At 73.1% G+C, this 115,343-nt stretch carries 95 protein-coding genes, 2 rRNA genes and 6 pseudogenes (1 of these 103 only partly in view); 62 read left to right on the forward strand and 41 right to left on the reverse strand.

Annotation, left to right across the window (positions count from 1 at the left end):
• The 9 genes from CP974_RS17070 to CP974_RS17110 all read left to right on the forward strand — a co-directional run.
• Positions 1–2,263: ribosomal RNA gene (locus CP974_RS17070) — 23S ribosomal RNA — on the forward strand; it begins 856 nt to the left of the window's first position.
• A 78-nt stretch (positions 2,264–2,341) separates the two neighbouring features.
• Positions 2,342–2,458, forward strand: a 5S ribosomal RNA gene (gene rrf / locus CP974_RS17075).
• Positions 2,459–2,528: 70 nt separating this feature from the next.
• Positions 2,529–3,173, forward strand: a complete 645-nt coding sequence (locus CP974_RS17080; protein ID WP_031136319.1) for an HAD family hydrolase — start codon at positions 2,529–2,531, stop codon at positions 3,171–3,173.
• 123 nt (positions 3,174–3,296) lie between these two features.
• On the forward strand, positions 3,297–4,481 hold the full coding sequence (locus CP974_RS17085) for an acetoin utilization protein AcuC (protein WP_069977477.1): 1,185 nt from the start codon (positions 3,297–3,299) through the stop codon (positions 4,479–4,481).
• A 176-nt stretch (positions 4,482–4,657) separates the two neighbouring features.
• A complete protein-coding gene (locus CP974_RS17090; protein ID WP_031136315.1) occupies positions 4,658–5,473 on the forward strand; it encodes a phosphatase in 816 nt (271 codons plus the stop codon).
• Positions 5,474–5,599: 126 nt separating this feature from the next.
• Positions 5,600–5,812, forward strand: coding sequence for a helix-turn-helix domain-containing protein (locus CP974_RS17095; protein WP_031136313.1), 213 nt, complete (start codon positions 5,600–5,602; stop codon positions 5,810–5,812).
• Positions 5,813–5,956: 144 nt separating this feature from the next.
• Positions 5,957–6,055: a 30S ribosomal protein bS22 gene (locus tag CP974_RS17100; protein WP_003948845.1), complete on the forward strand. Its 99-nt coding sequence runs from the start codon at positions 5,957–5,959 to the stop codon at positions 6,053–6,055.
• A 237-nt stretch (positions 6,056–6,292) separates the two neighbouring features.
• Positions 6,293–7,399, forward strand: a complete 1,107-nt coding sequence (locus tag CP974_RS17105) for an NAD-dependent epimerase/dehydratase family protein (protein WP_031136311.1) — start codon at positions 6,293–6,295, stop codon at positions 7,397–7,399.
• Between the two features lie 2 nt (positions 7,400–7,401).
• Positions 7,402–8,565 (forward strand): lysophospholipid acyltransferase family protein, encoded by a 1,164-nt coding sequence (locus CP974_RS17110; RefSeq protein WP_085921354.1) that lies wholly within the window; start codon positions 7,402–7,404, stop codon positions 8,563–8,565.
• 158 nt (positions 8,566–8,723) lie between these two features.
• Here the strand turns inward: CP974_RS17110 and CP974_RS17115 are convergent, their stop codons facing one another.
• From CP974_RS17115 to CP974_RS17125, 3 genes are all read right to left on the reverse strand, one after another.
• A complete protein-coding gene (locus CP974_RS17115) occupies positions 8,724–9,947 on the reverse strand; it encodes a DUF5667 domain-containing protein (protein ID WP_031136976.1) in 1,224 nt (407 codons plus the stop codon).
• Positions 9,948–10,445: 498 nt separating this feature from the next.
• Entirely contained in the window at positions 10,446–11,228 is a 783-nt protein-coding gene (locus tag CP974_RS17120; RefSeq protein ID WP_031133763.1) for an ECF subfamily RNA polymerase sigma factor, BldN family, read from the reverse strand.
• 427 nt (positions 11,229–11,655) lie between these two features.
• On the reverse strand, positions 11,656–12,594 hold the full coding sequence (locus CP974_RS17125; RefSeq protein ID WP_031133761.1) for an HAD family hydrolase: 939 nt from the start codon (positions 12,592–12,594) through the stop codon (positions 11,656–11,658).
• A 103-nt stretch (positions 12,595–12,697) separates the two neighbouring features.
• On the opposite strand from CP974_RS17125, the gene CP974_RS17130 reads away from it, so the two are divergent.
• From CP974_RS17130 to CP974_RS17150, 5 genes are all read left to right on the forward strand, one after another.
• The gene (locus tag CP974_RS17130) at positions 12,698–12,979 is read left to right on the forward strand and encodes a glutaredoxin family protein (RefSeq protein ID WP_031133760.1); all 282 of its coding nucleotides are present in this window, start codon (positions 12,698–12,700) and stop codon (positions 12,977–12,979) included.
• A 650-nt stretch (positions 12,980–13,629) separates the two neighbouring features.
• Positions 13,630–14,514 carry a redox-sensing transcriptional repressor Rex gene (locus CP974_RS17135; protein WP_031133758.1) on the forward strand — a complete coding sequence of 295 codons (885 nt, stop codon included), beginning with the start codon at positions 13,630–13,632 and terminating at the stop codon, positions 14,512–14,514.
• Positions 14,511–15,869, forward strand: a complete 1,359-nt coding sequence (locus CP974_RS17140; RefSeq protein WP_031133756.1) for a glutamyl-tRNA reductase — start codon at positions 14,511–14,513, stop codon at positions 15,867–15,869. The genes CP974_RS17135 and CP974_RS17140 overlap by 4 nt, the downstream gene beginning before the upstream one ends.
• Positions 15,866–16,858 carry a hydroxymethylbilane synthase gene (gene hemC, locus CP974_RS17145; RefSeq protein ID WP_031133755.1) on the forward strand — a complete coding sequence of 331 codons (993 nt, stop codon included), beginning with the start codon at positions 15,866–15,868 and terminating at the stop codon, positions 16,856–16,858. The genes CP974_RS17140 and hemC overlap by 4 nt, the downstream gene beginning before the upstream one ends.
• Positions 16,855–18,522, forward strand: coding sequence for a bifunctional uroporphyrinogen-III C-methyltransferase/uroporphyrinogen-III synthase (locus tag CP974_RS17150; RefSeq protein ID WP_031133753.1), 1,668 nt, complete (start codon positions 16,855–16,857; stop codon positions 18,520–18,522). Before hemC ends, CP974_RS17150 begins: the two co-directional genes overlap by 4 nt.
• 171 nt (positions 18,523–18,693) lie before the next feature.
• Here CP974_RS17150 and CP974_RS17155 read toward each other — a convergent pair whose 3' ends face one another.
• Entirely contained in the window at positions 18,694–19,119 is a 426-nt protein-coding gene (locus tag CP974_RS17155; RefSeq protein WP_223844663.1) for a MarR family winged helix-turn-helix transcriptional regulator, read from the reverse strand.
• Between the two features lie 72 nt (positions 19,120–19,191).
• Here CP974_RS17155 and CP974_RS17160 point away from each other — a divergent pair, with 72 nt between their 5' ends.
• A complete protein-coding gene (locus tag CP974_RS17160; protein WP_085921498.1) occupies positions 19,192–20,664 on the forward strand; it encodes an MFS transporter in 1,473 nt (490 codons plus the stop codon).
• A gap of 86 nt (positions 20,665–20,750) precedes the next feature.
• Here the strand turns inward: CP974_RS17160 and CP974_RS17165 are convergent, their stop codons facing one another.
• Positions 20,751–21,011, reverse strand: coding sequence for a DUF397 domain-containing protein (locus CP974_RS17165; RefSeq protein WP_031133748.1), 261 nt, complete (start codon positions 21,009–21,011; stop codon positions 20,751–20,753).
• A complete protein-coding gene (locus CP974_RS17170) occupies positions 21,008–21,841 on the reverse strand; it encodes a helix-turn-helix domain-containing protein (RefSeq protein ID WP_031133746.1) in 834 nt (277 codons plus the stop codon). Before CP974_RS17170 ends, CP974_RS17165 begins: the two co-directional genes overlap by 4 nt.
• A 164-nt stretch (positions 21,842–22,005) precedes the next feature.
• Between CP974_RS17170 and CP974_RS17175 the strand changes: the two genes are divergently transcribed.
• Complete coding sequence (locus CP974_RS17175) at positions 22,006–22,443, forward strand: ATP-binding protein (protein ID WP_223844664.1); 438 nt, start codon at positions 22,006–22,008, stop codon at positions 22,441–22,443.
• A gap of 56 nt (positions 22,444–22,499) precedes the next feature.
• Here the strand turns inward: CP974_RS17175 and CP974_RS17180 are convergent, their stop codons facing one another.
• Positions 22,500–23,165 carry a class I SAM-dependent methyltransferase gene (locus tag CP974_RS17180; protein WP_031133742.1) on the reverse strand — a complete coding sequence of 222 codons (666 nt, stop codon included), beginning with the start codon at positions 23,163–23,165 and terminating at the stop codon, positions 22,500–22,502.
• A gap of 233 nt (positions 23,166–23,398) precedes the next feature.
• Here CP974_RS17180 and CP974_RS17185 point away from each other — a divergent pair, with 233 nt between their 5' ends.
• Positions 23,399–23,860, forward strand: coding sequence for a lactococcin 972 family bacteriocin (locus tag CP974_RS17185; RefSeq protein WP_051839688.1), 462 nt, complete (start codon positions 23,399–23,401; stop codon positions 23,858–23,860).
• Positions 23,861–24,008: 148 nt separating this feature from the next.
• Positions 24,009–24,638 carry a hypothetical protein gene (locus CP974_RS17190; protein WP_140160865.1) on the forward strand — a complete coding sequence of 210 codons (630 nt, stop codon included), beginning with the start codon at positions 24,009–24,011 and terminating at the stop codon, positions 24,636–24,638.
• A 139-nt stretch (positions 24,639–24,777) separates the two neighbouring features.
• Here CP974_RS17190 and CP974_RS17195 read toward each other — a convergent pair.
• Positions 24,778–25,228: pseudogene (locus tag CP974_RS17195) on the reverse strand (transposase); the annotation flags it as partial.
• An 89-nt stretch (positions 25,229–25,317) separates the two neighbouring features.
• Between CP974_RS17195 and CP974_RS17200 the strand changes: the two are divergent.
• Positions 25,318–25,485, forward strand: coding sequence for an ATP-binding protein (locus CP974_RS17200; RefSeq protein WP_373276785.1), 168 nt, complete (start codon positions 25,318–25,320; stop codon positions 25,483–25,485).
• Between the two features lie 315 nt (positions 25,486–25,800).
• A complete protein-coding gene (locus tag CP974_RS17205) occupies positions 25,801–26,409 on the forward strand; it encodes a hypothetical protein (RefSeq protein ID WP_031133739.1) in 609 nt (202 codons plus the stop codon).
• Between the two features lie 170 nt (positions 26,410–26,579).
• Here the strand turns inward: CP974_RS17205 and CP974_RS17210 are convergent, their stop codons facing one another.
• Positions 26,580–27,125: a DinB family protein gene (locus CP974_RS17210; RefSeq protein WP_031133737.1), complete on the reverse strand. Its 546-nt coding sequence runs from the start codon at positions 27,123–27,125 to the stop codon at positions 26,580–26,582.
• 107 nt (positions 27,126–27,232) lie between these two features.
• Between CP974_RS17210 and CP974_RS17215 the strand changes: the two genes are divergently transcribed.
• A complete protein-coding gene (locus CP974_RS17215; protein ID WP_031133735.1) occupies positions 27,233–28,195 on the forward strand; it encodes a helix-turn-helix transcriptional regulator in 963 nt (320 codons plus the stop codon).
• A gap of 78 nt (positions 28,196–28,273) precedes the next feature.
• On the opposite strand, the pseudogene CP974_RS17220 reads toward CP974_RS17215, so the two are convergent.
• Positions 28,274–28,594: pseudogene (locus CP974_RS17220) on the reverse strand (GNAT family N-acetyltransferase); the annotation flags it as partial.
• A 499-nt stretch (positions 28,595–29,093) separates the two neighbouring features.
• Here CP974_RS17220 and CP974_RS31005 point away from each other — a divergent pair.
• The 3 genes from CP974_RS31005 to CP974_RS17250 all read left to right on the forward strand — a co-directional run bounded on the left by CP974_RS31005 (position 29,094) and on the right by CP974_RS17250 (position 31,347).
• Positions 29,094–29,693, forward strand: a complete 600-nt coding sequence (locus CP974_RS31005; protein ID WP_373366056.1) for a hypothetical protein — start codon at positions 29,094–29,096, stop codon at positions 29,691–29,693.
• Between the two features lie 92 nt (positions 29,694–29,785).
• Positions 29,786–30,739, forward strand: a complete 954-nt coding sequence (locus tag CP974_RS17240) for an IS481 family transposase (RefSeq protein ID WP_031186440.1) — start codon at positions 29,786–29,788, stop codon at positions 30,737–30,739.
• 149 nt (positions 30,740–30,888) lie between these two features.
• The gene (locus CP974_RS17250; protein ID WP_317984127.1) at positions 30,889–31,347 is read left to right on the forward strand and encodes a hypothetical protein; all 459 of its coding nucleotides are present in this window, start codon (positions 30,889–30,891) and stop codon (positions 31,345–31,347) included.
• A 31-nt stretch (positions 31,348–31,378) separates the two neighbouring features.
• On the opposite strand, the gene CP974_RS17255 is transcribed toward CP974_RS17250, so the two are convergent.
• Positions 31,379–31,939 (reverse strand): hypothetical protein, encoded by a 561-nt coding sequence (locus CP974_RS17255; protein WP_031137322.1) that lies wholly within the window; start codon positions 31,937–31,939, stop codon positions 31,379–31,381.
• A gap of 118 nt (positions 31,940–32,057) precedes the next feature.
• The gene (locus CP974_RS17260; RefSeq protein ID WP_031137407.1) at positions 32,058–32,822 is read right to left on the reverse strand and encodes an alpha/beta fold hydrolase; all 765 of its coding nucleotides are present in this window, start codon (positions 32,820–32,822) and stop codon (positions 32,058–32,060) included.
• Between the two features lie 402 nt (positions 32,823–33,224).
• Here CP974_RS17260 and hemB point away from each other — a divergent pair, with 402 nt between their 5' ends.
• Positions 33,225–34,220 (forward strand): porphobilinogen synthase, encoded by a 996-nt coding sequence (gene hemB / locus CP974_RS17270; protein ID WP_031137115.1) that lies wholly within the window; start codon positions 33,225–33,227, stop codon positions 34,218–34,220.
• Between the two features lie 79 nt (positions 34,221–34,299).
• Here hemB and CP974_RS29675 read toward each other — a convergent pair whose 3' ends face one another.
• The 4 genes and pseudogenes from CP974_RS29675 to CP974_RS17290 form a co-directional block, all read right to left on the reverse strand.
• The gene (locus CP974_RS29675) at positions 34,300–35,109 is read right to left on the reverse strand and encodes a hypothetical protein (RefSeq protein WP_051840158.1); all 810 of its coding nucleotides are present in this window, start codon (positions 35,107–35,109) and stop codon (positions 34,300–34,302) included.
• Positions 35,110–35,312: 203 nt separating this feature from the next.
• Positions 35,313–35,810, reverse strand: a pseudogene (locus tag CP974_RS17280) (SigE family RNA polymerase sigma factor); the annotation flags it as partial.
• A gap of 117 nt (positions 35,811–35,927) precedes the next feature.
• Complete coding sequence (locus tag CP974_RS17285) at positions 35,928–36,557, reverse strand: hypothetical protein (RefSeq protein WP_031133424.1); 630 nt, start codon at positions 36,555–36,557, stop codon at positions 35,928–35,930.
• A gap of 111 nt (positions 36,558–36,668) precedes the next feature.
• Positions 36,669–37,205, reverse strand: a complete 537-nt coding sequence (locus CP974_RS17290) for an SRPBCC family protein (protein ID WP_031133426.1) — start codon at positions 37,203–37,205, stop codon at positions 36,669–36,671.
• A 171-nt stretch (positions 37,206–37,376) separates the two neighbouring features.
• Between CP974_RS17290 and CP974_RS17295 the strand changes: the two genes are divergently transcribed.
• Positions 37,377–37,646 (forward strand): DUF1876 domain-containing protein, encoded by a 270-nt coding sequence (locus tag CP974_RS17295; protein ID WP_031133428.1) that lies wholly within the window; start codon positions 37,377–37,379, stop codon positions 37,644–37,646.
• A gap of 352 nt (positions 37,647–37,998) precedes the next feature.
• Here the strand turns inward: CP974_RS17295 and CP974_RS17300 are convergent, their stop codons facing one another.
• Positions 37,999–38,787, reverse strand: coding sequence for a DUF4232 domain-containing protein (locus CP974_RS17300; RefSeq protein WP_031133430.1), 789 nt, complete (start codon positions 38,785–38,787; stop codon positions 37,999–38,001).
• 297 nt (positions 38,788–39,084) lie between these two features.
• On the opposite strand from CP974_RS17300, the gene CP974_RS30705 reads away from it, so the two are divergent.
• Positions 39,085–40,959, forward strand: coding sequence for a transcriptional regulator (locus CP974_RS30705; protein ID WP_223844670.1), 1,875 nt, complete (start codon positions 39,085–39,087; stop codon positions 40,957–40,959).
• An 88-nt stretch (positions 40,960–41,047) separates the two neighbouring features.
• On the forward strand, positions 41,048–42,286 hold the full coding sequence (locus tag CP974_RS17310) for a protein kinase domain-containing protein (RefSeq protein WP_158100707.1): 1,239 nt from the start codon (positions 41,048–41,050) through the stop codon (positions 42,284–42,286).
• Between the two features lie 469 nt (positions 42,287–42,755).
• Here the strand turns inward: CP974_RS17310 and argS are convergent, their stop codons facing one another.
• Positions 42,756–44,546 carry an arginine--tRNA ligase gene (argS, locus tag CP974_RS17315; RefSeq protein WP_031133434.1) on the reverse strand — a complete coding sequence of 597 codons (1,791 nt, stop codon included), beginning with the start codon at positions 44,544–44,546 and terminating at the stop codon, positions 42,756–42,758.
• 349 nt (positions 44,547–44,895) lie between these two features.
• Between argS and lysS the strand changes: the two genes are divergently transcribed.
• Positions 44,896–46,656, forward strand: a complete 1,761-nt coding sequence (gene lysS, locus CP974_RS17320) for a lysine--tRNA ligase (RefSeq protein ID WP_031133436.1) — start codon at positions 44,896–44,898, stop codon at positions 46,654–46,656.
• Positions 46,657–47,218: 562 nt separating this feature from the next.
• On the opposite strand, the gene CP974_RS17325 is transcribed toward lysS, so the two are convergent.
• The 3 genes from CP974_RS17325 to CP974_RS17335 form a co-directional block, all read right to left on the reverse strand.
• A complete protein-coding gene (locus CP974_RS17325; RefSeq protein WP_150485823.1) occupies positions 47,219–48,823 on the reverse strand; it encodes a DUF2637 domain-containing protein in 1,605 nt (534 codons plus the stop codon).
• A 113-nt stretch (positions 48,824–48,936) separates the two neighbouring features.
• On the reverse strand, positions 48,937–49,671 hold the full coding sequence (locus CP974_RS17330; protein ID WP_031137096.1) for a hypothetical protein: 735 nt from the start codon (positions 49,669–49,671) through the stop codon (positions 48,937–48,939).
• Positions 49,672–49,853: 182 nt separating this feature from the next.
• A complete protein-coding gene (locus CP974_RS17335; protein WP_150485824.1) occupies positions 49,854–50,792 on the reverse strand; it encodes a DUF3558 domain-containing protein in 939 nt (312 codons plus the stop codon).
• 171 nt (positions 50,793–50,963) lie between these two features.
• On the opposite strand from CP974_RS17335, the gene CP974_RS17340 reads away from it, so the two are divergent.
• Positions 50,964–52,157: an RtcB family protein gene (locus CP974_RS17340; RefSeq protein WP_031136613.1), complete on the forward strand. Its 1,194-nt coding sequence runs from the start codon at positions 50,964–50,966 to the stop codon at positions 52,155–52,157.
• 43 nt (positions 52,158–52,200) lie between these two features.
• Here the strand turns inward: CP974_RS17340 and CP974_RS17345 are convergent, their stop codons facing one another.
• Entirely contained in the window at positions 52,201–52,968 is a 768-nt protein-coding gene (locus CP974_RS17345; protein WP_031136615.1) for an SDR family NAD(P)-dependent oxidoreductase, read from the reverse strand.
• A 247-nt stretch (positions 52,969–53,215) separates the two neighbouring features.
• Entirely contained in the window at positions 53,216–53,950 is a 735-nt protein-coding gene (locus tag CP974_RS17350) for a Mut7-C RNAse domain-containing protein (protein ID WP_031136617.1), read from the reverse strand.
• Positions 53,951–54,872: 922 nt separating this feature from the next.
• Here CP974_RS17350 and CP974_RS17355 point away from each other — a divergent pair.
• Together CP974_RS17355 and CP974_RS17360 are read left to right on the forward strand one after the other, a co-directional pair.
• A complete protein-coding gene (locus CP974_RS17355) occupies positions 54,873–56,159 on the forward strand; it encodes a hypothetical protein (protein ID WP_223844396.1) in 1,287 nt (428 codons plus the stop codon).
• Positions 56,147–57,304, forward strand: a complete 1,158-nt coding sequence (locus tag CP974_RS17360; RefSeq protein WP_031136622.1) for a hypothetical protein — start codon at positions 56,147–56,149, stop codon at positions 57,302–57,304. Before CP974_RS17355 ends, CP974_RS17360 begins: the two co-directional genes overlap by 13 nt.
• 220 nt (positions 57,305–57,524) lie before the next feature.
• Here CP974_RS17360 and CP974_RS17365 read toward each other — a convergent pair whose 3' ends face one another.
• From CP974_RS17365 to CP974_RS17375, 3 genes and pseudogenes are all read right to left on the reverse strand, one after another.
• The gene (locus tag CP974_RS17365; RefSeq protein WP_085921504.1) at positions 57,525–57,788 is read right to left on the reverse strand and encodes a LapA family protein; all 264 of its coding nucleotides are present in this window, start codon (positions 57,786–57,788) and stop codon (positions 57,525–57,527) included.
• 65 nt (positions 57,789–57,853) lie between these two features.
• Entirely contained in the window at positions 57,854–58,051 is a 198-nt protein-coding gene (locus CP974_RS17370) for a DUF8691 family protein (RefSeq protein WP_031136624.1), read from the reverse strand.
• Positions 58,052–58,527: 476 nt separating this feature from the next.
• A pseudogene (locus tag CP974_RS17375) lies at positions 58,528–60,109 on the reverse strand (MFS transporter).
• Here CP974_RS17375 and CP974_RS30325 point away from each other — a divergent pair.
• Complete coding sequence (locus tag CP974_RS30325) at positions 60,000–60,296, forward strand: hypothetical protein (protein WP_223844401.1); 297 nt, start codon at positions 60,000–60,002, stop codon at positions 60,294–60,296. The pseudogene CP974_RS17375 and the gene CP974_RS30325 sit on opposite strands and share 110 nt — an antisense overlap.
• Before the next feature lie 330 nt (positions 60,297–60,626).
• On the opposite strand, the gene CP974_RS17380 is transcribed toward CP974_RS30325, so the two are convergent.
• On the reverse strand, positions 60,627–61,070 hold the full coding sequence (locus CP974_RS17380; protein ID WP_078915682.1) for a hypothetical protein: 444 nt from the start codon (positions 61,068–61,070) through the stop codon (positions 60,627–60,629).
• Positions 61,071–62,154: 1,084 nt separating this feature from the next.
• Between CP974_RS17380 and hemL the strand changes: the two genes are divergently transcribed.
• The 7 genes from hemL (at position 62,155) to ccsB (ending at position 70,452) form a co-directional block, all read left to right on the forward strand.
• On the forward strand, positions 62,155–63,462 hold the full coding sequence (hemL, locus tag CP974_RS17385; protein WP_031132764.1) for a glutamate-1-semialdehyde 2,1-aminomutase: 1,308 nt from the start codon (positions 62,155–62,157) through the stop codon (positions 63,460–63,462).
• A gap of 167 nt (positions 63,463–63,629) precedes the next feature.
• Entirely contained in the window at positions 63,630–64,277 is a 648-nt protein-coding gene (locus CP974_RS17390; RefSeq protein ID WP_037938186.1) for a histidine phosphatase family protein, read from the forward strand.
• Between the two features lie 376 nt (positions 64,278–64,653).
• Positions 64,654–65,943 carry a polysaccharide deacetylase family protein gene (locus CP974_RS17395; RefSeq protein WP_031132768.1) on the forward strand — a complete coding sequence of 430 codons (1,290 nt, stop codon included), beginning with the start codon at positions 64,654–64,656 and terminating at the stop codon, positions 65,941–65,943.
• A 77-nt stretch (positions 65,944–66,020) separates the two neighbouring features.
• The gene (locus CP974_RS17400; RefSeq protein WP_031132770.1) at positions 66,021–66,635 is read left to right on the forward strand and encodes a TlpA family protein disulfide reductase; all 615 of its coding nucleotides are present in this window, start codon (positions 66,021–66,023) and stop codon (positions 66,633–66,635) included.
• A 3-nt stretch (positions 66,636–66,638) separates the two neighbouring features.
• On the forward strand, positions 66,639–67,376 hold the full coding sequence (locus tag CP974_RS17405) for a cytochrome c biogenesis CcdA family protein (protein WP_031132772.1): 738 nt from the start codon (positions 66,639–66,641) through the stop codon (positions 67,374–67,376).
• An 8-nt stretch (positions 67,377–67,384) separates the two neighbouring features.
• On the forward strand, positions 67,385–69,349 hold the full coding sequence (gene resB, locus CP974_RS17410) for a cytochrome c biogenesis protein ResB (RefSeq protein ID WP_031132774.1): 1,965 nt from the start codon (positions 67,385–67,387) through the stop codon (positions 69,347–69,349).
• Positions 69,346–70,452, forward strand: a complete 1,107-nt coding sequence (gene ccsB / locus CP974_RS17415) for a c-type cytochrome biogenesis protein CcsB (RefSeq protein ID WP_031132776.1) — start codon at positions 69,346–69,348, stop codon at positions 70,450–70,452. The genes resB and ccsB overlap by 4 nt, the downstream gene beginning before the upstream one ends.
• Positions 70,453–70,509: 57 nt before the next feature.
• On the opposite strand, the gene CP974_RS17420 is transcribed toward ccsB, so the two are convergent.
• The 3 genes from CP974_RS17420 to CP974_RS17435 form a co-directional block, all read right to left on the reverse strand.
• Positions 70,510–72,060 (reverse strand): type 1 periplasmic-binding domain-containing protein, encoded by a 1,551-nt coding sequence (locus CP974_RS17420; RefSeq protein WP_031132778.1) that lies wholly within the window; start codon positions 72,058–72,060, stop codon positions 70,510–70,512.
• A 4-nt stretch (positions 72,061–72,064) separates the two neighbouring features.
• A complete protein-coding gene (locus tag CP974_RS30330) occupies positions 72,065–74,419 on the reverse strand; it encodes a hypothetical protein (RefSeq protein WP_223844395.1) in 2,355 nt (784 codons plus the stop codon).
• Between the two features lie 216 nt (positions 74,420–74,635).
• On the reverse strand, positions 74,636–75,073 hold the full coding sequence (locus CP974_RS17435) for a PLD nuclease N-terminal domain-containing protein (RefSeq protein WP_031132782.1): 438 nt from the start codon (positions 75,071–75,073) through the stop codon (positions 74,636–74,638).
• A 376-nt stretch (positions 75,074–75,449) separates the two neighbouring features.
• Between CP974_RS17435 and CP974_RS17445 the strand changes: the two genes are divergently transcribed.
• The 5 genes from CP974_RS17445 (at position 75,450) to CP974_RS17465 (ending at position 79,973) form a co-directional block, all read left to right on the forward strand.
• Complete coding sequence (locus CP974_RS17445) at positions 75,450–76,901, forward strand: menaquinone biosynthesis decarboxylase (RefSeq protein WP_031135078.1); 1,452 nt, start codon at positions 75,450–75,452, stop codon at positions 76,899–76,901.
• Positions 76,898–77,512 carry a hypothetical protein gene (locus tag CP974_RS17450; RefSeq protein ID WP_051839868.1) on the forward strand — a complete coding sequence of 205 codons (615 nt, stop codon included), beginning with the start codon at positions 76,898–76,900 and terminating at the stop codon, positions 77,510–77,512. Before CP974_RS17445 ends, CP974_RS17450 begins: the two co-directional genes overlap by 4 nt.
• Complete coding sequence (gene mqnP, locus CP974_RS17455) at positions 77,509–78,507, forward strand: menaquinone biosynthesis prenyltransferase MqnP (protein WP_078915819.1); 999 nt, start codon at positions 77,509–77,511, stop codon at positions 78,505–78,507. Before CP974_RS17450 ends, mqnP begins: the two co-directional genes overlap by 4 nt.
• Before the next feature lie 43 nt (positions 78,508–78,550).
• Positions 78,551–79,120 carry a Uma2 family endonuclease gene (locus CP974_RS17460; RefSeq protein ID WP_031135084.1) on the forward strand — a complete coding sequence of 190 codons (570 nt, stop codon included), beginning with the start codon at positions 78,551–78,553 and terminating at the stop codon, positions 79,118–79,120.
• A 172-nt stretch (positions 79,121–79,292) separates the two neighbouring features.
• Positions 79,293–79,973, forward strand: coding sequence for a UbiX family flavin prenyltransferase (locus tag CP974_RS17465; RefSeq protein WP_031135086.1), 681 nt, complete (start codon positions 79,293–79,295; stop codon positions 79,971–79,973).
• A gap of 247 nt (positions 79,974–80,220) precedes the next feature.
• On the opposite strand, the gene CP974_RS29685 is transcribed toward CP974_RS17465, so the two are convergent.
• Complete coding sequence (locus tag CP974_RS29685) at positions 80,221–80,379, reverse strand: hypothetical protein (RefSeq protein ID WP_162887735.1); 159 nt, start codon at positions 80,377–80,379, stop codon at positions 80,221–80,223.
• A 115-nt stretch (positions 80,380–80,494) separates the two neighbouring features.
• Here CP974_RS29685 and CP974_RS17470 point away from each other — a divergent pair, with 115 nt between their 5' ends.
• The 5 genes from CP974_RS17470 (at position 80,495) to CP974_RS17490 (ending at position 85,418) form a co-directional block, all read left to right on the forward strand.
• Positions 80,495–80,950 (forward strand): Lrp/AsnC family transcriptional regulator, encoded by a 456-nt coding sequence (locus CP974_RS17470; protein WP_069977526.1) that lies wholly within the window; start codon positions 80,495–80,497, stop codon positions 80,948–80,950.
• 233 nt (positions 80,951–81,183) lie between these two features.
• Entirely contained in the window at positions 81,184–82,347 is a 1,164-nt protein-coding gene (gene mqnE, locus CP974_RS17475) for an aminofutalosine synthase MqnE (RefSeq protein ID WP_031135090.1), read from the forward strand.
• A gap of 134 nt (positions 82,348–82,481) precedes the next feature.
• The gene (locus CP974_RS17480) at positions 82,482–83,057 is read left to right on the forward strand and encodes a GNAT family N-acetyltransferase (protein ID WP_031135091.1); all 576 of its coding nucleotides are present in this window, start codon (positions 82,482–82,484) and stop codon (positions 83,055–83,057) included.
• Positions 83,058–83,129: 72 nt separating this feature from the next.
• Positions 83,130–83,423 carry a DUF4229 domain-containing protein gene (locus CP974_RS17485; RefSeq protein ID WP_031135094.1) on the forward strand — a complete coding sequence of 98 codons (294 nt, stop codon included), beginning with the start codon at positions 83,130–83,132 and terminating at the stop codon, positions 83,421–83,423.
• Between the two features lie 672 nt (positions 83,424–84,095).
• Complete coding sequence (locus tag CP974_RS17490) at positions 84,096–85,418, forward strand: dicarboxylate/amino acid:cation symporter (RefSeq protein WP_373276716.1); 1,323 nt, start codon at positions 84,096–84,098, stop codon at positions 85,416–85,418.
• A gap of 152 nt (positions 85,419–85,570) precedes the next feature.
• Here the strand turns inward: CP974_RS17490 and CP974_RS17495 are convergent, their stop codons facing one another.
• The gene (locus tag CP974_RS17495; RefSeq protein ID WP_051839188.1) at positions 85,571–88,831 is read right to left on the reverse strand and encodes a DNRLRE domain-containing protein; all 3,261 of its coding nucleotides are present in this window, start codon (positions 88,829–88,831) and stop codon (positions 85,571–85,573) included.
• A 587-nt stretch (positions 88,832–89,418) separates the two neighbouring features.
• On the opposite strand from CP974_RS17495, the gene CP974_RS17500 reads away from it, so the two are divergent.
• Both CP974_RS17500 and CP974_RS17505 read left to right on the forward strand, forming a co-directional pair.
• Positions 89,419–96,570 (forward strand): polymorphic toxin-type HINT domain-containing protein, encoded by a 7,152-nt coding sequence (locus CP974_RS17500; RefSeq protein WP_051839185.1) that lies wholly within the window; start codon positions 89,419–89,421, stop codon positions 96,568–96,570.
• A 100-nt stretch (positions 96,571–96,670) separates the two neighbouring features.
• On the forward strand, positions 96,671–97,426 hold the full coding sequence (locus CP974_RS17505) for a barstar family protein (protein ID WP_078915452.1): 756 nt from the start codon (positions 96,671–96,673) through the stop codon (positions 97,424–97,426).
• A 102-nt stretch (positions 97,427–97,528) separates the two neighbouring features.
• Here the strand turns inward: CP974_RS17505 and CP974_RS17510 are convergent.
• Positions 97,529–97,908 (reverse strand): annotated as a pseudogene (locus tag CP974_RS17510) (tyrosine-type recombinase/integrase); the annotation flags it as partial.
• A gap of 261 nt (positions 97,909–98,169) precedes the next feature.
• Between CP974_RS17510 and CP974_RS17515 the strand changes: the two are divergent.
• The 3 genes and pseudogenes from CP974_RS17515 to CP974_RS17525 form a co-directional block, all read left to right on the forward strand.
• Positions 98,170–98,553: a type II toxin-antitoxin system RelE/ParE family toxin gene (locus CP974_RS17515; protein WP_031129928.1), complete on the forward strand. Its 384-nt coding sequence runs from the start codon at positions 98,170–98,172 to the stop codon at positions 98,551–98,553.
• Positions 98,550–98,888, forward strand: coding sequence for a helix-turn-helix domain-containing protein (locus tag CP974_RS17520; RefSeq protein WP_031129926.1), 339 nt, complete (start codon positions 98,550–98,552; stop codon positions 98,886–98,888). The genes CP974_RS17515 and CP974_RS17520 overlap by 4 nt, the downstream gene beginning before the upstream one ends.
• A gap of 35 nt (positions 98,889–98,923) precedes the next feature.
• Positions 98,924–99,139: pseudogene (locus CP974_RS17525) on the forward strand (helix-turn-helix domain-containing protein); the annotation flags it as partial.
• A 274-nt stretch (positions 99,140–99,413) separates the two neighbouring features.
• On the opposite strand, the gene CP974_RS17530 reads toward CP974_RS17525, so the two are convergent.
• From CP974_RS17530 to CP974_RS17540, 3 genes are all read right to left on the reverse strand, one after another.
• A complete protein-coding gene (locus tag CP974_RS17530) occupies positions 99,414–100,685 on the reverse strand; it encodes a M48 family metallopeptidase (protein WP_031129924.1) in 1,272 nt (423 codons plus the stop codon).
• 79 nt (positions 100,686–100,764) lie between these two features.
• A complete protein-coding gene (locus CP974_RS17535; protein WP_031129923.1) occupies positions 100,765–101,190 on the reverse strand; it encodes a DnaJ family domain-containing protein in 426 nt (141 codons plus the stop codon).
• A 204-nt stretch (positions 101,191–101,394) separates the two neighbouring features.
• Complete coding sequence (locus CP974_RS17540; RefSeq protein ID WP_003967102.1) at positions 101,395–101,598, reverse strand: cold-shock protein; 204 nt, start codon at positions 101,596–101,598, stop codon at positions 101,395–101,397.
• Between the two features lie 362 nt (positions 101,599–101,960).
• On the opposite strand from CP974_RS17540, the gene CP974_RS17545 reads away from it, so the two are divergent.
• A complete protein-coding gene (locus CP974_RS17545) occupies positions 101,961–102,821 on the forward strand; it encodes a menaquinone biosynthetic enzyme MqnA/MqnD family protein (protein ID WP_031129921.1) in 861 nt (286 codons plus the stop codon).
• Positions 102,822–102,927: 106 nt separating this feature from the next.
• Here CP974_RS17545 and CP974_RS17550 read toward each other — a convergent pair whose 3' ends face one another.
• The gene (locus tag CP974_RS17550) at positions 102,928–103,965 is read right to left on the reverse strand and encodes an alpha/beta hydrolase (RefSeq protein WP_031129920.1); all 1,038 of its coding nucleotides are present in this window, start codon (positions 103,963–103,965) and stop codon (positions 102,928–102,930) included.
• Positions 103,966–104,177: 212 nt separating this feature from the next.
• Between CP974_RS17550 and CP974_RS17555 the strand changes: the two genes are divergently transcribed.
• The 4 genes from CP974_RS17555 (at position 104,178) to CP974_RS17570 (ending at position 108,736) form a co-directional block, all read left to right on the forward strand.
• Positions 104,178–106,034 (forward strand): serine/threonine-protein kinase, encoded by a 1,857-nt coding sequence (locus tag CP974_RS17555; RefSeq protein ID WP_031129919.1) that lies wholly within the window; start codon positions 104,178–104,180, stop codon positions 106,032–106,034.
• 63 nt (positions 106,035–106,097) lie between these two features.
• Positions 106,098–107,297, forward strand: a complete 1,200-nt coding sequence (gene mqnC / locus CP974_RS17560; protein WP_031129918.1) for a cyclic dehypoxanthinyl futalosine synthase — start codon at positions 106,098–106,100, stop codon at positions 107,295–107,297.
• Between the two features lie 7 nt (positions 107,298–107,304).
• Positions 107,305–107,916 (forward strand): imidazolonepropionase-like domain-containing protein, encoded by a 612-nt coding sequence (locus CP974_RS17565; protein WP_031129917.1) that lies wholly within the window; start codon positions 107,305–107,307, stop codon positions 107,914–107,916.
• Positions 107,917–108,034: 118 nt separating this feature from the next.
• Positions 108,035–108,736 carry a demethylmenaquinone methyltransferase gene (locus CP974_RS17570; protein ID WP_031129916.1) on the forward strand — a complete coding sequence of 234 codons (702 nt, stop codon included), beginning with the start codon at positions 108,035–108,037 and terminating at the stop codon, positions 108,734–108,736.
• Positions 108,737–108,922: 186 nt separating this feature from the next.
• Here CP974_RS17570 and CP974_RS17575 read toward each other — a convergent pair whose 3' ends face one another.
• Together CP974_RS17575 and CP974_RS17580 are read right to left on the reverse strand one after the other, a co-directional pair.
• A complete protein-coding gene (locus tag CP974_RS17575) occupies positions 108,923–109,579 on the reverse strand; it encodes a class I SAM-dependent methyltransferase (protein WP_031129915.1) in 657 nt (218 codons plus the stop codon).
• Positions 109,580–109,870: 291 nt separating this feature from the next.
• Positions 109,871–110,410 (reverse strand): GNAT family N-acetyltransferase, encoded by a 540-nt coding sequence (locus CP974_RS17580; RefSeq protein ID WP_031129914.1) that lies wholly within the window; start codon positions 110,408–110,410, stop codon positions 109,871–109,873.
• Between the two features lie 95 nt (positions 110,411–110,505).
• Between CP974_RS17580 and CP974_RS17585 the strand changes: the two genes are divergently transcribed.
• The gene (locus CP974_RS17585; protein ID WP_069977553.1) at positions 110,506–111,792 is read left to right on the forward strand and encodes a geranylgeranyl reductase family protein; all 1,287 of its coding nucleotides are present in this window, start codon (positions 110,506–110,508) and stop codon (positions 111,790–111,792) included.
• Here the strand turns inward: CP974_RS17585 and CP974_RS17590 are convergent.
• Positions 111,758–112,942 (reverse strand): helix-turn-helix domain-containing protein, encoded by a 1,185-nt coding sequence (locus tag CP974_RS17590; protein WP_085921630.1) that lies wholly within the window; start codon positions 112,940–112,942, stop codon positions 111,758–111,760. The genes CP974_RS17585 and CP974_RS17590 overlap by 35 nt on opposite strands.
• 68 nt (positions 112,943–113,010) lie before the next feature.
• Here CP974_RS17590 and CP974_RS17595 point away from each other — a divergent pair, with 68 nt between their 5' ends.
• Positions 113,011–113,934, forward strand: a complete 924-nt coding sequence (locus CP974_RS17595; RefSeq protein ID WP_223844398.1) for an NAD(P)-dependent oxidoreductase — start codon at positions 113,011–113,013, stop codon at positions 113,932–113,934.
• Positions 113,935–114,355: 421 nt separating this feature from the next.
• Here the strand turns inward: CP974_RS17595 and CP974_RS17600 are convergent, their stop codons facing one another.
• Positions 114,356–115,198 (reverse strand): C40 family peptidase, encoded by an 843-nt coding sequence (locus tag CP974_RS17600; RefSeq protein WP_031129911.1) that lies wholly within the window; start codon positions 115,196–115,198, stop codon positions 114,356–114,358.
• Positions 115,199–115,343: the final 145 nt, after the last annotated feature.

Consider the following 115,343-nt stretch of genomic DNA (forward strand, 5'->3'; position numbering starts at 1 on the left):
GGGGATGACCTGTGGTTAGGGGTGAAAGGCCAATCAAACTCCGTGATAGCTGGTTCTCCCCGAAATGCATTTAGGTGCAGCGTCGTGTGTTTCTTGCCGGAGGTAGAGCACTGGATAGGCGATGGGCCCTACCGGGTTACTGACCTTAGCCAAACTCCGAATGCCGGTAAGTGAGAGCGCGGCAGTGAGACTGTGGGGGATAAGCTCCATGGTCGAGAGGGAAACAGCCCAGAGCATCGACTAAGGCCCCTAAGCGTACGCTAAGTGGGAAAGGATGTGGAGTCGCAGAGACAACCAGGAGGTTGGCTTAGAAGCAGCCACCCTTGAAAGAGTGCGTAATAGCTCACTGGTCAAGTGATTCCGCGCCGACAATGTAGCGGGGCTCAAGCGTACCGCCGAAGTCGTGTCATTGCAGCATAAGCCCCAACGGGTGCTGTGATGGGTAGGGGAGCGTCGTGTGCCGGGTGAAGCAGCCGCGGAAGCGAGTTGTGGACGGTTCACGAGTGAGAATGCAGGCATGAGTAGCGATACACACGTGAGAAACGTGTGCGCCGATTGACTAAGGGTTCCTGGGTCAAGCTGATCTGCCCAGGGTAAGTCGGGACCTAAGGCGAGGCCGACAGGCGTAGTCGATGGACAACCGGTTGATATTCCGGTACCCGCTTTGAAGCGCCAGCGCTGAACCCAGCGATGCTAAGCCCGTGAAACCGCCGTGTGCGTCTTCGGACAAGCACGGAGTGGTGGAGCCGGTGGCCCAGACTGGTAGTAGGTGAGCGATGGGGTGACGCAGGAAGGTAGTCCAGCCCGGGCGGTGGTTGTCCCGGGGTAAGGGTGTAGGACGTTACGTAGGTAAATCCGCGTGACACATAGTCTGAGACCTGATGCCGAGCCGATTGTGGTGAAGTGGATGATCCTATGCTGTCGAGAAAAGCCTCTAGCGAGTTTCATGGCGGCCCGTACCCTAAACCGACTCAGGTGGTCAGGTAGAGAATACCGAGGCGTTCGGGTGAACTATGGTTAAGGAACTCGGCAAAATGCCCCCGTAACTTCGGGAGAAGGGGGGCCACTTCTGGTGATCACTCTTGCAGTGTGAGCTGGGGGTGGCCGCAGAGACCAGCGAGAAGCGACTGTTTACTAAAAACACAGGTCCGTGCGAAGCCGTAAGGCGATGTATACGGACTGACGCCTGCCCGGTGCTGGAACGTTAAGGGGACCGGTTAGCTTGGATTCGTCCGGGCGAAGCTGAGAACTTAAGCGCCAGTAAACGGCGGTGGTAACTATAACCATCCTAAGGTAGCGAAATTCCTTGTCGGGTAAGTTCCGACCTGCACGAATGGCGTAACGACTTCTCGACTGTCTCAACCATAGGCCCGGTGAAATTGCACTACGAGTAAAGATGCTCGTTTCGCGCAGCAGGACGGAAAGACCCCGGGACCTTTACTACAGTTTGATATTGGTGTTCGGTTCGGCTTGTGTAGGATAGGTGGGAGACTGTGAAACTGTGACGCCAGTCATGGTGGAGTCGTCGTTGAAATACCACTCTGGTCGTGCTGGATGTCTAACCTGGGTCCGTGATCCGGATCAGGGACAGTGTCTGATGGGTAGTTTAACTGGGGCGGTTGCCTCCTAAAGGGTAACGGAGGCGCCCAAAGGTTCCCTCAGCCTGGTTGGCAATCAGGTGTTGAGTGTAAGTGCACAAGGGAGCTTGACTGTGAGACCGACGGGTCGAGCAGGGACGAAAGTCGGGACTAGTGATCCGGCGGTGGCTTGTGGAAGCGCCGTCGCTCAACGGATAAAAGGTACCCCGGGGATAACAGGCTGATCTTCCCCAAGAGTCCATATCGACGGGATGGTTTGGCACCTCGATGTCGGCTCGTCGCATCCTGGGGCTGGAGTCGGTCCCAAGGGTTGGGCTGTTCGCCCATTAAAGCGGTACGCGAGCTGGGTTTAGAACGTCGTGAGACAGTTCGGTCCCTATCCGCTGCGCGCGCAGGAACATTGAGAAGGGCTGTCCCTAGTACGAGAGGACCGGGACGGACGAACCTCTGGTGTGCCAGTTGTTCTGCCAAGGGCATGGCTGGTTGGCTACGTTCGGGAGGGATAACCGCTGAAAGCATCTAAGCGGGAAGCCTGCTTCGAGATGAGTGTTCCCACCTCCTTGAGAGGGTAAGGCTCCCAGTAGACGACTGGGTTGATAGGCCGGATATGGAAGCCCAGTGATGGGTGGAGTTGACCGGTACTAATAGGCCGAGGGCTTGTCCTCAGTTGCTCGCGTCCACTGTGTTAGTTCTGAAGTAACGAACACGACCATGTTGCCGGTTGGTTGTTATCTTCATAGTGTTTCGGTGGTCATAGCGTTAGGGAAACGCCCGGTTACATTCCGAACCCGGAAGCTAAGCCTTTCAGCGCCGATGGTACTGCAGGGGGGACCCTGTGGGAGAGTAGGACGCCGCCGAACTATCATTCAGCCTCGGGCCTGGAAACCATGTTTCCAGGCCCGAGGCTTTTCTGCGTTCTAGGGTGGCCTTATGCGCTACGACCTGGTCATATTCGACAACGACGGCGTCCTCGTGGACAGTGAGCCGCTGTCCAACACCATCCTGGCCGGCTACCTCACCGAGCTCGGGCACCCCACCACGTACGAGGACTCCCTGCGCGACTACATGGGCGGCGCCGTCCACCGGATCCACGACACCATTCGGGAGCGGACCGGGAAGCCGCTGCCCGACGACTTCGACGAGACGTTCCACGCGCGGGTCTTCGCCGCCTTCGAGCGGGAGCTGACCGCCGTCGACGGAGTGACCGGCGTCCTCGGGGAGTTGGTCGCCCGCGGCGTCCCCTACTGCGTCGCCTCCTCCGGCAGCCACGAGCGCATCCGCGTCGGGCACCGCAAGACCGGACTCGACCGGTGGTTCGCGCCGGACGTCGTGTTCAGCGCCCAGGACGTCGGCAGGGGCAAGCCCGCGCCCGACCTGTTCCTCCACGCCGCCGAGCGGATGGGCGCCGCACCCGAGCGGTGCGTCGTCGTCGAGGACAGCCCCCTCGGCATCCAGGCCGCACGCGCCGCCGGCATGGCCGTCCACGCCTTCACGGCCATGAGCGGCCCGGACCGGCTGCCCGGCGCCGACGGCTACTTCGACGACATGGCCCGCCTGCCCGCGCTGGTGCTGTGACGCCCCCGTCCAGCGGCTGAGCGCCGCCGGGCCCCGTCGCGCCCTGACCGAGGCGCGGCTGCGGCGGGGCCCCGCCGTACGCCGGATCATGCGCCGGACCCGGCGACCGATACGGTGGCGGTCATGAGCGGCCGCGCACTGTTGATGTGGGATGACGCAGTCACCGGGTACGACTTCGGGCCCGGCCATCCGATGGACCCCGTACGCCTGGGGCTCACCAGGGAACTGGTGAGCGCCCTCGGGCTGGACCGGGCCGTCGAGGTGCGGGCGGCCAGGCCCGCCGGGGACTCCACGCTGCGGCTGGTGCACCGCGAGGACTACATCGCCGCCGTGCGCGCCGCCTCCGCCGACCCGCGCCACGCCGACCAGGCGTACGGGCTCGGCACCGTCGACGACCCGGCGTTCACCGGCATGCACGAGGCGTCCGCCCGTATCGCCGGGCTGTCGGTGGGCGCCGCCGAGGCGGTGTGGCGCGGCGACACCCACCGCGCGGTCAATTTCACCGGCGGCCTCCACCACGCCATGCCGGGCGCCGCCGCCGGGTTCTGCGTCTACAACGACGCCGCCCTCGCCATCGCGCGGCTCCTCGAACTCGGCGCCGAACGCGTCGCGTACCTCGACGTGGACGTCCACCACGGCGACGGCGTGCAGGCCGTGTTCCAGGACGACCCGCGGGTCCTGACCATCTCCGTCCACGAGCACCCCCGCACCCTCTTCCCCGGCACCGGCTGGCCCGAGGAGACCGGCGGGCCCGGCGCGGGCGCGGGCAGCGCCGTCAACCTCGCCCTCCCGGCCGGCACCGGCGACGCCGGATGGCTGCGGGCCTTCCACGCCGTCGTCCCCGAACTCCTCGCCGACTTCCGGCCGCAGGTCCTCGTCACCCAGCACGGCGCCGACACCCACTTCGAGGATCCGCTCGCGCACCTCGCGGTCTCCCTCGACGCCCAGCGGGCGGTGCAGCTGGCGTGCCGGGGGCTCGCCGACGAGTACGTCGAGGGCGGCCGGTGGCTCGCCCTGGGCGGCGGCGGTTACGCCGTCGTGGACGTGGTGCCGCGCTCCTGGGCGCACCTCGTGGCCATCGTCGCCGGCGCGGACGTACCGCCCGAGACGCTCGTCCCGGAGGAGTGGCGGAGCATCGTGTACGCGCGGACCAGGCAGCCGGGTCCGCGCCGTATGACGGACGGCCGGTGGCCCGTGACCTGGCGGGCCTGGGAGGACGGCTACGACCCCGAGGACCGGCTCGACCAGGCGGTGCTGGCGACCCGGCGGGCCGTGTTCCCGCTGCGCGGGCTCCTGGTCCACCCGTGAGCCCGCCCGTCGGAACGTGAGCCCCTGAGGGGCCCTGGGCCCCTGAGATCGTGGGTCCGTGGGTCCGTCATACCGTCACGAGGGCCCGTCCCCGCGCCTTCGCGCCGTTACGCCAACCGTGCGGAGCGGTGTCGTTCGCGGTCCGCGTCCGGGGTGCGTACGGCACCATCGGCGGCGTGCTGAGTACCGGGGCGCTGCGCGCGCATCTGCTGGCGGCGGGACTGGCCGGGCCCGTCGCCACGGCGCGCGAGAAGAGCCTGCGCAACTACCGGCTGTTCGCCGCCCGCGATCCGCGCGTCACGCTCGGCCTGGACCCCGAACGGCCCTGGGACGAGCGGGAACTGCTGCGGCTGATGGCCGACCGGTGCGGGGTGTCGGGCGACCCCGGGCTGCGGACCGGGCGCGATGTGATCGACCCCGAGCGGACCCTGCGGGCCCTGGACGCGTTCGCCGCGCGGCTCGCCGCCGCGGCCCGGCGCCGCGCCCCCGTGCTGTTCGGGACGGGGCACCCGCACAGGCTGCTGGGCTTCTACGCCACTCTGGCAGACGCCATGTCGTCGGCGGGATGTCCTGTACTCACCCCCGCGCAGGGGAGATGTGTCGACATAACGACCCGATTCGGCGTACGCACGCACCGACTCGCCTACGCGCGCGGTGTCGCCGTCGTACGGGAGCGGGGAGGCGCGGGCGACGGTGGTGAAGCGGGCGCACACACCCATTCGCCGTTGCCCGTGCGGGTGGTCCTGGGGGTGGCGGCCGAGGCCGGCGGACCCCTTCCGGAACTGGTCGTGGGGGACCACGGCTGGGTCTGCGGGGCAGGTCAGCTGGGCATCGAGGCGATGGGCCTGGCCGACACGGACGACCCCGCGCTCTTCGTCGGGGAGGCGGAGGGACAGGTGGCGGTCGCGGTGCCGGTCGACGACGCCGTACCGGCCGATTACTACCGCCCGCTCTCTCGCTATGTACTCAATCGGGCCTGTCTGTCACAGTAGCGGCGGATGGCTGCTCCTCTTCCCCACCCGTATCAACCGCCCCTAGTCTGGGCAGTGAGCGCACAGCGACGAAGAGTCACCGGAGGGGAAGCCGGTGGCGTCATGTGCGGAAGGTACAGGTGGGTCATGGTTGCTGCTGGCGAGACTCCTCTCAACGAGGTCAGGTTCCTTACCGTGGCGGAAGTCGCCTCGGTCATGCGCGTGTCGAAGATGACCGTGTACCGCTTGGTGCACAGCGGTCATCTGCCGGCGATCCGGGTGGGCAGGTCCTTCCGGGTGCCGGAGCAGGCGGTGCACGAGTACCTCCGCGACTCCTTCGTGGGGGTGGAGACGGCGTAGTCCTCGGTCCGTGCACCGCCCTCGGATTACGAGCTCGGCGCTTCGGCGGGTAGGCTAGGCCGACGTAGGTCGTGTGGGCCCAGACGCCCCGCACCGAGATTCCCGCTTGTGCGGGGATGTTCCGAGAAGTGAGCGAGGGTAGTCGTGGGCTCTGTTATCAAGAAGCGGCGCAAGCGGATGGCGAAGAAGAAGCACCGCAAGCTTCTGAAGCGCACCCGCGTTCAGCGCCGTAACAAGAAGTAAGCGGCGGCTGTACGTGCGCCTCGCGGCCCTTCCACCGGTTCCGGTGGGAGGGCCGCGGTCATTCCCGGCCCGGTCATTCCCGGCCCGGTCGTTCCCGGCCCGGTCGGCCCGTCTCGCGGGGCGGGCCTTCCGTGTGGGGTGTGGCCGGTTCCGGGGCCCGTGTCCGGCGCCGTCCGGCGGCGACCGGCTACGGTGGCAGCCACACGCGTCGCGGGGACCGAACGGAAGGCGCTGAACGTGGGCAGGGTCGTGCTCGTCACCGGGGTGGCCAGGCAGCTCGCCGGCCGTTTCGTACGGCGCGTGATGCGCGACCCGGACGTCGACCGGGTCGTCGGGGTGGACGCCGTTCCGCCGGAGCACCCGCTGGGCGGCGCGGAGTTCGTCCGCGCGGACATCCGGCAGCCCGTCATGGGCCGGGTGCTCGCCGAGCACGGGGTCGACACGGTGGTGCACATGGACGTCTCCGCCGCCGCCCCGCCCGGCGGTGGCGGCCGGGCGGCGGCCAAGGAGACCAACGTCATCGGGACGATGCAGCTCCTCGGCGCCTGCCAGCGGAGCCCCGCCGTCCGCCGGCTCGTGGTCCGCTCCAGCACCGTGGTGTACGGCTCGGCGCCGCGCGACCCGGCGGTGTTCACGGAGGCGACGCCGCCCAAGTCCCTGCCGGGCGGCGGCTTCGCGAAGGACGTCGCCGAGGTCGAGGGGTATGTGCGCGGTTTCGCCCGGCGCCGCCCCGACGTGGCCGTGTGCGTCCTGCGGTTCGCGAGCATCCTGGGGCCCGGCGCGGACTCCCCGCTGAGCCAGTACCTGTCGCTGCCGGTGCTGCCGACCGTCCTCGGGTACGACCCGCGGCTGCAGTTCGTCCACGAGGACGACGTGCTGGACGTGCTGGCCATCGCGGCGGCCGAGCCGCGCCGGGGGACGCTCAACAGCGGCACGTTCAACATCGCGGGCGACGGGGTGCTGACCCTGTCGCAGTGCGCGCGGCGGCTCGGCAGGCCGACGCTGCCCCTGCTGCCGCCGGCCGTCACGTGGGCGGGCACGGCGCTGCGGACGCTGGGCGTGAGCGACGTCTCCCCGGAGCAGATCCGGCTCCTCACGCACGGCAGGGTGGTCAGCACGGTACAGATGCGCGAGACCCTCGGGTTCGAGCCGGCCCACACGACGGCGGAGGCATTCGCGGCCTTCGTACGGCGCCGGGGCCCCGGCCTGCTGCCGCCGGCCGCGCTGGCGGCGGCGGTCGACCGGGTGGCGGCGGGCCTCGGCGACGGGGTGGCGGCGCATCTGGGGCGGATGGTGGCGACGGACGAGCGGCGTTCGGCCGCCGGGACGAGGAGCGCGGGCTGACGATGGCGGACGCCAAGATCATTCCCTTCGACCCCTTCGACGAGGACCGCCCCCGGGGCGGGGCCTCCCGTGCCGCACGGGGGCGCGACGCTCCGGCCGCCCGCCCGGTGACCGCCCTGCCGGGCCGGTCGGCCGCCGCGCCGGACGACGGCCGGGCGCAGGGCGCCGGGGGCGCGGCGCCGGACGACGGGGCCTCGCGCGGGGCCGGTGCGGCGCACCCGGCCGGGCGGGGGCCGGCCGGCGGGCCCGCGCCCGGGGCGGGTTCGGGCGCCGGGGCCGGGTCGGGGGCCGGGGCCGAGGGCGGTGCGGACGGACCGGGCCGGGAGGACGGCTGGGACCGGCGGCTCGCGGCGGGGCTCGCGTTCCTGCGGCGGCGGATCACCGGTGCTTACGAGGTCGACGAGTTCGGCTTCGACGAGGAGCTGACCGACCAGGTCCTGATGTCGCTGCTGCGGCCCCTGTTCGACACGTACTTCCGCGTCGAGGTGCGGGGCGTCGAGAACATCCCGGCCGAGGGCGGCGCCCTGGTCGTGGCGAACCACTCGGGCACGGTGCCGCTGGACGCGCTGATGATGCAGGTGGCGGTGCACGACCACCATCCGGCGGGGCGTCACCTGCGGCTGCTCGCCGCGGACCTGGTGTTCATGCTGCCGGTCGTCAGCGAGCTGGCCCGCAAGGCCGGGCACACCCTGGCGTGTACGGAGGACGCGGAGCGGCTGCTCGGGCGCGGTGAGGTCGTCGGAGTGATGCCGGAGGGCTTCAAGGGGATCGGCAAGCCGTTCGGCGAGCGGTACAAGCTGCAGCGGTTCGGGCGGGGCGGGTTCGTGTCGACGGCGCTGCGCACGCGGGCGCCGATCGTGCCGTGCTCCATCGTCGGGGCGGAGGAGACGTACCCGATGGTCGGCAACGCGAAGACGCTGGCGCGGCTGCTGGGGCTGCCGTACTTCCCGCTGACGCCGACGTTCCCGTGGCTGGGGCCGCTGGGTGCGCTGCCGCTGCCGACGAAGTGGACGATCGAGTTCGGTGAGCCGATCCCGACGGACGGGTACGCGCCGGAGGCGGCGGAGGACCCGATGCTGATGTTCAACCTGACGGACCAGGTGCGGGAGCGGATCCAGCACACGCTCTACGCACTGCTGGTGCGGCGGCGGTCGGTGTTCTTCTGAGGCCGTCTCCCGCGTGCCGGTGGCGCCGTCCGGCCGGGGACGGGGCCGGGGACGGCTCAGGGCGCCGCTCCTGACCGGAGCGGCGCCCTGAGTCCGTTCGTACGGGCGCACCCTCGTACCGTCCGTGCCGGAGCAGCGGGCCGGTGGGGGCCGCCCGGCTAGCCGGCGTCCTCGCCGTCGATGCCGAGGCCCGGGAGGATGCCCGGGAGCAGCGGCGGGAGCGTCACGTCGGGTGCGGGAGCGGGGGACTCCTGCGGGCCGTCCTGGGAGGGCGGCGTCGACGTGGCGGGCCCGTCCGGATCGAGGAGGCCGCCCGTGCCGCCGCCGAGGAGGCCCTGGTCGGTGTCCTGGCCGGTGCCGCCGGTCGGGCGGGGGCTGGTGCCCGTCCCGTCCGAGCCGCCCGTGCCGCCCGGTGCCGGGGCGTCCTGGCCGCCCGGTGCCTGGCCCGACGGGCCGGGGCCCGTGGAGCGGTCGGGGGCCGTGGACCCGGTGGATCCGGGGCCGGTCCTGCCCGGCGCGCTGCCGGGCAGCTTGGACTTGAGCGGGGCGACCTGCTGGTCTATGGCGTCGAAGACCGAGGTCACCTGGTCCCGTACGTCGGTGAGCTGGGGTGGGAGCTTGGCGCGCAGTCCGTCCCAGGTGCCGCGGTGGCTGCGGGCGAACGAGTCGAGCGTGGCCATGGGGCCGATGGCGCCGTCGCGCTCGTAGGCGAGGCGGAGCAGGCGGTGGCCCTCGGCCACGTCCTGCTGCATGCCGTTGAGCGTGCGGCGGATCTCGCCGAGCGACTCGTGGTCCAGGTCGCCGGACCGGCCGCGCTCCAGGAGGCGGCGGGCCTCGCTGAGCCGGGTGGAGGCGTGGTCGAGGTGGATCCCTCCGCGGTCCGCCTCGTCGTCGGCGAGGCCGAGCCGCAGGTCCTCCATGCCGCGCTTGAGCCCGTAGAGCGAGTCACCGGGGAGGGCGTCGGAACTGGCAGCGGCCACTCCGCTGAACGCGCCCGCCGCCACGCCCACGGTGAGGCCGCCGGCGGCGAGCCCCTTCGTCCAGCGGGTGCGGGGCCGCAATCTCCGGAGGGCGGTGGCGCGGTGCGCGCCGCGGCCGCTCGACGTCCGCTGCTCCGGAACCGTAGGGTCCGCGGACGCACCGCCCGCGGCCGTGCCCTCCTGGAACATCGCCTCCATGGCGGCGACCAGTTGGGCTCGCTGCACCACTTTCACTTCGGGGTCCATCGCCGGCTTCGGCAGCTCGCCGAGGCTGTCGGCCAGGGCCAGGAGCCGACTCTGGTCGCCGGCTTCGGCCGGCGCCTCGGACTGCTGGGCCGCCTGATCTTCCAGGGCCTGGGCGAAGGCGTTCGCCCGCCGGTGCGCCGATACGTTCGCGATCACTGGCGGCACCTCCTCTCGTCATGACGGTCGACTCCCCAGGGGGTCCGGAAGGTTGCACACGTTGAGCACATCCACACGTACGAGTGAGTGGCTGTGGACAGGGCGCGACCAGAGGGAGCCTGCATCCCGCACAACGAGTGTCGCGGCACCTGGGTTACGGAGGGAAGATGTTCGGACCAGGGCGTCATGAGGCGGTCACCGGGGGTGAGTTGGCGGGAGGGGGGCCGACGGGGCGGCGGCGGGCCGGGGGCGGGGCTGAGCGGTGGGGTGTGGGTGGGACCTGCGGTGGGGCTTCGGGGGGACGGAGGGACGGGGCCCGGGGGCCTGGTGCGGGGCTCGGGGCTCGGGACGGGTGCGGGAGAGGGGGACGGGCGGCCGGCGGGGCGGGGCGGTCCGGTGTCCGGGTCCGTCCGGGGACGGGGCGGGGTGGGGCGGAGCGGGGAGGCCGCGCGGGACGGGGCGGTCGGGACTGAGGGGAGGGCGGGGACGGGCGGAGGGTCAGCGGGCGTCTTCGGGGAGCAGCCGTGCGAGGGTCCGTACGGCGCGGTACTGGAGAGTCTTGATCGCGCCCTCGTTCTTGCCCATCACGCGCGCGGTCTCGGCGACGGACAGGCCGTGCAGGAAGCGCAGCGTGACGCACTCCTGCTGCTGCGGGTTGAGCTTGCGGACGGCTTCGAGGAGGGCGGCGTTGGAGAGGGACTCGAGGACGGAGTCCTCCGGGCTGCGCTCGACCTCGTTGGCGTCGAGCATTTCGCCCGTGGTCACTTCCAGGCGGAACCTGCTCGACTTGAAGTGGTCCGCGACCAGGTTGCGCGCGATCGTGACCAGCCAGGCGCCGAAGTCGCGGCCCTGCCAGGTGAAGGTCGAGATCCGGCGCAGCGCGCGCAGGAAGGTCTCGCTGGTCAGGTCCTCGGCGGTCGCCTTGCCGCCGACGCGGTAGTAGATGTAGCGGTAGACGGTGTCGCTGTACTGGTCGTAGAGACGGCCGAAGGCCTCGGCCTCGCCGGCCTGGGCGCGCTCGACCAGCTCCATCATGCGGCCGCTGTCGCTGTCGGCGGCGGGCCGGCGGGCGGTGGCCGAGGCGCCCGCGCCGCCCCGCCCGCCCCTTCGGGCGACGGCCGCGGCACCGCCGTCGGCCAGGGCGTAGCAGGGACCGGCGGGTGCCGGTGCGGCGAAGGCGGGGACGGCGTACGCGGTGGGGACGAAGCCGCGCATGTGGTCGAGGACCGTCGCGCGCAGCGTAGCCAGGCCCGAGGCGTCAACCCCGACGTGTGGGTACACGGGACTCCCAGAGGCAGAGCTTCCATCACGTGCAGTGCGGGACCGTTCACTCGTCGTGGCGACGTGTGGGGGGTTCCGAGTGCGTCTGAGGAGAATAACGCTTCGTGCAGGGAGCGCTACACCGAGTTGCTCAAATCGTCGATTCAGTCGCTTCTGTTTCGACTGCAGAACGGGTTCAGTAGCACTTCGTGACCGTTCTTTGATCGGATTAGTTCGGGTTCTGTTTGTCCCCTGGTTCTGTTGTGGCGCTGTTGTGGCCGAGTGCGTCGGGGGCGACTGGCGCCCGCGCGCGGCGGGTAGGAACCGTGAATGCCCGTGTCGCGCACCGGTGCGTCCCGGCTCGGCTGCCCGGCTGCCCGTGTCGCCCCGGCGCGTGGCGGGTCGGCCCGTGGCGTGCCGGAGTGGTGCGGAGGCGCGGGAGGGCGGGTCAGCGGCGGCGGCGGTGCAGGGCGACGGCGGCGGCCGTACCGCCCGCCAGGGCGCCCACGCCGGCCGCGGCGGGGATGCCGACCTTCGCGGCCTTGCGGCCCGTCCGGTAGTCGCGCAGTCGCCAGTCCCGCTCCTTGGCGTACCGGCGCAGTTTCGTGTCCGGGTTGATCGCGTACGGGTGGCCGACCAGGGACAGCATGGGGATGTCGTTGTGCGAGTCGCTGTACGCGGCGCAGCGGTCCAGGTCCAGCCCCTCGGCGGCGGCCAGCGCCCGTACGGCCTCCGCCTTGGCGGGACCGTGCAGCGGCTCGCCGACCAGGCGGCCGGTGTAGACGCCGTCGACGGACTCGGCGACCGTGCCGAGCGCGCCGGTCAGGCCGAGCCGCCGGGCGATGATCGTGGCCGTCTCCACGGGCGCGGCCGTGACCAGCCACACCTTCTGCCCGGCGTCCAGGTGGGCCTGGGCGAGGGCGCGGGTGCCGGGCCAGATCCGGTCGGCCATGTACTCGTCGTAGATCTCCTCGCCGATGGTCATCAGCTCGGAGACGCGGTGGCCCCGCACGATCGACAGGGCGCTCTCGCGGGCGTCCTGCATGTGCTCGGGGTCCTCGACCCCGGCGAGCCGGAACCAGGTCTGCTGCCAGGCGAAGCGGGCCAGCTCGCGGCGCTGGAAGAACTGGCGCTTGTACAGCCCGCGGCCGAAGTGGAACAGGGCGGCGCCCTGCATGACGGTGTTGTCCAGGTCGAAGAAGGCCGCGGCGCGGGCGTCGCCGCGTACGGGGAACTCGGCTTCCGGTTCCGCTTCCTTCTCCGCGCGGTCGAGGACTTCGAGCTGGCGGGAGGTCTTGCGCGCCGCCTCCGCCGCGGCCTCGCCGGCGAGCACGCTGCGTGCCGTGGCGGGGCGCCTGCGGGGGGAGAGCCATCCGAGAGCGGCCATGTCGTGAGCATAGCCAGTGAGCCCACCCGCGCCCGAACCGTGGGACGCCGACGTGTGAACGCGCGGGGGCGGGGGTGTGAAACGGCACCGCGGGGCGCGGACAATGGGGCGCATGTTCGGACGTACGAAGAAGAGGGCCGCGGGGCCGCGCACCGTCACGCTGATCGGCAAGCCCGGATGCCACCTGTGCGACGACGCTCGGGCGGTGATCGAGCGCGTCTGCGCGGAGACCGGCGACGTGTGGGAGGAGAAGGACATCACCCGGGACGAGGAGCTGCACCGGGCCTACTGGGAGCAGATCCCCGTGGTGCTGGTCGACGGGGAGCAGCACACGTTCTGGCGGGTGGACGAGGCCCGGCTGCGCAGGGAGCTGCTGGCGGGCTGAGGGGTGCCGCGCGGGCGGGCGGGCGGGGGCTGCGGGGTGCCGAGGGTGCGGGGTGCCGAGGGGTGCGCCGGGGGTCCGGCGTCGGGCGTGGGGGTACGGCGGGGGTCTGACGTCGGGCGCGGAGGGGTGCGCCGGGGGCCTGGCGTCGGGTGTGGCGGGGTGTGCCGGGGGTTCGGCGTCGGGTGTGGCGGGGTGCGCCGGGGGTTCGGCGGCGGGTGCTGAGGGGTCCGGTGGCGGGTGCCGGTGGCGCCGGAGAGGGCGGCGCGGGGCGCGGGGGAGGCCGCCGGGGGTGCGCGGGGCTTGGCACGGAGTGCCGCGGGGACGGCGCGGGGTGCCGGCGGGCCGGTTCCGGACCGTGCTGCGCGGTGGGGGACACCCGTGGCCGAAGACGGTTACCATCGGGTGCGTTTTGTTCGGTTTCGGGGGCGTGATCGTAGGGAGTGTGTACGGCTTTGCCCCATCCAAAGATCGAACGCACCCAGGCTCACTTTGGTTCCACGGTGGCGCGAACCCCTCGCGTGACCCCGATCACTTTGCACGGACAAAGCGGACATCATCTTTGTGCACGCGTTCACAAAGACATAGCCTGCTGTCGACGGGGCGGTCTTGGGACGGGCCGCCCGCAGCCCCGCTCATCCCGCAGGAGCACCGTGGCAACTGGCCGAACTCACCGACCGGCGACCCGTAGCCGAGGCATCCCCGAGGCCACCGTCGCCCGGCTTCCGCTGTACCTGCGGGCACTCACCGCCCTGTCCGAGCGCTCCGTGCCCACGGTCTCGTCCGAGGAGCTCGCCGCCGCCGCCGGGGTGAACTCCGCCAAGCTGCGCAAGGACTTCAGCTACCTCGGCTCCTACGGCACGCGCGGGGTCGGCTACGACGTCGAGTACCTCGTCTACCAGATCTCCCGTGAGCTGGGCCTCACCCAGGACTGGCCGATCGTCATGGTCGGCATCGGAAACCTGGGCGCCGCCCTGGCCAACTACGGCGGGTTCGCGTCCCGCGGCTTCCGCGTGGCCGCGCTGATCGACGCCGATCCGTCCATGGTGGGCAAGCCCGTCGCGGGCATCCCCGTGCAGTTCATCGACGACCTCGAGCGGATCATCGAGGACAACGGGGTCTCCATCGGCGTCATCGCCACGCCCGCCGGGGCCGCGCAGCAGGTCTGCGACCGGCTCGTCGCCGCCGGGGTCACGTCCATCCTGAACTTCGCGCCGACCGTGCTGTCCGTCCCGGACGGCGTCGACGTGCGCAAGGTCGACCTGTCGATCGAACTCCAGATCCTCGCCTTCCACGAGCAGCGCAAGGCCGGCGACGAGGCCGGGGCGGTCCTGCCGGACGCCGCCGCCGTGCGCGCCGCCGCGGCTGCGGCGAGCGCCGCCGCCCCGGCCACCGCCGCCCCGACCGCGGTCGACGCGGGCGCGGACGCGGGTACGGCCGCCGCCGCGGGCACGGGTGCCGGTACGGGCACGGGTGCCGGTACGGGCGCCGGCCGCAAGGGACCCGACGGGGACGTCCCCGCGGTGATGCCGGCATGAGCCTCCTCGTCGTCGGCCTCAGCCACCGCAGCGCCCCCGTCAGCGTGCTGGAGCGGGCCTCCCTCGACTCCGACACGCAGAACAAGCTGCTCCAGGACGTCCTCGCCGCCGAGCCGGCCGCCGAGGCCGCCGTCCTGGCGACCTGCAACCGCATCGAGCTGTACGCCGACGTGGACAAGTTCCACGCCGGGGTCGCCGAGCTGTCGACGCTGCTCGCCCAGCACAGCGGGGTCTGCCTGGAGGAGCTGACGCCCTTCCTCTACGTGCACTACGAGGACCGGGCCGTCCACCACCTGTTCTCCGTCGCCTGCGGCCTGGACTCCATGGTGGTCGGCGAGGGCCAGATCCTCGGCCAGATCAAGGACTCCCTCGCCCGCGCCCAGGAGCTGCACACGGCGGGCCGGCTGCTGAACGACCTGTTCCAGCAGGCCCTGCGGGTCGGCAAGCGCGCGCACAGCGAGACCGGCATCGACCGTGCCGGGCAGTCCCTGGTCACCTTCGGGCTGGAGCAGCTCGCCGCCGGCCACGCGGACGTGGCGGCCTGGGCGAAGGGCAAGCGCGCCCTCGTCATCGGCGCCGGGTCCATGTCGTCGCTGGCCGCGGCGACCCTCGCCCGCGCCGGCGTCGACGAGGTCGTCATCGCCAACCGCACGGTCGAGCGCGCCGAGCGCCTCGCCCAGATCCTCACCGAGCCCGGCGGTACGGGCGTCACCGCCCGCGCCGTCGCCATGACGGAGACGGGCGCCGAGCTGGCCCGCGCCGACGTGGTCGTCTCCTGCACGGGCGCGACCGGCCTGGTCCTGACCGCGGCGGCCGTCGAGGCGGCCACGGCGGGCCGTACGGCCCCGCTGGCGCTGCTCGACCTGGCCATGCCCCGCGACATCGACGCCGCCGTGCACCGCATGGTGAACGTCCGGCTGGTCGACATCGAGTCCCTCGCCGAGGCGTCCGCCGACGCGCCCATGGCCGCCGACGTCGGCAAGGTGCGCACCATCGTCACCGACGAGGTCGCGGTGTTCGGCGCCGCCCAGCGCGCCGCGCACATCACCCCGACCGTCGTCGCCCTGCGCGCGATGGCCGCCGGTGTCGTGGCCAGTGAGGTGGCCCGCCTGGAGGGCCGCCTGCCCGGCCTGGACGAGAAGCAGCGCGCCGAGATCACCCAGACCGTGCGCCGTGTCGTGGACAAGCTGCTGCACGCGCCGACCGTACGGGTCAAGCAGCTCGCCGGGGAGCCCGGCGGCGCCGGGTACGCCGACGCCCTGCGCACCCTTTTCGACCTCGACCCGGAGACGGTCGCCGCCGTCTCGCGGGCCGACCTGGACAACGCCGACGTGAAGAACCGAGGGCGAGTATGACCGACAGGGCCGAGAGCACCCAGAGGGCACTGAGGCTGGGGACCAGGCGCAGCAAGCTCGCCATGGCCCAGTCCGGGCACGTGGCGGACGCCGTCCGCCGGCTGACCGGCCGCCCCGTGGAGCTCGTCGAGATCACCACGTACGGGGACACGTCCCGCGAGCACCTGTCGCAGATCGGCGGCACGGGCGTCTTCGTCACCGCGCTGCGCGACGCGCTGTTCGCGCGCGAGGTGGACTTCGCCGTCCACTCCCTCAAGGACCTGCCGACCGCGCAGCACGACGACCTCGCGCTCGCCGCGATCCCGGTCCGGGAGGACGCGCGGGACGTGCTGGTCGCCCGCGACGGGCTGCCGCTCGCTCAGCTGGCCGCGTCCGCGCGGGACGGCGTCGTCCGCGTCGGCACCGGCGCGCCGCGCCGGATGGCGCAGCTCAACGCGTACGCCCGCGACCACGGGCTGCGCGTCGAGACCGTCGCCATCCGGGGCAACGTCGACACCCGCATCGGGTTCGTGCGCAGCGGTGAGCTGGACGCGGTCGTGCTGGCCGCCGCCGGGCTGAACCGGCTCGGCCGGATCGCGGAGGCGACCGAGTTCCTGCCGTTCGACACCATGCTGCCCGCGCCGGGCCAGGGGGCGCTCGCGATCGAGTGCCTGTCCGCCGACGCCGGCCTGGTGGCCGCGCTCGCCCAGCTCGACGACGCGCACACGCGCGCCGCCGTGACCGCCGAGCGGTCCCTGCTCGCCGCCCTGGAGGCGGGCTGCTCCGCCCCCGTGGGCGCGCTCGCCGACCTCGTGGCCGGCGACCAGGATGTTCATGAGTTGCGCCTGCGGGGCGTCGTCGGCACGACCGACGGCTCCACGCTGGTGCAGTTGTCCACCACCGGTCCCGTACCCACGTCGCACGACGACGCGGTGGCCCTCGGTCGCGAACTCGCGGACGAGATGCTCGCCAAGGGCGCGGCCGGTCTTATGGGGGAGCGAGCACTTTGAGCCCCACCACTGCATCCAAGGCTTCCTCGGCGTTCTCCGCGTGCGGGCACGTCACCTTCCTCGGCGCCGGACCCGGTGATCCGGGGCTGCTGACTCTGCGCGCCGTGGAGGCGCTGGCGGGCGCTGACGTACTGATCGCCGAGCCCGAAGTGCTCGACGTCGTACGCGGCCATGCCCGAGCGGGGGTGAGCACGCCCGAGCTGACGGTTGTTGACGATGCGTCAATGGCCGCCGGGGTCCCGGTGTTGAGGGACGCAGCCAATCTTGTCATGGAGGCCGCGCGGGGCGGCAAGCGGGTGGTGCGTGCGCTCAGCGGCGACCCGGGCCTCGACGGCGACGCGGGCGCCGAGATGCTCGCCTGCGCGTCCGCCGGCATCCCCTTCGAGGTGGTGCCCGGTGTCGCCGCGGCGGTCGGCGTGCCCGCGTACGCCGGTGTCCCGCTGCGGGACGCGCAGGGCGCGGACGTGCGGTTCGTGGACGCCCGTACGGCCAGCGACCGGTGCTGGACGGAGGTCGGCGCGTCCGACGGCACGGTCGTCGTGTCCACGACGCTGGACTCGGTCGCCGCTGCCGCCGGTGAGCTGGTCGCGGCCGGGCGGAAGCCGGACACCCCGCTGACCGTCACCATCGCCGGTACGACGACCCGGCAGCGGACGTGGACCGCCACGCTCGGCTCGATCGCCCAGACGCTGAAGCAGGCGAAGGTGCTGCCCTCCCCGGAGGGCCACCGGCCCGTCATAGCCGTGGTCGGTGAGCGCAGCGCCGCCGCCCAGCGCGACCAGCTCGCGTGGTTCGAGTCCAAGCCGCTGTTCGGCTGGAAGGTCCTCGTCCCGCGCACCAAGGAGCAGGCGGCGTCGCTCTCCGACCAGCTCAGGTCGTACGGGGCGGTGCCCAGCGAGGTCCCGACCATCGCGGTCGAGCCGCCGCGCACCCCGCAGCAGATGGAGCGGGCGGTCAAGGGCCTGGTCACCGGCCGCTACGAGTGGATCGCCTTCACCTCGGTCAACGCCGTGAAGGCCGTCCGCGAGAAGTTCGAGGAGTACGGGCTCGACGCCCGCGCCTTCGCCGGGATCAAGGTCGCGGCGGTCGGCGAGCAGACCGCGAAGGCCCTGGTCGACTTCGGCGTCAAGCCGGACCTGGTGCCCAGCGGCGAGCAGTCCGCGGCCGGGCTCCTGGAGGACTGGCCGCCGTACGACCCGGTCTTCGACCCGATCGACCGGGTGTTCCTGCCGCGCGCCGACATCGCCACCGAGACGCTGGTGGCCGGGCTCATCGAGCTGGGCTGGGAGGTGGACGACGTCACGGCCTACCGGACCGTGCGCGCGTCGCCGCCCCCGGCGGAGACCCGCGAGGCGATCAAGGGCGGCGGCTTCGACGCGGTGCTGTTCACGTCGTCGTCGACCGTGCGGAACCTGGTCGGCATCGCGGGCAAGCCGCACAACGTCACCGTGATCGCCTGCATCGGCCCGGCCACCGCCAAGACGGCGGAGGAGCACGGCCTGCGCGTGGACGTGCTGTCGCCGGAGCCGTCGGTGACGAAGCTGGCGGAGGCCCTGGCGGAGTTCGGCGCGAAGCGCCGCGCCGCCGCGCTGGAGGCGGGCGACCCGGTCACCCGTCCCTCCGAGCGGCGCCCCGGCGCCCGCCGCCGCCGCACGACGACCTGACCGGCCCGTCGGCCTGACCGGTCCACCGGATGTGGCCCGCCCCCGCGTTGCCGGGGTGCGGGCCGCACGTTCCCGGGCGCGTGCCGGGGCCCGGGAACGCGTGCGGAAGGCCGCCCATCGCCGCTGCGACGGGCGGCCTTCCGGTGTGTGCGGGGTCCTGACGCCCCGTGTTCAGGAGGTCGAGGTCGCTTTCGCCAGGAGGGCGCTGAGGTCGGCGATCTCCCGCGCGGTCAGCGCCGACGTGGGCGTCTCCTCGCTGAGCGCGGCGAGGACGTTGCGCCGGCAGGAGGCCCCCGCGTCGGTCAGGGTGATGAGCTTGGCGCGGCGGTCGGTGGGGTGCGGCCGGCGCGTGATCAGTCCCTGCTGCGCCATCCGGTCGACCACGTACCCGGCGTTGGACGCCTCGCAGCACATCCGCCCCGCGAGGTCGGTCAGCGTCAGCGGCTCGGACAGCTCCCGCAGCGCGATCACCTGCGAGCTGGTGATGCCGAGTCGGTCGGCGACCTTGCGCGCGTGGGCGTCGATGCGCTGGTTGAAGCGGGCGACGAGCCCGCACAGGGCGGCTGAATCGGCCTGCGGCTCGGGTGAGGCGTTCACGCGGTCCATCGTACCCAACAGATCATCCGAACTGTTAAAGTCCGAACTCGGACCTTCCGAGTTTGGAGTATAGTGACGTCTGCGTACCAGGACACCCCCCAGACCCGGCCCGCCACGGGCCCGGCACCGGGCCCCGCACCGGGCCCCGCCGCGGGCACGGCCGCCGGCTCGGCCGTGGGAACGGCCACGCGTCGTGGCGCGACGCTGCTCGCCGCCGTGGCGCTCGCCCAGATGCTGGTCGGCATCGACTACAACATCGTCTTCGTCGCCCTGCCGGAGATCGCCGAACTCGGCTTCCGGCAGGGCAGCCTCCCCTGGGTGATCAGCGCCTACGCGATCGCCTTCGGAGGGCTCCTGCTGCTCTGCGGGCGCCTGGTCGACCGGTACGGGAGGCGGCGCCTGTTCATGGCCGGGGTCGCGCTCTTCGCCCTCGGGTCGGTCCTCGGGGGCGCGGCCACCTCGCCCGCGCTGCTGGTGATCGGTCGAGCCGTCCAGGGCGCGGGCGGGGCGGCGCTCTCCCCGGCGATCCTGGCGCTGCTCAGCGCCAACTTCGAGGAGGGACCGGCCCGGAACCGGGCGCTGGGCATCTGGGGTGCCGCCGGCTCGGCCGGCATGGTCCTCGGGTCGATCCTGGGCGGCGTACTGACCCAGGCGCTGGGGTGGCGGGCCGTCTTCTTCGTCAACGTCCCCCTCGTGGTGCTGGTCGTCGCCCTGGCGTGGCGCAGCGTGCCCCTCGACCGCCCGGAGGCACCCGCCGGGTCCCTCGACGTCAAGGGCGGCGTGCTCGCGACCGCCGCCGCCGCGCTGACCGTCATGGGGCTCACGTTCGCCACCGAGGACGGGTGGTCCTCGCGGGCCGCGTGGGTGTGCCTGGGGCTCGCGGCGCTCGCCGTGGCCGCATGCGTGGGCGTCGAGTCACGCGCGGCCGCGCCGCTGTTCCGCAAGGAGCACCTCGGGAACCGCCACCTGGCGGTCGGGACGGCGTCGACGTTCCTCTTCATGGCGGGATTCGGCGCGCTCGCCTACTTCGTCACCATCTACCTGCAGGACACCCGTGGCCTGTCCGCGCTGTCGACGGGACTCGTCTTCGTCGTGCCCTGCGCGGGCGTCCTGATCGGCACCCACGTGGGCGGGCGACTGGCCACGCGGAGCCTGCGCGTCGCCCTCGTCAGCGGAAACCTGGTCGGGGCGGTGGTGCTGACGGTCCTCGCGGTCGCCATCGGGGCGGAGACCGGCTGGGCCGTGCTCCTCACCGCGCTGTTCCTGCTCAGCGTCGGCCAGGGCGTCGTGTTCACCGCCATGTTCGCCACGGCGGCGACGGGATCCGCCGACGACGAGCAGGGCACGGTCGGAGGTATCGCCACGACGGGCCAGCAGCTCGGCGGCGCGGTCGGCCTCGCGGTCCTCGTCACCCTCACCGCCGGTTCGGGCGACACCACCCGCGCCGCGGTCGGCTGGATCGCGGCCATCGTCGCCGCGGGCGCCGCGACGGCGCTCCTCGTCCCCCGGACGCGGCAGGACCCAGCCGCCCCGGCGCACGACTGAGACCCCGCCCCTCGGCGCCGAGGGACGGCACCGCGCGGCCCGTACCCGCCTTGGCGGGTGCGGGCCCACGCGCGTTCCCGAGCGCGTCAGCGTGTGGAGGCGTACGGCAGGAAGGCCACCCAGGAGGTGGGGGCGAGGGCCAGGCGGGGGCCGGTGGGGTTCTTGGAGTCGCGGACGAGGATGCGGTCGGTCACGGCCGCGACCTCGACGCAGTCGGGGCCGTCGTCGGTGCTGTAGCTGCTCTTGATCCAGGCAACTTCGACGCAGGACGGGCCGTCGTCCGTGCTGTAGCTGCTCTTTATCCACTCCAACTGATGGTTGGCTCCGTCAGAGGGCTTGAGGGTCATGACTCTCCCAGCACTTTCTCGATGAAGGCCAGCGACTCTCGCGGGGTGAGAGCCTGCGCCCGGATGATCCCATAGCGCATGTCGAGGACCGTCGTCTCTCTCGGGTCGGTGATCACGCGGTTGGTGAGCTGGACCTCATTGAGACCAACGGCTGCTCCATCCTTGAGCTTGAGCAGTCGGAAGGGGCCGCCAAGCCCCGAGTTCTCCTCCCGGCTCAAAGGCAGCACCTGGAGATCGACGTTTCTCAGCCGGGCCACTTCCGACAAGCGTTCGAGCTGTCTGCGCATCACCATCTTGCCCCCGATCAGGCGGAGAAGCGTCGCCTCACACAGGACAAAACTGAAGAGCGGGCGAGTGGCTGGGGCAGAGAAGATCTGCTGACGATCGAGGCGAGCCGCTACCCGTTGCTCCAGCTCCTCTTCCGTGAACTGGGGACGCCGCGAGCCGAACACCGCCCGCGCGTACTCCTCCGTCTGCAACAGCCCGTCGATGACCGAGTTGTTGTAGGAGCAGATCTCGACGGCTTCCGCCTCCAGGCGCTTCACGTCCCGTACCTTCTTCGGGTACCGGGCCTCCGCCACGTCCCCCTTCATCGCTGCGAGCCTGCCGCCCGCGTTCAGTACCTCGTCCGCGGCGTCCAGGTACTCCGGCCGCGCGATGCGCCGTCCCCGCTCCACCGAGGAGACCAGCTCCTCCCCGTAGCCGATGGCGCGGCCGAACTCGGCCTGGGTGAGGCCGGCCGCCTCGCGCCACAGCTTCAGCTGGCGGGCGACCGCGCGCATCACGGCGCCCGCCTCCTCGTCGTCCAGCCCCGTGTCCCCGTCGATCACGTCTGCCGCCCTCCCTCCGCGTCGGCCCTTCTCCGTACAACTGCGGCGGTCGGGCCCCGGTCACCCCGGACGGTCCGGACGGAGCGGGGACGGGTGCGGACAGCGGCGGTCCGCACGGGCGGCCGTCCTTCAACCGGGGGCCGGACGCGGACACGCTGGAGCACGTGACTCGTGAAAGCGCTGCCGGCGGCCCGCTGTGCGCCGACCCCCTGTACCGGTTCTCCGTCCCGCTGTCCGCCACCCGGCGCGGTGCCCGGCTCGCCCGGCTGCTGGCCGCCGAGCGGCTGCGGGAGTGGGGCGCGGAATCGGATGCCGCCTTGCTCGTCGTCGCCGAACTCGCGGCCAACGCCGTGCTGCACGGCCGGGTGCCGGGGCGGAGCTTCCGCCTCACCCTGGCGCTCGCGGACTCGGGCACGCTGTGCGTGGAGGTCACGGACACGCGGGGCGACCGGCCGCCCGTACAGGGGCGGTTGGCGGCCGAGGTGCTGGGGGAGTCGGGGTACGGGCTGCTGCTGGTCGGGGAACTGGCGGACCGCTGGGGGGTGCGGCAGGGTCCGGTCCCGTGCAAGACGGTGTGGGCCGAGCTGGACCTCGACCGGTGACGCAGGGGCCCGTCAGCCGCGTGAATCCGAAGGGACGCACTCCAGCGCGGTCCCGATCAGGCGGGGACCCGTGCTTCGACGATGATCGTGCCCAGCGCTTGACCGGTCGGCGCGGGGAGACACCGCGCCCGGACGTCACGGAAGCCGTGCTCGCGTGCGAGGCCGGCCCATACCTCGGGAGCATGACACCACCGGTCCACGGTCATCTCCCTGCCCTCCGGTCCCTTCCCGTACATGGGCCGGCGTCCGTCGAGGCCCTGGGGGGTCTCGCCGTGCGAGAAGACGAACAGCCCGCCCGGCGCGAGCCGCGTGGAGACCAGCGGGAAGAGCTCTTGCGGATCGGTGAACCACACCGCTCCCCAGACCGAGTAGACCGCGTCGTACGTCTGGTCGCCCGCACGGAGGAAGGCGCACGCCTCCCCCTCCTCGATCGCCAGGCCGGGGACGTCCTTCCACCACCGGCGTGCCCGCTCGACTTGTACGGGGGACAGGTCCAGGGCCGTGACGCGTACTCCCCGGCGCGCCAGCCACGATGCCTCCCGGCACTCGGCCGCCCCCAGTTCCAGCGCGGTACGCGGCTGACCGAGCAGTTCGGCTCCCGGACCGTGACCCTCGTACTGCGTCCACTCGAACGCCGTCACATCAGCAGGCGGTGACGGTCCGTCCCGGTCTGGCTTGTAGCGGTTCCAGAAGAGGACGGGGTCGTCTGACGTGCGGGGCATGGGTGTCCTAGCGGGGAGCGGTTACGGTGCTGGAGCACCGTAACCGTGGCTCGCCCCCCTTTGCCGAGACGAACAACGCCGCCAGCGACGGTCGGTGCCTTGGCCCGAGGTGGCGAAACTGCAAGCCGATAGCAGGCACTTTCGGTCAACAAACCGGCCGCCTCTTTACAGGCGAGTGCGCATCTGACGAGGATCGTTTTCGGCCTCTACAGGGGCGAACGAGAGGAAGTTCTATGCACAAGCTCGGTGGGATGGTTCTTGCCGCCACGATTTCCCTGACTTCCGGTGCCTTCGCCATGCCGGCGGCCGCAGCCAGCGAAGCTGGTATCACCCCGGCAGTGAGCAGCACCATTTCCGTTCACACTCGCGGAGACGGTACCCAGGCACCGGTGGAGTTGGGTGACCCCAAGGAATGGGGGGTTGTGAAGCTCTCGCTTACCGATGCGGCGCCAGGCGACGTCAGCCCGCTGACCATCGTCGAAGTCGGTGGTGGGACGTGGAGCTATGGCTGGCAAGCCCGTAACGACAGGAAGTACTGCTACTCGAACTACTACCACGGCAGCGTGAAGCACGGCTCCACCGTGAACATGGCTGGGCGCATAGTGAGGGATGTCAAGCCTGCGGGGGAGACGTCGAACGCCAACTACACGGCAGGGCTGGCTTACACGTGCTACACCTACTACGCCAAGTACTGAGAGCTGGCTTCTTGGCTTCTTGACAGCCTTTCGGTCGGGCGTCGGCCGTCAAGCAGGCGCCCTGGGTTTCTGTGCGATCGCCGACGCGGGGACCCAGGTGCTCGCCCACGTGCAATTCAGTGGGTCATCGCAGGATGAGGAAACACAAGTGAAGTTCTCGCGCGCTCGCATCACTCCCGTTCTGGCCACTCTTGGATTGGGCGCGATTATCGGCGTGCTTGGCGCTTTGGTGGGAAAGCTTGACACCCCCATGTTCCATGCAGTGAGCCTGGTGTTCTCCGCAGGGTGGTCGTGGGCGCTTCTCGGTTTTCTGGCCGGCTACTTCCGCCGGACGAAGGCTGGGGCTGCATTGCTGTCCTCTTCGGCGTTGGCGATCGGCGTGACTGTCTACTATCTTCTCAAGGCTTTAAGTCCAGCGGCACCGATCGGATTGGATGTCACTCTCGAGTCGAACGTCGAGAGCGCTTGGCCGAGAATTTTTGCCTGGGGAGTCCTTGCTTTCGTTCTCGGTGCCCCGATGGGCTTGTTCGGTAATCTGGCCCGAATCTCCGGCCTGTCGGGCCTTCCCTTTCGCCTCAGTGTTCCGGTGATCGCCTATGTCGAGACCTCATGGCGCTTGGATGTAGAAGCGGCTGCTGCGGGACCGGGTGCCGAAGCCACGTGGAGTGCGACTCGTGTCCTCGCCGTCCTCGCCGTCATAGCTCTGGTAGGGCACACGGTGTGGGGTTGGCGCACTCGGCACAGTGGCCCGAAAGTGCGGGTCGATTCACCGGACTGAGGGCCTTTCGTTTGATCTTTCGTGGGGGCCTGCCGGCGGAGTCGGGACCCCTTCCGTTTCCCGGAGCTGATGGCAGGCGGGACGGCGCCCCGGCTGTCGCGTCGGGTGATGTTGTCGTGGGGACGGTGGGCTTCGCCGGTCAGCTGGGGTTGGGCAGGAGCGTGAGCCGTTCGAAAGCGGCGGTGATCTCGCCAGTCCAGGGCCAATGCTTGGCGAGCCAGAGAATTCTTCGGCGGCCTGTGGTGATGAGCTGGGCGGCCGCGGAGAACGGGCGGAACCGCAGGCGGCGGGGTTCCCGGAGACGGGCCGTGCTCGGCGAGGGCGAGCACAGGCTTCCAAGCCAGCAGGTCGAGAGCGATCTGGACGATCTCGAGCCAGCCCCTTTGAAGGCTGCGCTGTCGTGTGGAGGGGCACGTTGCGCAGGCCGGTGGCCCGGGGGCCCGGATCCGATCCTCGGCCCGGGTGCGCAGTCGGTGACGGAGTTCCAGTTCGGCGATCGGCCGGTCAGGGGTGTTGGACCCGAAGCACGTGATCCGCATGCCGTCCCCGTCCGTGATCCTCAACCGGGCGCCGGAACGGGGCCGTCCCTTGGCGGATCAGCGTCTGCCGCCCTCGCCGGCAGTGGTCCGGCAGTAGGGCTGCGCGGTCCCGGCGCGAACGCTGGGGTGACCGGCCGCCCGTGCGGGGGCGGTTGGCGGCCGAGGTGCTGGGGGAGTCGGGGTACGGGCTGCTGCTGGTCGGGGAACTGGCGGACCGCTGGGGGGTGCGGCAGGGTCCGGTCCCGTGCAAGACGGTGTGGGCCGAGCTGGACCCGGTCGCCGTCGGGTGGCCGAGTGGACAGGCGTGATCCCGGGCGCCGGTCGGATCGCCGTACCTCGCCGGCCACCTTGCCGAAGGTGGTTTGGGGGATATCTGCTGTAAGTGCTGTTTCCGTTCCTTTGGTCCGCCCGGCGCATCGCAATGCGGCAGCCTTTTGGTCGCCGGCACCACGAGGAGAGACGCCGTCTGGAGGATGCGTGCTCCCGGGCGAGTGGCGTCGCTCCAATGTCCCTCCCGTGCGGGTCGCCGGAGGCCATCTGCCCAGGGTTTACAGGGCAGTTGACCTCGCGGTTTCGTGGTAGCGTCCTCGCTCGGAGGGACAGTGCGACCTGAAAGGGAAATCGTGAACACGGAGAAGATCGCCGCTCGCCGCCTCTCGCTGGAAGAGGTGACGGAGCTCGGCGTGAAGGACAGGATATTCGTTTCCGCCGACACGGCAGAACTCAAGCTTCCCGACTGCTATGTCCCTGCTTTTCTGGCCAAGTCCGGTGAGGAATTCGAGGGCGGCTCGGTCACGGCGCGAACCGTTTTCCAGGAAGAGGTCTCCTGCCTTCCGGACGATGAGAACGAAGCCGGGGTCTACGTGGCCGACGAGAACGGCTCGGAGACCATCGAGGTCCTCCAGTCCGCCGGTGTCGTGCTGGACCTGGCGCTCTTCGTCCCCGGTGGGGACAAGGGGGCCCTCACGGCCCTCTACGCCGCGGCCCGGCAGGCGTTCGGCGCCGACGTCGTGCAGATCTGGCGCCAGGGCCTCAAGGAGGTCCCCGACGTGAAGGTCGACATCTTCGAGGAGCAGATCCCCCGGGGCCGCAAGGCGAGCGACAGCCCCAAGCGTGACCGTCGCGCGATCGACACGTACCCCACCCGTGCGGACTTCATCGAGTTCTCCGCGGGGTGGAAGCCGGTCGTCGAGATCCACCGGCCGGTCGTGGACGACACCCCGACCATCTGAGGCGGCGTCACCTCCCGTCCCGCGTGATGGCCGAGGCGTTCGGGATTCCCAGCGGAGGGCCCCGGAAACGCGGGCGGACGTTCCGAGGGCGGGGGTGTGGCTCGTGAAGCACCCGGCGGGCGTGCCCGCCCGCGCGGGTGCCCCGAGGGCCCACCGGCCCCGCGTGGCGGTCAGCCCATCGTCTTCGCGCCGTCCAGGGACTCGCGGATGATGTCGGCGTGGCCGGCGTGCTGGGCGGTCTCGGCGATGACGTGCAGCAGCACCCGGCGGGCCGACCACCGGACCCCCGGCTTGAACCACGGGGCGTCCGGCAGCGGATGGTCCAGATCCAGGTCCGGCAGCGCGGCGACCAGGTCGTCGGTCCGGCGGGCCACCGTCTCGTACTCGGCCAGCACCCCGGCCAGCGTCTCGCCGGGCAGCAGCCGGAACTCGTCGGCCCGCTCGGCGGGGTCGCCCTCGGCGATGGTGGCGAAGTCCGGCATCGCCGACGGGCCCTCCAGGATGAAGTCCGCCCACGTCCGCTCCATCTCGGCGACGTGCTTGATCAGGCCGCCCAGGCTCAGGGCGCTGACGGTCGTCCGCTGCCGGGCCTGCTCGTCGTCGAGGCCCTGGGTGGTGAAGCGCAGGAAGCCGCGGTGCATGGCCAGCGTGTGGAGCAGGTCGGCGTGCTCGCGGGTGGGGGCGGCCGACTCGTTCGGGCTCGGGATCTCGGGCATGTCTTCGCCTTCCGGGGTTGCCGTGATTGCCGTGTTCCTCGGTCTACGACGACGGTAGGAGCCATAGCGGCCACTTTCCGTCCTGAATCGCCGGGACGATGGCACGCATGGCGAACACCAGCTCCCGGACGCTGCGACTGCTGTCCCTCCTGCAGACCCACCGCTACTGGCCGGGCACCGAACTGGCCGACCGGCTCGGGGTCTCGGTCCGCACCCTGCGCCGGGACGTCGACCGGCTGCGCGAGCTCGGCTACCCGGTGGAGGCCCAGCGCGGCGTCGACGGCGGCTACCAGCTCGCCGCGGGGGCCGCGCTGCCGCCCCTGGTGATCGACGACGACGAGGCGGTCGCCCTGGCCGTCGGGCTGCACACGGCCGCGGAGAGCGCGGTGGAGGGCATCGCCGAGGCCTCCATCCGGGTGCTCGCCAAGGTGGCGCAGGTGATGCCCGCCCGGCTGCGCCGCCGGGTCGAGGCGCTGCGCGCGATGACCGTGCCCGCCGGCTGGGGCAGCCCGGACCGCGCGGACGTCGACCCGGCCGTCCTCACCACCCTGGCGCTGGCCTGCCGGGACGGCGAGCGGCTCCGCTTCGGCTACACCGCCGCCGACGGCCGCCGCACCGACCGGGAGGTCGAGCCGCACCGGCTGGTCCGCCTCGCGCACCGCTGGTACCTGGTCGCGTACGACCTCACCCGGCAGGACTGGCGCAGCTTCCGCGTCGACCGGCTGAGCGCGCCGGAGGCCACCGGCACGCCGTTCCGCCCGCGCGCCCTGCCGGCCGCCGACGCCGCCGAGTTCGTCCGCGCCGGGAGCGGTGACCAGCCCCGCCCGTACCGCGTGACGGCCCTGGTGTACGCCCCGGCCGCGACCGTACGGGAACGGATCGGGCGGTGGGGCGCGGTGGAGGAGGTGGACGCCGGGCGCTGCCGGGTCCGCATGACCGGTGACTCGCTGGACTGGCCGACCCTGGCCCTGGGGGCCCTCGGCGCCGAGTTCCGCGTGATCGAGCCGGCCGAGATGGTCGACCAACTCCGCGAGTGGGCGGCCCGGTTCGACCGCGCGGTACGGGACTGAACCGCCCGGCCGCCCGGGTGCCGGGCGAGTCCGGGTACGGGCTGCTGCCGGCCGGGGCGACGGCGGGCCGCCGCGCGGTCACCCGAGGGGCGCGATCGGGGGCGTGGACGAGGTCAGGTCCCCCGCGATCGCTTGGCGGTCCCCGCGCGGCCGCTCCTCCGGCGGGATCGCGTGCGCCAGGTCGCGCCGGTACCAGGTGCCGGGCTCGCCGCCGAGGTGGGCCGGGTCGGCGGGGCCGGCGGGGACGAACCCGGCTTTGGCCAGCACCTTTCGGGACGCGGCGTTCCGGTGGGCGGTGGCCGCCCGCAGGGTGCGCAACCCGTACCGGGTCGCCGCCGGCCGGCACGGCTCCCGGACGGCCGCGGTCGCCACGCCCCGGCCTGCGACGTGCTGCGCGACCGTGCGACTCGGGCATGCCCGGCCCTATCCGCGCGGTCCGGCCGAGGTCATCCGCTTACCTCGGCGGAGGACGGCCCCGGACGAGGCGCCCAACGGCCCGCGGCCGGAGCGCCGACGGCTCCCCGGCTTCCGTACCGGAGCCTGGCCGGGCGGCTTCCGGCGGGGTGGGCCCCGGTGGGGTGGGCTCTGGCGGGGTGGGGGGCGGCGCGGTGGGTTCCGGCGGGGTGCGGCCCCGCCGAGCGGGCGGCGGGGCCGCGGGCGGTAAAAGACCCCTTAAGAACCGGGGGAAATAACCAACCCAACCAACCAAACCTCGCGTAGGTCACTCGGGCGGGTGAAACCGGCTGGAGCGGGTGGCGCGGCGGTGGTTCGGGCGTGCAGGCTGGCCGCGAGGCCGGGTCCAACTCGGCGCTCCCGAGAGGCACATATGCATCGGCCCCCGCCGGGACGGCAATCCCAGTGCGAGGGCCTGACCAACGAGGAAGAAGAGAGCTTCCCCATGGCTGAGAAGAAGCCTAGCGCCGACGCGCGCCCGGAGCAGGGTGTTCAGCGGACCGCCACCCCTTCCGGGGTCATCCACGTACGCACGTACCAGTCCGACAAGTACGTGATCGTCGGCAACCACCTCGCCCAGCACCACGACCTGTCGCTGACCGCGATCGGGCTGGCGACCCACATCCTGTCGGTGCCCGAGGGCACCCCCGTGGACATCCGCAGCCTCGCCGAGCGCTTCCCCGAGGGGCGGGACCGGATCGCCTTCGCGCTGCGGGAGCTGGAGACGCACGGCTACCTGGCGCGGGTCCGCGAGCACACCGAGGCGGGCCGCCTGGTGACGCGCACGTACGCCCACCACGCGCCGCTCGCCGCGCGGGCCGCCGCCTCCGCCGCGCCCGCGCCCCTCCGTGCCGCCGCCGGACGCGGGGCGACGACGGTACGGGCCGGGCGCGGGGGCGGGGCGACGGTACGGGATGGGGGCGGGGCGATGGCACGGGCCGGGGGCGGGGCCGGGGTCCACGGGCCCGTGGGCTGCGCGGACGTGCCCGAGAGCCCGCAGGAGGACGACCTAGGTGTTCTGTCCCGGGAGGTTGTGGACGGGTGATGCAGGTCTCGGCTGAGGGATCTTGAAATGGGTGAGGGCCTTCTGGCCTGGTGTGGATTGCGACATCTGCACCGGCGACCAGAAAGGCCCTCGTGCCCCACCGTAATGCACCCCTGACCGAGACCGGACGGCTGCGCCTGGCCCGCTGCGTGGTCAAGGACGGCTGGCCGCTTCGGCGGGCCGCCGAACGTTTTCAGGTCTCACCCACCACCGCCCATCGATGGGCTGCCCGCTACCGGGCCATGGGCGAGGCCGGGATGGGCGACCGTTCCTCCCGTCCGCACGCAAGCCCGCGCCGGACCCCGACCCGCACCGAACGCCGGATCATCAAGGTCCGCCTCATCCGCCGGTGGGGGCCGGCCCGCATCGCCCACCTCCTGGACCTGGTGCCCTCCACGGTCCACCGCGTGCTGACCCGCTTCGGGCTGGCCCGCCTGACCTCCCTGGACCGGGCCACCGGCCGTGTCATACGACGCTACGAACGCGACCGGCCCGGCGAACTCGTGCACGTCGACATCAAGAAACTCGGCAACATCCCCGACGGCGGCGGCCACAAGACCCTCGGCCGCCAAGCCGGCCGCAAGACGAAGTCCGGCGTCGGCTACAGCTACATCCACACCGCCGTCGACGACCACTCCCGTCTCGCCTACAGCGAGATCCTGGCCGACGAGAAGAGGGAGACCGCCACCACCTTCTGGCAGCGGGCCCACGCCTACTTCGCCTCATGCGGGATCACGGTGCAGCGGGTCCTGACCGACAACGGCTCGTGCTACAGATCCCACGCCTGGCGCGACGCGCTGGCGGCGGCCGGGATCACCCACAAGCGAACCCGGCCCTACCGGCCCCAGACCAACGGCAAGGTCGAACGCTTCAACCGCACCCTGCTCGACGAATGGGCCTACGCCCGCCCCTACCGCTCAGAGCAGGAACGACGCGATGCCTTCCCCGACTGGCTGCATACCTACAATCACCACCGCGGACACACCGCGCTCGCAGGCAAACCACCCGCCAGCCGCGTCCCCAACCTCACAGGGCAATACACCTAGCGCCCGCCAAGACGGATGAGGGGGCGGGCGTGGACGTGGGCGCGGGCGTGGACAGGGGCGCCGACGTGGGCGCGGGCGCGGATGCGGGTGGCGCGGCGGGCCTCCCGGGGGCGGGGGCGCGTGTCCCGGGGGGTGCCGCCGCCGCGGACGTGTCCGCGGAGCCGCCCCCGGCCGGTCGGGGCGGGCCGTACGAGGAGGCGGTCGCCCTCCTCGCGGGGCTGCGCCGTACGGACGAGCGCCTCACCCTGTCCCTGCGGGAGGTGCGCAGACTGGCCCCCGGGGTCGTGGGCTGGTTCGCGCGGGGCGCCACCCCGGCCGCCGTCCACCGCACGCTGACCGCCGACCTCCCCGCCGACATGCGGTACCCCGCCGGGGTGCTCGGCTACCGCCTCCGCGAACTGCTGCCGCCGCCGCTGCCGGCCGCCCCGGAGCCGCCTCCGGCCGCGGGCGCGGGCGACGCCGCCCGCCCGTACCCCTTCCAGGACTGCGACGGCTGCCAGCGGGTCTTCCGGGCGCCGGAGGCGGGCCGCTGCCGCGACTGCCGCTCAGGGGCGGGCGGCCTCGCGGGCGGGGCGGTGGGCGCGGGCGGGGCCGCCCGCGCCGCCTGAGGGGGTGGACGCGGGCCGGGCCGGGCTCCGGTCAGACCGGGTCCGGAGCGCGGAGGTCGGCGACGAGGGAGTCGAGGGTCCGCCTGCTCTTGCCCCAGTCGACCAGCTGGCCGGGGATCTGCGCCTTCGCGCGGACCGAGGTGGCGCCGTCGGCGGAGCGGGTGACGGTCACCTCCAGCACACCGCCGTAGGTCCTCGCGTCGGAGGGGATCTCGGCGGTCAGCGTGCAGCCGTCCTCATGCTGCTCGACCGCCCGGACGGGCTGGGCATGGCGGGCCATGGAGCACAGGACGGCGGTGACGACCCGGCCCACCGGCTCCGGCAGGAGGGCCTCGGCCGTCTTGCCGGTCCGCACGCGCAGCGCGAGCGCCAGGCGGCGCCCGTGGGCGGCGCCGCGCAGCATGGACCCGCCCACGAGCGGCATCACCGCGGCGGCGCGGGACAGGAACTCCTCGGCGCTCACGGGGTGCCGCGCCCCCTCGGCGCTCCTGCGGACGGCCTCCCGGACGGCGGGCGTCGCGATGAGCACCTCGTAGCGGTGCTCGTGGGGCCAGCCGTCCTCCGGACCGGCCGGGTCGGGGGTCTGCCTCATCGGATGTGCTTCCTTGCTCTCGTACGGGGACGGGGGGTGGAGGTGAGGGTGGGCAGAAGGGGCGGGGCGGGTGGGGGAGGGGCGCGCGTGGAGGCGGGGCGGTGGCGGGGCCGGCCGCTCAGGACAGGGCGTCGGCCACTGCCCGCGCGAACGCCTCCGGGTTGTCCAGCATGATGTTGTGGCCGCAGTCCGGGACGGCCCTGACCGAGACGCCCGCGGCGGCCAGCCCGTCCGCGCCCGGGAACGGGGCGTCGGCCTCCGGGAACAGGAACGTGCGGGGGACCGGCAGCGCGAGCAGCAACTCCCGCATGGTCGGGACCGTGGCGGCGGTCAGGTGGACGGCGCTGCGGTGCAGGGCCTCCAGCCCGGCCAGGCGCATCGTGGACCACCAGCCCGCACCCACCCGGTCGCGGACCTCGCGCCAGCCGCCCGCGACGAACTCCTCCTCCGTGTACGCCGCGATGCCGCTGCTCCCGTCGGCACCGGGGAGGCGGGGCAGCGGGTCCAGATTGGCGTCGACCAGGACGAGCCGGGAGACCAGGTCGGGATGGCGGGCGGCGAGCACGACGGCGACCGAGCCGCCCATGCTGTGGGCGACCAGCTCGGCCCCGGCGACGTCGGCGGCGCGCAGGGCGGCGGCGAGCGCGTCGGCGTGGTCCTCGAGGGTGTAGGCGAACGAGACGGGGCGGTCGCTGTGGCCGTGGCCGAGCAGGTCGACCAGGAGGGAGCGGTGGCCCGCCAGCAGGGGGTGCGCGGCGGTCGCGGTGAAGTACGCGGGGGACGTGGCGCCCAGTCCGTGCACGAAGACGCGCGCCGGGTCCCGGCCCGGCAGCTCGACCCACCGGATGCGGTCCCCTTCGGCCGTCACTGCGGCGCTGCGCACGGTCTGTCTCCCCCGGTCTTGACGTGATCGCGGAGGGACACGGTATCCGGTGGTGCGGGTGCGGGTGCGGGTGCGGGTGCGGGTGCGGGTGCGGGTGCGGGTGCGGGTGCGGGTGCGTGGGATGGGGTGGGGGTGGGGGTGGGGGTGCGGGTGCGTGGGATGGGGGTGGGGGTGCGGGAACTGGACGCGGATGAGCCGCTCGGCGACCCGCTGGGTCTACGGCAGCTACGTGAACGAGCGCTGACCGGAGTCCCCGCGGCCGCGCCCCGGACGCCGCCGGGCGCCCCCGGTGGTACGGCCGCGGGGGCCGTCGGAGTGCCCGCCCCCGCGTGGTGGGCGGGTGCCGGGCGCACCGACTGGGCGTCGGCAAAGGTGGTGGTGGGGCGGGCGTAGCGTGAAGGCATGACTGTGTACGGTTCCTTCCCCGGAGCGCGGCCGCGGCGGCTGCGCACCACGCCCGCGATGCGGCGGATGGTCGCCGAGACCCGCCTGCACCCCGCCGACCTGATCCTCCCCGCCTTCGTGCGCGAGGGCGTGTCCGAGCCCGTGCCGATCCAGGCCATGCCGGGCGTCGTGCAGCACACGCGGGACACGCTCCGCAAGGCCGCCGTCGAGGCCGTCGAGGCCGGCGTGTCGGGGATCATGCTGTTCGGTGTGCCCGAGGAGGCCAAGAAGGACGCCGCCGGCACCGCCGGAACCGACCCCGACGGCATCCTCCAGGTGGCCATCCGCGATGTGCGCGCCGAGGTCGGCGACGACCTGGTGGTCATGTCGGACCTGTGCCTGGACGAGTACACCGACCACGGCCACTGCGGTGTCCTCGACGCCGACGGCCGCGTCGACAACGACGCCACCCTGGAGCGGTACGCCGAGATGGCGCAGGTCCAGGCCGACGCCGGGGTCCATGTCGTGGGCCCGAGCGGCATGATGGACGGCCAGGTCGGTGTCATCCGGGACGCCTTGGACACGATCGGCAAGGAGGACGTGTCCATCCTGGCGTACACCGCCAAGTACGCCTCCGCCTTCTACGGCCCCTTCCGCGAGGCCGTCGGCTCCTCCCTGCGCGGCGACCGCAAGACGTACCAGCAGGACGCGGCCAACGCCCGCGAGTCGCTGCGCGAGCTGGCGCTCGACCTGGACGAGGGCGCCGACATGGTGATGGTCAAGCCCGCCGGGCCGTACCTGGACATCCTCGCCAAGGTCGCCGACGCCGTGGACGTGCCGGTCGCCGCGTACCAGATCAGTGGTGAGTACGCCATGATCGAGGCCGCCGCCGAGAAGGGCTGGATCGACCGGGACGCGGCGATCCTGGAGTCCCTGACCGGCATCCGCCGGGCCGGGGCGCAGATGATCCTCACCTACTGGGCCACCGAGGTCGCGCAGCGGCTCCGGGGGTGACGGGCGGGCCGAGCCTCCGCTCTGCCGCCCGGACGGTGGGTGCTTCGGGTGGCGGGGCGCCGGGCGGGGCGGGGGCCCGTCAGGGGAGTGTCGCGATGATCCGGCCCGTCGTGTCGTAGAGGGTGACGCGGTCCTCCGGCCATGTGCCGGTGGTGTCGGTGTTGTCGCTGCTGGTGGTGGTTCCGGCGCCGGTGCCGGAGTCGGTGGTGCCGGTCGTGGTGACGGGGCTCGTGGTCGGGGTGGGCGGGGTGGAGGCGTACCAGACGCCCCAGGCCGGTTCGCCCGGCAGCCGCAGGAGCGTCGCCGTGGTCTTCCGGCCGTTCGCCCCGGTGATCTCCATGCGGGCCGCGTCCGTGGTGCCGTAGTACAGGCCGGAGTGGAACGTGCCCCGCGCGTCGCCCTGCGCCTGGTGGGTGATGCCCGGCCGGTCCGTGTCGACGTTGCCGTCGGTGACGCTGCGGCTGTTCTCGTACCCGTCGGGGCCCGACCAGTGCTTGCCGTCGTCGGTGAGCCACACCGTCCAGCCGCCCCCGGCCGCCACCCGCTCGCCCGGCGCGACGGTCCTCGGCGGCCGCGGAGGGGCCGGCGGGGACGGGGGGCTCGGCGCGGGCGGCTGCTGTACCGGGACCGGTGGCCTCGCGGGTACCGACTGCCGGGCCGGTGACAGTCCCTGCACCAGGGTGAGCGTCACGGCCGCCACCGCCAGGGCGCATCCGGAGGCCAGGGCCGTGGCGCGGCGGCGGCGCCGGGTGCGGCCCTCCCGCGCGATGGCCGCCAGGGGGACCGGGGCCGGTGCCACCTCGTGGGCCGCCTCGGCCAGCGCCGCGCGCAGTCGCCGTTCGGCCTCGTCCGGCCCGGCTTCCGTACGCGTCGGGGGCTCGGGGGTCATGGCTGGACTCCGGGGGTGGCGGCGGGGGAGAGGGGGGAGGTCCGGGGGTGGGGGGATGGGCGGGATGGGGTGAGGGTTTGGGTGGGTGTGGGTGTGGGTGCGGGTGCGGGTGCGGGCGTGGGGGTGGGGGTGGGGGTGGGTGTCGTGTCGGTGGTGGGGGCGGTGGGGGCGGTGGTGGGGGTGGTGACGGCGGTGGTGGGGGTGAGGGCCGGGTGGGCTCGTAGCGCCTCCAGCCCCCGTCGCGCGTGGGTCTTGACCGTGCCCAGGGAGCAGTTGAGCACCCGCGCTATGTCCTGCTCGTTCAGGTCCTCCCAGTAGCGGAGCACCATCACCGCGCGCTGCCGCGGGGACAGGTCGGCGAGCGCGGCCATGAGCGCGGTGCGCTGGTCGATCGTGTCGGCGTGCCCCGCATGAGCGTGGCGCGCGGTGTCCGGCAGTAACGGGGTCAGCAGGTGGACGACCCGCCTGCGGCGGAGGCGGCTGAGGTTGTTGTTCACCAGGGCGCGGCGCACGTAGAGGTCGACCTCGTCGCGGGGCACCTTCGACCAGCGGCCGTACACCTTGGCCAGCGTCGTCTGCACCAGGTCCTCCGCCTCGTGGTGGTCCCCGGTGAGCAGCCGCGCGGTGCGTACCAGGCGCGGCCAGGCGGCCGTGGCGAAGGCGGCGAAGTCGGTGGCCTCGGCGTCGGACCCGTGCGGCACGGTGCTGAACCTCGCGTTCGTACGGCGGTGTGGGGCGGGGCGCTGCCGGGAGGGGCAGGGTGCGGGGGGCGGCGGGGCCCGCCCCGTGTCGGGCCCCGCCGCCGGTGCGGAGATTCGTCAGAAGGCGGGCAGCTCGGCGATGAGCCTGCCCGTGCGGTCGTACAGGGCCACGCCCTCGCCGCCCTGGTCCGTGGCGGGCGGCGTGCTCACGTACCAGACGCCCCATCCGGGCCTGCCCGGCAGCTCGAGCAGGGACGCGGGGGTGCGCGTGCCGTCGGCGGCGATCAGCTCGACGCGGGCGGCCCGCTTGGTGCCGTAGTACAGGCCCGAGTGGAAGACCCCCGTCTCGTCCCCCTGGGACTGGTGGCTGACGCCCGGCCGGCTCATGTCGATGTTGCCGTCGGTGACGCTGCGGAAGTTCGCGTAGCCGTCGGGGCCCGTCCAGTGCTTGCCGTCGCGGGTCAGCCAGAGCGTCCAGCCGTCCCCGCCGTCGACCCGCTCGCCCGGCCGGACGACCCGGAGGGTGGGGGCGGGGGTGGGGGTGGTGTCTGTGGTGTTGCTGGTGTTGGTGGGGAGCGCGGGTGGGGTGGGGGCGGCCGGGGCCGCGGGGAGAGCGGGGGCCGGGGCGGGAGCGGCCGGGGCTGCGGGCGGGGTGGGCGGTTCCGCGGTGGCGTACGCGCCGGTCGGTACGCCCACCAGTACGGCGGCGACCGCGACGGCCGCCGCGTACTTCTTCGTCCGGGTCATGGGTGCGGGTCTCCTCGATGCTGCTGCGGGTGGATGCGACGGAGGGGCGCCTCTCCACCCGTACAAACCCCGGCCGCGGCGTACCCGGATGACACCGCGGCCGGGGTTTCCTCAGCCGGCGCTCTCCTCGGCCAGCGCCTTGATGCCCTGGAGGGTGGTGGTCATGTTCCTGCTCAGCTCGTCCAGACGGGCGGCGATGATGGCCTCCTCCCGGTCGGGGGCGCTTTCGATGACGCGGCTGAGACCGGAAGGGGCGGGGCCCAGGCGGACGGTCTGGCGGAGGACCGTGGTGCCGTCCGCGGCGGGGGACAGCTCGAAGCGCCAGGACGCCAGGGGACGGGTGGGGTCGGGGGCGGCGTCACCGAAACCGCCGTCCGGGTCGGTGACGGCCCAGGCGAAGGCGCGGTGCTCGACCAGTTCGACCACGTGGGAATGGGTGCGCCAGGTGCCGGCGCGGGGGTGGCTGTTGTGCCCTTCGAACCGGGCGCCGAGGGCGGGCGCGGAGGCGCCGTCCAGCCAGGTGGCGCTCTTGAGCTCGGGGCTCAGGCGGGCGGGGAGCCCTATGTCCGTCACCAGCTCCCAGACCCGGGCGGGCGGTGCGGCGATGGTCGTCTCGGCGGTCGCGGTGGGGCCGTCTGCGTAGCGCATGGGGGGATCGTAGGGGCGCCTGGACGGGGTGCGGGACGGGTTTTCGGGGCGGGTGGTGGGCGCGCGGGATGGGTGGGGTCGGTGGGGCGGTGGGCGAGGTGAGGGCGGCCCGGAGGGGCGGAACGGCGGGAAGCGGAGCACCCTGGAAGGGAGGTACTGGAGGTGTTCCGTATGCACACGCTAGTCGGATGGCACGTCGACATGGAGTTCCAGGAGGACGGCAACCGGACCAGGGCCGCCGCTCTCGTACGGCTCGGGGACGGGACCGAGGTGCGGGGGCACGGGCAGGCCCAGCGCCACCCGACCGACTCCGAGCAACTGCGCGTCGGCGAGGAGATCGCGGGCGCCCGCGCCCTCATGGACATCGCCACGCAACTGCTGCAGAAGGCGCATGTCGAGATCGACGAGGTGAAGGGGAAGCCTTCCCGTCCGCTGATCTGAGGCCCCCGCCTCGGAGCCGGGCACCCTGGGGCTGCGGGGCTGCGGGGCTGTATGGCTGCGGGGCCGTGAGGCTGCGGGGCCGTGGGGCCGTGGGCTCGTGAGGCCGTGGGGCCGTGAGGCAGGGGTCCGTTCGGCCGGGCGGCTGTCGCGGGGGCTCGGGACCGCACCGCGGCGAGGGCGGGACGGCGCTGTGGTGCGCCGTCCCGCCCTGATCGGTCCTTGGGCTGTGTCGTCGTTCGTCCTGCCCTTGGCCGTCCTGCCCTTGGCCGTCCTGCCCCTGGCCGTTCTGCCTGTGGTGGCCCGGTTTCCGGGCGTCTGACCGGTCGTCCCGCGCGGTGCCGGCGGGGGCCGCTCAGAAGCTGAGGGCGTCGTCCAGGCTGCTCTGCCAGTACGTCACTGCCACGTCGTCCGTCTTGTACGTGCCGGCCGGGAGCTTCACCGTGGCCGGCGCGCCGACCGACCCTGAGGCGTCGCGGGCGGCGAACAGCACGCTGAGCCGCTTCGTGACCCGGCCGTTCGCCTCCTCCGGCGCGCGCTCACCGCTCAGGATGACCGACGCGTACGCGGCCTCGCCGGGTGCGAGGGTCACCACGGCCTGCGGGCGGCTGCCCTCGACGAAGCCGGGCGCCGCCTGCTCGTCGTCGAAGCGGAGGAGCGGGGCCGCGTACGCGAGGCAGGTGCGGGAGCCGGTGTTCTGGGCGGTGATCAGCAGATGGTTGATCGGGCGGGTCGGCCTGGTCACGGTGACCCTGGTGTTCGCGCTGGTGCAGGTGACGAAGGAGGCGGGGGCGGCGGCCTTGTCCTTGGCGGCCGGCTTCGCCTTGTCGCCGGTGCCGGTGCCGGTGCCGGTGCCGGTGCCGGTGCCCGTGCTTGTGCCGGTGCCGTCGTCGTTCAGGGAGGTGTGGCGGGGGCGCGGGGTGCCGCTGCCGGTGGTGTCGCCGGTCCCGGCGGTGCCCGCCTCGGGGGTGGCCTTCGCGTCGGCCTGGGTGGCCGCGCCGACGGGTGCGGTCGAGGCGGTGACGGCCGGGGTGCCGGACGCGGCGCCCGCGTCGGAGCCGCCGTTCTGGCAGGCGGTGAGCGACAGCGCGGCCAGGAACGCGGTCGCGGCGGCGGCGGTGGTGCGGGTGCGGAAGGTGCGCATGGTGGTTCGTACTCCCCGTTTCGTATGGCTCAGTGACGGTTGATCAGTGCGATGACGATCGCCGTGCAGGCGATCAGCACGCCGACGGCACAGGCGTCGACGAGCGCGAAGCGGCGGTCTGCCCGCATCGGTGCTCCCGTCTCCGGTGGTGCTGGACACACCGTGCCGAGCCGCGTGATCTGGGGGCAATGCCCACGGGACAATGAGGGACGCTGGAACGCCGAAACCGCTCTGACCTGCACGGTCGCCGGGCGCCTGGAATGCGTTCCTGGAACGGGCGCGGAAGGGGAGGGCGCGGTGGCGAGCGGGATGGACGGCTTCGCGGGAGCGTTGCGGAGGCTGAAGGAACGGTCCGGGCTGAGCTACGGCGCCCTCGCCGGGCGGGCGCACATGAGCGCGTCGACGCTGCACCGCTACTGCAACGGCGACGCGGTGCCGACGCGGTTCGCCCCCGTGGAGCGGCTCGCGCGGCTGTGCGGGGCGTCGCGGGACGAGATGGTGGCCCTGCACCGCGCCTGGATCGTCGCCGACGAGGACCGCCGCCGGAGCCGGGCGGCCGGCCCGGAGCGGCCGGCGGCGGGGGGTCCGTCCGGGGCGGGGCCCTCTGCGGGTGCGGGGTCCGCGTCGGGTACGGCGGCCTTTGTCGCCGGTGCGGAGGTCACTTCCGGTACGGGCGCACCCTCGACCGGGGCCGCGGGCGCCGGTACGGCAACCCCCGAGGGCCCCGCGCCCGGCGGGGGCGCCCCACCGCACCGTCCGGGCGACGTCACCCACGCCGGTACGGGCCCCGGAACCCGGCCGGACAGCGGTACCGCTCCCGGCCCGGAGACGGACGGGGCCGAGCCACCGGTCACCGCACCGCGGATCCCGCACCGAACCGGAAGCGACCGGCCAGGCGGGCACCCCGCAGGCGGGCCCGCCGGTGCCGACCGGCCCGCAGAGGGCCGCCCCGCGACCGACCGGCCCGAAGGCGAAGGTGTCGGCACCGACCGGCCCGGGGGCCACCAGCCCGCCACCGGCCGACCCGCGACCGACCAGCCCGCCGCCGCACAGCCCGAGACCGGCCGACCCGCGACCGACCAGCCCGCCGCCGTACAACCCGACCCCGACGGCCAAGGCCCCGACCCCCACGGCCCCGACCCCGACGGCCAAGGCCCCGACCCCGCCGCCGTACAACCCGACCCGGGTCGGCCGCGCACCGATCGGCCCGGCGGCACCAGCCGCGCCCGGCGGCGTGTCCGGGTCGCCGCGGCCGCCGCGGCCGTCGTGCTCACCGCCACGGCCGCGGCCGCCGCCCTCGCCCTGACCCTGCACTCCGGCACCGGCGAGGGCGCAGCCGCCATGGACGGCGCGCGACGGGCCGTCTCCCCCTCCCAGGCGCCGGGTACCGCCCGCCCCACCGGTACGCCCAACCCTTCACCCTCACCCTCTCCCACCGCCGCCCCGGCCCTGCCCCCGCCCGCCACTCCCCTCCCCTCCGCGGACCGGACGGGGCCCGCGCCGTCGCGTGCGGCCGGGCCCGCCGGGGGCGTGGCGGAACGGCGGCGCGGAGGCGCACCGCTGACCGTGGACGTCCGCCCGTACGTCTGGACCCACCCCTGCGACCAGGCGTACGTGGTGGACCGGCCGGCCGACCGGATGCCGCCGCCGCCCAGTGAGCAGGGCGCACGCAACTGGATCACCGGACTGGGCGGGGCGCCGGGTGAGAACGTGCTGACGGAACTGGCCGTCCAGGGCACCGGCGAGGAGGCCGTGGTGCTCCACGCCCTGCGCGTGCGCGTGGTGGACAGGGCCGCGCCCCTGCCCGGCAACGCGTACTGGATGGGCGTGGGCTGCGGCGGCGAGATGACGCCCATGGGCCTCGACGTCAACCTGGACGCGGCCCAGCCGCGCGTCGTGCCGGTCGCCGGCCGGCAGGGCGACCGGGTGATCCCGGCGAGCGACTTCCCGTACAAGGTCTCCGCGACCGACCCGCAGGTGCTGAAGGTCACCGCGCACACGGCGGGGCACTCGGTGCGCTGGTACCTGGAGCTGGAGTGGAGCAGCGGCGGTCGGCAGGGCACCCTGCGGATCGACGACCGCGGCCGCCCCTTCGAGGTCAGCGCCCTCACGGGCCGGCCCCAGTACGGCTACCTGCTGGGCGGCAGCGAATGGCTCCCGATGGACGGGTGACGGGGCATGGCCGGAGCTCGCTCCGACGAACGCGGCTGTCCCCGAAGACGGGCCCCGTCTTTCGCCCCCCTCGCCTACCATGCCGGCCATGGGGGAGTTATTCGCTGTCGGATCGACCGTGGCCCATGGCCGCTACCGGATCGTGGACGTGATCGGCGGCGGCGGGATGGCGCAGGTCTATCGCGCCCGGGACGAGCGGCTCGCCCGCTTCGTCGCACTCAAGGGAGTGCGAGGGGACCTGCTCCACGACTCCGGCTGGACCACGCGCTTCCAACGCGAGGCCCAGACCATGGCCGGGTTGAGCCACCCGAACATCGTGGCCGTCCACGACGCGGGCGAGGAACAGCGGCCCGGCGCCGGCGGCCGGTCGATCCCGTACCTGGTGATGGAGCTGGTACCCGGCCGATCCCTCGCCGATCTCCTGCGCGAGCGGGGGAAGCTGCCCCTTGCCGAAGCGCTGCGACTGGCCTCACAGGTACTGTCGGCCCTGGCCGCGGCCCATGCGCGAGGCGTGGTGCATCGTGACATCAAGCCGGCCAACATCCTGCTGACCGAGGACGGGGCGGCGAAGGTCACCGACTTCGGGATCGCCGCGGTGGCCGATCGCACCGCCCTCACCCGTACCGGCACTGTCGTCGGAACACCGCACTACATGTCCCCCGAGCAGGTGGAGGGGCGCCGGGACATCGACGGCCGGTCCGACCTCTACTCGGTGGGCGTCCTGCTCTTCCATCTGCTGTCGGGCCGCGTGCCGTTCGACGCGGACTCGGCCTGGTCCATCGGCTACGCCCATCTCCACACCCCGCCGCCGACCCTGGCCTCGGTGGGCGTCATCGTTCCGGCGCCCGTCGAGTCAGTGCTCGCCCGAGCTCTGGCGAAGAACCTGGAGGACCGCCACCAGGACGCGGCCGCGATGCGGGCGGCGATCGACGTGCTGGTCCATGGGGAAGACGAGCAGGGGACCCGGTCGCAGGGCACCTCCCCGTTCACCCTCGATGATCTCTTCTCTCAGGAATCCCGCTCGTCCGCGCGGCCACGGCCGGGGGTCCGGCGTACGCCACTCGTCAGACTGGTGCTACTCGTGCCAGTGCTCCTGGCCCTCGGGTGGACCATGCGCGCGATGATCGTGGACAGCGAGAACGTCGGCACGATCACCCTTGTCTCGGCGTGCGCCGTGGCCTGGACGTGGCTCGCCTTCATGCGGAAAGCCGAGCCGCCCCCGCCGGGGCGGCCGATCGGCTGGGTGCAGTTGATCGCAGGGGTCTCAGTCATGTTCCAAGGGATGATGACGCTGATGGGGCTGGTGCTGCTGATAGCAGGCGGGTAGCTGCGCATCATGGCGGACATGGCCTACGGCATCCAGGACTGGTGGACCGAACTCGCCTCGTTCGTGTCCGTCAGCCTGGTGTGCGCGGTTGTCCCGACGTGGCTCTGGTCCGCCGCGAAGAGCGGCGGCGAGGCGACCGCCAACGGCTGGGGCCGCATCGGTCACCGGCGTGCTCGTCGGTGTGTGGGCTGCCCGCAGGTACCGCCGCCGCCATCAGGCCGGGTAGCGGCCGACCCATGCGAAAGGGCGCCGCACGCTCCATCGCGTGTGGCGCCGGTCGTGCCTCGCCGCCGCGCGCGGAGCTGCGAGGCGCCGCCGCGTCGTGGCTCGGTGGCCGGACCGCACGAACGCGGCCGGCCCGTGGAGGGGGCGGCCGCGTGTCGGGGGCTGGGGCGCCTGCCCGGGCCTGAAGTGGCCCGGTGCGGCTCGGGTCCGCGTGGGCGGGCCCGAGCCGCTCGGGTCAGTCGGGTCAGAGGCGCTCGGGGGTGCGGATGCCCAGGAGGGCCATGCCCTTGCTGAGCGTCCGCGCGGTCAGGTCGCACAGGAACAGCCGGTTCTCCACCTGCTCCGGGGTGTCCGCCTTCAGCACCGGGCACTCCGCGTAGAAGGTCGTGAACAGCGACGACAGCTGGTACAGGTACGCGGCCAGCTTGTGCGGCTCGTACGACGCGGCCACCTCGGCGATCACCTCGCCGAACTGGTCCAGGTGCAGGCCGAGCGCGCGCTCCGCCGGGGCCAGCCCCAGCTCCGCGTGGGCGGCCGGCTTCGCGTCGCCCGACTTGCGGACGATGGACCGGATACGCGCGTACGCGTACTGGAGGTACACCGACGTGTCGCCGTTCAGCGACACCATCTGGTCCAGGTCGAACTTGTAGTCGCGGACCGCGGAAGTCGACAGGTCGGCGTACTTGATCGCGCCGATGCCCACCTGCGTGCCGCGCTCGGCGATCTCCTCCTCGGTGAGCCGATCGGCCTCCGGCAGGCTCTCGGCCTTCTCCCGGACGACCGACGACGCCCGCTCGACCGCCTCGTCCAGCAGGTCCACGAGCCGGACCGTCTCGCCCTCACGGGTCTTGAACGGCTTGCCGTCCTTGCCGAGGACCGTGCCGAAGGCGAGCTGCACGGCCTTCACGTCGTCGCCGAGCCAGCCCGCCCGGCGCGCCGTCTCGAAGACCATCTTGAAGTGCAGCGACTGCCGGGCGTCCACCACGTACAGCAGGGTGGTCGCGCCGAGCTTCTGCACCCGGTCGCGGATGGCGGACAGGTCGGTCGCCGCGTAGCCGTAGCCGCCGTTCGACTTGCGGACGATCAGCGGGACCGGCTGGCCGTCCGGGCCCTTCACGTCGTCGAAGAAGACGCACAGCGCGCCCTCCGAGCGGACCGCGACCCCCGACTCCTCCAGGAGGCGGCACGTCTCGTCGAGCATGTCGTTGTAACCGGACTCGCCGACCACGTCCGGGTCGCGGATCTCCATGTCCAGCTTGTCGAAGACCGAGTAGAAGTAGATCTTCGACTCGTCCACGAAGCGCTGCCACAGCCGCAGCGTCTCGGGGTCGCCGGACTGGAGCAGGACGACCCGGTCCCGGGAGCGCGCCTTGAACTCCTCGTCCGAGTCGAACAGCGCGCGGGACGCCTTGTACAGCCGGTTCAGGTTCGACATGGCCTCCTCGCCGGAGGTCTGCGCGTCGCCCGTGTCCGCCTTGTGGTCCAGCTCGTGCGGGTGCTCGATCAGATACTGGATGAGCATGCCGAACTGGGTGCCCCAGTCGCCGATGTGGTGGCGCCGGACGACCTTCTCGCCCGCGAACTCCAGGATCCGCACCATCGCGTCGCCGATGACGGCGGACCGCAGGTGCCCGACGTGCATCTCCTTCGCCACGTTCGGCTGGGCGTAGTCGATCACCGTCGTGCCGGGGTGCTCCGCGGACGGCACGCCGAGGCGGTCGTCGGCGGCGCGGGCCGCCAGCGTCTCCACGATGGCACCGTCGCCGACGGTGATGTTGAGGAAGCCGGGGCCGGAGACCTCGACCTCCTTCAGCACGCCGTCGTCCGCCGGGAGCGCGCCGACGACCTGGGCGGCCAGCTCGCGGGGGTTGCCCTTCAGCTTCTTCGCGAGCGCCAGGATGCCGTTGGCCTGGAAGTCGGCCCGGTCGCTACGTCGCAGCAGCGGGTCGGCGGAGCCGGCCTCCGGCAGGGCTGCCGAAAGGGCGTCCGCGAGGCGCTGCTGCACGGTCGAAGCGAGGGAAGGGACCGAGGCCATGAGCTTCCGTTCCTGAGTCGGGGTCTTGGGCGGGGCTGGTGGTGCGCCGGTGTGCCGTGACCGGGCGGGCTTCGTGTCCGCCGTGTCCGGCCGGGGCTTTTCCGGTTGTCAAGTGTCCCATGGTCGAGCAACCTCTTTCCCACACGTTTCCCAACCTGTGGACAACCCGGCGGAACGAGTCCCGCCTGTGGACAACCTCCGGCGCGGTCGTCCCGTCTGGGAGAATGTGCGAGGGGCGGCGCCGCCCTCGGGCCGACCCGTCCGGAACTCTTCGAGGGCTCCTCGGAGGCCCCCGGAGATCCTTCGGAACACTACGAACCCGCAGTACACCCACACGAACACCAAGGACGTGCCGATCGTGGCTCAGAGCAGCACCGAGACCGACTGGGTCTCCCGTTTCGCGGACGAGGTCATCGCCGAGTCGGAGCGACGTGCGCCTGGCAAACCGGTCGTCGTCGCCTCCGGCCTCTCCCCGTCCGGCCCCATCCACCTGGGGAACCTCCGCGAGGTCATGACCCCGCACCTGGTGGCCGACGAGATCCGCCGCCGCGGGCACGAGGTCCGGCACCTGATCTCCTGGGACGACTACGACCGCTACCGCAAGGTCCCGGCCGGCGTCCCCGGTGTCGACGGCTCCTGGGCCGAGCACATCGGCAAGCCGCTCACCTCCGTCCCGGCCCCGGCCGGCTCCCCGCACGCGAGCTGGGCTGAGCACTTCAAGGCGGCCATGGTCGAGTCGCTCGCCGAGCTGGGCGTCGAGTTCGACGGCATCAGCCAGACCGAGCAGTACACGAGCGGCGCCTACCGCGCGCAGATCCTGCACGCGATGAAGCACCGCGCGGACATCGACGCGATCCTCGACCGGTACCGGACGAAGGACAAGGCCACCGGCCAGCCGAAGGCCAAGGCGCAGCCGAAGCAGAAGCAGCAGAAGCCGGTCGACGAGGCCGAGCTGGAGGCAGCCGAGGGCTCCGGCGCCGCCAGCGAGGACGACGGCTCGGGCGGCGCGGCCGGGTACTACCCGTACAAGCCGTACTGCGGCCGCTGCGAGCGCGACCTGACGACCGTCACGTCGTACGACGACACGACCACGGAGCTGACGTACGGCTGCGTGTGCGGCTTCTCCGAGACCGTGCTGCTCAGCGAGTTCAACCGCGGCAAGCTCGTCTGGAAGGTCGACTGGCCGATGCGCTGGGCGTACGAGGGCGTGATCTTCGAGCCCAGCGGCGTCGACCACTCGTCGCCCGGCTCGTCGTTCGTCGTCGGCGGGCAGATCGTGCGCGAGGTCTTCGACGGCGTCCAGCCGATCGGTCCGATGTACGCCTTCGTGGGCATCTCCGGCATGGCGAAGATGTCCTCCTCCAAGGGTGGCGTGCCCACGCCCGCCGACGCCCTGAAGATCATGGAGGCGCCGCTGCTGCGCTGGCTGTACGCCCGCCGCCGGCCGAACCAGTCCTTCAAGATCGCCTTCGACCAGGAGATCCAGCGGCTCTACGACGAGTGGGACAAGCTGGAGGCGAAGGTCGCGGACGGCACGGTGCTGCCGGCCGACGCCGCCGCGCACTCCCGCGCGGTCCGCACGGCCGCCCGCGAGCTGCCGCGTACGCCGCGCCCGCTGCCGTACCGGACGCTCGCCTCGGTCGTGGACATCACGGCCGGACACGACGAGCAGACGCTGCGCATCCTGAGCGAGCTGGACCCGGCGAATCCGCTCTCCTCCCTGGACGAGGCCCGGCCGAGGCTGGACCGCGCGGAGAACTGGATCACCACCCAGGTCCCGGCCGAGGCCCGCACGATCGTGCGCGACGAGCCGGACACGGAGCTGCTGGGCTCCCTCGACGAGCAGGGCCGCGAGTCGCTGCGGCTGCTCCTGGAGGGCCTGGACAGCCACTGGTCGCTGGACGGCCTGACGACGCTGGTCTACGGCGTGCCGAAGGTCATGGCCGGACTGGACCCGGAGGCGAAGCCGACGCCGGAGCTGAAGGCGGCGCAGCGCGACTTCTTCGCCCTCCTGTACCGCCTGCTGGTCAGCCGGGACACGGGCCCCCGCCTCCCGACGCTGCTCCTGGCCGTCGGCGCGGACCGCGTCCGCAAGCTGCTGGCCGCGTGAGGGCCGGACCGGACGGGCCCGGTTGGGCGGTCCTGGTTGTGCGGTCCGGGGTGGTCCGGTCGGGCGGGCCTGCTGGGGCCAGCCCGGCTGGGCGTGCTCGGCCGGACGGGTCCGGTGTGACGGGTTCGGTGTGACGGGTCCGGTGTGACGGGTCCGGTCGGACCGGTCCCGTAGGGCTGACGGGCTGACGGGGGTGTCCTGCGGGACGTTCCCCGGCGACGTCGTGAAGGGCCCCACCCTGAGGGTGGGGCCCTTCACGCGTCGCTGCGCGTGCGCCATCTGCGCGGTGTCGGCCTGCGGGGCTCGGGCGAGGGCGGCGGCCAGCAGGGCGTAGGCAGGCGGCGAGGATGACGGCGACGCGGCCGTAGTGACCAACGCGGAAGCGCGGCGGCGGATACGGGACGTTCCGCAGAGGCGGTGGGGGTGGCGGGGATTGCCTTGCCGGTGGGGCCGGTGGGGCCGGTGGGGCCGGTGGGTGTGGTCGGTTCGGAGGGTTCGTGGGTTCGGTGGGTGCCGGTCACCGGGGCGTCGGGCGCGCGGCGCGTGGGCGCCGGGGCCGCCGTCAGGCGATGTGGTCCTCGGGCATCTCCGCCTGGTAGCGCGCGATGAAGTCCGGGTACATGCGGCGCAGCAGCCCGGTGGAGCGGGGATGGTGGAGGCCCTGCGCGGTCGCCAGGTGGTGGATGAGGGCGTCGATGGCGGGCGGGACGCGGTGCTCGTCGGCGTACGCCTGGAACGCTCCGTAGGCGGCGTGGAGGTACTCGGCCTCGTTCACCTCCGGGACCTCGTCGGCTCCCTCGGTGTACGCGGCCGGGGCGTAGGAGCCCGTGTACGCCGTGTGCTCCTGCGGGGCCTTCGGCGCCGCGAACCAGGGGCTGACGTGCTCGGCGGGTGCGGGCGGCTGCCCGGTGGGCGCGGGCTCGGGGTGGGGGCCGGCCACCGGCTCGTGCTGGGGCGCCGACCGGGGTGCCGGGACGGACTCGGGGTGGGCCTCGGGACGCTCGTGGTGCGGGTGGGCTTGGGGCTGGTGGTGCTCCGGGGCCGGGGCGGCTGCCTGGGGCTGAGGCTGCTGGTGCTCCGGGGCCGGGACGGCTGCCTGGGGCTGCTGGTGGGCCGGTGCCTGGGCGGGGTGGGGTGCCGTCGGATGCTGGGCGGGGGAACCGGGGGCCTGGGCCGGCTCGGCGGCGGGGTTCCCGGTGGCCGGCCCGGCGGGGGCCTGGGCGGTGGGGTCCTGGGCGGTGGTGGTGGCGGGTGCGGCGGTCGGGGCCGTGGGGGCGTGCTCCTGGGGCGCGCCGGCCGGCGGGACGGGGGTCGGGGCCTGGGGGAGTTCCGCCACCGCCGCGGCGGCCAGCGCCACGGGCGCCTCCTGGGCCGTCACCGCCGTCACCGCCGCGGCGGCCGGGACCGCCGTGACCGCCGGTGCGTGCGCGTCCGGGGCCGCCGAAGCCGGGGCCGCCGGGTTCGGGGGCAGGAGCACCGGTTCGATGCCCGCCGCGGCCAGGCCCGCCGGAGCGGTCTCCGCGAGCGGGACGCCGTACTTCGCGAGGCGCAGCGGCATCAGCGCCTCCACGGGCGCCTTGCGCCGCCACGCGCGGCCGAACCGGGCCTGGAGGCGTGCCTGGTAGATCAGCCGGTCCTGCTCCAACTTGATGACCTGCTCGTACGACCGCAGCTCCCACAGCTTCATGCGCCGCCACAGCCGGAAGGTCGGCACGGGCGACAGCAGCCACCGGGTGAGCCGCACGCCCTCCATGTGCTTGTCGGCCGTGATGTCGGCGATGCGGCCGACGGCGTGGCGGGCCGCCTCGACGGCCACGACGAACAGCATCGGGATGACGGCGTGCATCCCCACACCGAGCGGATCCGGCCACGCGGCGGCGCCGTTGAAGGCGATGGTCGCGGCGGTCAGCAGCCACGCCGTCTGCCGCAGCAGCGGGAACGGGATGCGGAGCCAGGTCAGCAGCAGGTCCAGGGCGAGCAGGACGCAGATGCCGGCGTCGATGCCGATGGGAAAGACCAGCGAGAAGTCGCCGAAACCTTTCTTCTCCGCGAGTTCCCGCACGGCGGCGTACGAGCCCGCGAAGCCGATGCCCGCGATGATCAGGGCACCGGCGACCACGACACCGATCAAAACGCGGTGCATCCTGGTCAGTTGCATGGCGGCCACCCGCGTTGCCTCCCCTGGTTCGCCTCAGCGTTCGCGCGCACAGCCTGGCACACGCGCCAGCGATCCGGCCGCCCGGGGGAGGCCGGATCCTGACGGTGCAGGGCTACCGTCGGTTACTTGTTGGCGGCGGTGACGGCGGCGATGGCGTCCTTGACGGCCTTCACGGTGCCCTCCATCAGCTCGCCCGCGGCCGGGGCCTTGGCGCCCGCGTAGCCGGTGCCGTTGTAGGAGACGGTGACCACGACGTTCTCCGCGCGGGCCACGATCACGCCGTAGCGGAAGGTCTCGCCCGTCTTCTTCAGGGAGTAGCTGATCGCGCGGGCCTCGTTGCCGACGCCGGGCGCGGAGGAGGTGCGCAGGTCGATGGCGCCCTCGGTGGCCTTCACCTCGGCGACCTTGGCGACGTACTTGTCCTGGGCGCGCTTCTCGCCGCCGCCGAGCGTCTGGTCCGAGTCGAAGCGCAGGAACGAGACGTCGAGCCAGCGGTAGTCGGAGCCCTTGACGCCGTTGTCCTCCAGGCCGTTCCAGGAGCAGTTGCCGCGGGCGTTGAGGTCGGAGGACTTTCCGGGCGTACCGGCCTTCTTCTTCACCTCGGGGACGAGGTCCTCGACCGTCTTGGCGGTGACGGCCTTGCACGCGTCGGGCAGCTTGGCGTACTTCGCCGGGGTGACGCTCGGCGCGGGCGGCGCGGACGAGGCGGGCGCGGCCGAGGCGCCGCCGGCCGCGGGCGCGGAGGGCGACGCCGACGCCTCGGGGGCGTCGTCCGACGAGCAGCCGGTGGCGACCAGCATCACCGGGACGGCGGCGCAGGCGAGTATGCGGGTGAGACGCGGGGCTGATCGGTGCATGGTTCCTTCAGTCGCTCTGTCGCTTGTCGTACGAGTCGCTCGTACCGGCCTGTCATACGGTCCGGTCGTACGGTCCGGGCGATCCGGCCCGGCCACGGTAGCCCGTCCCGGCACCCCGCCGGGGGCGGCCGGTGCGGGCGGGGGCGCCGTGCGCCGGCGGTCCCCGCAGCCCGGAACGCGGGTCACTCGTCGAACCGCTCGGCCAGACCGACCGCCAGCCGCCGCGCCCTGTCCTGCAGTTCCTCACTGTCCGGAACGTCCCCGACACGCGTCGGCTGCACCGCGTACCGGACGGTCACGATCACGTTCGATGTGCGGAAGACCACGCTGACGACCCGCTGCTGGGTGGCCGAACCGGCGGGGGACAGGCGGTCGTCGAGGAACGCCGCGTCGCCGAGGTCGGCGAGCGTCCGGGGCTGAAGCCCCTCGGGCGGCCCCGAGGGGCCGGGGGAGGGGGGCGCCGTCGCCGCGGGGCCGGTGGGGGCGACGGTCTGCGCCTGCTCGCCGGCGGTGCCGGCGGGGGTGCCGGCGGTGGCACTGCCCGCGGCGAGGGACGTGCCGGTCCCGCTGCCGCCGGGGGCCCGGGCGGTGGCGCCGGGGGCCGGGGCGGTGCCGGTGCCGCCGGGGGCAGGGGCCGCCGGGGCGGGGGCCGTCGAAGGCGGTGCGGCGGGGGCGATGCCGGCTGCCGACTCCTTGGTCGTGTACACCTCCTGCGCCCGCGTCTCGTCGCTGACGGCGGGGTCGTAGGAGACGACCCGCTCGAAGTCGAGGGTCAGGTGCTGGATCGCGTCCTGGCCGTCGGCCTTCCAGGTGCACCCGACGCGGCGGTCCGTGTCGTACGTGACGGCCGCCGTCCCGCGCAGGACGCGGTCGCGGCGGTCGGTCGGGAGGGCGGTCACGGCGGGCAGCATCTCGCTCAGGGTGGTGCGCGAGACGGAGCCGCACGGCTCGAACAGGGTCCGGTAGCGGCCGGGTTGGGCGACGGCCTCGGCGGCGGTGCCGGCCTTGGCGTCGATGCCCGACCCGCTCGCGCCGGAGCCGGAGCTGCACCCCGCGAGGGCGGTCGCGCTGAGTGCCGCGAGGAGCGCGGCCAGACCGGTTGCGTACGCCCTTCGCTGCAAGGTCCCGGGCTCCCTTCCCTGCGGTCACGGTGAAAACAGCTTGCCGGTGATCGGCGGCCGGTGAACACAATGTGTATCGCACGCGCGCCGTTGCTGCCGGTCTGCTGTCACTTATGTCAGTTCTGGCGCCGGATTTTGCGCTTTCTGACTTTTCTGGGGGATCGAGGGAGTATGGCGTACGTCGAGGTGCCGGGCGAGAAGGTGCCCATCCGGATGTGGGCGGACCCGGCCACGGTGGAGGGCGCCGCCCTCCAGCAGCTGCGGAACACCGCGACCCTGCCGTGGATCGAGGGGCTCGCCGTCATGCCGGACGTCCACTTCGGCAAGGGGGCGACGGTCGGGTCCGTCATCGCCATGCGCGGCGCCGTCTGCCCGGCGGCGGTCGGCGTCGACATCGGCTGCGGCATGTCGGCCGTGCGGACCTCGCTGACCGCCGGCGACCTGCCGGACGACCTGTCGGGGCTACGCGCGCGCATCGAGCGGGCCATCCCGGTGGGCCGGGGCATGCACGACGAGATGGTCGACCCGGACCGGCTCGCGGGCTTCGCGGCGGCCGGGTGGGACGACCTGTGGGCGCGGTTCGGCGGTGTCGCCGAGGCGGTCAGGTTCCGTCAGGAACGCGCCACGAAGCAGATGGGAACGCTCGGAAGCGGTAACCACTTCGTCGAGGTCTGCCTGGACTCGACCGGTTCGGTGTGGCTGATGCTGCACTCCGGTTCGCGGAACATCGGCAAGGAGCTGGCCGAGCACCACATCGGCGTCGCCCGCGCGCTCCCGCACAACCAGGACCTGATCGACCGGGACCTCGCCGTCTTCGTCGCCGGCACCGACGAGATGGCCGCCTACCGCAACGACCTCTTCTGGGCGCAGGAGTACGCGAAGTACAACCGCTCCGTCATGATGGCGCTCCTCAAGGGCGTGGTCGCCGCGGAGTTCGAGAAGGCCGGCGTGACCTTCGAGCGGGAGATCTCCTGCCACCACAACTACGTGGCGGAGGAGCGGTACGACGGCAAGGACCTGCTCGTCACGCGCAAGGGCGCGATCCGCGCGGGCAGCGGCGAGTACGGCATCATCCCCGGCTCCATGGGCACCGGCTCGTACATCGTGAAGGGCCTCGGCAACGAGAAGTCCTTCAACTCCGCCTCGCACGGCGCCGGCCGGCGTATGAGCCGCAACGCCGCCAAGCGGCGCTTCACCACGCGGGACCTGGAGGAGCAGACGCGCGGGGTGGAGTGCCGCAAGGACTCGGGCGTCGTGGACGAGATCCCCAGCGCGTACAAGCCGATCGAGAAGGTCATCGACCAGCAGCGCGACCTCGTGGAGGTCGTCGCCAAGCTGAAGCAGGTCGTCTGCGTGAAGGGGTGAGGGGGCGCCGGGGCCGGGAGTCGCCGGGGCCGGGGCCCGGGGGTCAGATCTCCCGGTGCACCTTGTGGTTGGACGCCTGGGCGCGGGGCCGGACGACCAGCAGGTCGATGTTGACGTGCGGGGGGCGGGACACGGCCCAGGCGATGGTGTCCGCCACGTCGTCCGCCGACAGCGGGTCGGCCACGCCCTCGTACACCTTCGCCGCCCGCTCCGTGTCGCCCCGGAACCGGGTCGTGGCGAACTCCTCCGTCTTCACCATGCCGGGCGCCACCTCGACGACCCGCACCGGTGTGCCGACGATCTCCAGGCGCAGCGTCTCGGCCAGGACGCGCGCGCCGTTCTTCGCCGCGACGTACCCCGCGCCGCCCTCGTACGTGGCGTGGCCGGCCGTGGAGGACACCACGACGACCGTGCCGGCGCCGCTCGCGGTGAGCGCGGGCAGCAGCGCCTGCGTCATGTGGAGGGTGCCGAGGACGTTCACGTCGTACATGCGGCGCCAGTCCTCGGGGTCACCGGTCGCCACCGGGTCGGCGCCGAGCGCGCCGCCCGCGTTGTTCACCAGGACGTCGCAGCGGTCCAGCGAGGCCGCGAACGCGTCGACGGCCGGGCGGTCGGTGACGTCCAGGGCGTACGCCTCGGCCTGGTGGCCGGCCCCGGTCAGCTCGGCGGCCAGCGTCTTTATGCGGTCCTCGCGGCGGGCCGTGAGCACGACACGGTGGCCGGCCGCGGCCAGGTGGCGCGCGGTCGCGGCGCCGATGCCGCTGCTGGCTCCGGTGACGACGGCGACGGGCAGGGCGGCTGCGGCGGTCATGGCGGGGTGCTCCTCGGGGCGGCGGCGAGCGGTACGGCGCCAGCATAGGCGCGGCGCCCCGCCCGTGGGATGTACATGATCATCGAGGTTTCCGATGGGCCCGGCCGGGATTTCCGTTCGGCGGCCGGTGCTCCTCCGTCCTCCGGAGGGTCCCGCGCCGCCGTGTCCGTCAGGCCGGTCCCGTCAGGCCGGTCCCGTCAGGCCGGTCCCGTCAGGCCGGGCCGCCGTGTCCGTCAGGCCGCGTCCGTCAGGCCGGGGCGCCGCCGAACTCGCGCAGGGCCGTGCGGACGATGTCGTCCAGCCGTGCGTGGTGGGCGCCCCGCCAGTAGACGCGGTCGCACGCCGTGCAGCGGGCGAACACGTCGTACGTCCGCCGCGTGCCGTGCTCCAGGCGCTCGCGCACCTCGTCCTTGTCCGCGTCCGTCAGCACCCCGTTGCAGGCCGTGCACCGGGTCCACGGCGCCAGCGGCGGGGCGAACCGCTCCAGCACGTCGCGCAGCTGCTCGTCGGGCCGGTGGCTGTACACGTAGGCCCCCGCCCACAGTTCGCGGCGGCGCAGCAGGCCCCGGTCGCGGGAGAGCATGACACGGCGCTCCCGGGCCGACTGGGCGGCCAGCGCGGCGTCGCCGACGTCCTCGCTCTCGTACGCGGCGTCGACGCCCAGCAGCCGCAGGCGCCGGGCGAGGGTGCCGAGGTGGACGTCGAGCAGGAAGCGCAGGGGCGCGCCCGGCACCTCCTGGGGGCGGCTGACGCCCCGCACCTCGACCTCCTCGCCCGCCGCCGGCACGTGCGCGGCCGGGACCGGCGCGCCGTCCACGAGCAGGGCGCCCACCTCGGTGAGCGGTACGCCGAGGGACTCCACGACGTGGCCGAGCGTCGACACGCCGTCCGTCACCAGGGCCGTACGCCCACCGCGCCGCGGCGCCGGGACGAACAGGCCGAGGGCGGGCGCGAAGCTGATGTGGATCTCCGGTCCGTTCACGCGGCCAGGATGCCACCGCGGGCCCCGGCGGCTCCACGCCGTTTCCGGGCCACGGCGAGGCGGACCCGCCGGCGCGCGGCCGACGCGGTCGGCGGGCCGCCTCCGTGTGGTCGCGCCGGCCGCCCCCGGAAGCCCGGCAGGACGCTCCACCCGGCCTCGTGCAGGCCCTCACCGTCGGTGATGTACGGCCGGGAGCGGGGATTCCGCCGCGGGCCGTGTGCCGGGGGCGATACGGGAGATCACCTGCCCCGGCGCGCGTGCCGGGTCGACCGGCGGCGCGCGGTGACGGCGCAGGCCAGGAGGCCGAGGGCGGTCACGGTCGGCTCGCTGTAGCCGGCTTTCCTGGCCGGCTCCGCCACGCTCCTGGACTGCCCGCCGTGCTTCTCCAACACTCTCAGGACGGCCCGCTCGCTGCGTCGCAGCTCCGGTGGTGCCTTGGTGGTCAGGGCCAGAGCGTACGACCTTCACCTCGCGCAAGCAGGCCCTTCGGGAGCACCGCCGACACGATGCCCCGCCACGCGCACACGCAGCGCAGGACGACGCCTCGGGCCGGACGTCAGGGTACGAGGAAGACAACCCCGCTGCGGGTCCGGTCACCAACGACGTCGAGCGCCCCCCGTGTAATCCAGCCCGACCTGACCGTCCCCCGGGCAACCGCAAGGAACGCAACCGCAAGGGCACAGTCCCCTCCGCCGCCAGCATCCACCGCGCCCTCGCGGAACACGCGAAGGTCGCTCCCCGCACCCGCGGGCATGATCCCTCCGGCAGGGCCGTCGGAGCCTGCGGGCCTATCGGCCGGCTCAGCGGGGCACCGCCGGTCGGCCAGTGGTGGCGGGCGTTCTTCCCCGGTCTATGGAACCCGTCGTCGGTTGGCATCCGGGAGGCTCTGTTAGTGTGCCTGACCGGTTGCACGGGGGAAAGTGTGTACGAACTCATGCGGGACGAGCGGATATCAAAGCGGCTGGTCCGCGCGCTGGTCGGCGTTGTGGCCCTGGGGCTGATCGCCGCGGGTTGCGTCCTCGCGGTCGCGATCGTCCGCGAGGAGCAACGAGACGAGAACCTGGCCCAGCTGGGACGGGCGTGTGCCGGGCTGCTGCCCGAGGTGCAGCTGGCCGAGTTCGTGGCGGACGACAGCGCGGGAGTGCTGGAGGAGTACGGCACGATGCTCGACCCGGGCCAGGAGAGCCGGGCGCTTGTGGACTGCGCGTTGTCCTGGGGCAGCGGCGTGTGGGAGCCCGAGGCACAGGTCAAGGTGCGGGCCGAGGCCCTGCTGGACGGCAGGGACCACGGGGACGCGAAAGCCCCGGACGATCCGAGCGACTTCGTGCTCCCACTGCCGCCCGGCGTGCGCGGCAGCACCGGGACGGAGGAGCGCATCGTCGGCAGTGAGGTGTACGCCTCGCTGTGGGTGGCGTGCCCGAACGGGCTGCGCGGCAGGCGCCTGCCGTCCAAGGAGCTGCACGTCACGGTGGCGCTGCCGTCGACGGCTGAGTTCGACCACGAGGTCACGCCCGGCGAGCACCTGGCCGCCGCCCGCGCGGCCGTACGTATCGCGAACTGGGTCACCGAGCGGCAGAAGTGCGGCAGCGCACCGATCGGGACGGCGGGCACGGCCGTCGCCGAGGACCGTGAGACGCCCACGAAGCCGTGCCGCTGGCTCGACCCGAAGGCGCTGGGCTTCGCCGAGGGCCCCGGTTGGAAGGACGACTCCGACCGGACGCACGCCTGGACCTTCAACGGCGACGCGGCCCACCTCCCGCAGGCGGCCTTCTGCGCCGGCGCGCTCGAAGGCTATGCCTCCTTCCGCGACGAGATGCCGGTGGTCCAAGTCGAAGCGCGCAGCTGGTCCGGGGAGGCCGCGCTCGGCGCGTACGAGCGGTACGCCGCCGACGAGCGCGTCCCGGCACGGCCGGCGAAGCCAGCGTCCGCCTCCTTCACGTACACGGGGCTGCCGCCCGTGCTGGCGCTGTGGGCGGAGTCGGTGTGCGACGGCGGCCGGACCTACCACCGCGTGGCCGTCACGCCGGACCTCCCCGACCTGGACGAGAAGGACCCGAAGCTGACTGTGGCCAAGAAGGCACGCGAGCGGTTCTCCGCCGATGCCCGCGCCGTGCTCGACCGCTATCTGGCCGCTGACGGCGGCTGGGCCGCGCGGTCGCATTGCCGTGACACCAGGATTCTGGGAGAGGTGGAGGAATGGGGGCGCTGAAGCGGCACGCGGGCAAGGCGGCGGTCGCGGTCCTGGCACTGGTGCTGGTGGCCGCCGGGGTCATCGGGTGGGGTGGCTTCTACGAACGCTGGCAGACGCGGCGCCTGGTGGAGCGGGCGTGCGACGGCGTGCTGCCCGTGGACCAGGTCCTCGCTCTCCTGGGCGAGGGGGATCTGACGCGCGGCCGGTTGGACGACAAGGACGGCGGCGACCGCGTGGGCGCGCTCGACGACCCGAAGACAGGACTGCGCGTGCAGTGCACGGTCCTGCGGGAGGTCGAGCGCAACGCCGGCAAGCCGGTACGCGACGGCTCGGTCACGGTCACCGTCAGCGGCGTACCGACGCCGAACCGCGAGGACCGGCGCGAAGGGCTCTATCCGGGCACTCGCTCCGACCTGCCTCCCGCACCGCTGGGCCAGGGCTGGAACGGTGTCGTCAGCACCGGTGCCGACAGGGCTTACACCGCCGTGCTACTGGACTGCCGCGGGCGCGCGAGCGACCTGCTCGTCACCGCTGCAGTGGAGGTCGAGGACCGGTCACTCGACAACCCCCGGCACAGGCTGGCCTTCTCCCGGATTGCGACCGCCACGGCGACCGAAGCAGCCCGCCGCTACGCCTGCGACACCCCGCTCGGCAGGCCCCTGACCACGGCGCCACCGCTGTCCGTGAGCAAGGACGAGTACGTCGCCCCGGCGCAGGCGCGCGGTACGTGCGCTGGTGTCCCGGCCCGAGACCAGCGGGTGGCCCGTGCCTGGGAAGCCACGGGCGGCCCGGCGCCGCTGGAGGAATGCCACCTGGGCGACTCTGAGGGCCATCCGTCCTACGTACTGGAGGCCGGATACGGGCCCTACGCGGAGGAAGCGAAGTACTGGGCGTTCGAGCGGCGCGGCGAGAAGGCCCCCGGGGCGCGGGCGGGCGAACTGCTCACCGCCGGGTACTGGACCAGCACGACCTGCGACGGCGGGCAGCAGGCCTTCTTCACCGTCGTCCCGGCGGGCGGCGGCGCCTACCGGCCGGCCGAGCAGCCCGCGGACGACGTGGCCTACGAGCGGGCCGCGCTCAAGGCGTTCGCGGAGCGGTCGGCCAAGGCCCACGGCTGCCCGGCACCGCCCGCACCACCCGCCTCTGGTGAGGCCGAGCAGTGACCGATGGCACCTCGTCGCCGCGGGGCTCGATCTCCGACATTGTGCCGGGCAACGAATGACCGGCGATCGTGTCGGCACTGGTCAGGAGAGACAGACGACGGCGAGATGAACGAGCCGGTCACAGATACCATCCGGCCTCGCGCAGGCCCTCACCGTCCGTGATGTGCGGCCGGGAGCGGGGATTCCGCCGCGGGCCGTGTGCCGGGGGCGATACGGGAGATCACCTGCCCCGGCGCGCGTGCCGGGTCGACCGGCGGCGCGCGGTGACGGCGCAGGCCAGGAGGCCGAGGGCCCACGAGATCAGCAGGGCTACCCACAGAGGCATGGTCACGAGCGGGATGAGCAGCCGGATCTCGACACTCGCGCGGTTCTCGAAGATGAAGACCAGGGCGACGGCGGTGATCAGGACGAAGGGCAGGAGCCGGCGCACGGCGGGGCGCGAGAAGAACGGGGTGCGCCCCTGGTCCGGGCTGGTGTGAGTCATGAGGTGTCGCTCCCTTCACGGTCCGCGCCACGGCGGCGGGGTCCTCCGCGACGCGGGGCCGCCGGTCACTCCGGCAGCCGCCGCATCTCCACCACGCGCAGTCCCAGCGACTGGCAGCGCGCCAGCAGGCCGTACAGGTGCGCCTCGTCGACGACCGGACCGTACAGGACGGTCTGGCCCGACATCTCCACGCGGGACAGCTCCGGGAACGCCTTGGCCAGCGTCTCCGACAGATGTCCCTCGACCCGGATCTCGTAGTGCACGAGGCGTCCTCCCGCGGGCTGTCCGCGACGGGTGGAATGCGTCCTTCCTCCTGATCCTGCGCCTTCGCGCCCCCCGCGGCCTCACCCGGCAGAGGTGAGCCGGCGTCGGCCCGCCCGGCGGCAGCCGTACGGGGGCGGGCCCCCGGCGCTCAGCGCGGTACCGGGCGCCCGGCCCGGCGCCCGGCCCGTTCGGCGCGGCGCCCGGCCCGTTCGGCGCGGTGCTCGGCGGGCGCCGGGCTCGGCCCGTCCCTCGGTGCGGTGCTCACCGCGGGCCGGAGTCGGGTCCGGGGTCGGGCCGGGGGCCGGACCCGGGGTCGGAGGCCAGGTCCGGCGTCGGGCCCGGAGTCGGGCCCGGAGTGGGGCCCGGAGTCGGTTCCGGAGGACGGCCCGGCCCCGGGAGGCCGGCCGGGGGCCGGTCTCCGGCCCGGCTCGGGCGGCTCGGGCGGCTCGGGCGCCCTCTCGGCCTCTCGGCGGCGTCAGGTCGCCGCCCCGTCCGCTCCCCGGCCCGCCTGAGCCCCCGCGGGCGACGGCGACCCGGGCCGGCTCCGCGGGGCGGCCGGCAGGCCGGGTGTGACCAGGAAGCTCGCCAGGGCGACCCCGCCGGTGGCCAGGATCGCCGCCTTCAGGCCCTCCAGCTGCGCCGCGGCGTACGACTCCGTCACGGCCGCGACCTCGTCCGGTGGCAGTCCCGCCCGCTCGGCCGCGGTGCGCACCTGGTCGGTGGAGACGAAGCTGACCCCGGCCTCCAGGGAGATCCCGACCTCCTCGCGGGCCTGCGCGGACAGCCGCGGATCGTCCGCCACCTGAGTGGTGAACGCCTGGGCCAGCGCCCCCACGAGGATCGACCCGATGAGCGCAGTGCCCAGCGCGGAGCCCAGGTTCTGCGCCGTGAACTGCAGTCCCCCGGCCTCGCTGCGCTCCTCCTCGCCGACGCCGGACTGGACGACGTTGCCCAGCTGCGAGGCGAGCAGGCCGACCCCCACGCCCAGCAGGGCCATGGCGCCGGCGAACTGCGCGTCGTCGATGGCCGGTTCGATGGTGGCCAGCAGCCACACCACGGACGCCGCCAGGACGAGCAGGGCCAGCCGGACCACCCGGCGCGGCCCCATGACCCGCCCCAGCGACGAGGCGGACAGGGAGGTCACCAGCATGGTCGCGGAGACCGGCAACAGCCGCAGCCCCGTCTCGAAGGCGTCGAACCCCTGCACCACCTGCAGGTACAGCGGGATCGTGAAGAACAGCCCGAGCAGGATCAGGTTCTGGCTGAGCAGCGTCAGCAGCCCGGACCGCAGGACGGGCCTGCCCAGCAGGGCCAGGTGGACGAGCGGGTCGGCGCCCCGGTCCTCGCGCCGCCGCTCCCAGGCGCGGAAGAGGGACAGGAGGGCCACCCCCGCGCCGACGACGAAGAGCGTCGGGGCGAAGCCGAGGACGGTGAAGGGCGGGTTGCGCGGCTCCACCCAGCCCCAGGTGCCGCTCTGCAGGACCCCGAGCACGCCGAGCCCCAGCCCGGTCGCGGAGAGCACCGCGCCGACCCGGTCCAGCCGGGGGCGGGGGCCGGTCGGGGCGGACGCCGGGATCGCCCGGCGGGCCAGCAGGACGGCCGCGACCACCACGACCTCGCCGACGAAGACCAGCCGCCATGTCAGGTACGTCGTGACCCAGCCGCCCAGCAGCGGCCCGACCGCGATCCCGGCCCCCGCCAGCCCGCCGACGACCGCGTAGGCGACGGCCCGGTCCCGCCCGCGGTACGACTCCGCGACGAGCGCCGCCATGGCCGGCAGGACCAGGGCGGCGCCCAGTCCCTCGATGACGGACCAGCCCAGTACGAGGACCCACAGGGTGGGCGCCGCGGCGGTCAGGGCCGATCCGGCGCCGTACACGGCCAGCCCCAGCAGGAACACGCGGCGCCGCCCCAGGATGTCCCCGAACCTGCCGCATGAAGGCCGCCATGACCAGCGCGTACAGGGTGATGACGGCCTGGATGGCGGTGACCTCGGTGTCGAAGTCCTCGACCAACTGGCTGATGGAGACGTTCATGACGGACGTGTCGAGGACCATCAGGAACTGGGCCGTGCCGAGGACGGCCAGAGCGCGCCAGTGCTTCACGCGACCACCTCACCGGATCGGCCCGGAACGGCGGTGGGCCGCCCGGGCGGCGGCCGGCGCGGGCCCGCCGCTCCGTCCAGCTCACCCGACGCGCGCGGCCCGCGCCTCACCCGCCACGGGGGAGGGGCCGCGCCGGTGACGGGCTCCGCGCGGGCGCCGCGGCCGGGCGCCGCGGGTCCGGGGCGGCCGGGCGGGCGGCCCTTCAGTCGGTCCGCAGGGCCGAGACCCTCATGCCCTCGGCCGCCCCGACGGGGCCCGTCGCGCCGACTCAGGGCCGACGTCCGGGCGCGCCACGGGGCACCAGGGGTGCCGGGGACCCCTGGGCGTACGGACGACGGGGCAGCGGGCAGGCCGTGGGCGTCCGGGCGGGGGCAGCGGGCAGGCCGCGTCCGGGCAGTGGGCAGGTCAGGGCCGTGCGGGGGCGGGCAGCGCGCGGTTCAGGGCCGTCCGGGCCTGGGCAGCGGGCGGGTCAGGGCCACACCAGGCAGTACGGCTGGTGGCCCGCCTCGTGGAGCCGTACCGAGAAGTCCTGCCACTCGTGGAGGAGCTGGTACACGTTGAACGCGTCGCGCGGGCCGCCCCGGTCCGGGACGGTCGACCAGATGAACGCGGCGGCGCCCACGGACTCCTCGCCGACGCCGCGCAGCGGGTCCACCACCGTCGTGGGCAGCTTCACCACGGCGTAGTCGGGGTGCAGCACCACCAGCTCCAGCGGCGGCACCTTGTGCAGGGGCATCCCCTGGAGGCCGGTCAGGACCATGGCGGCTATGGTCTCCGGCTTGATCCTGGTGAACATCCCGCCCATGCCCAGCTCGTCGCCCCCGAGCTCCTCGGGCCGCATCGAGATCGGGACGCGCGCGGCCGTCGCGCCGTTGGGCGCGCCGAAGTACTTGTAGGTCACCCCCATGCCCATGCGGCCACCCCTGCTCGCCAGGGGGCCGGCCCCCGGAGGTTCGCTTCCCGCCGGGCCCGCGAGGCCCGCGGAACCCAGGTGGCCCATGGGACCGGTGTGACCCATCGGGTCGTTGCGGCCCATGGGGTCCCTGCGGCCCATCTGGTCCAGGGGGTCCACGGGGTCCGTGTGGCCGAGGGGGCCCGAGTGGCCCAGGTGGCCCGTAGGGCCGGTGCGGCCGAAGCGACCCGTGGGGCCGCCCACAGGGCCGGTGGGGCCGCCCATATGACCCGTGGGGCCGCCCGCGGTGCCGTCCCGCAGGAGGCCGTCATCCCGCCGCGTCGACTCCTCCCGCCGCAGCAGTTCGTCCCGTCGTAGCGGTTCGTCCCGCCGCAGCGGTTCATCACGTCGCAGGGGCTCGTCGCGTCGCAGCGGTTCGTCGCGCCGTGCGGGATCGTCCCGCCGCAGGGGCTCGTCGCGCCGTGCGGAGTCGTCACGCCGTACGGGCTCGTCGCGCCGTGCCGGCTCGTCCCGTCGTACGGGGTCCCGCGGGGCGGGGTCGTCCCGCTGTCGCCGGTGCCTCCCCCGCCGGGCACGCTCGGGACCCAGATCGCCGGTCCCCTCGCCCAGTCCGCCACCGCGATGCATATCTCCACCCGACTGCTTGCAGGGTGACACGGCCCCGCCGCGCGACCCGATCATCGTGTCAGTGACCTCCCCCGCGGACGAGTGGTGAAACACCTGTCCGCAAGAACGTCCGGGCCTCTGACACCATGGTTTCCGTGAGCTCTCCCTATGACGCCCCAGTTTCGCAGACGCGGAGGGCTGACGCCGTGCCGAAAACAAGGTCCGGAAACTCCGCGATCTCTCGGCTCCGCCCGAGCAGGGGAACACCCTTGTGAAACAAGATCGTGGGGGAAGGCGTCACGCCGAAGCAAGGCCGCCCGGCCGATTGTCGTGAAACCGGATGCCGTGAAGGACCCCCGAAGCCTCCCGTGAAAGGGAACGCGGCTCACCCCGCCCCCGCGGGAACGCCCCGGCGCTGTGTCGGCGGCGCTGCCCGCACCAGCCGTCCGTCCACTCGTTCTCGCAGGTCAGGACCCAAGTGTCGTACTCATACGAAGCCCCAGCCTCACAGTCGCTCTTCGACCGCGCCTCCCAGGTGACGCCCGGCGGCGTGAACTCCCCCGTCCGCGCCTTCCGGGCCGTGGGCGGAACGCCCCGCTTCATGGTGTCCGGTACGGGTCCGTACCTCACCGACGCGGACGGGCGCGAGTACGTCGACCTCGTCTGCTCCTGGGGGCCGATGATCCTCGGCCACGCGCACCCCGAGGTGATCGCCGCCGTGCAGGAGGCCGTCGCGCGCGGCACGTCCTTCGGCACGCCGGGCGAGGGCGAGGTCGCCCTCGCCGAGGAGATCGTGGCGCGGATCGCCCCGGTCGAGCAGGTCCGGCTGGTGTCCAGCGGCACCGAGGCGACCATGTCCGCGATCCGCCTGGCCCGCGGCTTCACCGGCCGCAGCAAGGTGGTCAAGTTCGCCGGCTGCTACCACGGGCACGTGGACGCGCTGCTGGCCGCCGCGGGCTCCGGGGTGGCCACCTTCGGCCTGCCCGACACGCCCGGCGTCACGGGCGCCCAGGCCGGCGACACCATCGTGCTGCCGTACAACGACCTGGAGGCCGTGCAGGAGGCGTTCCACCGCCACCCGGGTGAGATCGCCTGCGTGATCACCGAGGCGTCCCCCGGCAACATGGGCGTCGTCCCGCCGCGGCCCGGCTTCAACCAGGGCCTCAAGGACGCCTGCGCGAAGAACGGCGCGCTGTACATCTCCGACGAGGTCATGACGGGCTTCCGCACGTCGAAGGCCGGCTGGTACGGCGTCGACGGCGTGGCCCCGGACCTGATGACCTTCGGCAAGGTGATGGGCGGCGGCTTCCCGGCCGCGGCGTTCGGCGGCCGCGCCGACGTGATGGCCCACCTCGCGCCGGCCGGCCCGGTCTACCAGGCGGGCACGCTCTCCGGGAACCCGATCGCCACCGCCGCCGGGCTCGCCCAGCTCCGGCTGCTCGACGACGCCGCGTACGAGAAGGTCGACGCGGTCTCCCGGGAGATCCAGGGCCTGGTGGCGGAAGCGCTGGCCAAGGAGGGCGTGGCGCACCGGCTGCAGAACGCCTCCAACATGTTCTCGGTCTTCTTCACCGACCGGGAGGTCCGCGACTACGAGGACGCCAAGCGGCAGGAGTCGTTCCGCTTCACCGCGTTCTTCCACTCGATGCTGGCGCAGGGCGTCTACCTGCCGCCGTCGGCGTTCGAGTCGTGGTTCGTGTCGACGGCCCACGACGAGCGCGCGGTGGAGCGGATCGCCGCCGCGCTGCCCGCCGCCGCCCGCGCCGCCGCGGAGGCCACGGCATGACGGACGTGCGGGGAGACGCGGTGGAGCCCGGCGGGGCCCGGGAGCCGGGCGGGGCCCGGGAGTCGGGCGGGGCCCGGGAGTCGGGCGGGGCGCGTGAGCCGGGCGGGGCCCGGGAGTCCGGCGGGGCGAAGGGCGGTGCCGGGGAGGAGGTGACCGTCGTCCACCTGATGCGGCACGGCGAGGTGCACAACCCGGACGGCGTCCTCTACGGCCGCCGCCCCGGGTACCACCTGTCGGACCTGGGGCGGCGGATGGCCGACCGGGTCGCCGAGCACCTGGCGGACCGGGACGTCACGTACGTCGTGGCGTCCCCGCTGGAGCGGGCGCAGGAGACGGCCGAGCCGATCGCCGGGGCGCACGGCCTGGAGCTGGCCACGGACGAGCGGCTGATCGAGGCGGCGAACGTCTTCGAGGGCAAGACGTTCGGCGTCGGCGACGGCGCGCTGCGCAGGCCGGGCAACTGGCGGCACCTGAGCAACCCGTTCCGCCCGTCCTGGGGCGAGCCCTACATGGACCAGGTCGTACGGATGACGGGCGCCCTCGCCGCCGCGCGCGACGCGGCCCGCGGGCACGAGGCGGTGTGCGTCAGCCACCAGCTCCCCATCTGGATCGTGCGGAGCTTCGTGGAGCGCCGCCGCCTGTGGCACGACCCGCGCCGCAGGCAGTGCACGCTGGCGTCGCTGACCACGTTCACGTACCACGGCGACCGGATCGTGTCCGTCGGGTACAGCGAGCCGGCGCGCGACCTCGTGCCGGCGCACCTGCTCGCGGGCGCGAAGCCCGTGAAGGGGAAGACCAAGGCGTTCGGCGCCTGACCGCACCCCCGTCGCCCGGCGGCCGGGGCCGGTCGCCCCGGCCGCCCCGGCCGCCGACCGCCGTCCGTCCGGGCCACCGTCCGTCCGGGCCGCTGGCCGTCCGGGCCACCGTCCGGGCCGCCGGCCACCGGCCGTCCCGGCCGCCGCCCCTCGGTCGCCACCGGGCCACCGGGCCGCCGAGCCGGCCGTCGGCTCCGGCGGTCGCCAACCGGGCCGCCGATTTCCCGAGCCCGGGAATCGGAACGCGGAGTGACCGTTTCCTCACTCCCGCAATTGTGTGATTATCAGTGGAACCCTGAACCCCTCATTCCGCATCCTCCCGGGTGCCCGGCCGGAACTCCGCCGGGGCGTCCCGGGAGCGGAAATGGGGGAGCGTATGCGTGCCATCACCCGAAGGGGGCTGCTGGGGGCGGGAGTCGGCGCCGCCGCCGGCTGCGGCGCCTTCACCGGCGACCGGTCCGGCGCGTCCGGCGGCAGCGGTACGGACGCCGCCCGGTCCGACGGCGGAAAGGGCGGCGGAAAGCACGACGCCGGAAAGGGCGGCGGCGAAAGCGGCGGCACAGCGGGCGGCAGCGGCGGCGCGCCGAAGGGGCGGCCCATCGGGGACGGCTCCACCGCCGACACCGGCCCGCAGCCCCGGCAGCCCGCCCGGCCCGAGCCCCTGGAGCCGGGCCGGACCCCGCCGCAGTTCGTCGTCCTCTCCTGGGACGGCGCCGGAGAGGTCGGGAACGGCCTCTTCCCCCGCTTCCTCGACCTCGCCCGCGAGCACGGCGCCGCGATGACCTTCTTCCTCTCCGGCGTATACCTCCTCCCGGAATCGAAGAAGACCCGCTACCGCCCGCCCCGCAACCGCCCCGGCGCCTCCGACATCGGCTACCTCACCGACGCGCACATCAAGGACACCCTCGACAACGTCCGCCGGGCCTGGCTCGACGGCCACGAGATAGGCACCCATTTCAACGGGCATTTCTGCGGCGGACCCGGTTCCGTCGCGAACTGGACCCCCGGCGAATGGCGCGACGAGATCGACCAGGCGGTGGAATTCGTCACCGAGTGGAAGACCAACACCGGCTGGACCGACCTCGACCCGCTCCCCTTCGACTACCGCAGGGAACTGGTCGGCGGCCGCACCCCCTGCCTGCTCGGCCAGGAGAACCTGCTGCCCACCGCCGCGAAGCTCGGCTGGCGCTACGACGCCTCCTCGCCCGGCGGCCTCCAGGTCTGGCCCGGGAAACGGGAGGGGCTGTGGGACCTGCCGCTCCAGGCGGTGCCGTTCCCCGGCCACTCCTTCGAGGTCCTGTCGATGGACTACAACATCCTCGCCAACCAGTCGAAGAACTCCACCCAGGGCCCGCCGTCCCGCCATCCCGGCTGGCGCCGGCAGGCCACCGAGGCATATCTGGCCGGATTCACGCGCGCGTACGAAACGAATCGGGCGCCCCTCTTCATCGGCAACCACTTCGAGCAGTGGAACGGCGGAATCTACATGGACGCCGTGGAGGACGCGCTCAAGGAAATGGCCGGAAAGAAGGACGTGCGGCTCGTCTCGTTCCGGCAGCTCGTGGACTGGCTCGACGCACAGGACCCCAAGATCCTCAAGAAGCTCCGCTCGCTCGGGGTGGGAGAATCCCCGGCAGGCGGCTGGAACGCCTTCCTCCGCGCTTAGCCGGGCTTCACAAGGGGCTTTACGGGCACTCAGGGGGGCGGCCAAGATCCGGCAAACGGCCATGCGAAACTTTTCACATGAGCCACAGCCGCGCCCACCGAGGCCTCCTGCTCACCGCCGGCGCCCTGGCGGCCGCGCTCGCGCTGACCGCGTGCAGCGGCAGCCCCAAGGGCACGTCCGGCGGGGGCGGCAACACCAACTTCGTCACCGACGTCGACGGCATCGCCACCCTCCCCAAGGGCGAGCGCCCGGCGCCCAACGAGCTCGCGGGCGAGACCCTGGACGGCGGCCGGCTCGACGTCGCCGACCTCAAGGGCAAGGTCGTCGTCCTCAACCTGTGGGGCGAGTGGTGCAACCCGTGCCGCGCCGAGGCCCCGCACTTCACCAAGGCGGCCAACGAGCTCAAGCCGAAGGGCGTCGAGTTCGTCGGCATCAACACGCGCAGCAACAAGCTCAAGTCGCTGGAGTTCGAGAAGGACTTCGAGGTCCCGTACCCGAGCCTCTTCGACCCGTACGGCAAGCTCGTCCTCAACGGCTTCCCCAAGGGGGCCGTCCAGCCGCAGGCCATCCCGTCGACGCTGGTCCTCGACCGCGACGGCAAGATCGCCGCGCGCGCCCTCAAGGCGCTCTCCGAGGACGAGCTGCGCTCGATGATCACTCCGGTCCTGGCCGAGAAGGCCGGCGGGCAGTAGTCCATGAACGAGACGGTCTTCAGCGGGGCCCTCCTGCTGGCCCTGCCCGTCGCCGTGCTCGGCGGCCTGGTCTCCTTCTTCTCGCCCTGCGTGCTCCCCCTCGTCCCCGGCTACCTCTCGTACGTGACCGGGGTCACCGGCACGGACCTGGCCGAGGCGCGGCGCGGCCGGATGGTGCTGGGCGCCGGGCTGTTCGTCCTCGGCTTCTCCGCCGTCTTCGTCTCCGGCGGCGCGCTGTTCGGCTACTCCGGCCAGACCCTCCTGGAGCACCGCGAGATCCTGAGCCGGGTGCTCGGCGTCGTGATGATCCTCATGGGCGTCTTCTTCATGGGGCTCATGCCGTGGCTCACCCAGCGCGAGTTCCGGTTCCACCGCAAGCCGGCCGCCGGCCTCGTGGGCGCGCCGGTCATCGGCGTGCTCTTCGGCATCGGCTGGACGCCGTGCGTCGGCCCGACGCTCACCGCCGTCAACGCGCTCGCCCTCAACGAGGCCAGCGCCGGGCGCGGCGCGCTCCTCACCCTGGCGTACTGCCTCGGCCTCGGCCTGCCGTTCATCGTCGCGGCCGTCGCGTTCCGCAAGGCGCTCGGCGCGTTCGGCTGGGTGAAGCGGCACTACGCGTGGGTGATGCGGATCGGCGGCGGCATGATGATCCTGACCGGTCTGCTCCTGCTCACCGGCGTGTGGGACGCGCTCGTACAGGCGACGCAGAGCTGGTCCAGCAGCTTCCAGGTGGGGATCTGAGGTTCACCATGAGCAACACCGAACAGACCGGCCGCCGCCCCGAGCCCGGAACCGAGCCCGGCGCCGGTACCGGAACCGAGCCCGGTGCCGGTAGCGGCGCCGCGGGCGCGGCCGGCGAGCCGTCCCTGGGGGCCGCCGGCGAGCGGCTGTCCACCGGCCCCGCCCAGGACCCGGAGCCCGCGACCCTCCCCGCCCTCGGCGTCGTCGGCTGGATCCGCTGGTTCTGGCGGCAGCTGACCTCCATGCGGGTCGCGCTGATCCTGCTCTTCCTGCTCTCCCTCGGCGCGATCCCCGGCTCCCTCATCCCGCAGAACGGCGTGGACGAGACGAAGGTCAACGCCTTCAAGGAGGCCCACGAGACCCTCACGCCGATCTACGAGAAGCTCCAGCTCTTCGACGTCTACAGCTCGGTGTGGTTCTCCGCGATCTACATCCTGCTGTTCGTCTCCCTCATCGGCTGCATCGTCCCGCGCACCCACCAGTTCGTCGGCCAGCTCCGCAGCCGCCCGCCGGGCGCGCCCCGGCGGCTCACCCGCCTCCCCGCGTACGCCACCTGGCGTACGGAGGCCACGCCCGCACAGGTGCGCGAGGCCGGGCTGAGGCTGCTGCGGAAGCGGCGCTTCCGGGCCCATGCGGCCGGGGACGCGGTCGCCGCCGAGAAGGGCTACCTCCGCGAGTTCGGCAATCTGCTCTTCCACATCTCGCTGATCGTGATGCTCCTCGCCTTCGCCGCCGGGCAGCTCTTCCGGTCCGAGGGCGGCAAGCTCATCGTCGAGGGCGACGGCTTCGCCAACACGCTGAGCCAGTACGACGACTTCCGGTCCGGCTCCCTGTTCGCCCTGGACGACCTCGGCCACTTCAGCTTCGAGCTGCGCCGGTTCACCGGTACGTACGAGGCGACCGGCCCGCAGCGCGGCACGCCCCGCACCTTCGAGGCGGAGGTGACGTACGCCGAGAACGGCGGCCCCGACAAGGAGGCCGTGATCCGCGTCAACGAGCCGCTGCAGGTGGCGGGCGCCAAGGTGTACCTGATCGAGCACGGGTACGCCCCCGTCGTCACCGTCCGGGACGGCAAGGGCAAGATCGTCAGCCAGGAGGCCGTCCCGCTGCTCCCGCTCGACGCCAACGTCACCTCGCAGGGCGTCGTCAAGGTCAAGGACGGCTACCGCGACAAGAACGGCAAGCGCGACCAGCTCGGCATCCCGCTGTTCTTCGTGCCCACCTTCGCCGGCGAGGGGCAGGGCCAGATGTTCTCGGTCTTCCCCGCGCTGGTCGACCCGCGCCTGAGCGTCTCCGCCTACCACGGCGACCTGCGCGCCGACTCGGGCGTCCCGCAGAACGTCTACCAGCTCGACATGTCCAAGATGAAGCCGTTCAAGGACGCGCGGGGCGAGATCCTCAAGAAGCAGCTCAAGCCCGGGGAGACCTTCACGCTCCCGGACGGGGCCGGCTCGATCACCTTCGAGAAGGAGGTGAAGGAGTGGGCCAGCTTCCAGATCAGCCAGCAGCCCGGCAACGGCTGGGCACTGGCCGGCGCCGTCGCCGCCATCCTCGGCCTGACCGCCTCGCTCTTCATCCAGCGGCGCCGCGTCTGGGTGCGGGCCGTCGAGGGGCCGGACGGCGTCACCGTCGTCGAGACGGCGGGGCTGGGGCGCGGCGAGTCCGCGAAGCTCCCCGAGGAGCTGGCCGAGCTGGTGGCCGCGCTCCACTCCGTCGCGCCGACCGCGCCCGACGCGCCCGCCGCCGAGTCCGCGACGCACCCGGCGAAGGACGACGCGGCGGACGACGACCGGGCCGCCGACGACCCGGCTGCCGACGACCCGGAAGACGCCGCCGCCGAGGACCGCGCCGCCGGTGACCGTGCCGCCGGTGACCGCGCCGCCGAGAACCGTGACGCCGCCGCCCGCACCCCCGCGGGCGACGGCGCCGAACCCGCCGACCAGGCTGTTCCCGCCGAAGGGGCATCGCAGTGATCATCGCCGCCGCCAACGAAGACCTGGCGAACATCAGCAACGTCCTCGTGTACTCGGCCATGGCCGTCTACACCCTGGCGTTCCTCGCGCACATCGCCGAGTGGGTGCTCGGCAGCCGCAGCAAGGTCGGCCGCACCGCCGCCGCCCTCACCGCCACCTCCTCCGCCACCGCCGCCCCGCCCGCCGTCCGGGTGCGCGGCGGGCAGACCGCCGCCGGGTCCGCCGGGTCGGGCGGCACGGCCGTGCTCGACAAGCCCGAGATCGTCACGCGCGGCGCCGCCGGGGCGCGGAACGTGCCGGACGGGCCCGGCGCCGCCGCCGGCGACGAGAAGGGCGACCTCTACGGCCGGATCGCCGTGTCGCTGACCACCCTGGCGTTCCTGCTGGAGGCGGGCGGCGTCATCGCCCGCGCCCTCTCCGTGGAGCGGGCGCCGTGGGGCAACATGTACGAGTTCTCGCTGACGTTCTCCACCGTCGCGACCGGCACGTACCTCGCCCTGCTCCTCGCGGGCAAGAACGTCCGCTGGATGGGCCTGCCCCTGGTCACGACCGTCCTGCTCGACCTGGGCCTCGCCACCACCTGGCTCTACACCGAGAGCGACCAGCTCGTCCCCGCCCTCGACTCGTACTGGCTGTGGATCCACGTCTCCACCGCCATCTTCTGCGGCGCCGTCTTCTACATCGGCGCGGTCGCCACCGTGCTGTACCTGGTGCGCGACGGGTACGAGGCGAAGGTCGCCCGCGGCGAGAAGCCGGGCGCGTTCGTCCGGTCGGTCATGGAGCGGCTGCCCGCCGCGGCCACCTTCGACAAGCTCGCCTACCGGGTCAACGCCGCGGTCTTCCCGCTCTGGACGTTCACGATCATCGCGGGCGCGATCTGGGCCGGCGACGCGTGGGGCCGCTACTGGGGCTGGGACGCCAAGGAGGTCTGGTCCTTCATCACCTGGGTCGCCTACGCCGCGTACCTGCACGCCCGCGCGACCGTCGGCTGGAAGGGCCGCAAGGCCTCGTACATCGCGCTGATCGCCTTCGCCTGCTGGCTGTTCAACTACTACGGGGTGAACCTGTTCGTGAACAGCCTCCACTCCTACGCGGGCGTCTAGCCACCCGCACGCCCCGCCCGTGGCCCCCGGCGCACCCGGGGGCCACGGGCGCCCGCGCTACGGGCGGCGCGGCGGCAGGCAGTCCGCCGACGGGGCGGCGCCCTCCGGCCAGGCCATCGCCACGAAGCGGGGCGCGCCGCGGGTCAGCCGCACCACCGGCACCGCCTTGTTGTACGGGTTGCCGTAGTTGTCCAGGCAGATCCAGCCGCTCGCGCCCGGCACCTTCAGGGAGCCCTTCACCTGCGGCCACTGCCGCGCCACGTCGGCGACCGGCGGGAGGTCGGCCCCCTGCGGCGTGGCCTCCCGGATGGCGCGCACGGCCGCCGCCATGGCGTCGTACGCGATGATCGCCTGCCCGTCGGCGAGGGTGGTCCGCCCGATCGGGCCCGCCGGCGCCTTCGACACCTCCTCCAGCGCCCGCACGAACTCGTCGTACGCCGCCGCCGAGCCGCCCGTCGCCGGCGGCCGGTAGCCGGGCCGGGCCCGCCACGCGTCGGGGTGCGCCAGCGCCGCGTAGTGCACCGTCAGGCCCTCCTCCAGCGCCGACCGGTCGAGCTGCGGGTCGGCGCCGAGGTACGAGCCCTCGTCACCGGTCAGCACCGTGAACCGGCGCTCCTTGCAGCCGCGCGCCCCCAGCGCGTTGATGAACTGCCGCAGCTGCGTGTGGCGGCCGGCGAAGAACACGGTGTCCGCGCGCGTGTCGCACACCAGGTGGGTGATCCGGCGGAAGGTGTTGGCCGTCGTCCCCTCGGCGTTGGGGTCCTCGGCGGACGTGAACCACTGCGGCTCGTACGGGGAGCGGGCCAGCAGCGCCGAGAAGGCGTTCTTCAGCGTGTCCGTGTAGTGGTCGCCGGTCCGCGTGTCGTGCACCAGCAGCGCCTTCGCCGCGTCGACCTTCCCGAAGTGGGCCAGCGCCCGCGCCTCGTCGCCGTTGGTGGGGGAGACCCGCGCGAGGCCGGGGAAGAGCTGCCGGCCGGGCGCGTTGGCGATGTTGTCGGCGGTGATCGTCGTGCCGACGACGGCGATCCCGGCCGCGGTCAGCTCCGCCACCGCGCTCTGCACGGCCCCGCTGCTGGTCGCTATGCCGGACACCGCCCGCAGGTGGTGCGGGGCGCCCGTCATCCCCTTGAGCCGGTCGACGGCGGTCCTCCAGTGCGCGTTGTCCTTGCCGGTGTTGGCGAGGACGAGACGGATCCCGGGGACCTCGTTGTTCTGCCGGTTGGCGCGGTACTGCTGGACGAAGGCGCCCTGGAGCTCGTTGAGCACCTTCTCGCGCAGCCCCGCGCTGGTGGAGGTCAGCGGCAGCAGCAGGGCGACCGTGGCGTACGGGCCGTCCGCCAGGGTGGCGTTCTCCCGGCCGATGGCGGCGGCGACCTGCTCCAGCCGCTCCTCGCCGAAGGCGTAGCCGTCGCCGGCCTCGGCGACGCCGACGCACTCCTGGCTGCCCGCGGGACGGGCCACCCCCGGCGCGCAGGAGCGGTCCTCCGGGGTGGTGGCGCTCCGCACGACGGCGACCGTGCCCCAGGCGAGCAGGGCCAGCACGACCACGGTGGTGACGGCCTTCTGGCGGGCGGTGTAGAAGAGGCGGTACCGGAAGGGGTTGTCCATGCGGTCAGGCTCCGTCCTCGCTGCCCGGCGGCGACGACGGCGCACGCCAGGCCCGTATGTCCCTCGGCCAGTGGGTGGCCGCGTCCCACAGCGGAAGGCTGCCGGTCGGATGGCGGCCGGAGAGCTGGCGCAGCTCGTACGCCATCCGCTCGACCACGTCGTCGTCGGGCAGCGCCAGCGGGTCGGTGAGCAGCCACACCGCGTGCAGCAGCCGCCGCACCGACTGGTGCAGGGCCGTCGCCGCCTCGTCCAGCCCGCCCAGCTCCCCGACCGCGCCCGGGTCCTGCCCGAGCGCCACCGCCCGGCGCGGGTCCGGGCCGGCGCGGTGCGGGTCGCGGGGGTACGGCGCCGAGGCGACGAACAGCAGCCGGTCGAGCCAGCCGCCCACGTCCGGCCCGTGGAACGCCTCGCGCAGCGCGGCCACCGCGCCGTCCGGCCGGCCGAGCGCCAGCTCCTGGCGGAGCCGGTACGGGGTGGGGCGCGGCCCGTAGTGGGCGAGCAGCGTCTCGTGGACGGCCCGCCAGGCGGTGTACTCGGGGGCGTCGCGGTCCTGGAAGCGCAGCCGGTGCAGCAGGAGGGCGCGCAGCAGGGGGTCCGTCACGAAGTACGCGGGCACCGGCCCGGTCGCCCCGGCCGCCGTCCGCACCGCGACGCCCGCCGCGCCGCCGGTCGCGGGAGCCCCGCCGCCGGTGGGCCCGCCGGAGGGGGCCCCGCCCTCGCCTGCCGCCCCGCCGGACCCGTAGGCCCCGCCGGACCCGAGGGCCCCGCCGGAACCACCACCCCCACCGGACCTGAGGGACCCACCGGACCCGTGAGCCCCACCGGGCCCGTAAGCCCCACCGGACCCGTAGTCCCCGCCGGACCCGAAGGCCCGCCCCGTCCCGCCACCGCCGCCGGCCGGCCAGCCGTCGCCCCGCAGCGCGTCCCGCAGCCGCAGCGCCACGTCCCCCTCCAGCGACGCGGCCCGCAGCCGGGTGCGGGCCAGCGCCCGCGCCGACTCCTCGTCGTGCGCGGCGGCCAGCACGGTCAGCGCGGCCGCCTCGTCGGGGCGCAGCTCCGGCACCAGCTCGGCCAGCAGCGTCTCGGCGACCGGCACGGCCGGGGCGTCCTCCCGCACCTCGACCGCCAGGTCCAGCAGCGCGCCGGGGGTGAGGTCGCCCCGCACCCCGGCGGGCGCCTCCCCGGCGGCCCGCGCCAGCAGCGCCACGCCCACCGGCCGCCCGCCGGTCAGCCGCTGCACCCCGCCGGGCAGGGCGGGCGGCGTGCGCCCGGCCGGGTCGTACCGGTCGAACAGGCTCCGCGTCTGGGCCGCGCTCAGCGGGGTCAGCTCCACCGCGAGGATGCCCGACGTGATGTCCGTGCCGCGCGGGCAGGGCGCCCGGTGCGCGACCTCCGGTAACCGCAGCCGGGTCGCGCGGCGCAGCCCCTCGTGGCCCCGGTCCCGGGAGGCGGCGATGACGACGACCTGGTCGCGGCGGCCGTCCGCGCGGTCCCGCAGGACCGGCTCGATCAGGCGCCGGCCGAGCGGCAGCTGGGCGTTGTCCAGCAGGATCAGCGGGCGCCCGCGCCGCGTGCCGCGCCGGGTCAGGCCGACGTACGCCCGGCGCAGGTCCTCGACGAGGGCGCCCACCAGGAAGCCCTCCGCGTCGCTCCGGCGCGGTCCGCCCTGGGAGAAGTCCACGGCGAGCTGGCGCAGGCCCAGCGTGCCGTTGCCGCCGGCGCTGCGGTAGGCGCCGTACCAGGCTTCGGAGCGGCGCTGGGAGCGCCCGAACACGTCCTCCAGGACCGTCTCCACCGTCGCCTCCGCGAGCAGCCCCGCCATCGGGGCGGCCCCCTCCGCCACCTGCGCGGCGAGCTTGGCGAGGACCTTGCCGACCCAGGTGCCGGCCGTGCCGCGTGACTCGTCCACGGTCGCCAGGACGGGCCCGAGGCGCTGGAGGTCGCGGCGGGCCCGCTCGTCGTCCTCCTGGGACCAGCTGATGCTGGTGACGGCGGCGAGGCCCAGCGCGAGGCGCGGGAACTCCACGGGCCGCGCCGACAGCACGCGCGGCGACAGCTGCACGGCCAGCTCGGCGAGCGCACCGGTGACCGGGCTCCAGCCGGGGCCGTGCTCGGCGGGGGCCTCCACGCGGGCGCAGTCGAGGAGGGCGAGCGGGGTGCCCCGGCGGTAGGCGTTGCGGATCTGCTTGAGGAGCGCGGTCTTGCCCATGCCGCGCCCGCCGGTGAAGACGGTGACCGGCGGGTCGTCGCCGTGCTCGTAGCGGACGCCGGCGAAGCCGTACGGTGCGAGGCCGGTCAGGCGCGCCACCAGACCGGACGGGTCGAGAACCGCCTCGCGGCCGTACAGAGCTCTGTCCATCCGCCACCCCCCGCGCAGCGTCAGCGACACAGGACACGTCCTGTCACACCTCTGGCCAGAATAGCCACGCGTGCACGCCCTGTGGCGGAGCGTTCTCGAACTGATGCCGTAACGATGCGGCGGCGGCGCGGACCGGGATCCGCACCCGCGGCGGCGGCCCGCACCCGGCGGCCCGCACCCGGAGCCCGGCCTCCCGGAGCCCGGCCCGCCGGAGGGTCAGGGCTGCTTGGGGTCCCCGTCGCCCTTGCCGCCGCCGTCCTGGTCGCGGCGCTTCAGCTCCTCCTCGCGGCGGCGGAGGTCGGCCTCCCAGTCCTTGAGGAGGGCGTCGTCCTTCGCGTCCCCGCCGCTCGCGCCGTCCCCGCCCTTGCCGCCGTCGCGCAGGGACTTCAGGAACTCGGGGTTGTCGTCCGGGGCGACCCACCGGGCGCGGGGCTCGCGGCGCCACGGGCCGGACGCGCCCCCGCCCGCGGCGGAGCGGCGCGTCTTGCCGGCCACCAGCCAGACGACGGGCCCGACGATCCAGAACAGCAGGATGATGAAGACCCACGCGACCTTGGGCAGGTGCTTGGTCTCGTCCTCGGGGGTGTTCAGGCAGTCGATGAACGCGTAGATCGTCAGCGCGATCGGCAGGATGAACATCAGCGCCCTGAGCATGTGGGACAGCCCCCTGATTCACTAGCGGCCCGCGCGAGCAAGCCCCGACGACACCCTCAGGGTATCGGCAAGCCCGGCTTCCGCCCCGACCCCGCCGCCCGAGGCTCCTGCCCCACGCCCCTGCCCCACACCCTCCGCCCCACACCCCCGCCCCCGCACCCCCGCCCCCGCACCCCCGCCCCCGCGTCTCCGCCCCCGCCTCTCCGCCCCGCCCCCGCCGCCCCGCCGGGCCACCCGCCCCCGCCAGGCCGTCCCCCGCCAGGCCGTCCCGCAGGCCGCGCCCAGGGGGACGGGCGGGGCGACGGCCGGGGCGACTGCCGAGGCGACGGGCGGGGCGGCCGGTGGCGGTGGCGGGGGCTCCGGGATACTGGGAGGCATGGCTTACGACGACCTCCGCTCGCTGCTCCGGGCCCTGGAGCGAGAAGGCGACCTCAAGCGCATCAAAGCCGAAGTCGACCCGTACCTGGAGGTCGGTGAGATCGTCGACCGGGTCCAGAAGGCCGGCGGCCCCGCCCTGCTCTTCGAGAACGTCAAGGGCTCCTCGATGCCCCTGGCGATGAACGTGTACGGCACCGACCGCCGCCTCCTGAAGGCGCTCGGCCTCTCCTCGTACGAGGAGATCAGCGACAAGATCGGCGGGCTGCTCAAGCCCGAGCTGCCCAGCGGGTTCGTCGGGGTGCGCGAGGCGTTCGGGAAGCTCGGCGCCATGACCCACATCCCGCCGCGCAAGGTGAAGGACGCCCCCGTCCAGGAGGTCGTGCTGCGCGGTGACGACGTGGACCTCGACCAGCTCCCCGCGCTGTTCACCTGGCCCAAGGACGGCGGCTCCTTCTTCAACCTGGGCCTCACCCACACCAAGCACCCCGAGACCGGCGTGCGCAACCTGGGCCTCTACCGCCTCCAGCGCCACGACCGCCGCACCATCGGCATGCACTGGCAGATCCACAAGGACAGCCGCAACCACTACCAGGTCGCCGCCCGGCGCGGCGAGCGGCTGCCCGTCGCCATCGCCTTCGGCACCTCGCCCGCCGTGACGTACGCCTCCACCGCCCCGCTGCCCGAGGACATCGACGAGTACCTGTTCGCCGGGTTCCTCCAGGGCAAGCGCATCGAGATGGTCGACTGCAAGACCGTGCCGCTCCAGGTGCCCGCGCACGCCGAGGTCGTCCTGGAGGGCTGGCTGGAGCCGGGCAAGACGCTGCCCGAGGGCCCGTTCGGCGACCACACGGGCTTCTACACGCCGCAGGAGGAGTTCCCGGCGCTCACCATCGACTGCGTGACGATGCGCCGCCGCCCCCTGCTCCAGTCGATCGTCGTCGGCCGCCCGCCGACGGAGGACGGGCCGCTGGGCCGCGCGACCGAGCGCTTCTTCCTGCCCCTCCTCAAGATCATCGTGCCGGACATCGTCGACTACCACCTGCCGGAGTCGGGCGGCTTCCACAACTGCGCGATCATCTCGATCGACAAGAAGTACCCCAAGCACGCCCAGAAGGTGATGCACGCCGTGTGGGGCGCCCACATGATGTCGCTGACCAAGCTGGTGGTGATCGTCGACTCCGACTGCGACGTCCACGACCTGCACGAGGTCTCCTGGCGCGCCCTCGGGAACGTCGACTACTCCCGCGACCTCACCGTCGTGGAGGGCCCCGTCGACCACCTGGACCACGCCTCGTACCAGAAGTTCTGGGGCGGCAAGGCCGGCATCGACGCCACCCGCAAGTGGCCCGAGGAGGGGTACGTGCGCGACGGCGGCTGGCCCGAGATGGTCGAGTCCGACCCGGACGTCGCAGCCCGGGTGACCCGGCGCTGGAAGGAGTACGGACTGTGAGCCCCGCCCCCGCCGAGGCACCCGAACCCGCCGAGGGTCCCGAACCCGCCGAGGGTCCCGGATCCGCGGGCGGCCCGGCGCTGTTCATCGGCACCGACACCGCGTACGTGGCGCTCGTCCGCCCCGAGCTGGACCCGGACGACCCGGGCGTCCGGCTCGCCGCCGAGCGCGCCGGGGTCGACCCGGCCGAGTTCGCGGGCGCCGGGGACGTGTGGGCCGTCATGGTGGAGACCGGCGGCGAGGGCGGCGGGTTCGAGCTGCCCGGGGTGCGGGACGCCGAACCGGCCCGCTTCGCCGAGCTGCTGCGCGCCGAGCTGGCCGCCGCGGGCGCGCCGGGCGCCGCGCCCGCGCCGTTCACCGTCGACGGCGGCGCCGTGCTCCGGCTGGACGCCCGCCCCGCGGGGGACGCCGCGTACGCCTTCACCGCCCACCTCACCCCGCCGGACGCCCCGCCGGCCGACGGCGCCCCGTCCGGCCACGGCCCCGGCGGCGCCCAGGGCACCGGCGGTGAGCCGGACGAGTACGGGCCGCGCACGGTCGAGACGGGCCCCGTGCCCACCGCCGAGCTGCTGGCCGACCTCGACGCGTTCCTGGGGAGCCTCGCCTCATGACGGCCACCGACGGCGCCACCGGCCCCGCCGCCTCCTCCGCCCCCTCGGCGTCCGGCGCCCCCGCGTCCGGAGGGGCCGCCGCCCCCGAGCCCGGCGCCCCCGCGTCCGGAGGGGCCGCCGCCCCCGGCAGGGTGAAGACCTTCCTCCGGATGGTCATGATCGAGCACTCGGTCTTCGCGCTGCCCTTCGCGTACATCGCCTCGCTCACCGCCATGTACCGGGACGGCGGGAGCGTCGACTGGTGGACGCTGCTGCTCGTCACGGTCGCGATGGTCGGGCTCCGCACCTTCGCCATGGCCTGCAACCGGATCATCGACCGGGAGATCGACGCCCGGAACCCGCGCACCGCGGGCCGCGAGCTGGTCACCGGCGCGATGTCCGTGCGCTCCGCGTGGGCCGGCGCGCTGGCCGCCCTCGCCGTCTTCCTGGGCGCCGCGGCGCTGCTGAACCCGCTCTGCCTGCTGCTCGCGCCCGTCGCGGTCGTCCCGATGGTCGTCTACCCGTACGGCAAGCGGTTCACGAACTTCCCGCACGCGATCCTCGGCCTGGCCCAGGCCATGGGCCCGGTCGGCGCGTGGCTCGCGGTGACCGGGGCCTGGTCGTGGGACGCCGTGGTGCTGGGCCTCGCCGTCGGCGTGTGGATCGGCGGCTTCGACCTGATCTTCGCCTGCCAGGACGTGGACGCCGACCGGGCGCACGGCGTGATGTCCGTGCCGGCCCGCTTCGGCATCCCGGCCGCCCTGTACGGCGCGCGTGGCGCGCACGCGGTGACGATGGGCCTCTTCGTCTGGTACGCGCTGCTGACCGGCGCGGGGGCGTGGTTCTGGGTGGGCCTCGCGGTGGTCGCGGCGGCGTTCCTGTACGAGCACTCCCTCGTGCGGCCGGGCGACCTGTCGCGGCTGAACCGGGCGTTCTTCACCGTCAACGGCTTCATCGGCATTGCCCTGTTCGGGTGTGCCCTGGTCGATCTCGCGGTGCGCGGCCTGACTGTCTGACTACCGTCTGGCCTACCATCGGGGGCAGGACAGGGAGGCTGACGTGACCACCTCGCAGACCGAGCACCTGCACTCGCGGCTCAGCCGGTTCGAGGACATGTTCCCCGGCTATCGGACCGAGATCGTCGAGGGCAACATCATGATGAGTCCCGTTCGGGCCTTCCACGCGAAGACGGTACGGCTTCTGTGGAACCTTCTGGAGCCGCAGGTGGCGCCGCGCTGGCAGTGCGTGAGCGACGTGGCGTTTCCATTCAGCTCCGACTTCGAGTTCTGTCCGGATCTCGCGGTCATCCCCGCCGAGGAGGAGGCGCGCAACCTCAGCGCCTACTCGCCCGACCTGATCGAGCTGGCCGTCGAGGTCGTCTCGCCGAGCAGCGTGCGCAACGACTACGAGGTGAAGGACCGGCAGTACGCGGCCCGCGGCATCGCCAACTACCTGATCCTCGACCCGTGCAAGGGCCACCTGGCCACCCGCTGGAACCCCGGCCCGGAGGGCTACCGGGGCCGGGACCTCTTCCCGTACGGCGGGAAGGTCGTCGTGGACACCGCGATCGGCAGCCTCAGCATCGACACGAGCGGCCTGCCCGTCGACCCGGGCGCCCCCGGAGTCTGAGACCGGCGCCCGGGACGCTTCCCGTACCCCCGCTCCGTGTACCCCCGCTCTCCACACCTCCGCACCTCCGCGCCCCCGCTCCCCGCACCTCCGCGCCCCCACCGGCCCTGACCCGGCCGCCGGTGGGGGCGCGGGCGTCTGCGGGCGGAGACGGGCGGATAGGCTCGTCGGCGTGGAGCCGGTAGAGGAGCAGCGTCGTCGTCCGTGGGTCGTCGGGGTGTCAGGGGCGTCGGGCACGCCGTACGCGGCGGCCGTCCTGCGCGGACTGATCGCGGCGGGTGAGAGCGTCGACCTGGTGGTGTCCCGCGCGTCGCGGCTGACGCTGCTGGACGAGACGGGGATCGCGTACCGGGACGCGCACTGGCGCGAGGACCTGGCGGCGTGGCTGGCGCGCGGCGCGGACGGCGATCCGGGCGCGTTCGACGTGGACGTGGCGGGGGCGGACCTGCGCCACTGGGCGGCGGGCGACCTGGCCGCCGGGCCGTCGTCGGGCTCGTACCCGGCGAAGGGGATGCTGATCGTGCCCGCGTCGACGGCCTGTGTGGCCGGGGTGGCGCTGGGCCTGTCGAAGGACCTGTTGCAGCGGGCGGCGAGTGTGGTGCTGAAGGAGCGCCGTCCGCTGGTCGTGGCCGTGCGGGAGACCCCGCTGAACGGGCAGACGCTCCGGCATCTCGTGGCGCTGGACGAGGCGGGCGCCGTGGTGCTGCCCGCCTCTCCGGCGTTCTACGCGGGGGCGACGCACATCCAGGATCTGGTGGACTTCGTCGCCGGGCGGGTGCTGGACGCGGCGGGAGTGCCGCACCGGCTGTACCGCCGCTGGAAGGGGGAGCTCGGTGGCTCCCGGAAGGACTGACCGGCCGGCGCCGCCCCGTCGCGCCCCCGCGCGCCGTCCCTCACCCCCGCGCGCCCCGGGCGCTCCGTGCGCCCCGCGCGACTCGGTGCGCGGGTACGGGCACGGGGGCGCGGACGGGCGCGCGGACAGGTGTACGGGCGGGGGCGCGGCCGGACGCGCGGACGGGCACTCGGCCGAGCGCCGGGCGGTCCGGTGTACGGCCGGATGCGCGGGTGGGCCGGGGCGGAGGGCCGCCGGGGCCCTCGGGTCAGCGCTTCTTCGTATGCGAGGTGGTGGTGCGGCGCTCGCCGGCGTCCTGCCGGCGCCCTGCGGTGGCCGCCTTGGCGACACGCGAGCGATGGGCCTGCTCCTGCATGGAACGCATGTGGGCGTAGGCCATCTCGATCGTGTACACGGTGGGTGTCATCTCCTGAAGGATCGTCGTTGATCGATTGACTGAATCACAGGGGAACCGCCCCTGTATGCCTTAGATTCTACACCTGTACATGCTGAATCGCTGATTAATGGAAGGCTTCGGGTATATGGACGCCGTGGATAGGCAGCTCATCCAGGCTCTGCGCGAGAACGGCAGGGCCTCGTACGCCGAGCTGGGCCGCCTCGTGGGCCTCTCCGGGCCCTCCGTCACCGACCGCATCAACCGCCTGGAGGCGGCCGGCGTCATCACCGGCTACCGCGCGACCGTCGACGCCGCCTCGCTGGGTCTGGGCGTCACGGCGCTGGTGGGCATCTCCCTGTCCGACGCGGCCGACCACGAGGACGTGGCGCGGCGGCTGAAGGACCTCCAGGAGATCGAGGACTGCTGGTTCATCGCGGGCGACGACTCGTACATGCTCAAGGTCCGCGCCAGTGACGTGGACGGCCTGGAGAAGATCATCCGGCGGCTCTCCGGCACCAAGGGCGTCTCCCGCACCCGCACCACGATCGTGCTCTCCACCAAGTGGGAGAACCGCGTGGGCGAGCTGCCCGAGGAGGTCTGAGCCCGGCGCCGCCCCGTCGGGGCCGGGGCCCCGGACTCCCGGCACCGAGCCCCGGCCCCGGCGCGGGGCGGACGGCCCCGGCGCGGGGCCCGGCGGCCCCGCGGGACGGCGCCGGTCCCGGTGGCGGTGGGTGCGTCCGTACGCCCCGGAGGCGGGGGAGTACGGTGGACGGGGCCCGCAGGGCCGCAGGTGATGTTGGTGACGTTGGTCGAGGCAGTGGGAGGCGGAGCCGTATGGACGCGGGGCTCAAGCGCGAGCTGGAGGAGAAGGTCCGGTCCGGGGAGCGGCTGACCCGCGAGGACGGCATCGCCCTGTACGAGTCGGACGACCTCGCCTGGCTGGGCGGCCTCGCCCACGAGGTGCGCACCCGCAAGAACGGCGACGTCGTGCACTTCAACGTCAACCGGCACCTGAACATGACCAACGTGTGCACGGCCTCGTGCGCCTACTGCTCGTTCCAGCGCAAGCCGGGCGAGAAGGACGCGTACACCATGCGCATCGAGGAGGCCGTCCGCCTCGCCAAGGCCATGGAGTCGGAGAACCTCACGGAGCTCCACATCGTCAACGGCCTCCACCCCAACCTGCCGTGGCGGTACTACCCGCGCTCCCTCAGCGAGCTGAAGAAGGCCCTGCCGAACGTCTCCCTGAAGGCGTTCACCGCCACCGAGATCCACCACTTCGAGAAGATCTCCGGCATGCCCGCCTCCGAGATCCTCGACGAGCTGATCGAGGCCGGTCTCGAGTCGCTGACCGGCGGCGGCGCGGAGATCTTCGACTGGGAGGTCCGCCGGCACATCGTCGACCACGACACCCACTGGGAGGACTGGTCGCGCATCCACCGGCTGGCGCACTCCAAGGGCCTCAAGACGCCGAGCACCATGCTGTACGGCCACATCGAGGAGCCCCGCCACCGCGTCGACCACGTGCTGCGCCTGCGCGAACTGCAGGACGAGACGGGCGGCTTCCAGGTCTTCATCCCGCTGCGGTACCAGCACGACTTCGTGGACATGAAGGACGGCAAGATCCGCAACCGCCTCCAGGCCCGCACCACCATGGCCACCGGAGCCGAGGCCCTGAAGACCTTCGCCGTCTCGCGCCTCCTCTTCGACAACGTGCCGCACGTGAAGGTCTTCTGGGTCATGCACGGCCTCCAGACCGCGCAGCTCGCCCTCCAGCACGGCGCGGACGACATGGACGGCTCGGTGGTCGAGTACAAGATCACGCACGACGCCGACAACTACGGCACGCCGAACAAGCTGACGCGCGACGACCTGCTGGAGCTGATCCGGGACGCCGGCTTCCGGCCGGTGGAGCGGAACACGCGGTACGAGGTCATCCGCGAGTACCCGGGTCCGGACGCCGACCGCCGCGAGTCCCCCCAGCCCATGCGCCTCTGACCTCCGGACCGCGCCCTCACCCCGCGACCCGCGTGCTTCCGGCCGCCGGACCGCGCGCCTCTGGCCCCGCGGCCGGCCCGGCCGGGCCGCGGGGCGGCGCACGCGGGCCCGGCCGGACCCCCTATCGTCGGAGCATGGCGCTCGACTTCGTACTGGACCCGCCCGTCGACCGGCAGCTGCGCGACGGCGTCCTCGCCCTGTGGACGGACGTCACCAACGCGGGCGGCGCCGTCGGCTTCGTCCCGCCCGTCACCCCGGAGGACGTCCGCCCCCAGTGGGTGGAGCACCTCGCCGCGATGAGCGAGGGCCGCATGCGGCTGGTCGCCGGGTTCGAGGCGGACGGCTCCGTCGCCGCCACCGCGTTCATCACCTTCAACGCCCACCGCCTCATGAGCCACTGGGTGTGGCTGTACACGGTCATGGTCCACCCCCGCCACCACGGCAAGGGGTACGGCCGCGCCCTGCTCGCCGCCTGCGAGGACGCCGTACGGGACCTGAACCGCACCGGCCCGGCCTCCACCGACGGGGACGCCCCCGCGTACGGCCGCGACCGGATCGAGGCGATCCGGCTCACCTGCCGCGGCGGCCTCGGCCTGGAGCGGTTCTACGCGTCGTGCGGCTACAAGGAGGTCGGCCGCGTCCCGGACGCCATCCGGCTGGGCGACGGCGAGTACCGCGACGACATCGTCATGCTCCTCCCCCTGAACTGATCGATTCCGCCCGTGCTTCACTTGACGGGCGGATACCGCGGTACGGAGTACGGAGAAGGAAGAAGGCCCATCGTGACCGCCACCACCAGGTCGAGAGCCACCCTCAAGTACACGCTCATGCGCTTCGGCGTCTTCGCCGGCTGCTTCGTCGTCCTGTACGCGCTGGTGTACTTCGGCCTCATCCCGCGCGGTCTCGGCGACTCCAACGCCCTGTGGGTGCTGCTGCTCTCCATCGTCGTGTCGGCGCCGCTCAGCTTCGTGCTGCTGCGCCGCCAGCGCGACGCGATGTCGCAGCAGATCGTCGAGACGGTCGGCAACGCCAAGGCCCGTCTGGAGGCCAACCGCACCCGCGAGGACGGCGTGTAGCAGCCGCCCGGCGCGGCGACGCGGACCGGGTCCCGCCCCGGCGCGGGGCGCCGCGTGACCCGCCCCGGCGGGCCGGAGCCCGACGGCCGGCCGCCGCCACCCGGGAGGGAAGCCCCCGAGGCCCAGAGGTCCCGAGGCCCAGAGGTCCCGAGGCCCAGAGGCCCCGAGGCCCAGAGGCCCCGAGGCCCAGGGGCTCCGCGGCCCCCAGGCACCCCGCCAGGCCCCCCGCCACGCCCCCTATAAGGTTCGTCACACCACCCGCGCCCCACGGCCCCCCACCCACCCCCACCCCGGACCGGAATGCCTGCTCCCGGCCGGGGTGTTGGCATTCCCAGGCCGCGAGCCCCCACCCGCCTGTCAAAGAATGGCTTTGGGGTACTCAAAGTTCAGGTGTTAACGTTTCTCGCATGAAGACCGCAGTGCGCCACCGCCACACGACCGCGAGCGTCCCGCTCGTGGCGCGCCTGCACGTCGATCTGTGCCTCTGCGCGTCCGCGGCCTGTTGTCGCCGCGTGGTCTGAGCCCCGGCGGGCCCTCGGCCCCGCCCGCCCGACCCGCCGGCCCCGAGGCCGCGACGCCCCCGTGCGCGGGCGCCGCACGTCCCGCCGGCCGCGATCGTGGCCGTCCCACCCCGCAAGCCCCGTTCCGTACCCCTTCACGCCCTCCTGGAGTGTGTCCGTGTCCGCGCCCGCGTCCGCGCCCCCGCGCCGCATCCCCAAGGTGCCCTTCTGGGCCCAGATCGTCGCCGGTCTCGTCCTCGGCGTGATCCTCGGCTGGATCACCCGCAGTTACGACGTCCAGTGGCTGTACACCACCCTCGACCAGGTCGGCCACATCTTCGTCCAGCTCCTGAAGCTGGCCGTGGCCCCGCTGGTCTTCTTCGCGATCCTGGTGTCCATCACCAACCTGCGGAAGGTCAACAACGCCGCCCGGCTGGCCACCCGCACCCTGCTCTGGTTCATGATCACGTCGCTGATCGCGGTCGTCATCGGCCTCGTCCTCGGCCTGCTCACCAACCCCGGCGCGGGCACCGGCCTGACGCCCAAGGACGGCAAGAAGCCGGAGAGCGCGGGCTCCTGGCTCGACTTCCTCACCGGCATCATCCCGACGGACGTCATCACGCCGTTCACCGAGCTGAACGTCCTCCAGATCGTGTTCATGGCCGCCGTCGCCGGCATCGCCGCCCTCAAGCTCGGCGAGAAGGCCCAGCCGATCCTCACCCTCGCCGAGTCGGTCCTGGAGCTGCTCCAGAAGGCCCTGTGGTGGGTCATCCGCCTCGCCCCCGTCGGCACGGTCGGCCTCATCGGCTACGCCATCGCCGAGTACGGCTGGCACCTGATCGGCAAGTACGCGACCTTCACCGCCGACGTCTACATCGGCTGCGCCCTGGTCGTCTTCGGCGTGTACCCGCTGCTCCTGGCGACCGTCGCCAAGGTGAACCCGATCCACTTCTTCAAGGGCGCCTGGCCCGCCATCCAGCTGGCGTTCGTCTCCCGCTCCTCGGTCGGCACCATGCCGGTCACGGTCAAGGTCACCGAGCGCCTCGGCGTCCCGAAGGAGTACACCTCCTTCGCCGTCCCCTTCGGCGCCACCACCAAGATGGACGGCTGCGCCGCGATCTACCCGGCGCTCGCCGCGATCTTCATCGCGCAGATCTTCGGCGTCGAGCTGGGCGTCAAGGAGTACCTGCTGATCGCGCTGGTCTCGGTGATCGGCTCGGCCGCCACCGCGGGCCTCACCGGCGCCACGGTCATGCTGACGCTGACCCTCTCCACCCTGGGCCTGCCCCTGGAGGGCGTCGGCCTGCTCATGGCGATCGACCCGGTCCTCGACATGATGCGCACGGCCACCAACGTCGCCGGGCAGGCGCTCGTCCCGGTCGTCGTCGCGGCCCGCGAGAAGATCCTGGACCTGGACATGTACCACTCGGCGTCGGCCTCCCCGATCGACGACGTCGAGCCCCGCGAGAAGACCCCGGCCCCGGCCGCGGCCTGACCCCGGCCGGGCCTGACCCCGCCCCGGCCGCGACCTGACCCCGCCCCCGGCCTGACCGCCCTTCCCGCGCGGCTCGGTCTCACCGCGAACGGCCCCGCCTCGGACGACATCCGGGGCGGGGCCGCCCGCTTTCCATCCGGGGGCGGCGGGGCTCAGCCGATGGCGGTGTGCCCCGCCCAGGTGGTGTGCACGGCCGCCATCACGACGTAGAAGGCGTCCGGCACACTCAGCGACCCGCCCCCGGTCCGGCCGGGGTAGATCCGGACGTCGCCGTTCGCGAGCAGTGCCCACACGTCCGGCACGCCGTCGCCGTTCACGTCGGGTGTACCGGCGAGGACGGGGAAGTTGGTGCGCGACCAGGTCGAGGCGCCGTAGGTGTCGAGCTGCCCGGCCGATGAGGCCACGGTGGCGAGCGACGCGAAGTCCAGCCCGCCGGCCGCGGCGCTCCTGCCGTACCGCAGCTTCACCTGGCCGGCCGAGTTCTCCCGGAACACCAGGTCGGCCGCGCCGTCCCCGCCGAGGTTCACGAGCTGGACGAGGTCGCGCTCGGCCCACGCCTCGCCCGCCAGCTTGGTCGCCTTGGCGAAGCTGCCGCCGGTGTAGCCGGTGAAGGCCCACAGGTCACTGCCGGCGATCGCGAGCATGTCGGGCCGGCCGTCGCCCGTCACGTCGCCGGTGGAGAGGACCTGCCGGATCGTGGAGGTGGCCGGCGCCCCGGCGGGCAGCAGGACCTCGACGCGCTTGTGGACGTCGAAGCCGGAGTACCCGTCGCCCGGATACAGGTACAGCTTCCCGTCGGCCATGCGGGCCACGAGGTCCTGGACGCCGTCGCCCGGCAGCCAGTCGCCGTTGTGGGAGATGGACGCCCCGGCCCAGTAGCCGTTCGGCACGAGCTTCGCCGGGCCGTCCGCGGTGGTGTAGGCGGCGGGCATGCCGCGGTGCAGCCGGTCGGTGCCGAGGGTCTTCGGGTACAGCGCCAGGTTGCCCTCCGAGGTGATGGTGTAGACGTCGGGGACGTTGTCGCCGGTCACGTCCATCGGCTTGTCCAGGACGGGAGCGGGGCGGACGTAGAACTCGTACACCCGCGCCTTGGAGATGTTGCCCGTGTTGTCCACGGCCCGGACGTACAGCACGCTCGGTCCGGCGTGGGGCGGCGAGAGCGAGACGATGGCCCGGCCCTCGCGCAGCGGATTGGGCGTCGCCTTCAGGTTGAAGGCGGTGTTGAAGCTGTACTGGTACTCCATGACGTCGGTCGAGCCGCCCGTCGAGAAGGTGAACAGGCCCGCCGTGCCGAACGGGACCGTGGACCAGACGGAGCCGTCGTCCTCAGCGGCGGGGAAGGCGTCGGAGGCGACCCCGGGGACCGCGGGCGCCGCGTGGTCGATCGTGATCTGGCAGGGAGCGGTGGTCCCCGCCGGGCCCCAGGCCGACTTGAGGCCGCTGGAGTCGACGGCGCGGGCCTGCCACGAGTACGACTTGCCGTTCGCGAACGACGTCCAGGGAATCGTGGCGTTGACCGTGCCCCTGCTGGTCGGCTCGAGGGCCGCGTTGTAGACGGTGGCGCCGCCGGTCTGCCACACGTGCAGGTCGACGGTGGCCAGGTCGCCGTTGGGATCGGTCGCGCTGACGACGAAGGTGATGTCGGAGCGGCCGACCACCGGGAAGGGCGACACGGTGTCGCAGGCGGTGCCGGGCGAGGTCCGCATCGAGGTGGCGGGCGGCTCGTTCGGCGGGTCGTTGTGGAGGACCTCGATGTACGGCGCGTTCTCGTTGTTCGTCGTGAACTTCTTCCAGGCGTGGGTGTCGCCCTCGTTCGCGGCGCGCAGGCCGAGGGTGAGGGCGCTCCAGCTCTTGCGGGACGCCTCCTGGGCGGCGGAGGTGATGTCCATGGCGACCCACTTGTCCGGGCAGTCGGTGGTGTTGTACCCGTGCCCGTTGGTCTGGTCGTCCAGCAGCCGTATCCAGCTCGGCTGGGTGTTCCACGTGGTGGAGGGGGAGATCGAGCTCGTCAGGTAGAGGTTGTACTGCCGCGACGCGCAGCCCCAGGAGTACGACTGAAGGGCGCGGAAGGACGCCTTCGAGACGTTGCCGATGCCGGGCCCGAAGTCGAAGGTGAAGACGGAGCGGGAGAGGCCGCCGGAGTCGGCCTCGTAGCCGACGCGCGCCTCGTTCGAGCCGTCGTTGAAGTTCTGCCCGTTGAAGAAGCTGGAGTTCGGATACTTCTTGTACAGCAGCGTCCAGTTCTCCTGGCGGCCCTTGAACGAGGGGTCGACGAAGACCGGGTACACCGTGGCCGGGTCCTCCAGCATCCGGTCGTCGACGGTGACGTCGAGAGCGCCGCCGTCGCCGAGGGAGGCGCCGAGCACCGCGTCGCGGGTGCCGGGCTGCGGACCGGCGAGGCCGGGGAGGGCCAGCGAGGTGTCCCGCGCCTCCGGAGCGAGGGTGGGTGCCGGCTCCCCGAGGGTGGTCCTGACCGGACCTGCGGAGTCCCACATGTACGGGGTGGGGGCCGCCGCCAGCTCCTGGCCGGCCGCGTCGCGGGCGGTGACGGTCTTCGACACCGGGTCCATGGCGAAGGTCAGGCTGGGGGAGGACAGGCGGTAGCGGAGCCGGTCCAGGAGCGGGTCCTTCGCCGCCTGGCGATCCTTCACGACGAGCACGTGCGAGTAGCCGCTGTCGCGGGCGGTGAGCAGCAGGTCGATGCCGGGCCGGACGTCCTCGTACAGGGCGCGGGGGCCGTCGACCACGGGGGCGGGCAGGGGGCCCGGCCAGCGTACGACCATCTCGTGGCCGCCGGTCGTGAAGCGGACCAGGTCGTTCCAGACGGTACCGTCACCGGTACCGGTACCTGTACCGGTACCGGTGCCCGCTGTGCCGCCGGCTCCCGTACCGCCGTCATCGGTCCGGCGGCCGTCGGCGGCCGGGGTCTCGGCGGCCGGGCCGTCCTCGGCCGTCAGGGCCGCCCGCAGGCGGGAGCGGGACGCGCGGTCGGCTTCGCCTCCGCCCGCAGCGGCGGTGCCCGCGCTGAACAGGAGCGGGTCGTTGACCGCCACGGGCGCGTACCCGCCGGCCACCCGCCGCAGCGTCGTGTCGACGGGCTTCCACTCCCCGCCGACCCTGGCCCGGATCGCGTCGCTGAACGTACGGGTGCGCAGCATGCCGTCAGGCTGCGCCCAGGTCGTCGAGTTGGCCGTCCGCCGCCCCGTGACCTCGACGTCCGCACCGCTGCGCCGGGCCTTCCGCAGCGCCTCCGGTGCGGAGACCGGCTGCTCGGGCGACCGCTTCGCCTCCGTGCGGGGCGCGGGGTCCTCCGCCGGCCCGCGGTCGAGGCGCAGACCGACCGGCACGGCCACCGCGAGGGCCAGCAGCGCGGCGAGCGCCGCGTACCGGCCGCGCCGACGCGTGCGCCTCAATTCCCCTCCGGACAAAGGGCTAACCGGTGCGGTGGCGGTTTCGTCCCGCTTTCCCGGCGGTGAACTGGCGGTGTTCTCGGCGGCCTTCGAGGCGTCCATGACTCCCTTTCCCCCCGCGGGCGCCTGGATGCTGAGCTGCCCTCGGAAATACCTGCTGCGCGCAGATGTGCGCCAGCAGAGCATGGACCATCTTCACGTTTTCGTCACCCGTGTTCCGCCGGGAACCGCTCGTACGGAGATTGCGTCTCTTCTGCGGCGCCCGGCACATGCGGCGGCGCCGGTTCCGGGGCCAGGCCCGAAGGAAACCCCCATAGCGAGGGAAAACACCCCAGGTGAGAGGTGTTTTCATCACCTCGGCGGCGATATCGAAGCTTGATCCTCATCACGCCCGCTTCACCGCGGCCGCCCTCGTACACCCCATCAGTTCCCTTTGTAGGCATAGCAGTTCATTCAGTCGGTGATTGATGTCACAGCTCGCCCGCGGCAGTGGATTTCACATTCACGCCCCCTGCACAATCACCGGGCTATTTGTCGTTTTCCCTGCGGCCCCCCGTCTCTCGCGGTCCGCGGTGGAAGTGGGGGGTTTCATGTCCTCGTCCGATGCGGGACGCGCCTTCGGCGTGCCCGAAAACGTCCTGGCGCGTTTCACGCGGTATCCCGGCGGGGCGCGACGCCGTGCCGGGCGCACGGCGCGCGCCCGGCGCCTGGGCATCGTGCTGTCCGCCGTCCTCTCGGCGACCCTGCTGCCCGCCGAGGCATGGGCCATCGCGCCCCCGGCGCCGCGCACCGGTCCGACCCTGGACGCCCTCCAGCAGGAGGAGGAGGTCGATCCGGACCCGGCCGCCATGGAAGAGCTGGACGACTGGGACGGTGGGCCGGTCGAGCCCCCGGCCGACTACACCCCCACCGAGGTCACGCCTCCCACCGGCGGCACCGCCCCGGTGCCGCTGGACAGCGCGGGCGAGGAACTGGTCCCGGCCGGGACCCTGCCCGTGCGCATCGGCCAGGCGTCCCCCACCGAGGAGGACCCGGCACCCCCGGCACCCAGCGGCACGTGGGACGTCACCGTGGAGCCCCGCGCCACCACCGAGGCGGCCGCCGTGGACGGCGCCATCATCAAGCTCACCCCGCCCGCGAGCGGCTCCACACCGGTCGACGTGGAACTCGACTACGGCCGGTTCGAGGACCTGTTCGGCACCGAGTGGTCCTCCCGGCTCAAGCTGACGCAGCTCCCGGAGTGCTTCCTCACGACGCCCGAACTGGAGGAGTGCGGCACCCCCATCACCATCCCGACGAGCAACGACCCGGCCACCGGGACGGTCCGGGCCACCGTCGACCCGGCCGACGGGCAGCCGCAGGGCCTGGCCGCGCAGTCGGGCGGCGGTCCCGCCGTCCTCGCCGCGACCGACTCGGCGTCCGGCGCCGGCGGCACGTACAAGGCGACCTCCCTCTCGGCCACCGGCTCCTGGACGGCCGGCGGCAGCGGCGGCGGCTTCTCCTGGTCGTATCCGCTCACCATCCCGGACACCCCGGCCGGCCCCGCGCCGAAGATCTCCCTGTCGTACTCCTCCCAGTCCGTCGACGGCCGCACCTCCGTCGCCAACGGCCAGGCGTCGTGGATCGGCGACGGCTGGGACTACCACCCCGGCTTCGTCGAGCGCCGCTACCGCTCCTGCAACGACGATCGCTCCGGCACCCCGAACAACGACAACGGTGCGGACAAGGAGAAGTCCGACCTGTGCTGGGCGAGCGACAACGTCGTGATGTCGCTCGGCGGCTCCACCACCGAACTCGTCCGCGACGACACGACCGGCAGGTGGGTCGCGCAGAACGACACCGGTGCCCGGATCGAGTACAAGGACAAGGACGGCGGTGCCCTGGCCGCCCAGACCGCCGGCTACGACGGTGAGCACTGGGTCGTCACCACCCGCGACGGAACCCGCTACTGGTTCGGCCGCAACACCCTCCCCGGCCGCGGCGCCCCCACGAACTCCGCCCTCACCGTCCCCGTCTTCGGCAACCACACCGGCGAGCCCTGCCACGCCGCCACCTACGCCGCCTCCTCCTGCACCCAGGCGTGGCGCTGGAACCTCGACTACGTCGAGGACGTCCACGGCAACGCGATGGTCGTCGACTGGAAGAAGGAGCAGAACCGGTACGCGAAGAACGAGAAGTTCAAGGCGGCTGTCTCCTACGACCGCGACGCGTATCCGACGCAGATCCTCTACGGCCTGCGCGCCGACGACCTGGCGGGCCCGCCCGCCGGCAAGGTCGTCTTCCACGCCGCCCCGCGCTGCCTCGAAAGCGCGGCCACCTGCTCCGAAGCCAAGTTCGAGTCCAAGAACTACGCGGACAAGCAGCCCTGGTGGGACACACCGGCCACCCTGCACTGCAAGGCCGGTGACGAGAACTGCTACGTCACCTCGCCGACGTTCTGGAGCCGCGTCCGCCTGTCGGCGATCGAGACGCAGGGTCAGCGCACGCCCGGCTCGACGGCGCTGTCCACGGTCGACCGCTGGACCCTGCACCAGTCGTTCCCGAAGCAGCGCACCGACACCCACCCGCCGCTCTGGCTGGAGTCGATCACCCGCGTGGGCTTCGGCCGGCCGGACGCCTCCGGCAACCAGTCGAGCAAGGCCCTCCCGGCGGTGACCTTCCTGCCCAACAAGGTCGACATGCCGAACCGCGTGCTGAAGAGCACGACGGACCAGACGCCCGATTTCGACCGCCTGCGCGTCGAGGTCATCCGCACGGAGACCGGCGGCGAGACCCATGTGACGTACTCCGCCCCCTGCCCCGTCGGCGGCACCCGCCCCACCCCGGCGTCCAACGGCACCCGCTGCTTCCCGGTCCACTGGTCCCCCGACCCGGCGGCCTTCTCCGACGAGAACCTGGACAAGAGCGGCTACGAGCCGCCCCTCGAGTGGTTCAACAAGTACGTCGTCACCAAGGTCACCGAGATGGACCTCGTGGCGGAGCAGCCCAGCGTCGAGACCGTCTACACCTACGAGGGCGACGCCGCCTGGGCGAAGAACACCGACGAGTACGGCAAGCCCGCCCTGCGCACCTACGACCAGTGGCGCGGCTACGCGAGCGTCGTCACCCGCACGGGCACCACGGCCAACACCGGCGCCGCCGACGCCACCGAGCAGTCCCAGACCCGCACCCGGTACTTCCGCGGCATGTCCGGCGACGCGGGCCGCGCCAAGGTGCACGTCACGCTCACGGACGTGACCGGCACCGCGACCACCGTCGAGGACCTGCTCCCGTACCAGGGCATGGCCGCCGAGACCCTCACGTACACCAAGGCGGGCGGCGACGTCGCCGCCCGCGAGCTGGCCTTCCCCTACAGCAGGAAGACCGCCTCCCGCGCCCGCCCCGGCCTCCCCGCCCTGGAGGCGTACCGCACGGGCACGACGCGCACGGACTCCATCCAGCACATCAGCGGCGACCGGACGCGCGCCGCTCAGAACCACACCACATACGACGACGCGTACGGCCTGCCCACCCAGACCTACTCGCTGACACTCTCGCCGAACGACTCCGGCACCCTTGTCGCCGGTGACGAGCGGTGCACCGTCACGACGTACGTCCACAACACCGCCGCGCACATCATCGGCCTCCCCGACCGCGTCCGCGCCACGACGGGCGACTGCGCCGCCGCGCCGAACGCCACCACCGGCCAGATCGTCTCCGACAGCCGCACCGCGTACGACGCGCTCGGCGCCTTCGGCACGGCCCCGGTCAAGGGCCTGCCGGTCCAGGTGGACACGATCTCCGGCGGCGGCACGAGCTGGATCACCTCGGGGCGCACGGAGTACGACGCGCTGGGCCGCGCGACCAAGGTCACCGACGCGGCGGGCAACTCCACCACGACCACGTACAGCCCGGCGACCGGCCCCGCGTTCGAGGTCACCGTGACCAACGCGGCTGGTCATGCCACGACCACCTCGTCCGATCCCGGGCGCGGTTCCGCACTCGTCGTCACGGACGTCAACGGACGCAAGACGACCAACACCTATGACGAACTCGGCCGCATCACCGGCGTCTGGTCGCCGTCGCGGCCGGTGAACCAGGACGCGTCGGCGCGGTTCTCGTACCAGATCGAGGACAACAAGCCTCCGGCGGTACACACCCGCGTCCTGCGCGACGCGGGCACGTACGAGGACTCCATCACCCTCTACGACGGCTTCCTCCGCCCCCGCCAGACCCAGCGCGAGGCGCTGGGCGGCGGCCGGATCGTCACCGAGACCCTCTACAACGCCAACGGCACCGCGAAGGAGGTGCGCGGCGGCTACCTTGCGGAGGGCGAACCCCGGTCTGAGCTGTTCATACCGCTGTCCCTCACGCAGGTGCCGAGCTCGACGAAGACCGCCTACGACGGGCTCGGCCGACCTGTCAGGACGACCACCCTCCACGAAGGCATCCCGCAGCACGCGGCCACAGCGGCCTACGGCGGCGACTGGGAGCTGACCCGCACAGGGATGTCGGCCGACGGCACAACCCAGCTCCTCGGCAGTCGTGCCACGAAGGCGGAGACAGACGCCCTCGGTCGTCCGTCCCGCATCCGGCACTTCACGACCCAGAACGTGTCCGCGGAGAGCATCGACACCGCCTACGCCTACGACGCCCGCGGCCACCTCGCCGAGGTGAAGGACGCCAAGCAGAACGCCTGGACGTACACGTACGACGCCCGCGGCCGTATGACCTCGTCCACCGACCCCGACACGGGTGTCGCGTACTTCGGCTACAACGCGCTGGACCAGCAGGTCTGGTCGAAGGACAACCAGGGCCGCCTGCAGTACACCACGTACGACGTCCTGGGAAGGCAGACGGAGCTCCGGGAGGACTCCGCGACCGGCCCGCTGGTGGCGAAGTGGACCTTCGACACCCTGCCGGGCGCCAAGGGCCAGCCCGTGGCGGCGACCCGCTACAACGACGGCGCCGCGTTCACCAGCGAGGTCACCGGCTACGACACCGGGTACCGCCCGACCGGCAGCAGGATCACCATCCCCAGCACCCCGATGACCACGGGCCTCGCCGGCACGTACACGTACGCCAGTACCTACACCCGGTCCGGGAAGGTCCAGTCCGTCGACCTGCCCGCGACGCCCGGCGGGCTCGCCGCGGAGAAGGTGATCACCCGCTACGACGGCGAGGACTCGCCCACCACGGTGTCGGGCCTGGCCTGGTACACGGCCGACACCTTCCTCGGTGTGTACGGCGAGGTGCTGCGCACGGCGTCGGGCGAGGCCCCGCGCCGGGTGTGGACGACCAACGTCTACGACGAGCACACCGGTCGCCTCGTCAAGACGACGGCGGACCGCGAGACCGCACCGCACCCCGTCTCGGCCACCACCTACCGCTACGACACCGTCGGCAACATCACGTCCATCAACGAGCAGCGGCCCACGGGCACCGAGGAGCAGTGCTTCTCGTACGACCCGATGGGGCGCCTCGTCCACGCCTGGACGGACGACAACAGCGCCGTCTGCCCCCGGACGTCCACGGCACCGGGCGCCGGCCCGGCCCGCGCCGACGTCTCGGCCGGTGTCGACGGCGGCGGCTACTGGCACTCGTACGCGTTCGACGAGATCGGCAACAGGACAAGCATGACCGTCCACGACCGCACCAACGCGGCCCTGGACGACACGTACACGTACACGACCGGCAAGGCGCTGGGAGACGGCACCCAGCGGGTCCAGCCGCACACCCTCACCCAGGTCGACGCGGTCGTCAACGAGCCCGGCTCGACGGTCCGGTCCCAGTCGACCTACGCCTACGACGCGTCCGGCAACACCACCCAGCGGGTCATCGGGGGTGACACACAGACCCTGACCTGGGACCGCCGCAACAAGCTGACGTCCGTCGACACCAACAACGACGGCACACCGGACGTGAAGTACCTGTACGACGCGTCGGGCAACCGCCTGGTCGAGGACGACGGCACCACGCGCACCCTCTTCCTCGGCGAGGCCGAGATCGTCGTCGACACGGCCGGCCAGGCCCTGGACGCGCGCCGCTACTACAGCAGCCCCGGCGCCCCGACGACGGTCCGCACGACCGGCGGCAAGACCACGGGCCACAAGCTGACCGTCATGCTGTCGGACCACCACAGCACGGCGACGACCTCGGTCGAGCTGACCGACACCCAGCCGGTCACCCGCCGCCGCTTCGACCCGTACGGCAACCCCCGCGGCACCGAGCCGACCACCTGGCCCGACCGCCGCACCTACCTGGGCGTCGGCATCGACGACCCCGCCACGGGCCTGACCCACATCGGCGCCCGCGAATACGACGCATCGACGGGCCGCTTCATCTCCGCCGACCCGATCATCGACTTCTCGGACCCGCTTCAGATGAACGGGTACACCTACGCGAACGGCAACCCGATAACGTACGCGGACCCCACCGGCCTCAAGGTCGCCGAGTGCGGCATGGGTGAGCTGTCCTGCAGGGACAACGGCACGAGAGTGGTGGGCACGGGCCCCAAGGACCCTGGTCCCGCTACGCCGACGTTCGAGCTTCCGAGCGGCCGGACGGTAGAGGTGGCCCCGAACGGGGACTCGGTGGCGGTCGATGGCGTCTACGTTCCCACCCATCAGCAGCTCATCGACGAGTTCTCGTGGGCGAGTTCCGAGCACACCTACGGCTATGACCTGAAGTTGTGGACCCGCAGCCAGTGCACGGTCGGTGCCGGTGAGCACAACATGAGCTTCTGCCACACCGCCGCACAGATGGGCTGGATGGGAGAGACACGAGTCGAGGTCGACCTGCTCGACGTCATCGGTGCCCGGGACGTGATCGACTGCGCGGGTGGCTCAGGGGAAGCCTGCAAGCGGGCCACCGCCGACGCCGCCGTCAGCGCAGCGACAGGCGGGACGGCGAAGCTCGGGAGGATGGCCTTCAAGGTCCTCAAGGCGGCGTTCAAGAAGGGCGACTCCGTACCGATCGCCTGTCTTACCAACCTCGCCAAGAAGCACAGCTTCCCCGCGGGGACCCAGGTAGAGCTTGCAGACGGAACCGAGAAGCCCATCGAAGAAGTGGAGATGGGCGACAAGGTCCTCGCTACGGACCCCGAGACAGGCGTAACGACGGTCGAGACGGTAATGGCGACCATCTACACGTCGACGGACAAGACCTACGTCGACATATCAGTCGCCACTCCTGACGGCGTCGAGTTCCTGACCACAACCGACCACCATCCCTTCTGGTCCGAGTCTGACCGAGCCTGGGTGGACGCAGGGGACCTCACCCCGGGAACCACCCTGCGAACCAGCCACGGCGATCAGGTCGAGATCAAGTCGGTCCGGGTCTACAACAAGGAGCAGGACACCTACAACCTGACGGTCGCAGACGTCCACACGTACTATGTGCTGGCGGGGGCGACGCCGGTCCTCGTTCACAACAGCAACTGCCCTACCGGGAAGTTGTCGGATCGGCTCCCGCAGGGGATGTCGAGGCACTTCGTGAATGCCTATGACGACATCAGGGCTGGGAGGGGCGTTCCTCAGACGGATCCTGCCACCGGCGCACAGAAGGTATTCCAAGGCAAGGCGACGCACGAGAAGCGCTGGGCGGGTGCGCTGGAGTATCGAGTTCCTGGATCTAAGGGCGACAGTGCTCGGATTCTAGCGAAGACCTTGCCTGATGGCCGGATGGTGATGGGGTGGACGAACGACCACTACAAGACGATCAAGCCCTTCAGTGCGCCCCACTTCCCTGACTCTGGGTGGTAGTAGGCGGAAGTGAATGCAATGGAGAGTCCGGGGAGGCCGCCATCAGGCTTCCCCGGACTCTCCGCTAGGATTTGCCTGATTGGCGGCGGGAAGGTACGAGATGAGTGAAAGTGGTTCGGTTATTCCGCTCTATCGCCTGGTCGAAGAAGAGTCCGGAAAGGTCATCATTGCGGCGCATGAAATCAGCGGATTCTTTGTGGAGTCCGATCGCGCACAGGTCGATGACATCTTGATTCTCGGGTCGGCGCGAGAACCGGTCCGCCTCGGGAAAGACCTGTCCGATGTGGAGCTGCGCGTGGTCAACTCGTTCGGCAAGGCGATCGGGTCGTATTACATCGGACGGGTGGGCCTGCGCTCTATGTTCGAGGGTGAGGGCAGCACCGGGCAGGGCGGCTTTGTCGCGACCTTCTATGGCCATACCTGCCCGTACGCCGCAGCGGAAGCGATCTGGCGTCGATGGGCTTCGGGAAGTCCGCTCGTAAAGGGGGAGTGGGTGCGACATCCCGTCGAATCGCATGATAGCTGGCTCCATGTTGTTCAGAACTCCTGGTTCGAAACAGGGCATGCAGCTAAGAGGTACGGAGTCGGAGAGATCTGCGTAATCGATGGCAGGCAGATCCTCAGTGAAAGCAGCTTCTATTGCGCACTTGGTGAATCCGTTAATGGCCCCGGTGGATACTTTGGATCCACTCTTGACGGGCTTGCTGATTGCCTTGCGTCGTCCCGGAGTGCCAGCGCTCCGTTCAAGCTGGTGTGGGAACACTTTTCCAGTGCGCAGGAAAGGATGGGTGCCTCGCTGGCGGCATCCGCTATGGACGTTCTGCGGGAATTCGGCGTAGAGGTGACGACCAGGTAGCAGTGCTCGACTTCTGGACATTAGAAGTGCAGATCTGAAGGCCCATCAGGCGATGCCTGGTGGGCCTTCAGCGTGGGGTGACGGCAGTAGTTGACGGCAACGTCAACGGACGAGCGCAGTGCAGGGCGGCGGTTCGTCGCCGCCGGAGCGTCCCGTCTCGGTGATTCCCAGGGTTCCGAGTGTGGTGCTGAGGCTGTCGATGGCGTTGCGTTGGAGGCGGAGTCGGACGTGGGCGTACACCGTGGCGGTGACGCCGATGCGGGCGTGGCCGAGGAGTTCCTTGATCACGACGAGTTCGACTCCCTGCTCCAGGAGCAGGATGGCGGTTGAGTGCCTGAGGTCGTGGAAGCGGATGCGGCGGAGGCCGGCCTTGCGGAGGAGCGTGAGGAAGGTGCGGGTGAGCGTGGTGGAGCTTCAGTGACTGGAGGCAGCGGGTGGGCAGGGGCGATGCGGGGCTCGGAGGCCCGGGTTTTGGTGGGCACGGGCAGGTCGGCGGGATGACCGGAGCCGGGCTCCCGGCACGGCGAGCTATCGCCTGCGACCCTCCTACGGCCGGATCGCAGGCAAGGGCCGACCAGGGGGTCGACCCTTCACATGCGTCGCGCAGACTCACCGAGGTGGTGGTCGGCACCACCTCCGGCGAGGAGCGACGCCCCGGCGGCCCACCCTCGCGGCGGAGCCCTCCCGCGCCGGTCCCGCGCCGCTGGGCGACGCACGAGCCCGGCCGATATGTCATCGGCGTTATGGACAGCGGGCGGTGCTCGATCGAGATCGAGCCGGAGGTTCGACTGCGGCTGGACAACATTCCCGCCCATCACTACAAGCAGGCCGAACGCGTCGCCGACCTGCTCGCCGAGCAGCCCACCACGCTGGACGAACCACACGCCCGCCACTTGGGCGGCAAGCTGCGCGAGCTGAGCTTCCGCCTGGGCGATACCCACCAGCGGATCACCTACTGGCTGGCGCCCGGCCGACGTGTCGTGCTGCTCACCGTGTCTCGCAAGACCAAGATGCGTGAGCAGGCCGAAGTGTACCGAGCCCACGTCGCACAGCGATGGTGCGAGGCAGAGCATGAAGCCGCCGCCGAGCACGACCGCTACAGCCGCAACCTCAAGGAGAACCGGTGAACCACAGCGGATGGAGGACCCGTCGCCACCGCCGGCTGCTGGGCGGACACCTGGGCGCTGACCCCGAGTACGACCGGGTCTACGAGGAGGCCGGCCTCGCCATGACGTTGGGCAAGGCCGTCTACGACCGGCGTAAGCAGCTGGGCCTGAGCCAGGCCGACCTCGCCGAGCGCATGAACGTCGACGTCGATGACATCGAAAGCATCGAGACGTCCACCGAGCTGCCGCCCATCGCGGTCATCATGCGCCTGGCCCGCGCACTGGACCTCACGGTGGACGTGCACCTCGCCGGCGGAGACGAGCCCACCGTCACCATCGTCGCCCCAGCGGCCTGAGGCGGGGAGGAACCATGCAGGACCCGCCTTCCGCGCTCGCCCGTGAGCTCGGGCGACTCGTCCACGACCGACACATCGAGCTCGGGCTGTCCCAGGCCGAGCTGGCCGAGCGGTGCGGGATGAAACAGCCGCAGATCTCCCGCTTCGAAGGCGGCGGGACGGTGCCCACGCTTCCCCTCCTGCGCCGCCTGGCTCAAGCTCTCGGCGCCGACCTGACCATCAGCCTCACCCCGCACGACAAGGCCGCTTGACGCGCATTCGGAGTTCTTCGGCGAGGCGCCTGTGGCGTCTGGACGGCAAACGGTGACGGCGAAGTCAGCGGACGCCAGGCCGGCGGGAGGCGTAGGTGGGGCGGCCGGGCGCAGGCGGGGCGTTGGTCTGGAGGCGGGGGCGTCGGCTCTATGGGCTTCGCCCTCGTCGTCGGGCTGGGGCCGTGTCGGCGCCCCCTTGCTCGTTGCTCGGGTACGGAGGCGGAGACCGGGCGGCTGGGCGCGGGCTCGGGAGGGTGCTCGGGCCGCGGGGGTGTCAGAGGGAGCCTCGGAGGAGGGCCTGGGCGAGGGACTCGCGGGCGGGGGCGAGCTCTCGGGTGATCTCCTCGTGGACGGCGGCGGACGGGGTGATCGTCGCGGGGGACGGGGTGGCCGTCAGCAGGTGGATGCGGCGCAGGTGGGTCGGTGGGTGGGTCGTGTCCACGCTGTGGCCGCGCAGGGCCGCCACGCGGCGCTGGCGCTCGTACTCGGACTCCGGGATCGACGCCACGTACTCCGCCAGCCGGGTCCACACCCGCGCCGCCGGCTCCGCGGGAGCGGCCGTCCGGCCCGCCCGCACCACCTGGCGGGCGTTCCGCTCGCGCAGCAGGAACGATTCCGCCGCCGACGCCACCAGGCACAGGTCCAGCACCCCCACCGCCGCCTCCGTGGAGCCGACCCGCGCGGACAGCGCGTCCGCCAGGTACTCACCGCGCTGCGCGGCCCGCAGGGTCAGGTGCTCCAGCAGCATGTGGGTGCCCAGGATCACCGCCCTCGGCACGATGTAGAGGACGTTCAGCACCGCCTCCAGCGGCGACGGGTGGAGGACCGGCTCCACCAGGTAGTGCCACGCCGCCAGGGAGCGCAGCGCCCCGCCGACGACGACACCGTGGCGTACGTCGCCGTGGGCGTAGTGGCCCAGCTCGTGGCCGAGCAGCGCGACGCGCTCCTGGCCCGTGGCCGGCTCCCACAGGCCGAGGCCCAGCGTGAGGACCCGCCGCCGGCGGAGGCCGTACGTGGTGACACCCGCGTTGACCTCGGTACCCACCACGACGGCGTCCACCCCGCGGGTACCGGCGGCCTCGGCCACCTCGTCGATCAGGGCGTACAGCCGCGGCGCGTCCTTCCGGTACAGCACCGGCACGTCGTCCGGGAGCCCGCCGAGACGTGGGCGCAGCGTCCACGCGAGGGCCAGCAGGAACACGCCGACCGCCACCGGCGGCACCGACCCCCAGCCGCCCACGACGAGAAGGACGCCGCCCACCACGAGCGCCGCCGTCACCGCGTGCACGGCCAGGGCGATGCCGTACGCCGCGATGCTCGCCGCGTCCCGTCGGCCGCGCGGCGGCCCGCCCGCGGTCACCTCACGCAGCAGCCGCTCCCCGTGCCGCCGCGCGAGCTCCCGCCGCAGCCGGTCCAGCCTGCTCCACGACGGCTCGGGACCGCCCGGGTCCACGTTCCAGTCGCACGCCGCGCACCACATCACGAACCGCGTGTCGGCACTGGTGTCCGCGCCGCACTCCGGGCATGCCTGAACCGTTCGTTCCACCGCTTCCCGCCCCCACCCGGCGGCCCTCTGTGCCGGGCCGCGTCGCCGCGAACCGTAGCAGCGCAGGCGGGGCGGGGGCTCAGCGGCTTCGGACGTCCTCGGCCGGCCCGCCGCGGGCCGCGCGCCAGTCGGCCAGGACGGCTTCCGTGTCGAAGGGGCGCAGGTTCAGGGGCGGGCCCGGTGGCGGGCGGCGGACCGCCGCGGCGATCTTCTCGTTGATCTCCGCGACGATGCGGCGCACCTGGCTCTCGGAGGTCGCGCGGCCCACCGCCTCCAGGGCGTCCTCCGCCTCCTTGCGCAGGGCCAGCGTGGGAGGGAGGGCGGACAGGCCCTCGCGGTTCATCTTGCCCTTCACCCACCACAGCTCGTCGTACGGCGCCGTGTCGTCGGGGAGCGGCTTGCCCAGGCCGGAGAGGTGGGAGAAGTCACCGCGCTCGGCCGCCTCGCGGATCTGCTTGTCGACCCATGACTCGAAGGTGACCCCGGGGGGTTTGCGGTCGGTCATGGGGCCAGGGTAGGCGGCGCCGCCCGAGTACGGGGGAGGCTTCCGGCCGGATGCGGGGCCCTCGGGGCCGTACAGGGGCCGTACTGAGGTCGTGCGGGGGCGCACGGGGGCCGTACAAAGGCAGAGGCCCGCCTCCCGCATGGAATGCGGGAGGCGGACCCCTTGGGTACTGCTAAGTCGTGCGCGATCGCCGACCCGTCGCCGTCAGGCGGGGGTGACGTTCTCCGCCTGCGGGCCCTTCGGGCCCTGCGTGACGTCGAAGTTCACGACCTGGTTCTCCTCGAGGGAGCGGAAGCCAGACGCGTTGATCGCGGAGTAGTGGACGAAGACATCCGGGCCGCCGCCGTCCTGGGCGATGAAGCCAAAGCCCTTTTCAGCGTTGAACCACTTGACGGTTCCGGTAGCCATAAGCCCTCCTTGGGCCAAAGGGTTGCCCTGCTCCAGAACCTGCAAAGAAGTCTGAAAACTACAAAAGCCTGCGGGTCACATGCTCCGCAGGCTCTGTACTGCAAGGGAAACCAAACTGCAACTTGCGTCGAGCCTAGCACGCGCTCTCCGCGGATGGGTAGAGGCGAAGATCACCCCTTCGTGATGTCACTCCGATGTTTGAGTGTGATGTCGGTGGGTGGGTGGTGGGGGAGGGGCGGGCGCCGGCCCGGTGGCCGGGTGCCGGCCCGCCGGTGGTGGGTGCCGGATGGTCCGGTGGGCGCGGGTGGGCGCGGTGGCACCCGGTGGGACGGTTCCGGCGTGGCGGGGACTAGCCTCGCGATGTGGACAATTCTCGGCGGACCCGGCCGCGTGTCGGGCACATCCAGTTCCTGAACTGCCTGCCCCTCTACTGGGGACTGGCCCGCACGGGGACCCTGCTCGACCTGGAGCTGACCAAGGACACCCCCGAGCGCCTCAGCGAGAAGCTGGTGGAGGGCTCGCTCGACATCGGGCCCATCACGCTCGTGGAGTACCTGCGCCACGCCGACCGCCTGGTCGCCTTCCCCGACCTGGCCGTCGGCTGCGACGGGCCCGTCATGTCGTGCGTGATCGTCTCCCAGCTCCCGCTGGAGCGGCTGGACGGGGCGCGGGTCGCGCTCGGCTCCACCTCCCGCACGTCGGTGCGGCTGGCCCAGCTCCTGCTCGCCGAGCGGTACGGCGTCGCCCCCGACTACTACACCTGCCCGCCCGACCTGGGGCTGATGATGCAGGAGGCGGAGGCGGCCGTGCTGATCGGCGACGCCGCGCTGCGCGCCTCCCTGCACGACGCGCCGCGCCTCGGCCTGCACGTCCACGACCTGGGGCTGATGTGGAAGGAGTGGACCGGGCTGCCGTTCGTGTTCGCGGTGTGGGCCGCGCGGCGCGACTACCTGGAGCGGGAGCCCGCCGTCGTACGGAAGGTGCACGAGGCGTTCCTGGCGTCGCGCGACCTGTCGCTGGAGGAGGTCGGCAAGGTCGCCGAGCAGGCGGCGCGCTGGGAGGCCTTCGACGCCGAGCTGCTGGAACGGTACTTCACCACGCTGGACTTCCGGTTCGGCCCCGACCAGCTCGCCGGTGTGCGGGAGTTCGCCCGCAGGACCGGGCCGACGACCGGCTTCCCCGCCGACGTACGGGTGGACCTGCTCGGCGGCGGGGTGGGGTGATCCGGCGGGCCCGGTCGACGGCCGGGGGCGGGCCGGCGGGCCGCGTCGCGAGCCGGGGGCGAGCCGGCGGGCCGCGTCGCGAGCCGGGGGCGAGCCGGTGGGCCGGTCAGGAGGACGGGACCGGGCCCTGCATGTGCGCGCTGATCCACTGGATCGAGCCGTCCTCCATGCCCTTCACGTACGTGCGGGCGTTGTGCCCGCCGTCCCGGATGACCTCCAGCCGGGTCTTCACGGGGCCCTTGCCGTAGTTCCGGATGAAGGAGCGGAGGTTGGCCAGGCCGGACTCCTTCGTGCCGATCTGGAACGCGAGATAGACGTCCGTGGCGGGGCTCGAGGGCCGGGCGGAGAGCGCCTTCGCCAGGACCTCCGGATTGTTGGCCGCCTTCTCCGCCTCGTGCCCCGCCCACAGCGGCGAGTCCGGCACGGTGTCCGGCCCGGAGGCGATCACCGCCTTGAACTTGTCCGGGTGCTTCAGCACCGACTTCAGCCCCACGAACGCGCCCGACGACGAGCCCATGAACGCCCAGCCGTCGCGCGAGGCGAACGTACGGAAATTGGCCCGGACGAAATCGGGGACGTCCTCCGTCATCCAGGTGCCCATCTTCTCCTGGCCCGGTATGTCACTGCCGTCGTAGTAGAACTTGTCGTCCGGGTTGAGCACGGGCATCACGACGATGAACGGCAGGCTCTTTCCCTCCTTCGACCACCTGCTGATGCTGCTCTGCAGCTTCAGGTCGGTGCCCATCCAGTAATTCTTCGGGTAGCCGTTCCCGCCGGGCAGGGCGATCAGCACCGGGAAGCCGCTGCCCGCGTACCGGGGCTCGAAATACTGCGGGGGCGCCCAGACCCACACCTTGCCCGTGAACCCGGACTTCCGGCCCTCCAGGGTCGTCACGCCGATCCTCGTACCGTCGTCGACCGTGTTCTGGGTGGTGAACTCCGCCTTCGGGCCGGTCGGCAGCACGGTCGCGGGGACGGGGGGCTCTCCGGGCTTCGCGGGCGGCGGGGCGACCGGCCGCCCGCCGGCCGGGGCGGAGGCGTCGGGGGTCTCGAAGGAGACGGGTTCGCCCGAGCATCCCGCGGCCAGGGCGAGGGAGCCGATGACGGCGGCGGTGGCGGCGAGGCGTATGAGCGGACGTTTCATGGTGGGACTCCGGTCTGGGTGGGGCGGTTGCGCTGCGGTCTCCTGCAGGGGCGGGGGCGTCTGCTCTGACCTCGGCCGGGTAGACGGCGGTACGGGCGGGCCGGTTGGCCGGGCGGTCCCGCGAATCCCCGTGGCGTTGGCCCGGGGGACCTCTACGCTGCTGTCGGGCGGGACTACGACGACCGGTGGCACGGACGGGGGGAGCGGGGCGGATGCATCCGCTGGAGGCGGGCGAACCGCGGGCGATCGGCCCGTACCGGCTGCTCGGCAGGCTGGGGGCGGGCGGCATGGGCCGCGTCTACCTGGCCCGCAGCGAGGGCGGCCGCACGGTGGCCGTCAAGGTGGTGCACCCGCACCTCGCGCTGGACGGGGAGTTCCGCGCCCGGTTCCGCCGGGAGGTCGAGTCCGCCCGGCGCGTCGGCGGCCGCTGGACCGCGCCCGTCCTGGACGCCGACCCGGACGCGACGGTGCCGTGGATCGCCACCGGGTACGTCGCCGGGCCCTCCCTCACCCAGGCGGTGACCGCCCACGGGCCGCTGCCCGAGCGGTCCGTGCGGGTGCTGGGCGCCGGGCTGGCGGAGGCCCTGGCCACCGTGCACGCGAGCGGACTGGTGCACCGGGACGTCAAACCGTCGAACGTGCTGCTCGCCCTCGACGGGCCGCGCCTCATCGACTTCGGCATCGCCCGCGCCGTGGACGCCACCACGTCGCTCACCTCCACCGGCGTGTCCGTCGGCTCCCCCGGCTTCATGTCGCCCGAGCAGATCTTCGGCAAGGCGGGCGGGGGCGGGCCGACCGGGGCGACGGACGTCTTCTCGCTGGGCGCGGTCCTCGCCTACGCGGCGACCGGCTCCGCGCCGTTCTCCGGCGACTCGTCGGCGGCGCTGCTGTACAAGGTGGTGCACGAGGAGCCGGAGCTCGGCCCGGCGCTGGCGGGGCCGCTGCGGGACCTGGTCGCCGCCTGCCTGGCCAAGGACCCGGCCGCCCGGCCGGCCCCGGGGGACCTGGCCGCCGGGCTTGCCCCGGAGCCGTCGGCCACAGCCACCGGTGGGTGGCTTCCGGCGGCTGTGGTGGAGGAGGTCAGCCGGGCGGCGGTCCGGCTGCTGGACCTCGACGTGCAGCCGGTGAAGGCCGGGGCGGAAAGGCCCGGGGAGGAGGCGGCGGAGGGGCCGGCGCAGGCCCTGGGGGCCGGGCCGGTGGAGCACGGCCGCCACGGCCGGGAGGCCGGGACGGGAGCCGCGGGTCTGGAAGGGCCCGGGGCCGGGCCGGGGGTGCTGTCGGGGCCGGTGCCGTTCAGCAGCCCGGCGGTCGTTCCGCCGATGCCGCCCGTACCGCCGGCCGTGGGCGGTGCCGCGGTGCGGGATGGCGTTCCGGTGCGGGGCGGTGCCGCGGTGCGGGATGGCGTTCCGGCGCGGGGCGGCGATCCGGTGCGGGGCGCCGAGGACCTCTCCACCGTGGACGCCGTTCCGCCGCCCCGCAGGCCGCCCGTCTCCGTGTCCCTGACCGCCGGTGCCGAGCCGACCGGGCCGCGCGGCGGCCGGCGGCTCAGCTGCACCCTCGCCCTCGCCGTGGCGGGCGCCCTCGCCGCCGTGACCGTGGGCGGCGCCATCCTGTTCGACGTGCTGCCGCGCGGTGGTGGCGGGGGCGAGGACCCGGCCGCCAAGCCGCCCGGTGCCGACGGCGGGGCCGCCGCACCCAGCGGCCCCCAGGTGCCGCAGGCGTTCCTCGGCACCTGGAAGGGCCCGTTCGCGGCACCCGTGGGCGCCGCGGGGGAGACCCCCGCCGTCCGGCTCACCGTCGCCGTCAGAAGCGGCGGGGCCGGGCAGGCCGTCGGCCGGGTCGTCCGGTACGACGAGATCGGACGCGAGCTCTGCCAGGACACCCTCGTCCTGCGCGGCGTCACCGGCGACACGCTCACCACCGACACCTCGGCCCACCACGTGGCCACCGACGTGTGCACCCGTGGCACCCGGACCGTCACCCTGCGCCTGGAGGCCGGCCGGCTCCACTACGCCTCCGACGACGCCGACGCCGGGCGTCCGCGCGCCACCCTGGACCGCGCGGAATAGCCGTCACGGCGCTGGCGTAGGCTGGTCCGGTCCGTCCGCATGCTGGCGAAAGGTACGCAACCGGTGACCGAGAAGGCCGACCTCCAGTCCGTTCTCGACCGTGCCGCCACCGGTGGGCGGATCACCCCGGATGAGGCCCTGGACCTCTACCGGTCCGCCCCGCTGCACGCGCTCGGCGCCGCCGCCGACGCCGCCCGGCGCCGCCGCTACGCCGGTACGGAGCACATCGCGACGTACATCATCGAGCGGAACATCAACTACACCAACGTCTGCGTCACGGCCTGCAAGTTCTGCGCGTTCTACGCCGCGCCCAAGGACACCGCCAAGGGCTGGACCCGCGACCTCGACGACATCCTGCGCCGCTGCGCCGAGACGGTCGAACTGGGCGGCACGCAGATCATGTTCCAGGGCGGCCACCACCCGGACTACGGGGTGGAGTACTACGAGAAGCACTTCGCGGCGATCAAGAAGGAGTTCCCGCAGCTCGTCATCCACTCCCTCGGCGCCTCCGAGGTGGAGCACATGGCGCGGATCTCCGGCGTCTCCGTCGAGGACGCCGTCCGGCGCATCCACGCCGCCGGGCTCGACTCGTTCGCGGGCGCGGGCGCCGAGCTGCTGCCGGAGCGGCCCCGCAAGGCGATCGCCCCGCTCAAGGAGTCCGGCGAGCGCTGGCTGGAGATCATGGAGATCGCCCACGGCCTGGGCGTCGAGTCGACCTCCACCATGCTGATGGGCACCGGCGAGACCAACGCCGAGCGCATCGAGCACCTGCGGATGATCCGCGACGTGCAGGACCGGACGGGCGGCTTCCGCGCCTTCATCCCGTACACCTACCAGCCGGAGAACAACCACCTGAAGGGCCGCACGCAGGCCACGCTCTTCGAGTACCTGCGCATGATCGCCATCGCGCGGCTCTTCCTCGACAACGTCGCCCACATCCAGGGCTCCTGGCTCACCACCGGCAAGGAGGTCGGCCAGCTCTCCCTGCACTACGGCGCCGACGACCTCGGCTCGATCATGCTGGAGGAGAACGTCGTCTCCTCGGCCGGCGCCCGGCACCGCTCCAACCGGCTGGAGATCATCGACCTGATCCGCAAGGCCGGCCGCGTCCCGGCGCAGCGGACCACGACGTACGAGCACATCGTCGTCCACGACGACCCGGCGAACGACCCGGTCGACGACCGCGTCGCCTCCCACATCTCCTCCACGGCCATCGAGGGCGGCACCGCGCACCCCGGGCTGAAGCTCGTCGACGCCCGCTGACCCGCCCGTGCTGACGATCCACACGGCGGGGGAGCGGCCCGGCGCCCCCGCCCTCGCCGTCGAGGGCGCGCGGATCGCCGCCGTCGGCCCGTACGAGGAGCTGGCCGCCGCCCACCCGCGCGCCCGCGTGCGGCGCTGGCCCGGTGTCCTGACGCCCGGCCTGGTCAACGCGTACGGCCCCGAGCTGCTGGAGGAGGCGTACCACCCGGACCCGCGCGAGGCGGACGAGCTGGGCACGCTGCCGATCACCGGGGTGGCGCTCGCCGCGCTCGGCCTGACCGAGGCCCGCCGGGGCGGCAGCGCCCGGCGCGGCGTGCAGCGGCTGCTGGCCCACGGTGTGGTCGCCGTCGCGGGGGAGCCGCGCACGGCGGCCGTACGGGACGCGGTGCGGCGCACCGGCCTCGGCGCCGTCCCGCGCGCCGGGCGGCCGGAGGGCACGCCGTCGCCGGACCCGTTCGCCTCGGGCGGGCCCGTGGTGTGGGCCGAGCCGCCTCGGGCGGGCGGACCGGCCCGGTTCGCCGTCTTCGACGTGCCGGACCTGGCGGAGCTGCCCGCGCGCGGCGCCGCCGCCTGCGTGGCCACCGTCCTGGACGGGCGGCTGGTGTACCGCGCGGCCTGAGCCCGGCGCCGGTACGGATGCGCGGCGCCGGTACGGGGCGATGGGCGGGGCCGGTACGGGGGCGGCGCGCCGTACGGCCGCTCGGGGGCGGGGCCGGGCCGCCTGCTTGAATGGCTGCGTGACCCGAGCAACGCTGGACAAGCAGCCGCACGAAGTCGCCTCGATGTTCGACCACGTCGCGGCGAACTACGACCTCACCAACGACGTGCTGTCCCTCTTCCAGGACAGGCGCTGGCGCCGGGAGGTGGCGCGGGCCGTGGACGCCCGTCCCGGCGAGCGGGTCCTGGACCTCGCGGCGGGTACCGGCACGTCCTCGCTGCCGTTCGTGGAGGACGGCGCGTACGTCGTGCCCTGCGACTTCTCCCTCGGCATGCTGAGCGAGGGCAAGAAGCGCCACCCCTGGCTGCCGCTCACCGCGGGCGACGCCATGCGCCTGCCGTTCCGCGACGACGTCTTCGACGCGGTGACCATCTCCTTCGGGCTGCGCAACGTCCAGGACACGGACGAGGCGCTGCGCGAGCTGTACCGGGTGACCAGGCCCGGCGGACGCGTCGTGATCTGCGAGTTCTCGCACGCCACCTGGGCGCCGTTCCGCAAGGTGTACGAGGAGTACCTGATGCGGGCGCTGCCGCCGGTCGCCCGCGCGGTGTCGTCCAACCCGGACGCGTACGTGTACCTGGCCGAGTCCATCCGGAGCTGGCCCGGACAGCCGGAGCTGGCCGGCATGCTCCAGAAGGCCGGCTGGTCGAAGGTGGCCTGGCGGAACCTCTCGGGCGGCATCGTGGCCATGCACCGCGGCCGCAAGGCGCTGGAGGCGTAACGGATCCCACGGCGGGCGCCCGCCGGGTGGACGGGGGCCGGTCCTCGGCCGTCTCCCGGCAGCCGCGGCTGCCGAATCGGCCGTCCGGTGCGGCTCGGCCGGATCGCCACCCCCGCTGCCCCGCTGTCCGGTGCCCGCCCGGCGGCTTCGGCGACGGCCGCGGGACGTGCGCACGGCAGGGCGGGGTCAGACCCGGGCGATCAGGGCGTAGCGCTCGTCCGTCACCGGGCCGCCCCAGAGGGCGTCCTCGGCACTGAGCGGTTCGACACGCAGGTCGGTGACGAGCGGACGCACCGCGACGGTCAGGTCTCGGGCGGTGATGCCCCCGTGCCAGGGCAGGGTGCCGCCGCCGGCGCCATAGGGCGCGGCGCTCTCTCCGGCCTCCCGCCAGCGGCCCTCGACGAGGACGAGCAGTCCGCCGGGGCGGATCAGGGACACCCACGCTTCCAGAGCGGCCCGAGGGTCGGGCAGCGTCCACACCAGGTGGCGGGAGAGCAGGACGTCGAACGTCTCCCGACCTGTGGGCGGCGCGGCGGCGTCCCCGATCAGGAAACGGCCCGGAAGCCCGGCTTCCGCGAGTTTGGCGCGAGCCCGCTCGACCATCCGCGGCGCCAGGTCCACCCCGGTCACCCGGTGCCCCGCCCCGGCGACCAGCTCGGAGAGCGACCCGGTGCCGCAGCCGACATCGAGGACGTCCGCCGGGGCGGGGGGCAGCCAGGAGGTCAGCAGTCGCGCCCAGGCGGCGCGGGTGTCAGCGGCCTTGAGGCCGTGATCCGGCTCCTCGTCGAAGTCCTGGGCCGCGGCGTCCCAGTAGGCGGTGATGGCGGCGGCGGGGTCGGTCATCGGACGATCCTCTCAGCCGCCACCGACAATGCCCGGGGCCTCTCGGCGACGCGGTCGCCTGTGTCCGAGGAACCCCGCCGTACCCCGCCGGTGCCGCCCGCAGGCGGTACCGGCCGATGCCGTCGGGCCTGGCGAGCGCCGCACCCAACACCCCGTGGTCGCGGCCGGAGGCCGCCAGGGGCGGCCCGATGCCGTCGGGGAAGAAGCCGTGCGTGGACGAGGCGGGCGGGACGGTACACGCGGTGGGCGTCGCACGGCCGGCGCCGCACGAGCGGGGTCACGGCCGCGGGGTCACAGCTCCAGTCCGTAGCGGTGGGCCAGTTCGCCGTCGCGGCCGGGGATGGGCGCGGCCTCGAGGAGGGTCATGCCCAGGCGGCGGGTGACCGCGACGGACCGCTCGTTGCGCGCGTTCACCATGGCGACGACCCGCCCCACACCGGCCGCCCGCACCCGCTCCAGGGTCTCGCGGGCCGCCGCCGTCGCGTAGCCCCTGCCCCAGGCCGGGCGGGCCAGCCGCCAGCCGATCTCGACCTCGCCGACCGGGCCCCACGGGTGCGGCCACGGCTGCGCGCCGGTGAAGCCCACGACCTCGCCCGCCCCGTCCAGCAGCGTCCACAGGCAGAAACCGCGCTCGGCGTCGTGGCGGCGCTGGCGGGCGGTGAACTCCTGGTACACGGACAGCTCGGCGGACCGGCCGCCGTGGTACTCCATCACCTCCGGGTCGTCGAAGACGCGGTGCCACGCGTACGCGTCCTCCTCCGTCGGCACGCGCAGGCGGAAGTCCGGCCCGCCGGCGGGCCGGGCGGCGGCGGCGTGGAGCAGCTCGGTCATCGGGGGTGCCCTTCGGATCGGGGACGCGAGGTCCCCATAGACTGCCCATGTCCCGTGCTTTCGGCACGCCATTTCGAGCTCCGGGAGAACTCGCCGTGACCGAGACCCTCTCCGAACACACCGCAGATGTGATCGTCGTCGGGGCGGGCCCGGCGGGCTCCACCACGGCGTACTACCTCGCGAAGGCGGGACTCGACGTCCTGCTGCTGGAGAAGACCGCCTTCCCGCGCGAGAAGGTGTGCGGCGACGGGCTCACCCCGCGCGCCACCAAGCAGCTCGTCGCCATGGGCATCGACATCTCCGAGGAAGCCGGCTGGTCCCGCAACAAGGGCCTGCGGATCATCGGCGGCGGCGCCCGCCTCCAGCTCGACTGGCCCGAGCTCGCCTCGTATCCGGACTACGGCCTGGTCCGCAAGCGCGACGACTTCGACGAGCAGCTCGCCCGGCAGGCGCAGAAGGCCGGGGCGCGGCTGTACGAGCGGTGCAACGTCGGCGAGCCGGTCGTCGAGCCCCGCACCGGCCGGATCACCGGCGTCCACGCCAAGCTGGGCGAGGACAAGACGCCGGTCACCTTCCGCGCCCCGCTCGTGGTCGCCGCCGACGGCAACTCCAGCCGCCTGTCCCTGGCGATGGGGCTGCACCGGCGCGAGGACCGGCCGATGGGCGTCGCGGTCCGCACGTACTTCACGACGCCCCGGCACGACGACGACTACCTGGAGTCCTGGCTGGAGTTGTGGGACCGGCGCGGCCCCGGCCCGGACCGGCTGCTGCCCGGCTACGGCTGGATCTTCGGCATGGGCGACGGCACGTCCAACGTCGGCCTGGGCATCCTCAACTCGTCCTCCGCCTTCCGCGAGCTGGACTGGCGGGAGGTCCTCAAGGCGTGGTGCGCGTCCATGCCGGAGGACTGGGGCTTCACGCCCGACAACATGACGACGCCGATCCGCGGGGCGGCCCTGCCGATGGCGTTCAACCGGCAGCCGCACTACACGCGCGGCCTGCTGCTGGTCGGTGACGCGGGCGGCCTGGTCAACCCCTTCAACGGCGAGGGCATCGCGTACGCCATGGAGTCCGGGCAGCTCGCCGCGGACGTCATCGTGCAGGCGCACGCCCGCGCGACGGACGCCCAGCGCGAGCGGGCCCTGCACACGTACCCGCAGGTCCTCAAGGACACCTACGGCGGCTACTACACGCTGGGCCGCGGCTTCGTGAAGCTCATCGGCAACCCGAAGGTCATGAAGATCGCGGCGCAGCGGGGCCTCACCCACCCGATGCTGATGCGCTTCACGCTGAAGCTGCTCGCCAACCTGACGGACCCGACCGGCGGCGACGCCATGGACCGGATCATCAACGGCCTGTCGAAGGTCGCCCCGAAGGCGTGAGGCCGGGCGGTCCCGCGGGCCTCCCCGGCCCGCCCCGCCCGCCCGGCGCACCCGGCCCGACCCGGTCACCCGGCCTCCCCGTCCCGCCCCGCCCGCCCGGGTCGGCCGGGGGCGGGAAGGACCTGCGGTAGGCCGTGGGGGAGACGCCCACGAGCCGGGTGAAGTGGCGGCGCAGGTTCGCCGCCGTGCCCAGGCCGCTGCGCTCGCCGACCTGCTCCACGGGCAGGTCGGTGGACTCCAGCAGGCTCTGCGCGCGGGCGACGCGCTGCTGGAGCAGCCACCGCATCGGCGTGGTCCCGGTGGCCTCCCGGAGGCGGCGGTGGAAGGTGCGCGGGCTCATCCGCGCGTGCCGGGCCAGGTCGTCGACGGTGAGCGGCTCCGCCAGGTGCTCGACCGCCCACTGGAGGACCGGCCCGAGGCCGTCGCCGCCCGAGGGCGGCAGGGGCGCGTCGACGAACTGCGCCTGCCCGCCCGCCCGGTGGGCGTGCACGACGAGCCGCCGGGCGAGCTGGTTGGCGACGTGCGCTCCGAGGTCGCGGCGGACCAGGTGCAGGCACAGGTCGAGGGCGGCGGTCGCGCCCGCGCTGGTCAGCACCGAGCCGTCGTCCGTGTAGAGCACCGAGTCGTCGACGGTCACCGCCGGGTACCGGGCGGCCAGTTCGGCGGTGTGCTGCCAGTGGGCCGTGGCGCGGCGGCCGTCGAGCAGCCCGGCGGCGGCCAGCGCGAACGCGCCGGTGCACAGCGACACCACGCGGGCCCCCGAGGCCGCCGCCGCGCGCAGCGCCGCCACGAGCTCCGGGGACACCTCCCGGGCGCCGGTGACGCACGCCTCCGGCACGGACGGCACGATGACCGTGGTGGCGCCGGCGAGCGCGTCCAGGCCGTGCTCGGTACGGAGGGAGAAGCCCGGCGGCCCGTACGCCTCCCCCGGCCCGTGCCGCACGTCCCTCCGCCCGGGTGCGCCCGGCCGCCCGTGCGGGCGGTCGGTCCCGTGCGGGCGGTCGGTGCAGAGGCGGAGCCGGTACCAGGGGTCGGCGAGGTCGTCGTGCGGGATGCCGAACACCGCGAGCGCGATGGACAGTTCGTACATCTCCCAGGGGGACAGCCCGGCGTCCTGGAGGACGGCCACGGCGACGGTTCCGGCGCTCATGTCCCGGAGCGTACGGCAGGAATCTTGCGCACAGGGGCAGTCCCGCCACTGTCGGCGCCCCACGCCCGCTGCGAGGGTGGAGACCGCACAGGCAATCCGTACGCAGAGGGAGAAACAAGGCGATGAGCCGTGAAAAGGTCACCGTGCTCGGACTGGGGCAGATGGGATCGGCCCTGGCCGAGGCGTTCCTGGCGGCCGGTCACCCCACGACGGTCTGGAACCGCACGCCCGCCAAGGCGGAAGCGGCGGCGGCGCGGGGTGCGCGGCGGGCCGGGACGGTCGCGGAGGCCGTGGAGGCGAGCGGGCTGGTCGTGGTGTGCGTGCTGGACTACGCCGCCGTGCGGGAGCTGCTCGACCCGGTGGCCGGGCTGCTGGCGGGCCGGACGCTGGTCAACGTGACGTCCGGGTCGCCCGAGCAGGCGCGGGAGACGGCCGCGTGGGCGGCCGGAGCGGGGGCGCGGTACCTGGACGGCGGGATCATGACGACGCCGCCCGGCGTGGGCAGCCCGGCCAGCATGTTCCTCTACAGCGGTACGCCCGAGGCGTTCGCCGCGCACCGGGACACGCTCGCGGTGCTGGGCGACCCGATCGACCTGGGGGAGGACGCGGGGCTCGCCTCGCTGTACGACACGGGGCTGCTGGGGCTGATGTGGTCGGTGTTCGGCGGCTGGCTGCACGCGACGGCGCTGGCCGGCGCGGACGGGGTGGCCGCGCGGGCGTTCACACCGGTCGCGGTGCGCTGGCTGTCGACGGTCGGGCTGTTCATGGAGCGGTACGCGGGGCAGATCGACGAGGGCCGCTACCCGGGCGACGACGCCACCATCGACGTGCAGCTCGCGGCCGTCGAGCACCTGCTGCACGCGGGCCGCGCGCGGGGCGTGGACGGGAGGCTGCCGGAGCTGCACCGGGAGCTGATGGCGAAGGCGGTCGCCGACGGGCACGGCGGGGACAGCTACGGGCGGCTCATCGAGGCCTTCCGCCCGGCGGACTGACGGCCGGGCGGGCGCACGGGGCCGCCGTGGAGCGGGCGCCACCCGGACCGGCCGGCCCCCGCGCCCGCGCCCCGTCGACGCCCTCCGGTACGGCTCCCCGACGCGCCCCACCGACGCGCCCCCACCGAGGCCGTGCGGTACGCGCCCCGAAGGCGCCCCCACCGACGCCGCTCGGCACGCGCCCCACAGGAGCCGGTCGGCACGCGCCTCACGGGAGCCCGGTCGGCACACGCCCCCGCACGCACGGACGCGCCCCACCCGCGCCGGCCGGTGCGGCGGCGGCGCCACCGCGCTCACCGGCGCCCGACCGTCCCACGCGACGCACGCGACGCACGCGACGCACGCGACGCACGGCGAAGGCCGTCGCTCCCGCCCCGAGCGGGGGAGCGACGGCCTTCGCCGTGTGGAGTGCCGGGGGGCGTCAGAGGATGCGGACCGCGCCGGACGGACGGTCCCAGTCCAGGGAGCGCTCGACCACACCGGTGCTGGGGTTCTGCGCGCCGACGTACTTGCCGCCGCCGACGTACACGGCGACGTGGTACGAGCCGCTGCGGCTGCCCCAGTAGAGGATGTCGCCCGGCTGGAGGTTGTCCAGCGAGACGGAGGTGCCCATGCTCGACTGCGCGCCGGAGACGCGCGGCAGGTCGATGCCGGCCTGGCGGTAGGCGGCCTGGACGAGCCCGGAGCAGTCCCAGGCGTTGGGGCCCGTGGCGCCCATGACGTACGCGTCGCCGACCTGGGCGCGCGCGAACGCCACGATGGCGGCGGCCGAACCGGTCGCCGGGGCGCTGTAGGAGCCGCCGCCGGAGGAGGACGAGGACGTGGTGGACAGGGAGGAGCGCTCGGAGGTGCGGGAGGAGCGGTCCTGCGCCTCGGCGCGGGCCTCCTCGGCCTTGCGGGCCTCCTCGGCCTCCTTGGCCTTGCGCTCGGCCTCGGCCTTGCGCTCGGCCTCGTCCTTGGCCTTCTTGGCGTCCTTCGCCGCCTGGGCCGCAGCCGCGTCCTCCTGCGCCCGCAGGTCCTGGAGGAGGGCGTCCTGCTGGGTCGCCTCCGCGGACGCGGCGACGGCGGTGGACAGGGCGCCGGACAGGTCCACGTTGGTGAGCGTGGGCATCTCGACGGTCTCGGTCACCGGCTCGGCCTGAGCCGGTGACGCGGCCACCGCGATGGTGCTGAGGACGCCACCGGCAACTCCGGCGCGCAGCGCGAGCTTCGAGGAGCTGCGGCGGGGCTTCCGGTGGCTGGGTATGTGAGCGGTGTGGGACATGAGAACAACCGCTATCAGGGCCCGGCGGTTCCCTTCAAGAAACGTGGGGTGCGCCACAGTTGCGGCCCGAAGGACTGAATCCGGTTCCCTACGGCCCTTATTGACGCCGTAACGGACATTTCGGCTCCGGGTGATCATGCCCGTG

It is taken from the genome of Streptomyces fradiae ATCC 10745 = DSM 40063 (assembly GCF_008704425.1).
GTDB classification, from domain to species: domain Bacteria; phylum Actinomycetota; class Actinomycetes; order Streptomycetales; family Streptomycetaceae; genus Streptomyces; species Streptomyces fradiae.

What these genes read in the sequence shown, in the direction of transcription:
- CP974_RS17395 (WP_031132768.1), top strand. Translation starts at nt 64,654, where the DNA reads ATGCGTGCCATCACCCGAAGGGGGCTGCTGGGGGCGGGAGTCGGCGCC.
- resB (WP_031132774.1), top strand. Translation starts at nt 67,385, where the DNA reads ATGAGCAACACCGAACAGACCGGCCGCCGCCCCGAGCCCGGAACCGAG.
- CP974_RS17420 (WP_031132778.1), bottom strand. Translation starts at nt 72,060, where the DNA reads ATGGACAACCCCTTCCGGTACCGCCTCTTCTACACCGCCCGCCAGAAG.
- CP974_RS17590 (WP_085921630.1), bottom strand. Translation starts at nt 112,942, where the DNA reads ATGAGCGCCGGAACCGTCGCCGTGGCCGTCCTCCAGGACGCCGGGCTG.
- CP974_RS17340 (WP_031136613.1), top strand. Translation starts at nt 50,964, where the DNA reads ATGGCGTACGTCGAGGTGCCGGGCGAGAAGGTGCCCATCCGGATGTGG.
- CP974_RS17285 (WP_031133424.1), bottom strand. Translation starts at nt 36,557, where the DNA reads ATGACCCGGACGAAGAAGTACGCGGCGGCCGTCGCGGTCGCCGCCGTA.
- hemC (WP_031133755.1), top strand. Translation starts at nt 15,866, where the DNA reads ATGACCGACAGGGCCGAGAGCACCCAGAGGGCACTGAGGCTGGGGACC.
- CP974_RS17210 (WP_031133737.1), bottom strand. Translation starts at nt 27,125, where the DNA reads ATGCCCGAGATCCCGAGCCCGAACGAGTCGGCCGCCCCCACCCGCGAG.
- mqnE (WP_031135090.1), top strand. Translation starts at nt 81,184, where the DNA reads ATGGACGCGGGGCTCAAGCGCGAGCTGGAGGAGAAGGTCCGGTCCGGG.
- argS (WP_031133434.1), bottom strand. Translation starts at nt 44,546, where the DNA reads ATGGCCTCGGTCCCTTCCCTCGCTTCGACCGTGCAGCAGCGCCTCGCG.
- CP974_RS17575 (WP_031129915.1), bottom strand. Translation starts at nt 109,579, where the DNA reads ATGACCGACCCCGCCGCCGCCATCACCGCCTACTGGGACGCCGCGGCC.
- CP974_RS17165 (WP_031133748.1), bottom strand. Translation starts at nt 21,011, where the DNA reads ATGACCCTCAAGCCCTCTGACGGAGCCAACCATCAGTTGGAGTGGATA.
- CP974_RS17400 (WP_031132770.1), top strand. Translation starts at nt 66,021, where the DNA reads ATGAGCCACAGCCGCGCCCACCGAGGCCTCCTGCTCACCGCCGGCGCC.
- CP974_RS17405 (WP_031132772.1), top strand. Translation starts at nt 66,639, where the DNA reads ATGAACGAGACGGTCTTCAGCGGGGCCCTCCTGCTGGCCCTGCCCGTC.
- CP974_RS29685 (WP_162887735.1), bottom strand. Translation starts at nt 80,379, where the DNA reads ATGACACCCACCGTGTACACGATCGAGATGGCCTACGCCCACATGCGT.
- CP974_RS17255 (WP_031137322.1), bottom strand. Translation starts at nt 31,939, where the DNA reads ATGAGGCAGACCCCCGACCCGGCCGGTCCGGAGGACGGCTGGCCCCAC.
- CP974_RS17505 (WP_078915452.1), top strand. Translation starts at nt 96,671, where the DNA reads ATGAGTGAAAGTGGTTCGGTTATTCCGCTCTATCGCCTGGTCGAAGAA.
- CP974_RS17095 (WP_031136313.1), top strand. Translation starts at nt 5,600, where the DNA reads ATGGTTGCTGCTGGCGAGACTCCTCTCAACGAGGTCAGGTTCCTTACC.
- CP974_RS17480 (WP_031135091.1), top strand. Translation starts at nt 82,482, where the DNA reads ATGGCGCTCGACTTCGTACTGGACCCGCCCGTCGACCGGCAGCTGCGC.
- CP974_RS17550 (WP_031129920.1), bottom strand. Translation starts at nt 103,965, where the DNA reads ATGAAACGTCCGCTCATACGCCTCGCCGCCACCGCCGCCGTCATCGGC.
- CP974_RS30330 (WP_223844395.1), bottom strand. Translation starts at nt 74,419, where the DNA reads ATGGACAGAGCTCTGTACGGCCGCGAGGCGGTTCTCGACCCGTCCGGT.
- CP974_RS17310 (WP_158100707.1), top strand. Translation starts at nt 41,048, where the DNA reads ATGGGGGAGTTATTCGCTGTCGGATCGACCGTGGCCCATGGCCGCTAC.
- CP974_RS17445 (WP_031135078.1), top strand. Translation starts at nt 75,450, where the DNA reads ATGGCTTACGACGACCTCCGCTCGCTGCTCCGGGCCCTGGAGCGAGAA.
- CP974_RS17435 (WP_031132782.1), bottom strand. Translation starts at nt 75,073, where the DNA reads ATGCTCAGGGCGCTGATGTTCATCCTGCCGATCGCGCTGACGATCTAC.
- CP974_RS17080 (WP_031136319.1), top strand. Translation starts at nt 2,529, where the DNA reads ATGCGCTACGACCTGGTCATATTCGACAACGACGGCGTCCTCGTGGAC.
- CP974_RS17180 (WP_031133742.1), bottom strand. Translation starts at nt 23,165, where the DNA reads ATGCCCCGCACGTCAGACGACCCCGTCCTCTTCTGGAACCGCTACAAG.
- CP974_RS30325 (WP_223844401.1), top strand. Translation starts at nt 60,000, where the DNA reads ATGACCAGCGCGTACAGGGTGATGACGGCCTGGATGGCGGTGACCTCG.
- mqnP (WP_078915819.1), top strand. Translation starts at nt 77,509, where the DNA reads ATGACGGCCACCGACGGCGCCACCGGCCCCGCCGCCTCCTCCGCCCCC.
- CP974_RS29675 (WP_051840158.1), bottom strand. Translation starts at nt 35,109, where the DNA reads ATGACCCCCGAGCCCCCGACGCGTACGGAAGCCGGGCCGGACGAGGCC.
- CP974_RS17185 (WP_051839688.1), top strand. Translation starts at nt 23,399, where the DNA reads ATGCACAAGCTCGGTGGGATGGTTCTTGCCGCCACGATTTCCCTGACT.
- CP974_RS17360 (WP_031136622.1), top strand. Translation starts at nt 56,147, where the DNA reads ATGGGGGCGCTGAAGCGGCACGCGGGCAAGGCGGCGGTCGCGGTCCTG.
- CP974_RS17600 (WP_031129911.1), bottom strand. Translation starts at nt 115,198, where the DNA reads ATGTCCCACACCGCTCACATACCCAGCCACCGGAAGCCCCGCCGCAGC.
- CP974_RS17330 (WP_031137096.1), bottom strand. Translation starts at nt 49,671, where the DNA reads ATGCACCGATCAGCCCCGCGTCTCACCCGCATACTCGCCTGCGCCGCC.
- CP974_RS31005 (WP_373366056.1), top strand. Translation starts at nt 29,094, where the DNA reads ATGGCTGAGAAGAAGCCTAGCGCCGACGCGCGCCCGGAGCAGGGTGTT.
- CP974_RS17290 (WP_031133426.1), bottom strand. Translation starts at nt 37,205, where the DNA reads ATGCGCTACGCAGACGGCCCCACCGCGACCGCCGAGACGACCATCGCC.
- CP974_RS17125 (WP_031133761.1), bottom strand. Translation starts at nt 12,594, where the DNA reads ATGGCCGCTCTCGGATGGCTCTCCCCCCGCAGGCGCCCCGCCACGGCA.
- CP974_RS17540 (WP_003967102.1), bottom strand. Translation starts at nt 101,598, where the DNA reads ATGGCTACCGGAACCGTCAAGTGGTTCAACGCTGAAAAGGGCTTTGGC.
- CP974_RS17380 (WP_078915682.1), bottom strand. Translation starts at nt 61,070, where the DNA reads ATGGGCATGGGGGTGACCTACAAGTACTTCGGCGCGCCCAACGGCGCG.
- CP974_RS17300 (WP_031133430.1), bottom strand. Translation starts at nt 38,787, where the DNA reads ATGCGCACCTTCCGCACCCGCACCACCGCCGCCGCCGCGACCGCGTTC.
- CP974_RS17580 (WP_031129914.1), bottom strand. Translation starts at nt 110,410, where the DNA reads ATGACCGAGCTGCTCCACGCCGCCGCCGCCCGGCCCGCCGGCGGGCCG.
- CP974_RS17130 (WP_031133760.1), top strand. Translation starts at nt 12,698, where the DNA reads ATGGGGCGCATGTTCGGACGTACGAAGAAGAGGGCCGCGGGGCCGCGC.
- CP974_RS17500 (WP_051839185.1), top strand. Translation starts at nt 89,419, where the DNA reads ATGTCCTCGTCCGATGCGGGACGCGCCTTCGGCGTGCCCGAAAACGTC.
- CP974_RS17390 (WP_037938186.1), top strand. Translation starts at nt 63,630, where the DNA reads ATGCGGCACGGCGAGGTGCACAACCCGGACGGCGTCCTCTACGGCCGC.
- CP974_RS17110 (WP_085921354.1), top strand. Translation starts at nt 7,402, where the DNA reads ATGGCGGACGCCAAGATCATTCCCTTCGACCCCTTCGACGAGGACCGC.
- CP974_RS17470 (WP_069977526.1), top strand. Translation starts at nt 80,495, where the DNA reads ATGGACGCCGTGGATAGGCAGCTCATCCAGGCTCTGCGCGAGAACGGC.
- CP974_RS17535 (WP_031129923.1), bottom strand. Translation starts at nt 101,190, where the DNA reads ATGACCGACCGCAAACCCCCCGGGGTCACCTTCGAGTCATGGGTCGAC.
- CP974_RS17555 (WP_031129919.1), top strand. Translation starts at nt 104,178, where the DNA reads ATGCATCCGCTGGAGGCGGGCGAACCGCGGGCGATCGGCCCGTACCGG.
- CP974_RS17085 (WP_069977477.1), top strand. Translation starts at nt 3,297, where the DNA reads ATGAGCGGCCGCGCACTGTTGATGTGGGATGACGCAGTCACCGGGTAC.
- CP974_RS17215 (WP_031133735.1), top strand. Translation starts at nt 27,233, where the DNA reads ATGGCGAACACCAGCTCCCGGACGCTGCGACTGCTGTCCCTCCTGCAG.
- CP974_RS17140 (WP_031133756.1), top strand. Translation starts at nt 14,511, where the DNA reads ATGAGCCTCCTCGTCGTCGGCCTCAGCCACCGCAGCGCCCCCGTCAGC.
- CP974_RS17365 (WP_085921504.1), bottom strand. Translation starts at nt 57,788, where the DNA reads ATGACTCACACCAGCCCGGACCAGGGGCGCACCCCGTTCTTCTCGCGC.
- hemB (WP_031137115.1), top strand. Translation starts at nt 33,225, where the DNA reads ATGACTGTGTACGGTTCCTTCCCCGGAGCGCGGCCGCGGCGGCTGCGC.
- CP974_RS17515 (WP_031129928.1), top strand. Translation starts at nt 98,170, where the DNA reads ATGGACAGCGGGCGGTGCTCGATCGAGATCGAGCCGGAGGTTCGACTG.
- CP974_RS17345 (WP_031136615.1), bottom strand. Translation starts at nt 52,968, where the DNA reads ATGACCGCCGCAGCCGCCCTGCCCGTCGCCGTCGTCACCGGAGCCAGC.
- CP974_RS17295 (WP_031133428.1), top strand. Translation starts at nt 37,377, where the DNA reads ATGCACACGCTAGTCGGATGGCACGTCGACATGGAGTTCCAGGAGGAC.